At 62.8% G+C, this 112892-nt stretch carries 109 protein-coding genes and 1 tRNA gene (2 of these 110 only partly in view); 57 read left to right on the forward strand and 53 right to left on the reverse strand.

The features are described 5' to 3' along the window. From AC1D0N_RS02255 to puuE, 13 genes are all read right to left on the reverse strand, one after another. A protein-coding gene (locus tag AC1D0N_RS02255) for a S8 family serine peptidase (protein ID WP_477240956.1) crosses the window boundary here: on the reverse strand, window positions 1-683 show its 5' end (the start). The gene continues 721 nt to the left of window position 1, outside the view; only the first 683 of its 1404 coding nucleotides appear in the window; its start codon is at window positions 681-683; the stop codon falls past the left edge of the window. After that, window positions 673-1341, reverse strand: coding sequence for an anti-sigma factor (locus AC1D0N_RS02260; protein ID WP_477240958.1), 669 nt, complete (start codon window positions 1339-1341; stop codon window positions 673-675). The genes AC1D0N_RS02255 and AC1D0N_RS02260 overlap by 11 nt, the downstream gene beginning before the upstream one ends. Continuing rightward, the gene (locus tag AC1D0N_RS02265; RefSeq protein ID WP_477240960.1) at window positions 1338-1904 is read right to left on the reverse strand and encodes a sigma-70 family RNA polymerase sigma factor; all 567 of its coding nucleotides are present in this window, start codon (window positions 1902-1904) and stop codon (window positions 1338-1340) included. Before AC1D0N_RS02265 ends, AC1D0N_RS02260 begins: the two co-directional genes overlap by 4 nt. A gap of 327 nt (window positions 1905-2231) precedes the next feature. Continuing rightward, window positions 2232-3071 carry an alkaline phosphatase family protein gene (locus AC1D0N_RS02270; protein WP_477240962.1) on the reverse strand — a complete coding sequence of 280 codons (840 nt, stop codon included), beginning with the start codon at window positions 3069-3071 and terminating at the stop codon, window positions 2232-2234. Window positions 3072-3132: 61 nt separating this feature from the next. Next, entirely contained in the window at window positions 3133-4785 is a 1653-nt protein-coding gene (locus AC1D0N_RS02275) for an ABC transporter ATP-binding protein (RefSeq protein WP_477240964.1), read from the reverse strand. Further along, on the reverse strand, window positions 4785-5609 hold the full coding sequence (locus tag AC1D0N_RS02280) for an ABC transporter permease (RefSeq protein WP_477240966.1): 825 nt from the start codon (window positions 5607-5609) through the stop codon (window positions 4785-4787). Before AC1D0N_RS02280 ends, AC1D0N_RS02275 begins: the two co-directional genes overlap by 1 nt. Before the next feature lie 9 nt (window positions 5610-5618). After that, complete coding sequence (locus AC1D0N_RS02285; RefSeq protein WP_477240968.1) at window positions 5619-6578, reverse strand: ABC transporter permease; 960 nt, start codon at window positions 6576-6578, stop codon at window positions 5619-5621. A gap of 16 nt (window positions 6579-6594) precedes the next feature. Next, window positions 6595-8181, reverse strand: a complete 1587-nt coding sequence (locus AC1D0N_RS02290) for an ABC transporter substrate-binding protein (protein WP_477240970.1) — start codon at window positions 8179-8181, stop codon at window positions 6595-6597. Window positions 8182-8345: 164 nt separating this feature from the next. Next, window positions 8346-10331 (reverse strand): CocE/NonD family hydrolase, encoded by a 1986-nt coding sequence (locus tag AC1D0N_RS02295; RefSeq protein ID WP_477240972.1) that lies wholly within the window; start codon window positions 10329-10331, stop codon window positions 8346-8348. 85 nt (window positions 10332-10416) lie between these two features. Further along, window positions 10417-11010 carry a nucleoside deaminase gene (locus tag AC1D0N_RS02300; protein ID WP_477240974.1) on the reverse strand — a complete coding sequence of 198 codons (594 nt, stop codon included), beginning with the start codon at window positions 11008-11010 and terminating at the stop codon, window positions 10417-10419. Further along, complete coding sequence (locus tag AC1D0N_RS02305) at window positions 11007-11513, reverse strand: ureidoglycolate lyase (protein WP_477240976.1); 507 nt, start codon at window positions 11511-11513, stop codon at window positions 11007-11009. The genes AC1D0N_RS02300 and AC1D0N_RS02305 overlap by 4 nt, the downstream gene beginning before the upstream one ends. Continuing rightward, window positions 11510-12373, reverse strand: coding sequence for a bifunctional allantoicase/(S)-ureidoglycine aminohydrolase (locus tag AC1D0N_RS02310; RefSeq protein ID WP_477240978.1), 864 nt, complete (start codon window positions 12371-12373; stop codon window positions 11510-11512). The genes AC1D0N_RS02305 and AC1D0N_RS02310 overlap by 4 nt, the downstream gene beginning before the upstream one ends. An 11-nt stretch (window positions 12374-12384) precedes the next feature. Continuing rightward, window positions 12385-13818, reverse strand: a complete 1434-nt coding sequence (gene puuE, locus AC1D0N_RS02315; RefSeq protein ID WP_477240980.1) for an allantoinase PuuE — start codon at window positions 13816-13818, stop codon at window positions 12385-12387. Window positions 13819-14009: 191 nt separating this feature from the next. Here puuE and uraH point away from each other — a divergent pair, with 191 nt between their 5' ends. The 5 genes from uraH to AC1D0N_RS02340 all read left to right on the forward strand — a co-directional run bounded on the left by uraH (window position 14010) and on the right by AC1D0N_RS02340 (window position 20107). Then, on the forward strand, window positions 14010-14384 hold the full coding sequence (gene uraH / locus AC1D0N_RS02320) for a hydroxyisourate hydrolase (protein WP_477240981.1): 375 nt from the start codon (window positions 14010-14012) through the stop codon (window positions 14382-14384). A gap of 3 nt (window positions 14385-14387) precedes the next feature. Further along, window positions 14388-15869 carry a xanthine dehydrogenase small subunit gene (gene xdhA / locus AC1D0N_RS02325; RefSeq protein ID WP_477240982.1) on the forward strand — a complete coding sequence of 494 codons (1482 nt, stop codon included), beginning with the start codon at window positions 14388-14390 and terminating at the stop codon, window positions 15867-15869. Beyond that, window positions 15869-18208 carry a xanthine dehydrogenase molybdopterin binding subunit gene (gene xdhB / locus AC1D0N_RS02330; RefSeq protein ID WP_477240984.1) on the forward strand — a complete coding sequence of 780 codons (2340 nt, stop codon included), beginning with the start codon at window positions 15869-15871 and terminating at the stop codon, window positions 18206-18208. The genes xdhA and xdhB overlap by 1 nt, the downstream gene beginning before the upstream one ends. 73 nt (window positions 18209-18281) lie before the next feature. After that, window positions 18282-19163, forward strand: a complete 882-nt coding sequence (xdhC, locus tag AC1D0N_RS02335) for a xanthine dehydrogenase accessory protein XdhC (protein ID WP_477240986.1) — start codon at window positions 18282-18284, stop codon at window positions 19161-19163. 110 nt (window positions 19164-19273) lie between these two features. Next, on the forward strand, window positions 19274-20107 hold the full coding sequence (locus AC1D0N_RS02340; protein ID WP_477240988.1) for a PhzF family phenazine biosynthesis protein: 834 nt from the start codon (window positions 19274-19276) through the stop codon (window positions 20105-20107). A gap of 6 nt (window positions 20108-20113) precedes the next feature. On the opposite strand, the gene AC1D0N_RS02345 is transcribed toward AC1D0N_RS02340, so the two are convergent. The 3 genes from AC1D0N_RS02345 to AC1D0N_RS02355 form a co-directional block, all read right to left on the reverse strand. Then, the gene (locus AC1D0N_RS02345; RefSeq protein WP_477240990.1) at window positions 20114-21364 is read right to left on the reverse strand and encodes an LLM class flavin-dependent oxidoreductase; all 1251 of its coding nucleotides are present in this window, start codon (window positions 21362-21364) and stop codon (window positions 20114-20116) included. Further along, window positions 21361-22347 carry an LLM class flavin-dependent oxidoreductase gene (locus tag AC1D0N_RS02350; RefSeq protein ID WP_477240992.1) on the reverse strand — a complete coding sequence of 329 codons (987 nt, stop codon included), beginning with the start codon at window positions 22345-22347 and terminating at the stop codon, window positions 21361-21363. The genes AC1D0N_RS02345 and AC1D0N_RS02350 overlap by 4 nt, the downstream gene beginning before the upstream one ends. 83 nt (window positions 22348-22430) lie before the next feature. Next, window positions 22431-23351 carry a LysR family transcriptional regulator gene (locus tag AC1D0N_RS02355; protein WP_477240994.1) on the reverse strand — a complete coding sequence of 307 codons (921 nt, stop codon included), beginning with the start codon at window positions 23349-23351 and terminating at the stop codon, window positions 22431-22433. A 132-nt stretch (window positions 23352-23483) separates the two neighbouring features. Between AC1D0N_RS02355 and AC1D0N_RS02360 the strand changes: the two genes are divergently transcribed. From AC1D0N_RS02360 to AC1D0N_RS02375, 4 genes are all read left to right on the forward strand, one after another. Beyond that, on the forward strand, window positions 23484-24701 hold the full coding sequence (locus AC1D0N_RS02360) for a urate hydroxylase PuuD (protein ID WP_477240996.1): 1218 nt from the start codon (window positions 23484-23486) through the stop codon (window positions 24699-24701). A 2-nt stretch (window positions 24702-24703) separates the two neighbouring features. After that, window positions 24704-26020: a guanine deaminase gene (gene guaD, locus AC1D0N_RS02365; RefSeq protein ID WP_477240998.1), complete on the forward strand. Its 1317-nt coding sequence runs from the start codon at window positions 24704-24706 to the stop codon at window positions 26018-26020. A 141-nt stretch (window positions 26021-26161) separates the two neighbouring features. Further along, window positions 26162-26665, forward strand: a complete 504-nt coding sequence (locus AC1D0N_RS02370) for a heme-degrading domain-containing protein (RefSeq protein WP_477241000.1) — start codon at window positions 26162-26164, stop codon at window positions 26663-26665. After that, window positions 26662-27921, forward strand: a complete 1260-nt coding sequence (locus AC1D0N_RS02375) for a glycerate kinase type-2 family protein (RefSeq protein ID WP_477241002.1) — start codon at window positions 26662-26664, stop codon at window positions 27919-27921. Before AC1D0N_RS02370 ends, AC1D0N_RS02375 begins: the two co-directional genes overlap by 4 nt. Window positions 27922-27934: 13 nt before the next feature. On the opposite strand, the gene AC1D0N_RS02380 is transcribed toward AC1D0N_RS02375, so the two are convergent. Then, window positions 27935-29335 (reverse strand): glutamine synthetase family protein, encoded by a 1401-nt coding sequence (locus tag AC1D0N_RS02380; protein WP_477241004.1) that lies wholly within the window; start codon window positions 29333-29335, stop codon window positions 27935-27937. Between the two features lie 11 nt (window positions 29336-29346). Then, window positions 29347-30729, reverse strand: a complete 1383-nt coding sequence (locus AC1D0N_RS02385) for an aspartate aminotransferase family protein (RefSeq protein WP_477241006.1) — start codon at window positions 30727-30729, stop codon at window positions 29347-29349. A 167-nt stretch (window positions 30730-30896) separates the two neighbouring features. Here AC1D0N_RS02385 and AC1D0N_RS02390 point away from each other — a divergent pair, with 167 nt between their 5' ends. Next, complete coding sequence (locus AC1D0N_RS02390; RefSeq protein ID WP_477241008.1) at window positions 30897-31349, forward strand: hypothetical protein; 453 nt, start codon at window positions 30897-30899, stop codon at window positions 31347-31349. Window positions 31350-31356: 7 nt separating this feature from the next. On the opposite strand, the gene AC1D0N_RS02395 is transcribed toward AC1D0N_RS02390, so the two are convergent. From AC1D0N_RS02395 to AC1D0N_RS02410, 4 genes are all read right to left on the reverse strand, one after another. Continuing rightward, window positions 31357-32331, reverse strand: coding sequence for a WD40 repeat domain-containing protein (locus AC1D0N_RS02395; RefSeq protein ID WP_477241010.1), 975 nt, complete (start codon window positions 32329-32331; stop codon window positions 31357-31359). Between the two features lie 99 nt (window positions 32332-32430). Then, window positions 32431-32958, reverse strand: coding sequence for a GNAT family N-acetyltransferase (locus tag AC1D0N_RS02400; protein WP_477241012.1), 528 nt, complete (start codon window positions 32956-32958; stop codon window positions 32431-32433). Continuing rightward, complete coding sequence (locus AC1D0N_RS02405; RefSeq protein WP_477241014.1) at window positions 32955-33233, reverse strand: type II toxin-antitoxin system TacA family antitoxin; 279 nt, start codon at window positions 33231-33233, stop codon at window positions 32955-32957. The genes AC1D0N_RS02400 and AC1D0N_RS02405 overlap by 4 nt, the downstream gene beginning before the upstream one ends. Window positions 33234-33302: 69 nt before the next feature. Beyond that, window positions 33303-34382 carry a CobW family GTP-binding protein gene (locus AC1D0N_RS02410; RefSeq protein ID WP_477241016.1) on the reverse strand — a complete coding sequence of 360 codons (1080 nt, stop codon included), beginning with the start codon at window positions 34380-34382 and terminating at the stop codon, window positions 33303-33305. Between the two features lie 202 nt (window positions 34383-34584). Between AC1D0N_RS02410 and AC1D0N_RS02415 the strand changes: the two genes are divergently transcribed. Both AC1D0N_RS02415 and AC1D0N_RS02420 read left to right on the forward strand, forming a co-directional pair. Beyond that, window positions 34585-35316 carry an intradiol ring-cleavage dioxygenase gene (locus AC1D0N_RS02415; RefSeq protein ID WP_477241018.1) on the forward strand — a complete coding sequence of 244 codons (732 nt, stop codon included), beginning with the start codon at window positions 34585-34587 and terminating at the stop codon, window positions 35314-35316. A 220-nt stretch (window positions 35317-35536) separates the two neighbouring features. Next, on the forward strand, window positions 35537-36007 hold the full coding sequence (locus AC1D0N_RS02420) for a MarR family winged helix-turn-helix transcriptional regulator (RefSeq protein ID WP_477241020.1): 471 nt from the start codon (window positions 35537-35539) through the stop codon (window positions 36005-36007). Between the two features lie 13 nt (window positions 36008-36020). Here the strand turns inward: AC1D0N_RS02420 and AC1D0N_RS02425 are convergent, their stop codons facing one another. Further along, complete coding sequence (locus AC1D0N_RS02425; RefSeq protein ID WP_477241022.1) at window positions 36021-36893, reverse strand: AraC family transcriptional regulator; 873 nt, start codon at window positions 36891-36893, stop codon at window positions 36021-36023. A gap of 36 nt (window positions 36894-36929) precedes the next feature. Between AC1D0N_RS02425 and AC1D0N_RS02430 the strand changes: the two genes are divergently transcribed. From AC1D0N_RS02430 to AC1D0N_RS02450, 5 genes are all read left to right on the forward strand, one after another. Continuing rightward, window positions 36930-37337 carry a DUF2000 family protein gene (locus AC1D0N_RS02430; protein ID WP_477241024.1) on the forward strand — a complete coding sequence of 136 codons (408 nt, stop codon included), beginning with the start codon at window positions 36930-36932 and terminating at the stop codon, window positions 37335-37337. Between the two features lie 173 nt (window positions 37338-37510). Then, window positions 37511-38395, forward strand: coding sequence for a DMT family transporter (locus tag AC1D0N_RS02435; protein WP_477241026.1), 885 nt, complete (start codon window positions 37511-37513; stop codon window positions 38393-38395). A gap of 79 nt (window positions 38396-38474) precedes the next feature. Then, the gene (locus AC1D0N_RS02440; RefSeq protein ID WP_477241856.1) at window positions 38475-39497 is read left to right on the forward strand and encodes a LacI family DNA-binding transcriptional regulator; all 1023 of its coding nucleotides are present in this window, start codon (window positions 38475-38477) and stop codon (window positions 39495-39497) included. After that, entirely contained in the window at window positions 39494-40477 is a 984-nt protein-coding gene (locus AC1D0N_RS02445) for a 2-hydroxyacid dehydrogenase (RefSeq protein WP_477241028.1), read from the forward strand. The genes AC1D0N_RS02440 and AC1D0N_RS02445 overlap by 4 nt, the downstream gene beginning before the upstream one ends. Window positions 40478-40560: 83 nt before the next feature. Continuing rightward, a complete protein-coding gene (locus AC1D0N_RS02450; protein ID WP_477241030.1) occupies window positions 40561-40947 on the forward strand; it encodes a hypothetical protein in 387 nt (128 codons plus the stop codon). Between the two features lie 15 nt (window positions 40948-40962). On the opposite strand, the gene AC1D0N_RS02455 is transcribed toward AC1D0N_RS02450, so the two are convergent. Then, window positions 40963-41736: a gamma-glutamyl-gamma-aminobutyrate hydrolase family protein gene (locus AC1D0N_RS02455; protein WP_477241032.1), complete on the reverse strand. Its 774-nt coding sequence runs from the start codon at window positions 41734-41736 to the stop codon at window positions 40963-40965. 292 nt (window positions 41737-42028) lie between these two features. Between AC1D0N_RS02455 and AC1D0N_RS02460 the strand changes: the two genes are divergently transcribed. After that, a complete protein-coding gene (locus tag AC1D0N_RS02460; protein WP_477241034.1) occupies window positions 42029-43138 on the forward strand; it encodes a TRAP transporter substrate-binding protein in 1110 nt (369 codons plus the stop codon). Window positions 43139-43303: 165 nt separating this feature from the next. Here AC1D0N_RS02460 and AC1D0N_RS02465 read toward each other — a convergent pair whose 3' ends face one another. The 5 genes from AC1D0N_RS02465 to AC1D0N_RS02485 form a co-directional block, all read right to left on the reverse strand. After that, window positions 43304-43672 carry a VOC family protein gene (locus tag AC1D0N_RS02465; RefSeq protein WP_477241036.1) on the reverse strand — a complete coding sequence of 123 codons (369 nt, stop codon included), beginning with the start codon at window positions 43670-43672 and terminating at the stop codon, window positions 43304-43306. Between the two features lie 253 nt (window positions 43673-43925). Further along, window positions 43926-44954, reverse strand: a complete 1029-nt coding sequence (locus AC1D0N_RS02470) for a zinc-dependent alcohol dehydrogenase family protein (protein ID WP_477241038.1) — start codon at window positions 44952-44954, stop codon at window positions 43926-43928. Between the two features lie 19 nt (window positions 44955-44973). Next, window positions 44974-46764: a TRAP transporter large permease gene (locus AC1D0N_RS02475; RefSeq protein WP_477241040.1), complete on the reverse strand. Its 1791-nt coding sequence runs from the start codon at window positions 46762-46764 to the stop codon at window positions 44974-44976. Then, window positions 46761-47366: a TRAP transporter small permease subunit gene (locus tag AC1D0N_RS02480; protein WP_477241042.1), complete on the reverse strand. Its 606-nt coding sequence runs from the start codon at window positions 47364-47366 to the stop codon at window positions 46761-46763. The genes AC1D0N_RS02475 and AC1D0N_RS02480 overlap by 4 nt, the downstream gene beginning before the upstream one ends. A gap of 177 nt (window positions 47367-47543) precedes the next feature. Next, entirely contained in the window at window positions 47544-48449 is a 906-nt protein-coding gene (locus AC1D0N_RS02485; RefSeq protein ID WP_477241044.1) for a branched-chain amino acid ABC transporter permease, read from the reverse strand. A 149-nt stretch (window positions 48450-48598) separates the two neighbouring features. Here AC1D0N_RS02485 and AC1D0N_RS02490 point away from each other — a divergent pair, with 149 nt between their 5' ends. From AC1D0N_RS02490 to AC1D0N_RS02535, 10 genes are all read left to right on the forward strand, one after another. Then, window positions 48599-49207 (forward strand): CGNR zinc finger domain-containing protein, encoded by a 609-nt coding sequence (locus AC1D0N_RS02490; protein ID WP_477241046.1) that lies wholly within the window; start codon window positions 48599-48601, stop codon window positions 49205-49207. Then, window positions 49200-49730, forward strand: coding sequence for a hypothetical protein (locus tag AC1D0N_RS02495; protein ID WP_477241048.1), 531 nt, complete (start codon window positions 49200-49202; stop codon window positions 49728-49730). Before AC1D0N_RS02490 ends, AC1D0N_RS02495 begins: the two co-directional genes overlap by 8 nt. Window positions 49731-50033: 303 nt before the next feature. After that, complete coding sequence (locus AC1D0N_RS02500) at window positions 50034-53513, forward strand: indolepyruvate ferredoxin oxidoreductase family protein (RefSeq protein WP_477241050.1); 3480 nt, start codon at window positions 50034-50036, stop codon at window positions 53511-53513. A gap of 147 nt (window positions 53514-53660) precedes the next feature. Next, window positions 53661-55985 carry a putative bifunctional diguanylate cyclase/phosphodiesterase gene (locus AC1D0N_RS02505; protein ID WP_477241052.1) on the forward strand — a complete coding sequence of 775 codons (2325 nt, stop codon included), beginning with the start codon at window positions 53661-53663 and terminating at the stop codon, window positions 55983-55985. 248 nt (window positions 55986-56233) lie between these two features. Continuing rightward, complete coding sequence (locus AC1D0N_RS02510) at window positions 56234-56995, forward strand: N-acyl amino acid synthase FeeM domain-containing protein (RefSeq protein ID WP_477241054.1); 762 nt, start codon at window positions 56234-56236, stop codon at window positions 56993-56995. A gap of 110 nt (window positions 56996-57105) precedes the next feature. After that, window positions 57106-57255, forward strand: coding sequence for a DUF3096 domain-containing protein (locus AC1D0N_RS02515; RefSeq protein WP_080680904.1), 150 nt, complete (start codon window positions 57106-57108; stop codon window positions 57253-57255). Window positions 57256-57424: 169 nt separating this feature from the next. Then, window positions 57425-57649: an aa3-type cytochrome c oxidase subunit IV gene (locus AC1D0N_RS02520; RefSeq protein WP_477241056.1), complete on the forward strand. Its 225-nt coding sequence runs from the start codon at window positions 57425-57427 to the stop codon at window positions 57647-57649. Window positions 57650-57733: 84 nt separating this feature from the next. Further along, window positions 57734-59005, forward strand: a complete 1272-nt coding sequence (locus AC1D0N_RS02525; RefSeq protein ID WP_477241058.1) for a Re/Si-specific NAD(P)(+) transhydrogenase subunit alpha — start codon at window positions 57734-57736, stop codon at window positions 59003-59005. Continuing rightward, window positions 59005-59430 (forward strand): NAD(P) transhydrogenase subunit alpha part 2, encoded by a 426-nt coding sequence (locus AC1D0N_RS02530; protein WP_477241060.1) that lies wholly within the window; start codon window positions 59005-59007, stop codon window positions 59428-59430. The genes AC1D0N_RS02525 and AC1D0N_RS02530 overlap by 1 nt, the downstream gene beginning before the upstream one ends. A gap of 6 nt (window positions 59431-59436) precedes the next feature. Next, window positions 59437-60843, forward strand: coding sequence for an NAD(P)(+) transhydrogenase (Re/Si-specific) subunit beta (locus AC1D0N_RS02535; protein WP_477241062.1), 1407 nt, complete (start codon window positions 59437-59439; stop codon window positions 60841-60843). 81 nt (window positions 60844-60924) lie between these two features. On the opposite strand, the gene AC1D0N_RS02540 is transcribed toward AC1D0N_RS02535, so the two are convergent. The 4 genes from AC1D0N_RS02540 to AC1D0N_RS02555 all read right to left on the reverse strand — a co-directional run bounded on the left by AC1D0N_RS02540 (window position 60925) and on the right by AC1D0N_RS02555 (window position 67957). Beyond that, window positions 60925-61830, reverse strand: coding sequence for a hypothetical protein (locus tag AC1D0N_RS02540; protein WP_477241064.1), 906 nt, complete (start codon window positions 61828-61830; stop codon window positions 60925-60927). Between the two features lie 220 nt (window positions 61831-62050). Continuing rightward, window positions 62051-64522: a DNA topoisomerase (ATP-hydrolyzing) subunit B gene (gene gyrB, locus AC1D0N_RS02545; RefSeq protein ID WP_477241066.1), complete on the reverse strand. Its 2472-nt coding sequence runs from the start codon at window positions 64520-64522 to the stop codon at window positions 62051-62053. A gap of 144 nt (window positions 64523-64666) precedes the next feature. Then, a complete protein-coding gene (locus AC1D0N_RS02550; protein ID WP_477241068.1) occupies window positions 64667-67297 on the reverse strand; it encodes a caspase family protein in 2631 nt (876 codons plus the stop codon). A 90-nt stretch (window positions 67298-67387) separates the two neighbouring features. Beyond that, entirely contained in the window at window positions 67388-67957 is a 570-nt protein-coding gene (locus AC1D0N_RS02555; RefSeq protein WP_477241070.1) for an NADPH-dependent FMN reductase, read from the reverse strand. A 171-nt stretch (window positions 67958-68128) separates the two neighbouring features. Here AC1D0N_RS02555 and AC1D0N_RS02560 point away from each other — a divergent pair, with 171 nt between their 5' ends. Beyond that, window positions 68129-69505 (forward strand): cytochrome P450, encoded by a 1377-nt coding sequence (locus AC1D0N_RS02560; RefSeq protein ID WP_477241072.1) that lies wholly within the window; start codon window positions 68129-68131, stop codon window positions 69503-69505. A 52-nt stretch (window positions 69506-69557) separates the two neighbouring features. On the opposite strand, the gene AC1D0N_RS02565 is transcribed toward AC1D0N_RS02560, so the two are convergent. Then, window positions 69558-70532 carry a complex I NDUFA9 subunit family protein gene (locus AC1D0N_RS02565; RefSeq protein WP_477241074.1) on the reverse strand — a complete coding sequence of 325 codons (975 nt, stop codon included), beginning with the start codon at window positions 70530-70532 and terminating at the stop codon, window positions 69558-69560. A 207-nt stretch (window positions 70533-70739) separates the two neighbouring features. Continuing rightward, a complete protein-coding gene (locus tag AC1D0N_RS02570) occupies window positions 70740-71021 on the reverse strand; it encodes a hypothetical protein (protein WP_477241076.1) in 282 nt (93 codons plus the stop codon). 138 nt (window positions 71022-71159) lie between these two features. On the opposite strand from AC1D0N_RS02570, the gene AC1D0N_RS02575 reads away from it, so the two are divergent. Continuing rightward, a complete protein-coding gene (locus AC1D0N_RS02575; RefSeq protein WP_477241078.1) occupies window positions 71160-71618 on the forward strand; it encodes a hypothetical protein in 459 nt (152 codons plus the stop codon). Window positions 71619-71671: 53 nt separating this feature from the next. On the opposite strand, the gene AC1D0N_RS02580 is transcribed toward AC1D0N_RS02575, so the two are convergent. The 5 genes from AC1D0N_RS02580 to AC1D0N_RS02600 form a co-directional block, all read right to left on the reverse strand. Further along, entirely contained in the window at window positions 71672-72673 is a 1002-nt protein-coding gene (locus AC1D0N_RS02580) for an Ldh family oxidoreductase (RefSeq protein WP_477241858.1), read from the reverse strand. A gap of 144 nt (window positions 72674-72817) precedes the next feature. Next, on the reverse strand, window positions 72818-73627 hold the full coding sequence (locus AC1D0N_RS02585; RefSeq protein ID WP_477241080.1) for an ABC transporter permease: 810 nt from the start codon (window positions 73625-73627) through the stop codon (window positions 72818-72820). Beyond that, complete coding sequence (locus AC1D0N_RS02590) at window positions 73627-74340, reverse strand: ABC transporter permease (protein ID WP_477241860.1); 714 nt, start codon at window positions 74338-74340, stop codon at window positions 73627-73629. The genes AC1D0N_RS02585 and AC1D0N_RS02590 overlap by 1 nt, the downstream gene beginning before the upstream one ends. 139 nt (window positions 74341-74479) lie before the next feature. Further along, entirely contained in the window at window positions 74480-75274 is a 795-nt protein-coding gene (locus AC1D0N_RS02595) for a transporter substrate-binding domain-containing protein (protein ID WP_477241082.1), read from the reverse strand. Window positions 75275-75327: 53 nt separating this feature from the next. Then, window positions 75328-76140 carry an ABC transporter ATP-binding protein gene (locus AC1D0N_RS02600; protein ID WP_477241862.1) on the reverse strand — a complete coding sequence of 271 codons (813 nt, stop codon included), beginning with the start codon at window positions 76138-76140 and terminating at the stop codon, window positions 75328-75330. Window positions 76141-76359: 219 nt separating this feature from the next. Between AC1D0N_RS02600 and AC1D0N_RS02605 the strand changes: the two genes are divergently transcribed. Both AC1D0N_RS02605 and AC1D0N_RS02610 read left to right on the forward strand, forming a co-directional pair. Next, on the forward strand, window positions 76360-77208 hold the full coding sequence (locus tag AC1D0N_RS02605; RefSeq protein WP_477241864.1) for a dimethylarginine dimethylaminohydrolase family protein: 849 nt from the start codon (window positions 76360-76362) through the stop codon (window positions 77206-77208). After that, complete coding sequence (locus tag AC1D0N_RS02610) at window positions 77205-78797, forward strand: 5-guanidino-2-oxopentanoate decarboxylase (protein ID WP_477241084.1); 1593 nt, start codon at window positions 77205-77207, stop codon at window positions 78795-78797. The genes AC1D0N_RS02605 and AC1D0N_RS02610 overlap by 4 nt, the downstream gene beginning before the upstream one ends. Here AC1D0N_RS02610 and AC1D0N_RS02615 read toward each other — a convergent pair. Next, on the reverse strand, window positions 78784-78963 hold the full coding sequence (locus AC1D0N_RS02615) for a hypothetical protein (protein ID WP_477241086.1): 180 nt from the start codon (window positions 78961-78963) through the stop codon (window positions 78784-78786). The genes AC1D0N_RS02610 and AC1D0N_RS02615 overlap by 14 nt on opposite strands. On the opposite strand from AC1D0N_RS02615, the gene AC1D0N_RS02620 reads away from it, so the two are divergent. Both AC1D0N_RS02620 and AC1D0N_RS02625 read left to right on the forward strand, forming a co-directional pair. Continuing rightward, window positions 78962-79759 (forward strand): capsular polysaccharide synthesis protein, encoded by a 798-nt coding sequence (locus tag AC1D0N_RS02620; RefSeq protein WP_477241088.1) that lies wholly within the window; start codon window positions 78962-78964, stop codon window positions 79757-79759. The two genes, AC1D0N_RS02615 and AC1D0N_RS02620, sit on opposite strands and share 2 nt — an antisense overlap. Before the next feature lie 117 nt (window positions 79760-79876). Continuing rightward, window positions 79877-80584: an SDR family NAD(P)-dependent oxidoreductase gene (locus AC1D0N_RS02625; RefSeq protein ID WP_477241090.1), complete on the forward strand. Its 708-nt coding sequence runs from the start codon at window positions 79877-79879 to the stop codon at window positions 80582-80584. 99 nt (window positions 80585-80683) lie between these two features. On the opposite strand, the gene rpsA is transcribed toward AC1D0N_RS02625, so the two are convergent. The 5 genes from rpsA to aroA form a co-directional block, all read right to left on the reverse strand. Then, entirely contained in the window at window positions 80684-82381 is a 1698-nt protein-coding gene (rpsA, locus tag AC1D0N_RS02630; protein WP_477241092.1) for a 30S ribosomal protein S1, read from the reverse strand. Between the two features lie 205 nt (window positions 82382-82586). After that, the gene (gene cmk / locus AC1D0N_RS02635; RefSeq protein WP_477241094.1) at window positions 82587-83234 is read right to left on the reverse strand and encodes a (d)CMP kinase; all 648 of its coding nucleotides are present in this window, start codon (window positions 83232-83234) and stop codon (window positions 82587-82589) included. 75 nt (window positions 83235-83309) lie between these two features. After that, the gene (locus AC1D0N_RS02640) at window positions 83310-83915 is read right to left on the reverse strand and encodes a hypothetical protein (protein ID WP_477241096.1); all 606 of its coding nucleotides are present in this window, start codon (window positions 83913-83915) and stop codon (window positions 83310-83312) included. Between the two features lie 6 nt (window positions 83916-83921). Beyond that, on the reverse strand, window positions 83922-84284 hold the full coding sequence (locus AC1D0N_RS02645; protein ID WP_477241098.1) for a hypothetical protein: 363 nt from the start codon (window positions 84282-84284) through the stop codon (window positions 83922-83924). Between the two features lie 86 nt (window positions 84285-84370). Then, entirely contained in the window at window positions 84371-85729 is a 1359-nt protein-coding gene (gene aroA, locus AC1D0N_RS02650; RefSeq protein WP_477241100.1) for a 3-phosphoshikimate 1-carboxyvinyltransferase, read from the reverse strand. A 195-nt stretch (window positions 85730-85924) separates the two neighbouring features. Here aroA and AC1D0N_RS02655 point away from each other — a divergent pair, with 195 nt between their 5' ends. Together AC1D0N_RS02655 and AC1D0N_RS02660 are read left to right on the forward strand one after the other, a co-directional pair. Then, complete coding sequence (locus AC1D0N_RS02655; protein ID WP_477241102.1) at window positions 85925-86314, forward strand: TIGR02300 family protein; 390 nt, start codon at window positions 85925-85927, stop codon at window positions 86312-86314. 172 nt (window positions 86315-86486) lie between these two features. Beyond that, window positions 86487-86562 (forward strand) — tRNA-Ala (locus tag AC1D0N_RS02660). Window positions 86563-86596: 34 nt separating this feature from the next. Here the strand turns inward: AC1D0N_RS02660 and AC1D0N_RS02665 are convergent. The 3 genes from AC1D0N_RS02665 to AC1D0N_RS02675 form a co-directional block, all read right to left on the reverse strand. Then, a complete protein-coding gene (locus AC1D0N_RS02665) occupies window positions 86597-87244 on the reverse strand; it encodes a helix-turn-helix domain-containing protein (protein ID WP_477241104.1) in 648 nt (215 codons plus the stop codon). Between the two features lie 103 nt (window positions 87245-87347). After that, window positions 87348-87479 (reverse strand): hypothetical protein, encoded by a 132-nt coding sequence (locus AC1D0N_RS02670; RefSeq protein ID WP_477241106.1) that lies wholly within the window; start codon window positions 87477-87479, stop codon window positions 87348-87350. Next, window positions 87476-88087 carry a DUF4118 domain-containing protein gene (locus AC1D0N_RS02675; protein WP_477241108.1) on the reverse strand — a complete coding sequence of 204 codons (612 nt, stop codon included), beginning with the start codon at window positions 88085-88087 and terminating at the stop codon, window positions 87476-87478. The genes AC1D0N_RS02670 and AC1D0N_RS02675 overlap by 4 nt, the downstream gene beginning before the upstream one ends. A gap of 283 nt (window positions 88088-88370) precedes the next feature. Here AC1D0N_RS02675 and AC1D0N_RS02680 point away from each other — a divergent pair, with 283 nt between their 5' ends. The 13 genes from AC1D0N_RS02680 to AC1D0N_RS02740 all read left to right on the forward strand — a co-directional run bounded on the left by AC1D0N_RS02680 (window position 88371) and on the right by AC1D0N_RS02740 (window position 99654). After that, the gene (locus AC1D0N_RS02680; RefSeq protein WP_477241110.1) at window positions 88371-88817 is read left to right on the forward strand and encodes a pseudoazurin; all 447 of its coding nucleotides are present in this window, start codon (window positions 88371-88373) and stop codon (window positions 88815-88817) included. Window positions 88818-89054: 237 nt separating this feature from the next. Next, entirely contained in the window at window positions 89055-90161 is a 1107-nt protein-coding gene (gene nirK, locus AC1D0N_RS02685) for a copper-containing nitrite reductase (RefSeq protein ID WP_477241112.1), read from the forward strand. Between the two features lie 76 nt (window positions 90162-90237). Further along, window positions 90238-91107 (forward strand): formylglycine-generating enzyme family protein, encoded by an 870-nt coding sequence (locus tag AC1D0N_RS02690; RefSeq protein ID WP_477241114.1) that lies wholly within the window; start codon window positions 90238-90240, stop codon window positions 91105-91107. A gap of 15 nt (window positions 91108-91122) precedes the next feature. Continuing rightward, entirely contained in the window at window positions 91123-91587 is a 465-nt protein-coding gene (locus AC1D0N_RS02695; RefSeq protein ID WP_477241116.1) for a group III truncated hemoglobin, read from the forward strand. Between the two features lie 156 nt (window positions 91588-91743). Then, window positions 91744-93396 (forward strand): cytochrome-c oxidase, cbb3-type subunit I, encoded by a 1653-nt coding sequence (ccoN, locus tag AC1D0N_RS02700; RefSeq protein ID WP_477241118.1) that lies wholly within the window; start codon window positions 91744-91746, stop codon window positions 93394-93396. 7 nt (window positions 93397-93403) lie between these two features. Then, entirely contained in the window at window positions 93404-94144 is a 741-nt protein-coding gene (gene ccoO / locus AC1D0N_RS02705) for a cytochrome-c oxidase, cbb3-type subunit II (RefSeq protein ID WP_477241120.1), read from the forward strand. After that, entirely contained in the window at window positions 94141-94311 is a 171-nt protein-coding gene (locus AC1D0N_RS02710; RefSeq protein WP_379092680.1) for a cbb3-type cytochrome c oxidase subunit 3, read from the forward strand. Before ccoO ends, AC1D0N_RS02710 begins: the two co-directional genes overlap by 4 nt. Continuing rightward, a complete protein-coding gene (gene ccoP, locus AC1D0N_RS02715) occupies window positions 94302-95183 on the forward strand; it encodes a cytochrome-c oxidase, cbb3-type subunit III (protein WP_477241122.1) in 882 nt (293 codons plus the stop codon). The genes AC1D0N_RS02710 and ccoP overlap by 10 nt, the downstream gene beginning before the upstream one ends. Further along, the gene (locus tag AC1D0N_RS02720) at window positions 95180-95392 is read left to right on the forward strand and encodes a hypothetical protein (RefSeq protein WP_477241125.1); all 213 of its coding nucleotides are present in this window, start codon (window positions 95180-95182) and stop codon (window positions 95390-95392) included. The genes ccoP and AC1D0N_RS02720 overlap by 4 nt, the downstream gene beginning before the upstream one ends. A 46-nt stretch (window positions 95393-95438) precedes the next feature. Beyond that, complete coding sequence (locus tag AC1D0N_RS02725) at window positions 95439-96245, forward strand: DUF2189 domain-containing protein (protein WP_477241127.1); 807 nt, start codon at window positions 95439-95441, stop codon at window positions 96243-96245. 5 nt (window positions 96246-96250) lie between these two features. Continuing rightward, window positions 96251-98533, forward strand: a complete 2283-nt coding sequence (locus tag AC1D0N_RS02730) for a cation-translocating P-type ATPase (protein ID WP_477241129.1) — start codon at window positions 96251-96253, stop codon at window positions 98531-98533. Then, window positions 98530-98685, forward strand: a complete 156-nt coding sequence (ccoS, locus tag AC1D0N_RS02735) for a cbb3-type cytochrome oxidase assembly protein CcoS (protein ID WP_184874502.1) — start codon at window positions 98530-98532, stop codon at window positions 98683-98685. The genes AC1D0N_RS02730 and ccoS overlap by 4 nt, the downstream gene beginning before the upstream one ends. A 279-nt stretch (window positions 98686-98964) precedes the next feature. Further along, complete coding sequence (locus AC1D0N_RS02740; protein WP_477241132.1) at window positions 98965-99654, forward strand: GDSL-type esterase/lipase family protein; 690 nt, start codon at window positions 98965-98967, stop codon at window positions 99652-99654. Window positions 99655-99766: 112 nt separating this feature from the next. Here AC1D0N_RS02740 and AC1D0N_RS02745 read toward each other — a convergent pair whose 3' ends face one another. Beyond that, window positions 99767-100174 (reverse strand): Ros/MucR family transcriptional regulator, encoded by a 408-nt coding sequence (locus AC1D0N_RS02745; protein WP_477241134.1) that lies wholly within the window; start codon window positions 100172-100174, stop codon window positions 99767-99769. Between the two features lie 476 nt (window positions 100175-100650). On the opposite strand from AC1D0N_RS02745, the gene AC1D0N_RS02750 reads away from it, so the two are divergent. The 7 genes from AC1D0N_RS02750 (at window position 100651) to AC1D0N_RS02780 (ending at window position 108434) form a co-directional block, all read left to right on the forward strand. After that, window positions 100651-101520 carry a DUF6502 family protein gene (locus AC1D0N_RS02750; protein WP_477241136.1) on the forward strand — a complete coding sequence of 290 codons (870 nt, stop codon included), beginning with the start codon at window positions 100651-100653 and terminating at the stop codon, window positions 101518-101520. Beyond that, window positions 101517-102569: a DUF5666 domain-containing protein gene (locus tag AC1D0N_RS02755; RefSeq protein WP_477241138.1), complete on the forward strand. Its 1053-nt coding sequence runs from the start codon at window positions 101517-101519 to the stop codon at window positions 102567-102569. Before AC1D0N_RS02750 ends, AC1D0N_RS02755 begins: the two co-directional genes overlap by 4 nt. Window positions 102570-103172: 603 nt before the next feature. Then, complete coding sequence (locus AC1D0N_RS02760) at window positions 103173-104609, forward strand: glycosyltransferase (RefSeq protein ID WP_477241140.1); 1437 nt, start codon at window positions 103173-103175, stop codon at window positions 104607-104609. Between the two features lie 36 nt (window positions 104610-104645). Continuing rightward, window positions 104646-105464 (forward strand): sulfotransferase domain-containing protein, encoded by an 819-nt coding sequence (locus tag AC1D0N_RS02765; protein ID WP_477241142.1) that lies wholly within the window; start codon window positions 104646-104648, stop codon window positions 105462-105464. A 227-nt stretch (window positions 105465-105691) separates the two neighbouring features. Continuing rightward, complete coding sequence (locus AC1D0N_RS02770) at window positions 105692-106177, forward strand: hypothetical protein (RefSeq protein WP_477241144.1); 486 nt, start codon at window positions 105692-105694, stop codon at window positions 106175-106177. 192 nt (window positions 106178-106369) lie between these two features. After that, a complete protein-coding gene (locus AC1D0N_RS02775; protein ID WP_477241146.1) occupies window positions 106370-107809 on the forward strand; it encodes an aldehyde dehydrogenase family protein in 1440 nt (479 codons plus the stop codon). 40 nt (window positions 107810-107849) lie between these two features. After that, window positions 107850-108434, forward strand: a complete 585-nt coding sequence (locus AC1D0N_RS02780) for a DUF1349 domain-containing protein (protein ID WP_477241148.1) — start codon at window positions 107850-107852, stop codon at window positions 108432-108434. On the opposite strand, the gene AC1D0N_RS02785 is transcribed toward AC1D0N_RS02780, so the two are convergent. The 3 genes from AC1D0N_RS02785 to AC1D0N_RS02795 form a co-directional block, all read right to left on the reverse strand. Continuing rightward, window positions 108425-109735 (reverse strand): glucoamylase family protein, encoded by a 1311-nt coding sequence (locus tag AC1D0N_RS02785; RefSeq protein WP_477241150.1) that lies wholly within the window; start codon window positions 109733-109735, stop codon window positions 108425-108427. The two genes, AC1D0N_RS02780 and AC1D0N_RS02785, sit on opposite strands and share 10 nt — an antisense overlap. 81 nt (window positions 109736-109816) lie before the next feature. After that, the gene (locus AC1D0N_RS02790) at window positions 109817-110563 is read right to left on the reverse strand and encodes an SDR family NAD(P)-dependent oxidoreductase (RefSeq protein WP_477241152.1); all 747 of its coding nucleotides are present in this window, start codon (window positions 110561-110563) and stop codon (window positions 109817-109819) included. Between the two features lie 185 nt (window positions 110564-110748). After that, window positions 110749-111672 (reverse strand): TIR domain-containing protein, encoded by a 924-nt coding sequence (locus AC1D0N_RS02795; RefSeq protein ID WP_477241154.1) that lies wholly within the window; start codon window positions 111670-111672, stop codon window positions 110749-110751. 305 nt (window positions 111673-111977) lie between these two features. On the opposite strand from AC1D0N_RS02795, the gene AC1D0N_RS02800 reads away from it, so the two are divergent. Next, on the forward strand, window positions 111978-112892 hold the 5' portion of the coding sequence (locus AC1D0N_RS02800; protein WP_477241156.1) for an O-antigen ligase family protein. Its footprint extends 363 nt past the window's final position; the window shows 915 of its 1278 coding nt (coding positions 1-915); the start codon lies at window positions 111978-111980; its stop codon lies beyond the right edge, outside the window.

Genomic DNA, 112892 nt, shown 5'->3' on the forward strand with positions numbered 1-112892 from the left:
TCGATGACGGCGATGCGCACATTCTCGCCGCTCGCCTGCTTCTCGTCGAGCGCGATGTGATCGAAGGCATAGTTGACGATGCTTGCCGCCTGCTGCAGCGAATAGACATGGTTAGGCTCGCGCCGCTGGGTGCGGCCATCGGCGGCAAGCTGCGCCAGCACGACGCCCACCGGGCGGCCATCGGGAATGCCAAAGCGCACCAGCGTCGTGCCGAGCAGCCGCGACTGGCGCTGCGAGCGCACCTGGAGGCCAAAAGACGTGGCGATCTGCTGGACGGCGCCGGCATCGCCCTCGACCGTCACCAGCACCTCGTCGGGCACGAAATCGCCGATGACGGCCCGCGGCGGCTCGGTCGCCACCAGATCGGCCGGGGCAACGATCGGCCCGGCCGGCGCGGCCGGTGTCGCCGGCGCATCGGCCGGTGGGGCTGGCGGGGCCTCCGCTGGATTGGGGAACAGGTCGACGATCAGCTCTGGTAGAAAGACGGCACCGGCCTGGGTCGCACCGCCGGGCGTTCCGCCATCCTTGGCGCAATCGCCGCCGGCTGCATTTTTGCCGTTGAGGCAGTCGATTTCTGTCTGGTTGAGGTTCGGATCATTGGTCTGCGCAAAGGCAGGCGCGGCGACGATTGTCATCGCCGCCGCAAGAAGTGCCGCACATCGAATGACCGCCTTAGCCGCCATCAACCGGTTTCCTTCCCTCGAGCACAGTTTCCGCAAAAGGCTGGGCGGCAATAAGGCCGACGAGCTTGGTGTAGTCTGCTCCAGTCTTGGCCGGGATGGCAATGCGGAAGACGCCCGAGGCGGTCGGCCCGCCAGCAATCTTCAGCCCGTTCTGGTCGAGAAAGACGGCGATGTCGGACATCTTCGCCTCCGGCTTGAACTTGACCAGCGCGAAGGGCAGTTTCGCCAGATCGTCCTCGGCGCCGGCAATCTCGAAATCGCCACCCTTGCCGCCGGGCTGCACAAAAGACTGCACCATGACCAGGGCAAGTAGCACCGCCGCCGCGGCCCAGGCGACGCCGACCGGCACCGCCATGAAGCGGCCCCAGGCCTGCGCCAGCCAGGACGAACCTTGTGCCGCGCGTGCCGGACCGGCCTCGGCGTCGAGCGCCTTGGCGAAGCGGCTGAGCGCATCGGTCGGCGGCCGGATCATCTCGTTGGCGGCCGTCGTGCCGGAGAACTCGACCTCGGCCTCGCCCAGTGCGGCAAGCGCCGCCGGGTCGCTCGCCAGCCATTCCTCGATGGCTTCGAGTTCCGAACCTTCCAGCGAACCGTTCAGGTAGAACGGCAGCAGTGTTTCCATTTCGTCGCGGCGCGACATTTTTTCAGCGGCGCTCATGGCCACCCCCTGTCGTAACCGGCGGCCTTGAGGGCTTCGCCGAGTTTCTTGCGGGCGTAGAACATCCTGGTCTTGACCGTGGCCACCGGAATGCTGAGCACCTCGCCGATCTCGGTCACCGACTGCCCGTGGTAATAGGCAAGGTCGATCACCACCCGATGTTCTTCCGGCAAGGCATCGACAAAGCGCCGCAAGGCGGCGCCCTTGTCTTCCTTCATGGTGGCGACTTCCGGCGTGTCGGCGCTGTCGGGAACCTGCGCCGCGTCATCGTCGTCGATCCAGTCTTCCTTTTTCTTGCGCAGCAAGGACAGCGCCTTGAAGCGGGCGATGCCGAGCAGCCAGGTCGAGACTTCCGAGCGTCCCTCGAAGCCAGGGGCCTGGCGCCAGAGCTCGAGAAAGACCTCGTTTGCGATATCGTCAGCCATCATTTCCGATCCCGTCTGGCGCGCCACGAAGCGGTAGACCCGCGCGTGGTGGCGCATGAACAGGAGCCGAACAGCGGCACGGTCGCCCTTCGCGACCCGGTCGACAAGCGCGCGATCGGTCTCCGTCGCTGCCGTCATGGCCGGTCGAGCCGCCTGGCTCCTGTCTGCTCTGTCGCCGATCGATCCAAAAAGGTTCATCCTTCCGCCAAGGAATTTTCGGGAGGCTAACCGAAGAGCGGGGAGGTTGCCAGAGGTGCGCCTTTTTCCTTCTCCCCTTGTGGGAGAAGGTGGATCGGCGCGCAGTGCCGAGACGGATGAGGGGTGTTGGACGGATCGCTACGCCGAAGAATTAAGCGCCTGAAATCCCTCAATATTTTCACGCCGTGTTTCTTCCAACACCCCTCATCCGTCTTGTCGCTTCGCGACAATCCACCTTCTCCCACAAGGGGAGAAGGGAAGAGCCGCTCAGCTCAAGAAAGGCTTTGCCTTCATCGTCGCCGGCACCGGTACACCAAGCCGCTTCAGCACCGTCGGCGCCAGCTGCAGCTGGTCGATCATAGTGTCGGCCTCCGGTCCCTTGCCGGGTCCGAAATAATACAGCGCGAAATCCTGCATCTCGTCGTCGTGGCCGCCATGATGACCGCGGTCGGTCTGGCCGTGATCGGCGGTGACAATCACTTCGTAGCCGGCTTCCCGCCAGCGCGGCAGGAAGGCGGCCAGCATGCCGTCCATGGCATAGACGGCATGGTCCATCTCATGGCAGTCGTGGCCAAAGCGGTGGCCCATCGAGTCGAGCGTACAGCTGTGCAGGATGCCGTAGTCGATGCCGTGGCGTTTGGTCAGCATGGTCAGCGTCGCGAACAGGTCGACGTCGCTCGGCGTCATCTGGTTCCTGAGATTGTAGCCGGTCATGGTGTGGAAGCGGCCATGTGCGATCGGCCCGCCGGGTTCGTCGAACTCCATGTCGTCGACCGGGTCGAACGGATAGGCACGGAAGAATTCGGACCAGTAGGAATGGGTGACGGCGCCTGTCTTGCCGCCAGCCCTGCTGACCTCGGAGAAGATGTCCGGCTGGGTAACGCGAAAACGGTTCTCGTTGGACAGGATGCCGTGCACTTGCGGCGGCACCCCGGTGTGGATCGAGGCGTAGCAGCAGGCAGAAGTCGACGGCAGCACCGAGCGCATCTTCCAGACCTGCGCTTCGCCCGAGAGCACCCAGCCCTCGAGATTGCCCATCAGCCGGCGCCAGTTCCGGTAGGGCACGCCGTCGAGGATGATCAGCAACAGTTTTGTCTCGAGCGCCAAGGGCTGCTCCGGAAGGCTTTGTCGTTGAAGGCAAGTCTTCGCGGCTGGTGCCGCGAAACCGCTAGTTTCCCGCGCTGGCCATGCGCCGTCCCTTGATCGCCTTTTCCAGCCAGCCGATTTCCATTTCGGGAACGGAGGAGAGCAGGAGATCGGTGTAGGCGTCGAAGGGCGGCGACAGCACCTTGCTCTTCGGCCCGTAGCGCACCACCTCGCCGCGATACATCACCGCGATCGAATCGGCGATCGATTTCACGGTCGCCAGGTCGTGGGTGATGAACAGATAGGCGACGTTTTCTTCCTTCTGCAGTTCCAGCAGCAGCTTGAGGATGCCGTTGGCCACCAGCGGGTCGAGTGCCGAGGTCACCTCGTCACAGATGATCAGTTTCGGCTTGGCGGCGAGCGAGCGGGCGATGCAGACGCGCTGCTTCTGGCCGCCGGAAAGCTCGGCCGGGTAGCGATCGGAAAAGCCCTTGCCCATCTCGATCTTATCGAGCAGTTCGGCGACGCGTTTGTCGCGCTCGCGCCCGCGTATGCCGAAATAGAATTCGAGCGGCCGGCCGATGATGGTGCCGACCGTCTGGCGCGGGTTCATCGCCACGTCGGCCATCTGGTAGATCATCTGCAACTGCTGCAGATCCTCCTTCGGCCGGTCGGCAAGCCGGTTGGCCAGCGGCCGCCCGTCGAAGGTGACGGTTCCCTCTTCGGGTGGCAAAAGCCCGGTGATGGCGCGCGCCAGAGTCGACTTGCCGGAGCCGGACTCGCCGACCACGGCCAGCGTCTGGCCCGGATAGATGTCGACGGAGACGTTCTTCAGCACTTTGATGTGGCTGCGGCCATAGGCAGAGGTAACGTTCTTGACCGACAGGAACGGCGTCGTGCCGGGCTTCTGCTCGTGGTGCTCGATCTCGTGCACCGAGACCAGCGCGTTGGTGTATTCCTGGCGCGGCTCCTTGATGATCTGGCGAGTGCCGCCCCATTCGACCAGCCGGCCATGGCGCAGCACCATGATCTCGTCGGAGACCTGGGCGACGACGGCAAGGTCGTGGGTGATGTAGAGCGCGGCGACATGGGTATCGCGGATGGCGTCCTTGATCGCCGCCAGCACATCGATCTGCGTCGTCACGTCGAGCGCCGTGGTCGGCTCGTCGAAGACGATCAGGTCGGGCTCGGAGCACAGCGCCATCGCCGTCATCACGCGCTGCAGCTGGCCGCCGGAGACCTGGTGCGGGAAGCGCTCGCCGATGGTTTCGGGGTTTGGCAGGCTGAGCTTCTTGAACAGCGCCACCGCGCGTTTTTCGGCCTCGGCCCGTGTCGCCGTGCCGTGCAGCAGCGTGGCTTCCACCACCTGGTCCATCAGCTTGTGCGCCGGGTTGAAGGCCGCCGCCGCCGATTGCGCGACATAGCAGACCTCTCGGCCGCGCAGCTTGCGAAAACCTTCCTTGCCGCCCTTGAGGATGTCTCGGCCGTTGAGGATGACCTCGCCGCCGGTGATGCGCACGCCGCCGCGGCCATAGCCCATCGACGACAGGCCGATGGTCGACTTGCCGGCGCCGGACTCGCCGATCAGGCCAAGCACCTTGCCCTTTTCGAGCGTCAGCGACACGTCATGGACCAGCACGATGTTTTTCGGCGGCTCGCCCGGCGGGAACACCGTCGCCTCGATGCGAAGGTTGCGGATGTCGAGCAGCACGGATTTCTTCTGCTGGTCAGCCATCACCCGCGTCCTCCCTTCAGGCTTGTCGTGCGGTTGAGCACCCAGTCGGCGACCAGATTGACGGAAATCGCCAGCATCGCGATCGCCGCTGCCGGAATGAGGGCAGCGCCAATGCCGAAGACGATACCGTCCTTGTTTTCCTTGACCATGCCGCCCCAGTCGGCGTCCGGCGGCTGTACGCCAAGGCCGAGGAAGGACAGTGTCGACAGGAACAGCACGGCATAAATGAAGCGCAGGCCGAGTTCCGAAACCAGCGGCGACAGCGCATTGGGCAGTATCTCGCGGAAGATGATCCAGCCGCTGCCTTCGCCGCGCAATTTGGCGGCCTCGACATAGTCCATGACGTTGATGTCGACGGCGACCGCGCGCGACAGGCGATAGACGCGGGTCGAGTCGAGAATGCCCATCACCAGGATCAGCGTCACCAGGTTGGTCGGCAACACCGAAAGCACGACGAGGCCCATGATCAGCGTCGGGATCGACATCAGCAGATCGACAAGCCGCGACAGCAGCGTGTCGTACCAGCCGCCGAACACCGCCGCCGAGAAGCCGAGAATGGCGCCGAGCGAGAACGACAGCGCGGTGGCCAGCACGGCGATGAACAGCGTGATGCGGGCGCCGTAGATCATGCGCGACAGCAGGTCACGGCCGAGATTGTCGGTGCCCAGCCAATGTGCTGATGACATCGGTTCCCAGACGTCACCGATGATCTCGCCATTGCCGTGTGGCGCGATGAAGGGCGCGAAGATCGCCGCCAGAACGAACAGTGTCGTCAGCACGATGCCGATCAGCGCGGGGATCGGGATGCGTTTGATATCGAGCATGCCCGCCCCCTATTTCGGATGTCTGAGACGCGGATTGGCGACGATTGCCGCTATGTCCGCAATGATGTTCAGGCTGATGTAGACGGCGGCGAAGATCAGGCCGACCGCCTGCACGACAGGCACGTCGCGCTTGGTGACGTGGTCGACCAGATACTGCCCCATGCCCGGATAGACGAAGATCACTTCGACCACGACGACGCCGACGATCAGATAGGCGAGGTTGAGCATGACGACGTTGATGATCGGTGCAATGGCGTTGGGAAAGGCATGCTTGCGAATGACATTGAAGGCCGACAGGCCTTTCAGCTCCGCCGTCTCGACATAGGCCGACTGCATGACATTGAGGATCGCGGCGCGCGTCATGCGCATCATATGGGCGAGCACCACCAGCGTCAGCGCCGTTGCCGGCAGCGCGATCGCCTGCATGCGCTCGCCGAAGGGCATGTCGTCATAGACGGTCGAAATGCCAGGAAAGATCTGCCATTTCACGGCGAAGAAATAGACCAGCACATAGCCGATGAAGAATTCGGGAAACGATGTCGACGCGAGCGCGAGTCCGGAGATCAGCTTGTCGACCCAGCCATTGCGATAGCGCACCGCAATCAGGCCGAGAATGATCGCCAGCGGCACCGCCACGACTGCGGCCCAGAAGGCGAGGAACAGCGTGTTCCACAACCGTCCCTTGATCGATGTTGCAATATCCTGGCCGCTCGACATGGCGGTGCCGAGATCGCCGGTCACCACGCCACCGAGCCAGCGGAAATACCTGATATAGGCCGGGTCGTTGAGTCCGAGCTGCTCGCGCAGATTGGCGAGCGACTCCGGCGTCGCCGACTGTCCGAGAATGGCTTGCGCGACGTCGCCGGGCAGAACCTGGGTGCCGGCGAAGATCAGGACCGAAACGGCCAACAGGAGAACGATGCCCAGCGCAATGCGCTGGGCAATTAGTTTCAGGATGGGTGAAGACATATCCGCAAGGCCAGGCTCAGGCTTCGAGCCAGCACTTCGCCAGTGCGTAGCCGTTCATCAGCTCCTGATGTGGATCGTCAACCCAGCCGCCAACCTTGGCGCCCGTCGCGTCGATGAACTGGTTGAACATCGGCAGGATCAGGCCGCCTTCGTCGCGCACCATGACAGCCATGTCGTGGTACATCGCCTTGCGCTTGGCTTCGTCGAGTTCGGCGCGGGCCGCCAGCACCATCTTGTCGAAATCCGGACGCTTGAAACGCGTGTCGTTCCAGTCGGCCGTCGACAGATAGGCGGTGGAGTACATCTGGTCCTGCGTCGAGCGTCCGCCCCAGTAGGAAGCGCAGAAGGGCTGCTTGTTCCAGACTTCCGACCAGTAGCCGTCGCCCGGTTCGCGCTTGATCTCAAGCGTGATGCCGGCCTTGGCCGCGCTCTGCTGGAAGAGCTGTGCGGCATCGACGGCGCCGGGGAAGGCGACATCCGATGTGCGCAGCAGCACGGCGCCGTCATGGCCCGACTTCTTGAAGTGGAACTTGGCCTTGTCGGGATCGTACTTGCGCTGTTCGATCTCGGTGAACAGCGGGTAGGAAGCATTGATCGGGAAATCGTTGCCGAGCGAGCCGTAGCCGCGCAGGATCTTGTCCAGCATCTCTTCGCGGTCGATCGCCAGCTTCAACGCCATGCGCAAATCGGCGTTGTCGAAGGGCGCCGTGTCGCAGTGCATGATGAAGACGTAGTGGCCAGGGCCGGCATGGTTGCGGATGGTGACGCCCGGCAGGCGCTTGATCAGGTCGACGATCTTCGGCTCGACGCGGTTGATCATGTTGACCTGGCCACCCTGCAGGGCAGCCGTGCGCGCCGTGGCATCGTTGATGACGATGATCTCGATCTGGTCGGCATGGCCCATCTTGTCGCCTTGCCAGTAGTTGGCGAAACGCTCGCCGCCATGGCGCACGCCGGGCTCGTTGGTCTTGACCTTGTAGGGACCGGCCGAGATGCCGGCATCGGCTCCGTCCTTGCCGCCATTGGGCTGGACGATCAAATGATAGTCGCTGAGCAGGTAGGGAAGGTCGGCATTGGCTTCCTTCAGCGTCAGCACGACTTCCTTGCCGCTGGCCTTGATGGTCTCGATGCCCTTCATGTAGCCGAGCGCGCCGGACTTCGACTTCTCGTCGGAATGGCGCTCGAGCGTGGCGGCCACGTCCTCGGCGGTCACCGTCTTGCCGTTGTGGAATTCGACGCCGTCGCGGATCTTGAGCGTCCACACCTTGGCGTCGTCCGACGAGCCGATCTCCTCGGCAATGCGGTTCTCGAGTTTCCCTTCCGGGGAAAGCTCGACGATCATTTCGCCCCACATCTTGCCGAAGGCGAACGGCACCTGCGTCATCATCAGCGCCGGGTCGAGGCTGTTGGTGGACTCGCCGCCGACCAGACCGGCCTTCAGAGTGCCGCCCTTGACCGGACCTGCCGCGCGCGCAGCGCTTGAAAGCAGCGAGTTGGCGAAGGGTGCGGTGACGCCGAGCGCTGCCGCTCGGCCGAGAAAATCGCGACGGCTCAGCTTGCCCGAAGCGACGCGTCGGCTAAGGAATTCCAGTTCGTTTGACATATTGAGTTCCTCACTCTGTTGGTTCGACCTTGTGGTCGTTTTTGTTGATTGTTATCGGGGGAATAATGACCGTAAGGGAAACCCGTAAGCAAGACCGAATGCGACATGCCGTGGCGTAAATCGCACGTCGCAATTGGACCAACCTCGAAACCCGGCATGGGCGCTCAGAGCAGGGCGCGCGGGATCGTCTCTTCGAAATCGCGTTCGAAAACCAGGATTTCACCCTCGTAGGCTTCGATTCTGGCGCTAACCGTGAAGCTTTGTGCGTCGGAGCGCATTTCGGCAAAGGTCTCGGTGCGCACCGACCATCCATTTCGCGACAATGTCTGCGTCCAGTGGGTTTTGCCCGAGGCTGACAGGGGATTGTCAGGATGGATCGTCCAGGTCTCGCGGGCGATGCTGCCATTTACCAGGTCATGCTCAAGATCGCGCACTGCGCCAAAATCGTTGACGATGGAAAGCGAGATGACCCCGGTCTTCTCGTCGCGGCCGACGTGACGCTCGGAATTGGCGGCACGGATTAACTTCGTCGCCCAGGGCGAGGCTGCCTCCGGCGAAGGGAAGGTTACTTCGTCGCCTTTCGCCAACGGGCGCTGCGGCAGCATGAGCGTCGCGGCCGACAGGTCGAGTTGGACCGGCTCCGGCGATGGCCAGATCATCGGCCAGTAGGCGTTTGAAACGGCGATGCGCAGGCGGTGGCCGGCCGGGGCGCGGTAGGCGCACTGGTCGAGCACGACGCGGGCTGACACGGTTTCGCCTGGAACCAGCGCCTCGGGAAATTCATGCGAGTTGCGGTGGGTCAGGTTGAGCACGCCATAGGAAATCAGTTCCGAGGCACCGTCCGGGTGCACGTCGCACAGCCGGACCGCGATGTTGGCCTGCCGCCGGTCCGAAGAGACTCGCACCAGAACCTCCGGGGCGCCGACGATGTCGATCGCCTCGGTCAGCGTCGGCTGGTCGAAACACACCGACAGCGCATCATCGGGGCGCTGATCGCCCGGCAGTTCCGGGCCGAAGGTGAAGGGAAAATACTCGCCGCCGGCCAGGCCGCAGCTTTGCGGCGAAGCGACGATTGCCGGCTTGCTGCCCTCGGGGAGCAGCTCGATCATTTGTATCTTGATGTTGGGCGACGGCCATTCCTGTTCCGCGATCCAGCGACCCGGCCGCTCGGGATGCCAGCGCGCGGGGCGCACACTGTCCATCACATAGGCGCGGTAGTCCGGGTCGGCCTCGACGCCGGTGTCGATACCCTTCAGCCAGCGGTCCCACCAGCGCAAGGCCTCCTGCAGGAAGCCTATGGCGGGCTTGGGTGCTGCGTAGTGCGGGTATTTGTGGATCCATGGGCCGACAATGCCCTTGACTGGCGCTTCGATATTGGCGGCGAGATGCGAGATCGTGTTGCGATAGCCGTCATGCCAGCCGCCGATCGACAGCACCGCCGCCTTGACGGCGGAATAATCCTCGCAGATCGAGCCACGCTTCCAATAGGCGTCGCGGTGCTGGTGTTTTAGCCACAGCGGCGCGAGAAAAGGCTGGTTCTCCAGCCTGGTCAGCCACAGATCGCGCCATCGGTTGTCGCCGGCCAGCAATGGGTCCGGCGGCCGCGACGAATAGGACAGCATGGTCGAGGCCCAGCCGAAATTCTCGATCAGCAGGCAGCCGCCCTTGTAGTGGATGTCGTCGGCATAGCGGTCGACCGTCGAACAGATACTGATCACCGCCTTAAGCGCCGGCGGCTGCATCGCGGCCACCTGCAGGCAGTTGAAGCCGCCCCAGGAAATGCCCATCATGCCGACATTGCCGTTGCACCAGGGCTGCGATGCCGCCCAGGCGATGACGTCGCAGGCATCCTGCAATTCCTGTTCGGAATATTCGTCGTCCATCAGCCCTTCGGAATCGCCATTGCCGCGCATGTCGACACGGATCGAGGCATAGCCGTGGCCTGCGAAATACGGATGCGTCAGCTGGTCGCGAAAGATGGTGCCGTCGCGCTTGCGGTAAGGCAAATGTTCGAGGATCGCTGGGACCGGATCGTTACCGGCATCTTCCGGCATCCACACCCGCGCCGACAGCCGGCAGCCGTCCGGCATGACGATCCCCATATCCGGGAACTCGACGACCTTGCGGGGGAACTCGGTGATGGTTTTCATGCGGACGCACTCCAAGGTCGCCACATGATGGAGGCCACCGGATCGCGTCATGGGCCAGCCAACGAATTCGGCTGGTCAATCCGCGTCAGTTCAGCGGAATGTCGTTCTTGCCCTTGCTGTCCTGGTAGGCGCCTGACAGCTGGTCATAGCGGGCCGAGATCGCGCCGATCCGGGTCTCCAGCCGCTGGCGTTCTGCCTCTGGCAGCGACCGCACCAGCCTGCGGATGGAAAAACTCTTCCAGTAGGCGTTCTCGGCATTGTAGCCGCCAGGGTCGAGCGTGAAGACCTCTTTGAGAATCTTCAGATCGTGCGGGATGGCGAAAGAGTCGCGCGAATCCTCGTGGCTGAACAGATAGTAGAAATTGTCGAAGCCGGTCCAGGTGATCGCCGACAGGCAGAGCGAGCACGGCTCGTGCGTGGCGATGAAGATGGCGTCTTTCGTAGCGACGCGCTCCGCCTTCGGCATTTCGTAAAAGCGCTTCAGGCAATGCACCTCGCCGTGCCAGAGCGGGTTTTCCATCTCGTTGTTGGTTTCGGCGAGCACCAGCGAACGGTCGTCCTTGCGCAGGATCGCGGCGCCGAACAGCTTATTGCCATGGGCGACGCCTTGCGCCGTCTTCGGCACAATATCGTGCTCGATCACGTCGAGCAGGCGGTCGATCAGCGAAATGTCGGTCATAACTTGATACCGTCGGGGAGATGGATCTCGTAGGCGTGCGAGAAATGGCACTCTTCGAGGTTTGAGCCGTCGCCGCCACGGTCGACGATCAGGAAGTCCTGCGCCTCGCCGATCGGCGTCAGCACGCCATGCCAGAGGTTGCGCGGATAGTTGATGCCTTGGCCTGGCGCGGTGATGAAGGCGTGCGGCTCGCCGGGGCCTTCTTCGCCATCATGGCAGACGACGACCAGGAACGGCCGCGGCGACAGCGGGATGAAGGCCTGGCTGCCGAAGGGGTGGCGCTCGACCATGGTCAGCTTCAGCGGCATTTCGTAGGGCGTGCCGCGCACCATGGAGATCAGCACGCGCGCATTCGGCCCCTGGGCCTCTGCGGTGGCGAGGTCGTGGTAGCGCTCGGCCCGGCCGCCATTGATCGGGTAGTGGTTGTCGCCGCCCATGTCGATGACATCGCCGAATTCGGCAAAGCTCTCGCGGGTCAGCGGCCGCGCGACGATCCGGGTCACGGCGCGCGCCTGGCGAGGCCGGCGCCGCCAAGCTTGGCGTGGCGGTTGACGTCCTTGTAAAGTAAATAGCGGAATTTGGCCGGCCCGCCGGCATAGCAGGCCTGTGGGCAGAAGGCGCGCAGCCACATATAGTCGCCGGCCTCGACCTCGACCCAGTCCTGGTTGAGGCGGTAGACGCCCTTGCCCTCCAGCACATAGAGCCCGTGTTCCATGACATGGGTCTCGGCAAAGGGGATGACCGCGCCCGGCTCCAGCGTCACCACGGTGATATGCATGTCGTGGCGCATGTCGGCCGGATCGACGAAGCGCGTCGTTGCCCACCGGCCTTCGGTGCCAGCCATTGGCGTCGGCGCGATCTCCTGTTCGTTGGCGAAGAAGGCTGGCGGCACATCGATACCCTCGACGGCCTCGTAAGCCTTGCGGATCCAGTGGAAGCGGACAGCAGCCTTGCTTTGGTTGCGGACCGTCCATCCGCTGGCCGGCGGCAGGAAGGCAAAGCCGCCGGGCCGCATCACATGCGTCTTGCCGCCGACGAACACGCTCAGCTCGCCTTCGACCACGAACAGGCCGCCCTCGGCACCTTCATCGGGTTCAGGCCGGTCGCTGCCACCACCGGGCGCGATCTCGACGATGTATTGCGAAAACGTCTCGGCAAAACCCGACAGCGGGCGCGACAATATCCAGACGCGGGTCTTGTCCCAGAACGGCAAGGCGCTGGTGACGATGTCCTGCATCACCCCCCTGGGGATGATGGCATAGGCCTCGGTGAAAACGGCGCGGCCGGTCAGCAACTCGCTCTGGCCGGGGTGGCCGCCCTGCGGCGCATAATAGGTTCGGTCAGCCATCTTGATCGTGTCCATTGAGTTCAAACCTATTGCGGAAGCATGTCCTTGAGCCGAAGCAGCGCAATGCGCTCGACCTGTTTGCAGGCGGTTTCGAATTCGGTGGCGCGGTTGTTACCGATGCGCGCCTCGAACTCGGCCAGGATCTCCTCCTTGGTCTTGCCTTTCACCGCGATGATGAAGGGGAAGCCGAAGGTGGTGACGTAAGCGGCATTGAGCTTGGAGAACAGCTCGCGCTCCTTGTCGGTCAGCGCGTCGAGCCCGGCCGACGCCTGTTCTTTCGTCGACTCCGCCGTCAGCCGCTTGGCCTTTGCCAGCTTGCCGGCAAGGTCGGGATGGGCGTTGAGCACGGCGAGCCGCTCGGCCTCGCTGGCGGCGCGAAAGATGCGGCAGAGTGCATTGTGCAACCCGCCGGCGCTGTCATGTGCCGGGCCGAGTTCCAGCTCATAGGCGCGCTCGGCGATCCATGGCGAATGCTCGAAAACGCCGCCAAAGGCATTGACGAAGGCTTCGAACTCCATCTTCGACGGACGCAGCTCCGGCAGCCGGAACGGATGCGTCGCCTGCCAGTGTTTTGCGATGTCGACGCGCCGCGCCAGCCAGACCTTGTCGTGCGATTTGACGTAATCGACGAAGCGCTTCAGCGCCGCCACCCGGCCCGGCCGCCCGACAAGGCGGCAGTGCAGGCCGATGTTCATCATGCGCGGCCGCCCTTCTCTGCCCTCGGCATAGAGCGTGTCGAAACTATCCTTCAGATAGGCAAAGAACTGGTCGCCCGAATTGAAGCCTTGCGGCGTGGCAAAACGCATGTCGTTGGCGTCGAGCGTATAGGGGATGATCAGCTGCGGCTTCTGCTTGCCATCCGGTCCGTCATGTTCGAGCCAGTAGGGCAGTTCGTCGTCATAGGTGTCCGACACATAGTCGAAGCCGCCTTCTTCCGCCGCCAGCCGCACGGTGTTGATCGATGTGCGGCCGGTGTACCAGCCGGTCGGCCGTGCGCCTGTCACTTCGTAGTGCAGCTTGATCGCCTCTTCCATGTCGCGGCGCTCGTCTTCCAAGGCGTGGTCGCGGTAGTCGATCCATTTCAGCCCATGCGAGGCGATTTCCCAGCCGGCCTCCTGCATTGCCGCAACCTGGTCGGGTGAACGGGCAAGCGCTGAGGCGACGCCGTAGCAGGTGATCGGCACCCGCGCTTCGGTGAACAGGCGCAGCAGCCGCCAGAAGCCGGCGCGGGCGCCATACTCGTAGATCGATTCCATGTTCCAGTGGCGCTGGCCGAGCCAGGGGGCGGCGCCGACAATCTCGGACAGGAAGGCTTCCGAGGCCTTGTCGCCATGCAGGACGCAGTTCTCGCCGCCCTCCTCATAGTTGACGACGAACTGCACCGCGACATGCGCGCCGCCAGGCCATTTCGGATCCGGCGGATTGGCGCCGTAGCCGCGCATGTCTCTGATATAACGCATCGTCACTCCTGCCGGATGTTGTCGTGAGGATAGTCGAAAGGGTTGCCTACGCATTCCCCCGAAAATTTTTGAAAGTGTTTTTGTCCTGCTCCGCTCGACCGGGACTTATGCATCGCCTTTAATTGGCGCACAATTCATCCAGCAATGTTCGATTGTACCGGACCTGTTCGTACCGGGAAGGGAGGCGGCCAGTGGCAGAAACGTCGAAAGCCGATGGCGGGCGTCTGACGACCCACGTCCTCGACACCGCGACCGGCAAGCCGGCGGCGGGCCTGTCGATTGCGCTTTATCATCTCGATGGCGAGGCGCGGACGCATCTGAAGACAGTCGTGACCAACGCCGACGGCCGCTGCGACGCGCCGCTGCTGGCCGGCGCGGAATTCCGCACCGGCGAATATGAACTGATCTTTGCCGCCGGCGACTACCTACGCCAACAGGGGACAAAACTGCCGCAACCGGCCTTCCTCGACGTCGTGCCGATCCGCTTCGGCATGGCCGATCCCGTGCATTATCATGTACCGCTGCTTGTCTCGCCCTACGGCTATTCCACCTACAGGGGGAGCTGAGGCATGGCCAAGTTCAAGACACGCAACGAGATTCGCTTCATCCTCAATGGCGAGGACGTCGTGCTGACCACGGTTGCGCCCGACGAGACCTTGCTCGACTGGCTGCGGCTCAACCGGTCGCTGCGCGGCACCAAGGAAGGGTGCGCCGAAGGCGACTGCGGCGCCTGCACCGTGCTGGTCGGCAGGCTCTCCGCCGGCAGGCTGGTCTATGAAAGCGTCAACGCCTGCATCCGCTTCCTCGGCTCGCTCGACGGCACCCATGTCGTCACCGTCGAGCATCTGCGTGGTGAAGCAGGCCAGTTGCATCCGGTCCAGCAGGCGATGGTCGATTTCCACGGCTCGCAATGCGGCTTCTGCACGCCGGGCTTCGTCATGTCGCTCTATGGCCTGTGGATGCGGTCGCCGGAGCCATCGGATGCGGCAATCGAAAAAGCGCTGCAAGGCAATCTCTGCCGCTGCACCGGCTATGAGGCGATCATGCGCGCCGCGCGCGCCATTTCCGGCTACGGCAAGGCGGCAAAGGATCCGCTGGGGACGGAACGCAAGGCGATCACCGCGAAGCTTGCGGCGATGAAAGACGGGTCGCGGGTCGAGATCGGCGCCGGCAAGGCGCGGCTCATCGTGCCGGCCGATGTCGATGATTTCGCCGCCGTGCTCGACAAGCAGCCGGGCGCCACCATCGTCGCCGGTTCGACCGATGTCGGCCTGTGGGTGACCAAGCACATGCGCGATATCTCGCCGGTGATCTTCATCGGCAATCTCGACGGTCTCTGCACGATCTCCGAGGACAAGGGCGTGATCTCGATCGGCGCCGGCGTCACCTACAGCGACGCCTTCGCGACGCTGGCGAAACGCATTCCGACGCTCGGGCCGCTGTTCGACCGCATCGGCGGCGAACAGGTGCGCAACATGGGCACGATCGGCGGCAACATCGCCAACGGCTCGCCGATCGGCGACACGCCGCCGCCGCTGATCGCACTCGGCGCGCAACTGACGCTGCGCCGCGGCAAGAAGCGGCGCACGATCCCGCTCGAGGACTTCTTCATCGCCTATGGCAAGCAGGACCGTAAAGCCGGCGAATTCGTCGAGGCCGTGCATGTCCCTGTGCCGGCCAAGCGGACAAAGTTTGCGGTCTACAAGATCACCAAGCGCCGCGACGAGGACATCACCGCAGCCCTCGGCGCCTTTTTCCTGGATCTGGCAAAAGACGGTACGGTGGCTGACATTTGCATCGCTTATGGCGGCATGGCGGCGACGCCGAAACGGGCCCTCGGTGTCGAGAAGGCTCTGCTCGGTAAGCCCTGGACGGAGGCCACGGTCGAGGCGGCCATGGCCGAATACGCCAATGATTTCACGCCGTTGACCGACATGCGGGCGAGCGCCGAATATCGGGCGCTCGCGGCAAAGAACCTTTTGCTGCGCTTCTTTGCCGAGACCAGCGGTACCAAGGCGCCATTCCAGGTTTCACGGCACGAGGCGGCCTGATGAACAAGCACGCCACCCCCAATTTGAAGGCGCAAAAGATCGCCGGCGGTGTCGCCACCGACCAGCGCCATGATTCCGCGCACAAGCATGTCAGCGGCACCGCGATCTATATCGACGACATGCCGGAGCCGGCCGGCACGCTGCATGGCTGCCTCGGCCTTTGCACGGCCACCCATGCCACCATCACGAAAATGGACCTGTCGGCGGTACGCTCAGCACCCGGCGTCGTCGATGTGTTGACGGCCAAGGATATACCTGGCGAGAACGACATTTCGCCGACCGGCCGTCACGACGAGCCGGTGCTCGCCGACGGCAAGGTGCAATTCCATGGCCAGCCGATCTTCTGCGTCATTGCCGAGACGCGCGAGCAGGCCCGCCGTGCCACAAGGCTGGCCAAGGTCGAATACAAGGAATTGCCTTTCGTCACCGACATCGGCGAGCTCAACCCGAAGAAGGACAAGCTGGTCACGCCGCCGCTGACGCTGAAGCGTGGCGACGCCGCGGCCGCAATCAAGGCCGCTCCCCGCCGGCTGAAGGGAAAAATGCGCATCGGCGGCCAGGAGCACTTCTACCTCGAAGGCCATATCGCCATGGCCGTTCCCGGCGAGGACCACGACGTCACCATCTATTCCTCGACCCAGCATCCGAGCGAAGTGCAGCACATGGTCAGCCATGCGCTGGGTGTGCCGAGCAACGCCATCACGGTCGAAATCCGCCGCATGGGCGGCGGCTTCGGCGGCAAGGAAACGCAAGGCAACCAGTTTGCCGCTTTGGCCGCCATCGCCGCGAAAAAACACCATCGCGCGGTAAGGATCCGGCCCGACCGCGACGACGACATGATCGCCACCGGCAAGCGCCATGATTTCCTGGTCGACTACGAAATCGGCTTCGACGACGACGGCAATATTCTCGGCGTCGACTTCATGTTCGCGGCGCGCTGCGGCTTCTCGTCGGACCTCTCTGGCCCGGTCACCGACCGTGCCCTGTTCCACTGCGACAACACCTATTTCTGGCCGGCGGTGCATGCGCAATCGGCGCCGCTCTACACCAACACCGTCTCGAACACCGCCTTCCGCGGCTTCGGCGGTCCTCAAGGCATGGTCGGCGCCGAGCGCGTCATCGACGAGGTCGCCTTTGCCGTCGGCAAGGACCCGCTCGAAATCCGCAAGAAGAATTTTTATGGCACCAGTGACCGCAACATCACGCCCTACCACCAGACGGTCGAGGACAACATCATCCACCGCATCGTCGCCGAGTTGGAGGCGAGCGCGGATTATGCGAGGCGCCGCCGGACCATCGAGGCCTTCAACGCCAACAGCCGCTTCATCAAGCGTGGACTGGCGCTGACGCCGGTAAAGTTCGGTATCTCGTTCACCGCCACCCACTACAACCAGGCCGGCGCGCTGGTGCATGTCTACACCGACGGTTCGGTGCACCTGAACCATGGCGGCACCGAGATGGGGCAAGGCCTCTACGTCAAGGTGGCGCAAGTGGTGGCCGAAGAGTTCCAGATCGATCTCGACCAGGTGAAGATCACCGCGACGACGACGGGCAAGGTGCCGAACACCTCGGCCACGGCAGCATCGTCCGGCACCGACCTCAACGGCATGGCGGCGCAGAACGGCGCGCGGCAGATCAAGGACCGGCTGACCAATTTCGCCGCCGAAAAGTACCAGGTGCCGCGCGACCAGGTTCTGTTCCTGCCCAACCGGGTGCGCATCGGCAACCAGGAAATCCCTTTCGCCGATTTGGTCAAGCAGGCCTATATGGCGCGCATCCAGCTGTCGGCGGCAGGTTTCTACAAGACGCCGAAAATCCACTGGAACCGCGACAAGGGCGAGGGCCGTCCGTTCTACTACTTCGCCTATGGCGCTTCGTGTTCGGAGGTTTCGGTCGACACGCTGACCGGCGAATACATGGTCGAGCGCACCGACATCCTGCACGAGACCGGCCGTTCGCTGAACCGCGCCATCGATCTTGGCCAGGTCGAGGGCGGCTTCATCCAGGGCATGGGCTGGCTGACGACTGAGGAACTTTGGTGGGATGCCAAGGGCCGGCTGCGCACCCATGCGCCGTCGACCTACAAGATCCCGCTCGCCTCCGACCGGCCAAAGATATTCAATGTGACGCTGGCCGACTGGCCGGAAGCCGGCGAGCCGACGATCCACCGCTCCAAGGCGGTCGGCGAGCCGCCGTTCCCGCTCGGCATGTCGGTGCTGCATGCGCTATCGGATGCGGTGGCAAGCGTCGCCGACCACAAGATCTGTCCGCGCCTCGACGCCCCGGCAACGCCGGAACGCGTGCTGATGGCGATCGAGCGGCTGAAGGCCAAGGCCTGAGTCCGGCCCAGGGTTGGCAACGGGTGCAAATCCGGCCGAAAAAGCCTATGTTTCCCGCACGGGAATGCGAAACATGAACTCGAAAGTGCAAAGCCTGAAAGACTTCCTTGCCGGTCAAGGCCGCGTTGCTTTGGTCGAAGTGGCCGGCACAAAAGGTTCGACGCCGCGCGAGAAGGGCGCCTTCATGCTCGTCTCGGCCGCGGCGATATCAGGCACGATCGGCGGCGGCCAACTCGAATATATGGCGATCGACAAGGCCCGGCAGATGGTGGGTAAAGAAGCCCGCATCGAAGTCGACGAAATCTGTGCGACGCTCGACGTGCCGCTCGGGCCGGAAATCGGCCAGTGCTGCGGCGGCAGGGTCGAGGTGCTGATCCGATTGGTCGATGCGACGCTGGCGCAAGAGTTGGTCGCGGGGGCGGAAGCCGAAGAGGAGCATCTGCCGCATGTCTACATCTTCGGCGGCGGCCATGTCGGCCAGGCGTTGGCCGCGGCGGTGGCCTTGCTGCCGGTGCATGTCGTGGTTATCGAGACACGGGCCGAGGCGCTGGAAGGCATGCCGGAAGCCGTCGAAACCAGCCTGACGCCGATGCCCGAAGCGATGGTGCGCAAAGCCCCTGCCGGAACCGCCTTCGCCATCCTCACCCACGACCACGCGCTGGATTTCCTGATTGTCGCCGAAGCACTGAAACGCGACGATGCTGCCTATGTCGGCATGATCGGCTCGAAGACCAAGAAGGCGACGTTCAGGAACTGGTTCCTGAAGTCGGCCGACGGCAGCGAGGCCGAGTTTGCCCGGCTCGTCTCGCCGATCGGCGGCGATACGGTCAAGGACAAGCGGCCGCAGGTGATTGCTGCGCTTGCCGCCGCCGAGATCATGACGGCCTTGGTCGCCCACACGGCTGCATCAGTCGCTCCGTACCCGGCGTCTCGCGACAAGGCGATGGCCAGCTGAGGCGGTTTGCGGGCTGTGAGCAAAAGTCACAGCTGCTCCTCGCTTTCCTCGGTTCTCAAATGAGCTGAGAAGGTGTTTCCTGCCTCCTTTGCAGCATGAGGCAGAGACAAATGGACGTATTGAGGATCGCGGCCTTTTCCGATGGCGATACCGGCGGCAATCCTGCCGGGGTGTTGATTGCCGATGTCTTGCCCGATGCTGCCAAAATGCAGACCGTCGCGGCTGAAGTCGGATTCTCCGAAACCGCCTTTGCCGCACCCGACGGCGACAACTGGCGGGTCAGCTATTTCTCGCCGGAATCCGAAGTTCCGTTTTGCGGCCATGCGACGATCGCCTTGGGTGCAGCGCTGGTTCGGCAGTTTGGTGATGGCGTCTTCGCGCTGATCCTCAACCAGGCCTCGATCACCGTCGAGGGTTTTCGCGATGGTGCGAATATCGCCGCTGCGTTGCAGTCGCCGCCGACCCACAGCAAACCTGCTCCGCAGAAGCTGGTCGCCGAGGCGCTGGCGCTGTTCGGCTATTCCTCAAGCGAACTCGATCCGGCCATTCCACCGGCGCTGATCCATGGCGGGGCCGACCACCTCTTGCTGGCGCTGAAGTCGCGCGAGGCCCTGGCCGCCATGGCCTATGAGCTGAAAGCCGGCCAGGCCCTGATGCGGCGCGAAGGCCTGGTCACCATTCTGCTCACTTACGCCGAAACGCCGCGCCTCTTCCACACCCGAAACCCGTTTGCCTCAGGCGGCGTCTACGAGGATCCGGCAACCGGTGCCTCGACGGCGGCATTCGCCGGCTATCTGCGTGACCTCAGCTGGCCGCATGGCGGGGCGATCGACATCGTTCAGGGCGAGGATATGGGCATGCGTTCGCGTCTCCATGCCGATATTCCACCGACGCCGGGCAGTTCGATCAGGGTCTCGGGAACCGCCCGGATGATGGAGGGCTGAGGCGCGTCATGCCGGCCGTTTCAAGCCGAGATGGTCGCGCAGCGTGTGGCCTTCATACTCCTTGCGGAACAGGCCGCGCCGCTGCAGTTCTGGCACGACGAGCATGGCAAAGGCATCGAGCTCGCCGGGAAAATAAGATGGCATGACGTTGAAGCCGTCGGCCGCACCACCCTCGAACCGCGCCTGCAGCTCGTCGGCGACCCGCGCCGCTGTACCGACGATGCGCCAATGACCGCGCGCGCCGGCGAAATGACGGGCAAGCTGGCGGATGGAAAGGCCGTCGCGGCGCGATTGTTCGATGACCAGCGCTTGCCGGCTTTTCATCCCCTCGCTCTCCGGCAATTCCGGCAGCGGCCCGCCGATCGGATAGCGCCAGAGATCGGAGATGCTGAGATAACTGGACAGCAGCGCTACGCCGACATCGTCGGGGATCAGCTCCTGCAACTCCTCGTATTTCTCGCGGGCTTCGGCTTCCGTTTCCGCCACGACGGGCGCCACGCCCGGCATGATCTTGATGTCGTCAGGCTCGCGCCCATAGGCCGCCATGCGCCCCTTCAGATCGTCGTAAAAGGCCTTGGCTTCCTCGAAAGTCTGCGCCGCCGTGAACACGACATCGGCGCTGCGGGCGGCAAGGTCGCGGCCGACGTCCGATGCGCCGGCCTGAACCATCACCGGCGCGCCTTGCGGCGAGCGCGGCAGGTCGAGCGGATCGCGCACCGAAAAGCTCTGGCCGTCGTGACCGCCGTCGAGCTTGCCGTGCCAAAGGCCGGTGACGACTTCGGCGAATTCACGCGCGCGCTCGTAGCGGTCGGCATGCGGCCTGAGACCCGTGGAGCCGAAATTGGCAGCTTCGATGGGACTGGCTGACGTCACCAGGTTCCAGCCGGCGCGACCTCCGCTCAGATGATCGAGCGACAGGAAGGTCCGTGCCAGCCCGTAAGGTTCGTTGTAGCTCGTCGACGCCGTGGAGACGAGGCCGATGCGGCTGGTCTGGATCGCCAGCGCCGAAAGCAGGCTGATCGGCTCAAAGCCGATCGAGCGCGAGGTCTGGCTGGCGATGCCGACATTGGCCTCGCGCAGGCCAGCAGCGTCCTCGCAAAAGATCATGTCGAACTTCGCCGCCTCCGCCGTTCGCGCCAGCTGGATGTAGTGATCGATGTCGATACCCGCCGTGACATGCGCCTTGGGGTGGCGCCAGGCGGCAATATGGTGGCCTGTCGCCCACAGAAAGGCGCCGAGTTTCATCTGGCGGGTCATTGGTCGCCTCCGGCAAGTCCGAAATGCCCGCGCAATGTCGTCCCGCGGTAATCCTGGCGAACGAGGCCACGACGACGCAATTCCGCCAGCACCGGCTCGACGAAACCGTCCAGCGCCGAGGGCGGCATCGCGACGTTGAACCCGTCGCAGCTTTTCGCGCGGAACAGCTCTTCCAACTTATCGGGACTGATATCCGGCCCATTGGCGCTGACGTTCACAAGCGTCCTCAAGGCATCAGGATCGCGCCCGCATGCGGCGACGCGGCGCTTGAGGTCGTCGTAGCGTGCCTTGCCGTCCTGAGCCTCATCCAGCAGGACCAAATCAGCAGTGCGGGCGGCAAGATCGAAGTCGTGCCCCGACAGGCCGGACAGGACCAGTACTGGCATATCCTGCGGCGAGCGCGCGACGTTCAGCGGTCCGCGCACGGAAAAGAACTCGCCCTTGTGGTCGAGCAGATGCATCTTTTCCGGGTCGTGAAAGCGGCCGCTGCTTTTGTCGAACAGCAGCGCATCCGCATCCCAGCCCTGCCACAAGCCTTGAACGATGCCGATGTACTCTTCGGCACGGCGACGAAAATCGTCGTCGGAAAACCCTTCCGGCCGGCTGAAATTGGCCGCCTCGCGTGCCGCCTGCGCCATGGTTGCGTGCCAGCCGGCGCGGCCATGGCTGATGATGTCGAGGGAAGCGAAACGGCGCGCCAGATTGTAGGGCTGGTGGGTGACGGTGGAAGCCTCGGCAACAAGGCCGATCCGGCTCGTCACCGTCGCCAGCGCAGCGAGCAAGGTGGTCGCTTCGAACGGCATCTGCCGGTTGGGCGTATCCGCGTCGGCGGCCGGTTCTGAGTCGGCGAGCAGCACCATGTCCAGCCCGGCGGCTTCGGCCTTCTGCGCGAAGCTGGCAAGGCTGCGGAAATCCGGTACGCTTTGCAGCGAAGCGTCAAGCATCGGCGAAACGGCAAGATGCATCATGGTGCCGTCGGTCATGAATGGTTCCTGCGGTAAGGCAAGCGGGAACTATGTTCGCCACATGCCTCGATGGCAACCGCCGGCGCTGGGCCAACTGTCGCTCACTTGCCGGCCAGCAAATCCTTGATCAGCCGCTGGCAGCGCTCGGCCATGAAGTCGAGCAGCAGCCGCACTTTTGGGTCCTGCAGCTTCTTGTGCGGGTAGACGGCGGCGAACTGCACCGGTGTCGGCGGCGTGTCGGCGAGGATCACCTTCAGCCGCTGGTCGCGGATGAACGGCTCGACCTCGAAGCGCGGCTTGTTGATGATGCCGCGGCCCGACAGCGCCCAGCCGGTCAGCACGTCGCCATCGTCGGTATCGTAGGGCCCATGCACTTCGAATTTCTGCGGGCCGCTCGGCGTCTGTAGCGTCCACACATATTCGCGCGCGCCGGAATAGCGCAGCATCAGGCAGTCATGCTTCTTGCCGATCAGTTCCTGAGGCTCGGTGGGCTCGCCGCGTGCCTCAAGATATTTCGGCGCCGCCACCAGCACCCGTTCGCATTCCATGATGCCGCGCATCCTGAGGCTGGAATCCTCGATGATGCCGAGCCGGAAGGCAACGTCGATGCCTTCCTTCATGATATCGACATTGTGGTCCGAGAGCCGCAGTCGCACCTCGATGTCGGGGTATTTGTCGTGGAAATCGGGAATGCCCGATGCCACCAGCCGGCGGCCGAGGCCAAGCGGCGCCGTCACCTTTATGGTGCCGCGCGGCTGGCCGGACAGTGCCGAGACGGCGGCTTCCGCCTCGGTGATCGCTTCCAGCACCTGCTTGGCGCCGGAATAAAACACCGTGCCGTGCTCGGTCGGCATCAATTGCCGCGTCGTGCGGTTGAACAGCCTGACACCGAGGTGTCTTTCCAGCTCCTTGATGCGGTTGGAGGCGACAGCCGGCGAAATGCGCATGTCGCGGCCCGCCGCCGACAGATTTCCGAGTTCGACGACGCGGACGAAGACGGCGATGTTGTCGAGATAGGCCATGCGGAGCACCTTCGCCGGTTTGCAGCGATCAGCCTAGTATTTTCCATTTTTTTTTGAAAGTCATCGTGCACCTCGCCCCTTTCCGTTTGCGCTCCAGTCCGTAAAGTCACTCGATCGGCAGGGACGACTTCAATGATGGATTTCGCGATTTTCTGGGAATGGCTGAGTTTCGCCGTGCGCTGGCTGCATGTCGTCACCGGCATCGCCTGGATCGGTTCCTCCTTCTATTTCGTCGCGCTCGATCTCGGGCTCCGCCAGCGTCCGGGCATGCCGGTCGGCGCCTTCGGCGAGGAGTGGCAGGTGCATGGCGGCGGCTTCTACCACATCCAGAAATATCTGGTGGCGCCGGCCGAAATGCCCGAGCATCTGACCTGGTTCAAATGGGAATCCTACGCCACCTGGCTGTCCGGATTCGCCATGCTGTGCGTCGTCTACTATGCCGGCGCGGATTTGTTCCTGATCGATCCGAATGTGCTTCAGATGTCGGTGCCGACAGGCATTCTGTTGTCGATGGCCACGATCGGCGTCGGCTGGGTGGTCTATGATCTGCTGTGCCGTTCGCCGCTGGGCAAAAGCGACACCGGCCTGATGCTGGTGCTTTACGGCGTGCTGGTGTTCATCGCCTGGGGGCTGACGCATCTGTTCACCGGTCGCGCCGCCTTCCTGCATCTTGGCGCCATCACCGCCACGATCATGTCGGCCAACGTCTTCATGGTCATCATCCCCAACCAGAAGATCGTGGTCGCCGACCTGATCGCCGGGCGCAAGCCCGACCCGAAATACGGCAAGATCGCCAAGCAGCGCTCGCTGCACAACAACTACCTGACGCTGCCCGTTCTGTTCCTGATGCTGTCGAACCACTATCCGCTGGCGTTTGCGACCGAGTTCAACTGGGTCATCGCCTCGCTGGTGTTCATCATCGGCGTGCTGATCCGGCATTATTTCAACACAGTGCATAAGCGTGCCGGCAACCCGCACTGGACCTGGATGGCAGCCGCCGTGCTGTTCGTGATCATCATCTGGATGTCGACGGCGCCGAAAATACTGACCGGCGAGCCGAAGGCCTCCGCGGCGGCCGAGGTCTATATCGCCTCGGCGCATTTCCCCGCCGTGCGCGACACCGTGCTTGGCCGTTGCTCGATGTGCCATGCGGCGGAGCCGGGCTATGAGGGTATCTACCATGCGCCGAAGGGCGTGATGCTGGATAGCGACGCGGCCATCGCCGAGCACGCTCGCGAGATCTATTTGCAGGCCGGCCGCAGCCACGCCATGCCGCCCGCCAATGTCAGCCAGATTACCGACAAGGAGCGGGCATTGCTGGTGGCATGGTTCGAAGAGGCCGGGAAATAAGCATGACATCAACACTTCTGCGCGGCCGCACGCTGTCCTTCCTGCGCTGGCCCGAAAGCATCGACGACCATGCCGCCTGGCGCTACGAGGAGGATGGCGGCCTGCTGATCAGCGACGGCAGGATCGTTGCCGCCGGGGCCTACGCACAAGTCGAGAAACAGGCCGGCGAGAGCGCCAAACGGATCGACCATCGGCCACACCTGCTGCTGCCCGGCTTCATCGACGCCCATGTGCATTTCCCTCAGATGCAAGTCATTGCGTCCTACGGCGCCGAACTGCTCGATTGGCTGAACACCTACACTTTTCCGGAAGAGACGAAGTTCGCCAACGCCCAGCATGGCCGCCGCATTGCCAGGCTGTTCCTCGACGAGATGGTGCGGCATGGCACCACGACGGTCGCCGCCTATTGCTCGGTGCACAAGGCGTCCGCCGAAGCGTTCTTTGCCGAGTCGCATGACCGCGGCATGCTCAACATCGCCGGCAAGGTGATGATGGACCGCAATGCGCCCGACGGCGTGCTCGACACCCCGCAGTCCAGCTATGACGACTCGAAGGCGCTGATTGCGCAGTGGCACGGCAAGGGGCGGCAGCACTATGCCATCACGCCGCGCTTCGCCATCACCTCATCGCCGGAGCAGCTGGACATGGCCGGCACGCTCTGCCGCGAACACCCCGACCTGCACATGCAGACGCATCTGTCGGAAAACCACGCCGAGATCGCTTTCACCCAAAGCCTCTATCCCTGGTCGCGCGACTACACCGACGTCTACGAACACTATGGGCTGTTGGGCAAAAAGAGCCTGTTCGGCCATTGCATCCATTTGTCGGAGCGCGAGGCGGATGCTCTCTCGGATACGGGTTCGGTGGCGGTGTTCTGCCCGACCTCGAACCTGTTCCTCGGCTCAGGTCTGTTCGATTATCAGCGCTACCGCAGGCGTGACAAAGCTCTCCGGATCGCGGCCGCCACCGATGTCGGCGGTGGCACCAACTATTCGATGCTGCGAACCATGGACGAAGGCTACAAGGTCATCGCGCTGAACGGCGAGAAGTTGAATCCCTTCCAGTCCTTCTGGCAGCTCACCCGCGGCAATGCCGAGGCGCTGTCGGTGGCGGAAAAGGTCGGCACTCTTGACCCGGGCACCGATGCCGACATCGTCGTGCTCGACGCCCGCGCCACGCCGGCCATGCGGCTCAGGATGGAGACGGTGGAGACGCTGGCGCAGGAGCTGTTCCTGCTGCAGACGCTGGGCGACGACCGCGCCGTGCGCGAGGTCTATGTCGCCGGACGGGCTGCCAAGGGCGATATGATTGCGGGGTAAGACCCGCCGCCCAAGGGGAGAGGACCGTAGCTCGACGGAGTGGGGGTCGACCCTGGCGGGGCAAGATGACCGCCGCGACGGGAGCTTGACCAGGCGGAGCTTGTCGTACAAACGACGTGTGACGATTTTCGGAGAAAGAAAATGGCCGCTGCGGACGACATCGCTCTGATCCAGAAACAGGAAGAGACACTCGTCTTCCCCGCCTTTGACGAGGCTGTCGCCTTCGAGATCGGCTCGGCCATCCGCGACCGCGCGCTGACTGAGAACTTCCCCATCATCGTCGATATCAGGACCTTCGACCGGCCGCTGTTCTATGCGGCGATGCCGGGATCGAACGCCTCCAATCCTGACTGGGCACGACGCAAGATCAACGTGGTGAAGCGGTTTCTCAAAAGCACCTATCGCATGGTGCTGGAGCAGCAACGCCCGGACCGCACCTTCAAGGTCGGCGAGGGACTGGATATATCAGACTATGTGCTGGCCGGCGGCGGTTTTCCCATAAATGTCAAGGGCGCCGGCGTCATCGGCGCGATCACGGTCTCCGGCCTGCCGGAGCGTGACGACCACGGCGTCGTCGTCGATGCGATTTGCAACTATCTGCGCCTTGACGCTGCCGAACTGGCACTGCCGCCGGAAGCCAAATGACCGAGCCCAAGCCCTTCCTCATTTCGATTTTCAATGCCGCCGTCGCCGCCGCCGATCCCGAGCGGACGATCCGGAATCATTTGCCGGCAAAGCCCAGGGGTCGCACCATCGTCATCGGTGCGGGCAAGGGCTCGGCGCAGATGGCGGCGGCTTTCGAGAAGGTGTGGGACGGACCGATCGAAGGGCTGGTCGTCACCCGCTACGGCTATGGCGCGAAATGCGAGCGCATCGAGATCATCGAGGCAGCACACCCCGTACCTGATGCCGCCGGGCTCGAGGCGTCACGGCGGCTGCTCGCCAAGGTGCAAGGGCTGACCGAGGACGATCTGGTCGTGGCGCTGATTTCCGGCGGCGGCTCGGCGCTGCTGCCGTCGCCCGCCGGCAGCCTGACGCTGGCCGACGAGATTGCCGTCAACGAGGCGCTGCTCGCCTCCGGCGCGCCGATTGCTGCGATGAACACCATCCGCAAGCATGTCTCCACCATCAAGGGTGGCCGGCTGTCAGCTGCGGCATATCCGGCCAAGGTGGTGTCGCTGGTCGTCTCCGACATTCCCGGCGACAATCCGGCGCTGGTCGCCTCCGGCCCAACCGTGCCGGATTCAGGCAGCCGCGAAGACGCGCTGGCGTCGATATCAGCCTATGGCATGAAGCTGCCGGCCTCAGTCATGGCGCATATCAATTCGCCGGCTGCCGATGCACCACGAGCGGATGATCCGCGCTTTTCTCGCAACGAAGTCCATCTGATCGCTTCGGCCGGTGTCTCGCTGGAAGCTGCAGCCGCCGAGGCCAGGCGGCAAGGCATAGAGGCCGTCATCCTCTCCGATTCCGTCGAAGGCGAAGCGCGCGAGGTCGGCGGCGTCCATGCGGCGATCGCACGCGAGGTGGCGACGCGCAACCGGCCATTTCAAAAGCCGGTGCTGATCCTGTCGGGCGGCGAGACCACGGTAACGCTAAGGGCTAAGGGCAAGGGTGGCCGCAACAGCGAATTCCTGCTCGCCTTCTCCATCGGCATCAACGGCACGCAAGGCATTCACGCGCTGGCCGCCGACACCGACGGCATCGATGGTTCGGAAGACAATGCCGGCGCCTTCGCCGATGGCTCGACCGTATCGCGGATGCGCGCTGCGGATGTGGACGCCAAGGCCATGCTCGCCGGCAACAATGCCTGGACGGCGTTCAATGCCGTCGGCGATCTTTTCGTGCCCGGCCCTACGGGCACGAATGTGAACGATCTCCGGGCGATCCTGATCCGCTGAAGTCGCGCAGCTCTCACACCTCGTGCAGATAGAGGTGGTAGTCCAGCTCGCTGACGGTGCGCGCGACGCGCAGATATTCGGATTGCTTGATCGCCACGAACGTCCGGTGCAGGTCTTCGCCGAGCGCGCCTTTGAGGAAGGTCGACGCCCTTGCCGCCTCGATCGCGGCACGCCAGTCCACCGGCATCGTCGTGCGCGTGATTGCCGATTCGTAGCCATTGCCGGTGGTTTCCGGCCCGGGGTCGAGCCCCTCATCGAGACCTTTGACGATGGCGGCCAGCACCGTCGCCGCGATCAGATAGGGGTTGGCGTCGACGCCCGACGGCCGGTGCTCGATGCGCCGGCTCTTGGCGTCGCCCGCGGGTACGCGCAGCGCCACCGAACGGTTGTTGACGCCCCAGGTCGGCGCCACCGGCGCGTAGGACTGCGAAACGAAGCGCCGCCACGAATTGGCATGCGGCGCAAACACCAGCATGGATTCGGCCATGGTCTGGATCAGGCCGCCAAGTCCCTGCAGCAGCGGCAGCGACCAGCTTTCGCCACCGGCCTCGGCAAAGACGTTCCTGCCGGCTTTGTCCTGCAGCGAGACATGGAAATGCATGCCGGATCCCGCATATTTCTCGATCGGCTTGGCCATGAAGCAAGCGGTGACGCCATGGCGGCGCGCCTGCGCCCGCACCAGTCGCTTCAGCATGACAAGGTCGTCGGCCGCCCGCATCACGTCCTTGCGGTAGTTCAGCGTCAGCTCGTACTGGCCGGGCGCATATTCGGAAATGACGGTTTCCGCCGGAATGCCTTGCGCCTTGGCGGCGGCATAGATGTCGGAAAACAGCGGTTCCATGCCGTGCAGATGGTCGACGGAATAGACTTCGGTCTTACCTGAGACGCGGCCGTCGAGCACGGCGTCTGCCGGCTTTACCTTGCCGTCGGCGTCGCGTTCGTTGGCCAGTAGAAAAAACTCGAGCTCGAAGGCGCCGGCGGGATAGAGCCCCTTGGCCGCCAGTATGTCGACCTGGCGGGCCAGCGCCAGCCGCGGGTCGGAAGACATCGGCCGGCCGTCGAGCATGTACATCGCCATCAGCAGCTGGCCGCGCGGCGGCTGCGTGCCGAACAGCGGCACCAGCGTGCCGGGGATCGGCCATGCCCTGAGGTCGCCGTCGCCGGTCGTCCAGATCAGCCCGGTCTCGTGCACATCCTCACCGGTGATGTCGAGGCCGAGGATCGAGATCGGCATATGGCGGCCGCCCTCGAAAATGCTCATCAGCTCGTGCCGGCGCACGATCTTGCCGCGGCCGACGCCATTGGCGTCGGTCAGCACGATGTCGAAAGCCTCGATTTCGGGATGCGCGGCGAGGAAAGCCTTGGCTTCGCTGGGCGTCGAGCCAGAAGGTGAGGTCGCTGTGGCTGTTGGCATGCGCGCTTGTCTCATGCCGCAAGCCTTGCCGCAACCGCTGCGAAGGCGGTGATCAACCGGTTGACCTGGGCGCCGGTGGTTGCCGGCGAGATCAGCATCATGTTGTGGAAGGGCGCGATCAGCACACCCTGGTTGACCAGCGCGACATGGATCGCGGCTTCGAGCTCCGGCGCATGCGCCATTTCCGCCTCGCCGCCATTCCTGAGCGGGCCGGGGGCGCAGATGAACTCGACGCGGGCGCCGACGCGGGCAACATGCCAGGGCAGACGGTAGCGGTCGATGACGCCGGTCAGTCCGGCATCGAGCCGCCGCGCCAGATGGTCCATCCGGTCATAATTCTCTTGCGTCATCACCTCCTCGAGCGTGGCGCGCATCGCCGCGAATTGCAGCGGGTTGGCCGACAGCGTCGTGCCCATGCCGGAATAGCCCGGCTCCTTGGTCCTGTTGTAGGCGGCATAGCGTGTGGCGATGTCATCGCTCATACCCCAGACGCTGGCCGGCACACCGCCGGCGATCGGCTTGCCCAGCACGAAAATGTCCGGTTCCAGTCCGTATGTTCTGGTGTAGCCGCCGGGGCCGGTCGAGATCGTATGCGTCTCGTCGATCAAAAGCAGCGTGCCGGTCGCGCGCGTCAGCCTGCGCAGCGCATCGTGAAAACCGCGATCGGGCAGCACCATGCAGGAATTGGTCAGCACCGGCTCGGTGATGACACAGGCGACGTCGCGGTCCGCGAGTGCTGCTTCGAGTGTTGCTATATCGTTGAATTCGATAACCTTTGCGGTCTTGGTCAGGTCACGAAACTCGCCAGCCAGCCCAGGCCGGTTGACCGGGATGCCGTCGACCAGCCGCACCATCGTCTCGTCGACAGAGCCGTGATAGCAGCCGTTGAAGACCAGGATCTTTTCTCTGGAGGTGACGGCGCGGGCAACGCGCAGTGCGAAACGATTGGCGTCGGTCGCCGTCGTCGCGATCTGCCAGAAGGGCAGGCCGAAACGCTGCTGCAGCAACGGGCCGATGGCCAGCGCATCCTCGGAAGGCAGCATGTAGGTCAGGCCGCGCCCTGCCTGGCGGCGGATGGCCCGCGCCACCGGCGGCGGCGAATGGCCGAACATCGAGCCGGTGTCGCCGAGGCAGAAATCGTCGAGCCTTATACCGTCGATGTCGGTGATGGTGGCGCCCCTGGCGCTGTCGACCAGGATCGGAAACGGCGTCGGCCAGTCGTTCATCCAGTGCATCGGCACGCCGCCGAAGAAGCCGGGCAGACCGTTGCCGGCCTTGGCTTGCGATTTCGGCCGTGCCTTGCGGAAGATGGCGGCTTCCGCCTCGCGCAATGCGGCGATGCGGGCGGGCCCGATGCCGCCAATGGAGGCCGTTGAATGGTCGAATAAATGCATGAAGGACCCTCTCGCCCGGCACTGTAGACGTCAGCGGTCCGCAACCGCAATTGGCCGACTGGCTGCTCTGCATTGGTTCAGCGGCCGCGGTAGACGCTGGTGGCGCTTGACCTCGAGGCTCGGACTGGCATCAATGTGGCCGAGCTTGGGGGCTTTGGAGGAGAAGAATGCGGACGATCATCTGCGTAGCGACGTTGTTTCTGTCGGCTGGCACGGCTTTCGCGTCCGGCGGCATCTGGTGTTCCGTCGAGGATGCAGCGGCGATATTCACGGTCGAGGCCGGCGTCACCAGGGGCATGGGCGGGCCGACCTTCAACTTTCGCGGCGATCTCGAAATTCTGGGCAGGCCGGTCGGCGACGATCTGCGCAAGACCGTGTTCGAGGATTCCAACCTGACCCAGTACTGGCTCGACGACAAGGAATTGCGGCTGAACATCTACCACGAGCACGAGGTCGCGCAACGCATCAACTCAGTCGAACTGACGATCCTGACCAAGACCAGTGACGAAGGCGTCTATGACGGGCTTTATACGCTCGCCATCTACGACGCCGCGGCGGATACGGACCAGGACGGCAAGCCGGTTGAGGTCACCGGCAAAGTATCCTGCGGGGCCGAATAAGTTACGCTTATGCCGAAATATCGACGACGCCGCAGTCGCCGGCAGCGCTGCCGAAGGCGACGCGGCGCTCTTCCTTGCCCCACATCATCGAGGTGATGGCGCCCTTGCCCGGCCGGCGCAGAAGCACCTCCTTGGCGTCGGCAAAACGCACTGCCATTACCATGCCGTCGTCATAGCCGACGGCGACGACATCCTGGCTCGGATGGCAGGCGACAGCGGTCACCATGGCGTTGCCGCGCGTGCCGAGTTCCAGCGGCGCCTTGCCCATCGGCCCGTCCTTGCCCGAAAACGGCCAGACGATTGCCGCCGGCGCGCCGGAACTCGCCAGCCATTTGCCCTTGGCGCTCCAAGACAGGCTTTTCACCTTGCCGGGATAGCCGGTCATGCGCATGTGCTTGCCGTCGGCGAGCTTCCAGCCATGCAGCGCGTTCTCTTGCATGGTGGTGACGACAAAGGCGCCATCGGGCGAGAAGGTCATGCCGGTATGGGCGCCGGCCCATTCGAGTTCGACCGGCTTGCCCTCGGCAGCAGGGAAATGCAGCGTCGCGCCATTGTAGCGGGCGACGCCAAAACGCATGCCCTTGGGCGAAAACGCCAGCCCCTCGACCGAGCGCGGATGGGCAAACTCCCTGGTTTTGCCGTCGGCAAAGCGCACGAAGGCGGTCTTGCCCGAGGCATAGGCGATGGCGCCCTGCGGCCCGGCGGCGACGCTGGTGATCCATTTCTTTCCGGCTGTCGCCAGTTCATTGGCATTGCCGCCGGCGGTGACTGAAAAGATCTTGCCGTCCTCGCCACCGGTGATCAGCCTGTCGTTGGCCGCGTCATGGAAAGCAGCGAGCAGGCCGTCATTGGCTTGTACCGTCTTGTGGCCATGGTCGAGCCGATGAACAGTGCCGTCAGCCAGCGCAAAATGCGGCACGTCGCCGAGGAAGACGGCGGCGATGCAATGTCCTTCGAGATCAAGCGGGGCGACGGTCGGCATGGTTATCTTTGTTCAGTTGGACGAGATTGCAGAGGCGGCTTACGCGACGTTCGCGGTTCCGGCAACCATGAGGATCAGCAAAGTGAAGGGAGGCGATCGTCAAAGCAGTCCTTTGGCCTTCAGGCCGGTTGCGAAGGTCGCCAGTGGCATCACAAGGGTCAAATCCGGTCCCTGAAGGCGCTCGGCCCCATAACTGGCATACCACCTTGCGGCTCGCTCGCTCTTGGCATCGATGATGAGCAGGATGCCGCCGCCCTCGCCAGCGAGCCGTAGGCAGCGCAACGCTGCGGAGGCAAGCAGCTGACCACCGAGCCCTTGTCCTGCCACTGTGCGGTCGGTCGCAAGCCGAGCAAGCTTGAAGCCGGAAACCTCGTGTCGCGCCAAGCCCCTCGTCATGGCTTCGGGGACGGTGCCATGAGCGACTGCGGATGGTGCGATCGTATAGAACCCGAGAATCCGCTCCGAAGCCGTGTCATCGATCGCACAGAAGGTCTTGGCTGCGTTCTGATCGTGGCTCTGGCGCGCGAACCGTCGCAGGAAATCGTTCATCGGCGCGTCGCCGCAATCGAACGAGGTCCGATCGTGCCGTTTCGCAATCGGCTCTTCGTGCCAGGACGGAAGCGTCACAGAGTATCCGGCAAGCTGGCGATCGCCGCCTGAAGCCTGGCATTGGGTTTTGGCGGGTGCTCCAACAGCTCGAGGATGCGCGCAAAATCGCGATCGGATACTTTCGTCACCTCGGCCGCCTCAATCACGGCCTGCGCTTCGGGCACGACCTTGTCGAGGATGAAGTCGGCCACGTCCTTATGCGACAGTGCCGCAGCACGCGCGATCATCGCCTTCTGCGCAGGCGCAATGCGGATTTGATAACGCTCGGTCTTGTTGTCGGCTGATCTAGGCACAAGAGCCTCCTCATGGTGCATGTACACATGATATGTGTACATGCACTCAAAATCAACCCTCCGAGATCATCAAGCCGCCTGGCAGGCGTCGAAGCTCTTCTTCAGCCGCTCGCCATCGAGCTCACGGCCGATGAACACCAGCCGGCTCTCGTGCTTCTCGCCATCCTTCCAGGCGCGCTGGTGGTCGCCTTCGATGATCATGTGCACGCCCTGGATGACGTAGCGCTCATCGTCGCCCTTGAGCGCGATGATGCCCTTCAGCCGCAGGATGTTCGGGCCTTCCATCTGGGTGATCTTCTCGATCCAGGGGAAGAACTTCTTCGGGTCCATCTCGCCGCCGCGCAGCGACACCGACTGCACTGTCACGTCATGGATGTCGGACGGGTGCGCGTGATGACGGTGCCCATCGTGATCATGGTCGTGTCCGTCATGATCATGGTGGTGATGATCATGATCATGGTCATGGTCATGGTGGTCGTGATCGTGCTCGTCATGCCCTTCGAGGAAATGCGGATCGTTCTCCAGCGCCCTGGAAAGGTCGAAGGCGCCGCGGTCGAGCACCTCGGACAGTGCCACGCCAGCGCGGGTGGTGCGATGGATCCTCGCAGCCGGGTTGATGGCGCGGATCGTCGCCTCGACCTTGGTGAGCTCTTCCCGTGTCACCAGATCGGTCTTGTTGAGCACGATGACGTCGGCAAAGGCGATCTGGTCTTCGGCTTCGCGCGAATCCTTCAAACGCAGCGGCAGATGCTTGGCGTCGACCAATGCCACCACCGCGTCGAGCCTGGTCTTGGATCGCACGTCGTCGTCCATGAAGAAGGTCTGCGCCACCGGCACCGGATCGGCGAGCCCGGTGGTCTCGACGAGGATGGCGTCGAAGCGGCCGGGACGGCGCATCAGGCCTTCGACCACACGGATCAGGTCGCCGCGCACCGTGCAACAGACGCAGCCATTGTTCATCTCGTAGATTTCCTCGTCGGATTCCACGATCAGCTCGTTATCGATGCCGATCTCGCCGAATTCATTGACGATGACGGCGTAGCGCTTGCCGTGGTTTTCCGACAGGATGCGATTGAGCAGCGTCGTCTTGCCAGCGCCGAGATAGCCGGTGAGAACGGTTACGGGAATCTGCGTCTGTGCATCGCTCATGTCATGCCTCGAAGTGACTGGGCCGCGACGGGCCTCGAAAAGGATTGTTGGCTCCATATAGGATGCCCCTGCCGGTTTTGCACGTGGCAAACCAATGGGCCAATGAGCCTGCCGACATTGCCGAATTCCATTGGCACCGTCTGGCCATGCCGCTTAGATACGGGTGCGGGAGGCCGCTTGAACTGAATTGAAGAGGTGCCCAATGACCGCCAGGCCATCCTCCTTCCCGCTAAGCCGGCGCCGGGCGCTCGGCCTAATCGCCGTTACCGCCAGCGGCGGCGTCTTCCTGCCGGCCGCCGCAAGGGCGGCGCAGGCCTCGCCCTATGCCGGGCTCGCTCTGTTCGATGGCGGCGCCGGAGTCTGCGCGATTACCCCTGAAGTGACCGAGGGGCCGTTCTACTTCGACCCGAAGCTAGAACGCACGGACGTCACCGAAGGCAAGAAGGGTGTCAGCCTCAATGTCCGGCTGCAAATCGTCGACGCCAGCTGTCGGCCGCTTGCCGGCGCGCGCGTCGACATCTGGCATTGTGATGCGCAGGGCGCCTATTCCGGCTATCCCGGGCAAGGTGATGGCCAGGATGTCGACACCTCCGGCCAGAGCTTTCTGCGCGGCTGGCAGAAGACGGATGACAGCGGCATCGTTTCCTTCGCCACCATTTATCCAGGCTGGTATCACGGCCGCACCACCCACATTCATTTCAAGGTCTTCCCAAACGACAATTCGGTAATGACCGGCCAGCTGTTCTTTCCCGACAGCCTCAGCGAGCAGATCTTCACCACGGTCGCCCCCTATAATGACCGTCCCGGCAAGCGCGACACGTCTAACGCAGGCGACGGCATTGCGCGGCAGGCCGGACCGCTGTCGCAGGCGGCATTGCGCGAAGTGGCGGACGCCTATCAGGCCCTGTTGGTCATCGCGGTGAAGGCCGGTTGAGCGCCTCGTTCCGTGCATCTGGCACTCCGTTGAAAGAGTCCTCGCGCCGAAAAGTCGTTTGTCATCTAACTGAAATAAACATCTGGCATTGACCACGGCGGACACCGTAATGCTTGCCGGCAAAGCTGTTTTGCAAAGCCGGAATCTTTTTGATCGTCGATTGCCAACCCGGCGGCTGGGTCTATGCTGCCCGCACCGGTTCGGCCGAAGAGGGATGACCATGGCCAAGGCGGACAAGACTGCGACAATGAGCCGGCTGCATTCGGCGGCGCGGCTGGCGCGTACGGCGCTCGCCGCACGGCTGCTGGCGCACGGTTTCTATGCCGGGCAGGACCAGATCATGCTGGCGCTCGACCGCGAGGACGGCCAGACGCCCGGCAATCTCGCCGGCCGCCTCGGCGTGCGCCCGCCGACCATCACCAAGACCATCAACCGGCTGCAGGCGCAGGGTTTTCTGGAAAAGCGTGCCTCCTCGGCCGATGCCCGCCAGGCCCATATCTTCCTCACCGAGACCGGCCGCGACATCATCCATGCCATCGAGAAATCGGTGAAGAAGACCGAAAAGCAGGCGCTGAAAGGCCTCGACAAGAAGGACCAGAAGGCGCTGTTCAAGCTGCTGGCCCGCATCGAGGCGAACCTTTCCAACGAGGAAATGGTGCTCATCGACGAGGACGCCGACATCGACGACTGATCTCGGTTGTTTATCAGGCGGCCGCGTTCGCCGGCCCGTGGATCAGTGCCGACCAACGTCCCGGCGTAACGCCGAACGCCTTCTTGAAATGCCTGTTGAAATGGCTCTGGTCGCTGAAGCCGGCCGCAATGGCGATCTGCGCCAGTGGCTCGTTGGCCTCGATCATCCGGCGCGCCCGTTGCAGCCGGCGCATCACCAGAAAGCGGTGTGGGCTGGTTGCGAAGGCAGCCCGGAAATGCCGCGACAGGGCGTAACGGTCGAGCCCGGTGATTGCCTCCAGCTCTTCCGAGCACACGCTTCGCTCTGCGTTTTCCTCAAGATAGTCGCGCGCCAGGCTGACGGCGCGCCATGCGGTTTTCAAGATCGGCTTTGCCGGCTGGCCGGCATGCCGCGCCAGGCTTTGCGTCAACTGCGTGATGAAATCGCTGACGAACAGCTCGTCCAGCTCCTGGTCCAGCGGCCCCAGCGCCGAAAGCAGCGTTGCGCAGAAAACGCGGTCGCTCACCACAGCATCGCGCACGAACGGCAGCGCTGCACCGCCGAGGCAGTCCAGGATGAGCGACGGCTCCAGATAGAGTATCCGGTAGCGCAGGCCGTTTTCGGTGCCGGCGCCGCCATCGTGCAATTCGTCGGGATGCAGCACGATGATCTGGCCCGGCAGGCTGTGATTTGTCGCGCCGCGATAGCGGAAGCTCTGCACGCCATGCAGTGTCACGCCGATCGCATAGGTGTCGTGGCGGTGGAGATCGAAGGCGTTGCCGTGGAACCGCGCCTCGATACGCTCCATGCCGGCATGACCAGGGGCCGCGACGATGCGGTTCTCGGCCGCATCCACGCACAAACGTCCAAGACCTTGCAGGGCCTGCCTGTCTAGATCGTGCGGCATCGCCTCATTTCACAACTCGAATTGGTCAAGTCTCTCATGTTCGATATGAAGTTCGCAATCGTGCTGCAGGATGATCTTCCCGTCTGGCAGAAACTCAACGTCACCGCCTTCCTGACCAGCGGCATCGTCGCGCAGGGTCCCGACATCATCGGCGAGCCCTACCGCGACCGCGCCGGCAACATCTACAACCCGCTGTCGATCCAGCCGGTCATCGTGCTTTCAGCTGATCGCCCAACACTTGGCGCGATCCATAGGCGGGCTCTGGAGCGCGGTGTCACAACCTCGCTCTACGTCGACGAAATGTTTTCGACCGGCCATGACGTCGCCAACCGCGCCGTCTTTGCGCAATTTGCGCCCGAGGACGCCAAGGTGGTCGGCATCGCGCTGCGTGCCGAAAAGAAGCTCGTCGACAAGATCACCAAAGGCGCCCGCATGCATCCCTGATGCCTCTGGGGCCTAAGCCTGTCCGCAGGTCTTGTTGTGCCAGGCGCTTTTGGCTTGCCGGCTGGCGGCAATTGCCGCAAAGGTGGGTTTCCGCCTACCTTCCGTCCGGCCCGAAATTGAGTGCTCCCCCAAGACATGACGAAAGCGCGACGCCGCCGGCGGCGATCGTCTGCATGCTTTCGGTCTATGTGTGTTTCACCTTTCTCGACACCAGCAGCAAATATCTTGTGCTCGCCGGCGTCTCGGCGCTGATCGTCGCTTGGGCGCGCTTCACTGTGCATGTGCTGATCGTCGGGGTCTTTCTGCGCGGCTGGCGCGATCCGTCGCGCTTTCGCGCCAACAATCTGCCGGCGCATATACTGCGCGGCCTGTTCCTGTTCGGCTCCACCATATTCAACGTGCTGGCGCTGCGGACACTGCAGCTGGCCGAAACCACCTCGATCTTCTTCTTCGCGCCGATGGTGATCACCGCCCTTGCCGGTCCGCTTCTGGGCGAATGGGCTGGCTGGCGGCGCTGGCTGGCCATCCTGACCGGCTTTGTCGGGGTCCTCATCATCACCCGGCCCGGCGTCGGCGTTTTCGGCATCGGCCACCTCTTCGCGCTCTGTTCGATGCTGTCGAACTGCTTTTACGTCATCATGACGCGCCGCATGTCGGCGAGCGAAACCTCCGAGAGCCTCATCCTGTTTTCGGCGCTGGCGCCCGCCGTGTTGCTGTTGCCGCTGCTGCCGTTTTCGCTGTCGCTGCCGCAGGACGGCTGGCACTGGGTCGTCCTTTTGATGCTTGGCGTGTGTGGCGCCATCGGCCATTGGCTGCTGGTGCAGGCCTATCGCATCGCCACCACCACCGCGCTCGCGCCTTATCCCTATTCGCAAATGGTGTGGATGATCGTTTCCGGCTGGTTCTTCTTCAACCAGTTCCCCGACCGCTGGACGCTTCTGGGCGCTGCAATCATCGTCGCCAGCGGTCTTTACATCGTCCATCGCGAGCATCGGCTGCGCGTGCGCAATCGCGCCGCGCTCGACGTCGAGATGGAAGCGCTGGCAAAAAAACTTTGATTTGCCCCCGATCGATGGCATAACGCCGCCTTTAAACAGTTTAGGTCTGAAATTCAGGTCGTTCGGGGAGCGCAAGGCGCTGGCACAAAAAATCAAGCTTTCGACGATCGCGGACGCGCTTGGCGTGTCCACGGCCACTGTCTCGCTAGCGCTGCGCGACAGCCCGCTGGTCGCCGGCACCACGCGCGATCGCATCAAGGAGCATGCGCGGGCCATCGGCTATATCTACAACCGCCGTGCCGCCAGCCTGCGCACCTCGCGCTCGGGCATCGTTGGCGTCGTCGTCCACGACATCATGAACCCGTTCTTTGCCGAGATCCTGCGTTCGATCGAAAGCGAGCTCGACCGCAGCCGGCAGACCTTCATCCTGTCCAACCACTACGACCAGCTCGAAAAGCAGCGCACCTTCATCGACACGCTTCTGCAGCTCGGCGCCGACGGCGTCATCATGTCGCCGGCCATCGGCACGCCGGCTTCCGACATCGTCATGGCCGAGGAAAACGGCCTGCCGGCGGTGTTGATCGCGCGCACGGTCGAAGGCGCGGACGTGCCGGTGTTTCGCGGCGACGATTCCTATGGCACCGGGCTTGCCACCAATCACCTGATCTCGCTCGGCCACAAGCGCATCGCCATGATCGGCGGCACCGATCAGACCTCGACCGGCCGCGACCGCTACCAGGGCTATGTCAACGCCATGGAGGCGGCGGGGCTCGAAGTCAGGCCGTCCTGGCGCATTGCCGGCCCGCGCACCAAGCAGGCCGGTTTCGAGGCGGCTGGACAGTTTTTGGCGCTGAAAGACAAACCGACCGCGGCCTGCTGCTGGAATGATCTCGTCGCCATCGGCCTGATGAATGGCATCGCCCGCGCTGGCCTGGTGCCGGGTGTCGATATCTCCGTCACCGGCTATGACGATCTCGAGGAGGCTGCGATCGCAACGCCCGCACTGACCACGGTCTGGAACGGCCAGCGTGAGGTCGGCCGTCGCGCCGCCAGTGCGCTGCTCGACAAGCTCAACGGGCAGACGGTGCGGCCGTCGCAGGAACTCATCAAGCCGGAACTGCATGTGCGTCAGTCAACCGGCAAGCCGGTGGAGCGTGCATGACAAAGGCCGACCAATTGCAGACCGTCGCCATCCTGGTGCCGGGGCATTTCAACGACCATGCCGTTGAGCGCATAGACCGCACCTTCAATCGGATCAGGATCGAGCGCGCCGATCCGGCGCTGGTCACCGACGAGATGCGCAGCAAGGTGCGCGGCATCGCCTCCTTCGCTGGCATCGATGCCGCGATGATGGATGCATTGCCCAATCTCGAACTCATCGCCTCGTTCGGTGTCGGCTATGATTCGGTCGATGTCGGCCATGCCGCCGCGAAAAACATCATGGTCACCAACACGCCCGATGTGCTGACCGAGGAGGTTGCCGACACCGCGATCGGACTGCTGATCAACACCATTCGCGACCTGCCGCGCGCCGAAACCTGGCTGCGCGATGGCAGCTGGGTGCGCAACGGCAACTATCCGCTCAGCCGGTTGACCTTGCGTGGTCGCAAGGTCGGCATCTTCGGCATGGGCCGCATCGGGCAAGCCATTGCCCGGCGGCTGGAAGCCTTTGGCTTACCGGTCGCCTATCACAACCGGCGCCAGGTCGTAGGCTTGGCCTACGCCTACCACCCGACGTTGAAGGGCCTCGCCGAAGCGGTCGACACGCTGATTTCCGTGGCGCCCGGCGGCGCTTCGACGGAAAAGGCGGTCAATGCCGAAATCCTGTCGGCGCTCGGCGCCAACGGCGTCTTCGTCAACATCGGCCGTGGCAGCACCGTGGACGAGGCAGCCCTTGCCGTCGCCCTTGCCAACGGCACCATTGCCGCCGCCGGGCTCGATGTCTTTGCCGACGAACCGAACGTGCCCAAGGCGTTGCTCGAAGCGCCCAACACCTCGCTGCTGCCGCATGTCGGTTCGGCCTCGCACCACACGCGCCGCGCCATGGCCGATCTGTGCGTCGACAATCTGGTGTCCTGGTTCAGCGAGCGCCGGCCGGTGACGCCGGTGCCGGAGACGGCTCAGGTCAAGGCACGAGGCTGAGCGGCGGTCTGCCACATTTATTAACGTCGGCTTAACGCTTTGAAATCATTCTGTATCCTGCGCCGGGGGGCGTGGAGTGAAAGATGAGGATTCCGGCATTGATTGCGGCCGCGGCCTTGTTCGCCGGCGTTCAGCTGTTTCATGGCGGCAGCAGTGAAAGTGCCGCCAATGAAGCAAGGCCGATCAGCAACTACAGGCTGGTCGCCAATGGCGACGAAGCGGCTTGCGCCATCTCGCGTGGCGCCGAAGTTTCGGGCGGCTTGTCCTTGTTGACGGTCGCCTCGAATTGCCGCCGTCTGCTGCCGGGCATCGAGCATGCGAAATTCTGGCGCGAACAGAATGACGGCACGGTTGCCTTCAGCGTCAATGGCGTCGATCCGATCGTCACCTTCGGCGTCGCCGACGGCGATGGCTATGAATCCTACGCGCCGGCTTTGCCGCTGCTGTCGCTGGCTGCCACGGACAATTGATTTCGGAAGGCCGACCTATTCGGCGGCTGCGCGCGCGCCGGATTTCGCCGCCGCGTGCAAGCGGACCGCGTCGCCGAAGGCACGGAATATCTTTGCCGAGACGCTGTCCGACTTGACCCAGTATTCGGGGTGCCACTGGACGCCGACGGCGAAGGCGCGGGCGTCCCTCACAGAGACCGCTTCGATCGTGCCGTCCGTCGCCACCGCCTCGACCTGCAGCTTCGGGCCGAGCCGGTCGATCGCCTGGCGGTGCAACGAATTGACCTTGATGTCAGTAGTGCCGAAGACGCCGGCGAGGCAGCTTCCGGGCTTGATCGAAATAGTCTGGTGAATGGCGAAGCGTTCGTCCTGATTGTCGCTCACCGGCGCGCGGTGGTCGTGCGAGCCCTCGCGCTCCTGAATCTCGGTGCCCAGCGTGCCGCCCAGCGCAACGTTCAGTTCCTGGATGCCGCGGCAGATGGCGAGCAGCGGCACCCCGCGCTCGATCGCCCTGCGGATCAGCGGCAGCGTTGTGGCATCGCGGGCGGGATCGTAGGGACCGTTGGCATCGCTGGCATCACCGCCATAGAGCGAGGGATGCACATTGGATTTCGAACCGGTGACCATGACGCCGTCGACCGACGACAGCAGTTCATCGAAATCGAGTCGGTCGCCGAAGGATGGCACCAAGAGCGGGAACACGCCGGCGCCTGACAGCGCTGCCTCAAGATATTGCTGCGGCGCGGCATGCCATGTGTAATTGTCGAACTGGCGGACGTCGGTCGATATGGCGACGAGCGGCTGATGCATTTTAGATCCGGGTTCCATTTGGTGCGAACAACACTTCTGCCTGCAAAATAGGCGATCTGAAGGCGCTTTTCCATGACAAGTTTCACGCTGTCGCATGGGCCACGGAGCGGGCGTTAGACTATAGTTGCAGTCCCCGCGTGTGCGCTGCGATTATTCCCGAAACGTTGCCGTCAAATCCGGCCGCCGTGCTGGACTCGACCTCTTGCCCGTGTATTGTTTCGCCCCAGGCCGAGCCGGGCTTTCGAGGATTTGCCCGAATGCCGGTCTGTTTGATCCAAACGGGAGGAACTTCATGGATCGTCGTTCATTCATACGCAAGGCCGGCACAGCCGGCGTGGGGGCAGCGGCGGCGGCCGCGACGCTCGCCGCGCCAGCCATCGCTCAATCCAATCCCAAAGTGACGTGGCGCCTTGCGTCGTCGTTCCCGAAATCGCTCGACACGATCTATGGCGGCGCCGAGGTCTTCTCCAAGATGCTGTCGGATGCGACCGACGGCAACTTCCAGGTCCAGGTCTTTGCCGCGGGCGAGCTCGTGCCCGGCCTGCAGGCCGCGGACGCGACCACGGCCGGCACCGTCGAGGCCTGCCACACGGTGGCATATTATTACTGGGGCAAGGACCCGACATGGGCGCTGGGCGCGGCGGTGCCGTTCTCGCTCAACGCGCGCGGCATGAATGCCTGGCACTATCACGGCGGTGGCATCGACCTGTTCAACGAGTTTCTCGCCACGCAGGGGCTCTTCGGCCTGCCCGGTGGCAACACCGGCGTGCAGATGGGCGGCTGGTTCCGCAAGGAGATCAACACGGTCGCCGACCTCTCCGGTCTCAAGATGCGCATCGGCGGCTTTGCCGGCAAAGTTGTCTCGAAGCTCGGCGTCGTGCCGCAGCAGATCGCCGGTGGCGACATCTATCCGGCGCTGGAAAAAGGCACCATCGATGCCGCCGAATGGGTTGGCCCCTATGACGACGAGAAGCTCGGCTTCTACAAGGTCGCGCCCTATTACTACTATCCCGGCTGGTGGGAAGGTGGCCCGACCGTGCATCTGATGTTCAACAAGGCGAAATACGAAGAGCTCTCGCCGGCCTACAAGTCCTTGGTGCGCACCGCCGCCCAGGCGGCCGACGCCAACATGCTGCAGAAATACGACTTCCTCAATCCGGCGGCGGTGAAGCGGCTGGTGGCCGGCGGCGCGAAATTGCGCCCGTTCACCCAGGAGATCATGGCTGCCTGCTTCGAAAAGGCCAACGAGGTCTATGCCGAAATGGAAGCCACGAATGCACCCTTCAAGAAGATCTGGGACTCGATCAAGGGCTTCCGCAAGGAGCACTATCTGTGGGCGCAGGTGGCCGAATACAATTACGACACCTTCATGATGGTCCAGCAGCGCAACGGCAAGCTGTAGGTTTTGGGCTTTGCTGAAAACGACCCCGGGCTTGTCGGCCCGGGGTCTTTTTTTGTCAGGCTTAATGCATGTCGCCCAAAAGTGCGCAGCGGTTTTGGGACAACGACATGCATCAAAACAAAGATTTAAAGCGCGTTGCCTGTATCCGCTTCAAGGCGACGCGCTTTAGGAAGCGCTGACCTCAATGAGGAGGCCGCCCGGCGCATGACAATAAAAGGTCGTCGACTTGATGCCGCCGCGCGTCAGCTCCTGGACCTCGCGAGGCTGCAGGCCGGCATCGGCAAGTTCGGCATGCTTGGTGTGCACGCCATCTGCTTTGCCGACGAAGAAGCCGACATGAAACCCGTCGGGATAGGATGCTGCCTCTCCCTTGCTGGGTTTCATCAGGTTAAGGGCAAAGCCGTCGGTCCCCTGTAGAACCGCGAAGGCATCCTTGCCGCGCATGGCGACAAGTTCGAAGCCGAAATGGCTGGTAAAGAAGCCGGCAAGGGCGGCGACTTCTGATGTAACGAGATTTGCGTGGTTCAGTCTCATGGTCGTTCCTGTTCCGGTTTGAGATGCGGACAGGCGTGGCTGCAGACCGTGGAACCGGCGGGCCGTGACATCAGGAAATCCGGACATGACCCAACCGGCTCGCGGGCTTCGCCTCGCTTGCCGGCCGCGGGTTCTCCCGCAAATCATGCGGCGAACAGGCCTCCGTTCGAAAACGGAAGAAACCGGACTACCGAACCGGTCATGTCTTTTTCGGCGCGGGTTGAATAGCCGATCGTCGAACCGCCGGCAAGCGTCAGCTTAGGCTCGGCACCACCAGCACCTTGACTTCGCCGGGCGCAGCCGGATTGGCGATCACCGCGACCGCCTCCTCCAGCGTCACATGCCTTGAGATCAGCCTGTCGATCTCGATTGCGCCCGAGGCGATGAGATCGGCCGCCCGGCGATGCGTGAAGGGATTTACGAAAGAACCCTGAACCTTCAATTCCCGGAACAACAGATCGAAGGGCTCGAACTCTGCCTTCATGCCTTGTGGCATCACGCCGACGATGACGACCGTGCCGCCGGCCCTGGCCAGCCGCATCGACTGCTCGACGGTTTCCCTGACGCCAGCGCATTCGAACACGACATCGACACCGCCCGGCACCAGTCCGGATGGTCCGGCGATCGCGTCGATCACGTCGCAAGCATTAGGGTCCACCGTCGCTGTCGCGCCCAATTCCTCGGCAAGCGCGCGCCGCGAGGCCTGTCGCGTCGACAGGATGATTGTCGTCGCCCCCGCCAGCCTGGCCAGTTGCACGGTCAGCAAGCCGATCACGCCGCCGCCAAGCACGACGACCGAGGCGCCGGGCCTGATCTCAGCCAGGTCCACGCCATGCAGGCAGCAGCCAAGCGGCTCGCAAAACGCGCCATGTGTTGGATTGAGATCGCCCGGCAGAATAAAGGCCTGCGTCTGCGGCATGACGACATATTCGGCAAAGCCGCCATCGCGATGGATGCCGATGGCGCGCAGATTCTTGCACAGATTGACCCGCCCAGCATGACAATGCGCGCATCGCCCGCAGGCGATGTTGGGATTGCCGGTCACCCGGTCGCCAATGGCAAAGCCGGATACGGAACGGCCCACCACTTCCACGATGCCGGAGAATTCATGTCCCAGCGTCACCGGGGGCGTGCAGGGGAATTCGCCATGGAGAAGATGCCGGTCCGTGCCACAGACACCGCAGGCCTCGATCCGTACCAGAAGATCGTCGGGCCCGGCAGAGGGTTTGTCGACCTCGCGCAGCGCGATGCTGCCAATCGCCTCCAGACGCACTGCTTTCATGACTGTTTATCCATCCGCATCAGTTGAAGTTCGGCGGCTGCGAGAGGTCCGTCGCCGGCGCAGCCGGCTTGGCGGGCGGTGTCTCGCCGAAGTTCGGTGGTTGCGACAGGTCGTTGGTCGGAGCTGCCGGTGCAGCGCCGCCATTGGCCGGGGCGCCGCCATCCGCCGGCGGCGTGCCGAGCGGCGACAGACCTGGCATGTCCGGCAGCTGAATTTCGATCGTGCCGGGATCGACCGCCGCGCCCTTGTAGCGCATCACCATCTGCGGGAAGGCGATGGTCAGTCCGATCATGATGACCTGGATGCAGACGAAGGGCACCGCCCCCCAATAGATCTGGCCGGTGGTGACCGGCGCGATCTGCTTGCCGGTGAGGCGGTCGAGATAAGGCACGCGGGCAGCGACCGAGCGCAGGTAGAACAGCGCGAAGCCGAAGGGTGGGTGCATGAAGGAGGTCTGCATGTTGACGCCCAGCAGCACGCCGAACCAGATCAGGTCGATGCCGAGCTTGTCGGCAGCCGGCGCCAAGAGCGGCACGATGATGAAGGCAAGCTCGAAGAAGTCGAGGAAGAAGGCGAGGAAGAAGACCAGGATGTTGACCCCGATCAGGAAGCCGACTTCACCGCCCGGCAGCGAGATCAACAGGTGCTCGACCCAGATGTGGCCGTTAACGCCGTAGAAGGTGAGCGAGAACACCCGCGCGCCGATCAGGATGAACAGCACGAAGGACGACAGCCGCGTCGTCGAGGTCAATGCCTGTTTGATCACATCCAGCGACAGCCGCCCCTTTACCGCGGCCATGATCAGCGCCCCGACGGAGCCCATGGCGCCGCCTTCGGTCGGCGTGGCGATGCCGAGGAAGATGGTGCCAAGCACCAGGAAGATCAGCGCCAGCGGCGGGATCAGCACGATGATCACCTGCTGCGCCAGCCTGGACATCATGTTGATGTTCAGGCGCTTGTCGGCGATGGCCACGATGTAGATGAAGATCACGCCGACGCTGGCGCCGAGGATGTCGGCATTGTCGCCATGCGCCGGCACCAGATAGCGATACGCCGCATAAGAAATCACCACCGCCGCCAGCAGCGCCGCCAGCAGCGAAAGCACACCGTGACCCAGCGTGCGGGCTTCCAGCGGCAAGGCCGGCATCGACTTTGGCCGGACGATCGACATGATCAGGATGTACAGCGCATAGAGGCCGGTCAGCACCAGGCCGGGGATCAACGCGCCCGCATACATGTCGCCGACCGAGCGGCCGAGCTGGTCGGCAAGCACGATCAGCACCAGCGATGGCGGGATGATCTGGGCGAGCGTGCCCGACGCCGCGATGACACCGGCAGCGACACTGCGGTCATAACCGTAGCGCAGCATGATCGGCAATGAGATCAGTCCCATGGCGATGACGGAAGCCGCCACGACGCCGGTGGTCGCGGCCAGCAGCGCGCCGACGAAGATCACGGCATAGGCGAGGCCGCCGCGGATCGGTCCGAACAGCTGGCCGATCGTGTCGAGCAGGTCCTCGGCCATGCCGGAGCGTTCGAGCACGATGCCCATGAAGGTGAAGAACGGAATGGCCAGCAGCGTGTCGTTCGACATCACCCGGCTGCCGTAGAAATTATCCGGCAGCGCATGCAGCAGCGGCCAGGCGAGGTTGATCGATCCGCCCGAGTAGGGCGACAGGAGTACGCCGATGAAGAAGAACATCAGGCCGTTGGCGGCCAGCGAAAAGGCGACGGGGTAGCCGATCAGCAGGAAGATGATCAGCGAGGCGAACATGATCGGCGCCATGTTCTGGGCGATGAACTCCATCATGAGCGCACCTGCCCGGCGAGTGCCTTGGCTTCTTCGGCGAGCGCCTTGGCCTCAAGTTCGGCCTGCTCATGCGCGGATATGAACGGGTTTGGATCGTCCATGTCGCCACGCATGATGGCGATCTTCTTGATGATCTCGGAAATGCCCTGCAGCGCCAGCAGGAAGAAGCCGACCAAAAGGATGGCCTTGGCCGGCCAGATGATCAGCCCGCCGGAATTGTTCGACATCTCGCCGCTACGGAACGACAGCGACACATAGGGAACGAAATAGATCACCATCAGCGTCACGAACGGCATCAGGAAGAAGAGGTGGCCGAGAAGGTCGATCCAGTGCTGCACCCGACGCGAGAACATGCCGTAGACGATGTCGATGCGGATATGGTCGTTCTGCTTCAGCGTGTAGGCGGCGGCCAGCATGAAGGCGGCGCCGAACAGATACCACTGCAGCTCCAGCCAGGCGTTCGACGAGATGTCAAAAACTTTGCGGATGATTGCGTTGGCGGCGCTGACCAGAATTGCCAGCAGGATCAGCCACGACACCCATTTGCCGATGAACTCGTTCATACGGTCGATCGTTCTGGATAGAGCGAGAAGCCCTGCCATGCATTCCTCCCTTATGTCAGAGGCGTGCCGATCCCCCCGCTTTTCCGCCACGCTGCTGTGGCCCAACGGTATGCCGTGCGTGGTTCGGCGGGTCAACATGGAGAGAGCGGGTAAACGCTGTTGTCAGGCCAAACCTGCTGCCTGGCCGCGCGGCATGCAACCAAAGTCTGATACGGTTCAGACGATCTTCTGCTGGTCGCGGCCGGCGCCGATCAGCAACAGCATGGCGACGAGGAACAGATACATCCAGGCATCGCGCCATTCGAGCGGGAAATAGCCGGCCCACAGCGATTCGCCCATGCCGAAGCAAGCGGCGCCAAGGGCGGCCCGCGGCGGCGAGAGGTAGCCGCCGACCGCGGTCACGAACAGAATCTTCAGCCCGTACACCAGACCGGTGCCGAAGCTGATATTGCCGTAATAGAGACCGGCCAGCATGCCGGCCAGTGCCGCGCAGAAACTGCCCGCGAGCACCGCGCCGCGGAACACCGCGCGCACGTCGACCCCGCACATGGCGGCTGCTTTGGGATCGTCGGATACGGCGCGCCAGCGCCGGCCGAAGCTCGACCGGGCGAATGCCCAGGCGGCGAACGCAATGATTGCCAGCACGAATGCGCAGTCGAGCACCTGGATGAGCGTCAGTGTCGCCGTGAATGTGGGACTTTGCGCGAAAATGATGGGTTGGGCCAGCATTGGCGGCAGCCACAGATCATGCGTGTCGGCGGCGATGCGGCTTGCTTCCGACAGCACCAGCAAGATGCCGAGCGTCGTCACCACGATGGCGTTGGGCGTACGGTCGGCCAGCGGTTCGAAGACGCTGCGCGACAGGACATGGCTGATCAGCGCCGCATACAGCAACGCCGAGACGACGCCGAGCGCGACCGATGCGAACAGCGTCAGCCACAGGGTCTGGTAGCCAAAAGCCGCGGTCAGGATCATCGTCTGCCCGCAAAAGGCGAACACCGCGCCATAGGCGAGGTTGGTGCGGTGCAGGATGCCGTTGGTCAGCACATAGCCGAAGGCGAGCAGCGCATAGAGCGCGCCCGAATGCAGCCCGTTCAGAACCTGCTGGAAGAAATAGAGCATGCACAGTCCTCAGAGCATGTCGCCCAAAAGTGCGAGGCGGTTTTGGGACGACGACATGCTCGACAAAAGGTCGCCACAAAGGCACCCAGCCAAGGTTTGCATTGTAGAATCTAACTTGTCAAACGCGATTTATCGGTTAGATTTGTGCCATGACGGTATCCTGGACCCCGCACCGCTTCACCGGCGGCATTCTTGCGCTCGACACGGCGAACACCGTCGTGCTGCGTGACGACCCCCAGAAAACCTTCGACCGTTTCGACAACCCGGCGGAAATCGCTCGTTTTGCCGATGCCGCAAGCGGCTTTCGTGCCGCCGAGCTTGGCGGCAGGCGGCTGGAAGCGCCGTTGCCGGACAAGATCGCACCGGTCGTGCTGTCGATTCGCGAGACGACCGACCGGCTGTTTCGCGGCGCGGTGGCCAAAGGCGTTGTTGCCACCGGCGATCTGCCCGGCTTCCTGGAGGCCTGCGCCGACGGTCTTGCGCGCAGCCGCACCGAAATCGGCGCGCCTGGGCGGCCGTTCGGCGATCCGGCGACGCCGATCGCCTTCGAGGCGGCACTTGCCGTCTCGGCGTTGTCGCTGCTGCGCGACGACACCGTGGCAAGGCTCAGGATCTGTCCCAACTGCAGCTGGCTGTTCGTCGACCGAAGCCGCAATTCCAGCCGGCTTTGGTGCGACATGGCGGTGTGCGGCAACCGTCAGAAGGCAAGTCGACATTATCGCCGCCGGACGGCGGCCAGGGAGGTCTCCGATGCCTAGAAAATATTCGCGTTCGATGGTTCTGGCTGCCGCCTTGTTTGCGGCCGCCGCCCTTGGCGCCTGCCGCGACTCCGGCGAGGATCAGTTGTTTGCCATCTCCGGCAAGCTGTTCGAATTCAACTACCGCCTGGGCATCGCCACCTATGTCATCACCCTCAATCCGCTGCGGCCGATGGGCGAGGGGCAGGTCGCGGTGGTCAGCTTCCAGAACCCGGCCGGTGGCGATCCGATTATCGTCAACCAGAAGATATGGCCGAAACTCGCGCACATAACGCTCACCAGCCCGCCGCTCACCTGCGTGGTCAAGGACAAGCCCTATGCGGTGTCGATCCGCATCGAGGATGCCAGCGGCACCTTGCTGCAGAGCTTCGAGACGACGCTGACATCCTCGCTCGATCAGTCGATCCTGCCCGATCGGCCGCTTGTAGTGGGGCCGGTCTACGAACTCAACAAGGACATGGTCGGCCACGCCGACGGCAAGCTGCCGGGCGAGCCCAAGCCGGATTGTTCGAAGGCCGCCTGACGCGGCCTCTATCTCTTTGTTTTTGCGCAATTCCCTGGGGAAAGCGCTCCGCGCTTTCCCCAGGAAAACCGTTCACACTTTTCCTGGAATTGCTCTGGCCTGCCGCGGCCGGAACTTCCTGCACCGCGAAGCCTGTTGTCGCGTAATTTTCATACGCCGGCCGATGCGCACCGGATCGTTCGTTGCGCATTGCCTGGTATCTTCGATTTTATTTGACCTCCCCGGCAAGGGGAGAAACACTGTGGCGTCCGACTCCGACGTTGGTTGCACGCCTTGGCGTGGCCTCCGCAGAGGAAATGCCTGATGACGCTGCATGATGTCGCGCTCGACGACAAGTTCGATCTTGGCAAGGAGCGCATCTTCCTGTCCGGCGCGCAGGCGGTCATCCGCATGCTTTTGATGCAGCGCGAGCGCGATCGCCGCGCTGGCCTGAACACCGCCGGCTTCGTCTCCGGCTATCGCGGCTCGCCGCTTGGCGGCCTCGACATGCAGCTGTGGAAGGCCAAGAAGCAGCTGGCCCAGTCGGAGATCGTCTTTCAGCCCGGCCTCAACGAAGAGCTCGCCGCGACGGCGTGCTGGGGTTCGCAGCAGACCGAATTGCTGGGCGAAGGCACCCATGACGGCGTGTTTTCCGTCTGGTACGGCAAGGGCCCGGGCGTCGACCGCTCCGGCGACGTGTTCCGCCATGCCAACCTTGCCGGCTCGTCAAAACATGGCGGCGTCCTTGCCCTGATGGGCGACGACCACATGGCTGAATCCTCGACCAATGCGCATGCCACCGAATTCCTGTTCGTCGACACCATGGTGCCGATCCTCAACCCGGCCGGGGTCCAAGAGATCATCGACTACGGGCTCTACGGCTTTGCCATGTCGCGCTTTGCCGGCACCTGGGCGGCGATCAAATGCGTCAAGGACAATGTCGAATCGACGGCTTCCGTCGATGCCTCGCTCGAACGGCTGAACATTGTCGTGCCCGACTTCGACATGCCGCCCGGCGGCCTCAACATCCGCCATGAGATCGACATGCTCGGCCAGGAGGAGCGGCTGCATGAGTACAAGCGCGCCGCGGCTTCCGCCTTTATCCACGCCAATGGCCTGAACCGGATCGTCTATTCGGGCGGCCGCAGCCCCAAGCTCGGCATCATCACGCTGGGCAAGAGCTATCTCGATGTTCGCCAGGCGCTGGAAGACATCGGCGTCGACGAAGCGGCGGCCAACCGCATCGGCATCCGGCTGTTCAAGGTAGGCTGTCCGTGGCCGCTCGACCTGCAGCATATCACTGACTTTGCCCGCGGCCTCGACACCATCGTCGTCGTCGAGGAAAAGCGCTCGCTGATCGAAGTGCAGTTGCGCGAAAGCCTTTATGGCACCGCCACCCAGCCGGCCATCGTCGGCAAGAAGGACGAGCGCGGCGACTGGCTGTTCCCGGCCAAGGGCGCGCTCGACCCCAACGACATCGCCATCGCGCTCGGCGAACGGATCCTGAGGACGATTGGCCCGTCGGAAGAGATCGCCGCGCGGGTGGCAAAACTGCGCCAGTTCCAGGCAATGCTTGCCGACACAGCCGACATCGCCACGCGCACGCCCTTCTTCTGCTCCGGCTGCCCGCACAATTCGTCGACCAAGGTGCCGGACGGCTCGCTTGCCGCCGCCGGCATTGGCTGCCACTTCATGGCGCTGTGGATGGACCGCAACACTGTCGGCTTCACCGCCATGGGCGGCGAGGGCGCACAATGGGTCGGCCAGGCGCCGTTCTCCAAGCGAGAGCACATCTTCCAGAATCTCGGTGACGGCACCTACAATCACTCCGGCGCGCTGGCGATCCGCTTCGCGCTTTCGACCGATGCCAACATCACCTACAAGATCCTTTACAACGACGCCGTCGCCATGACCGGCGGCCAGCCGCATGATGGTGGCCTGACCGTCGACATGATCGCCAGACAGGTGCGCGCCGAAGGTGTCGATCGCATCGCCATCGTCACCGACGAGCCGGATAAATATGCCGGGAAGGCCGAATTCCCCACCGGCGCCAGCATCCATCACCGCGACGACCTCGACCTCGTCCAGCGCCAGTTGCGTGACGTCAAAGGCATATCGGTGCTGCTCTACGACCAGACTTGCGCTGCCGAAAAGCGCCGCCGCCGCAAGCGCGGCACCTTCCCCGATCCCGACAAGCGCGTCTTCATCAACGAACTCGTCTGCGAAGGCTGCGGCGATTGCGGCGTGCAGTCCAACTGCGTCTCAATCCAGCCGGTCGAGACCGAATTCGGCCGCAAGCGCAAGATCGATCAGTCGAGCTGCAACAAGGATTTTTCCTGCGTCAACGGCTTCTGCCCGTCCTTCGTCACTGTCCATGGCGCCAAGATCAGGAAGGCCGAGGGCATCGCCGGCAGCACCGATCCGCTCGACGGCGTACCGGTTCCCGCCGAATTCCCGCTCGGCGAGCAAGGCTGGGCGGCGATCATCGACGGCGTCGGCGGCACCGGCGTCGTCACCATCGGTGCTGTGCTCGGCATGGCGGCCCATCTCGAAGACAAGGGCTGCGGCATGATCGACATGGCCGGCCTCGCCCAGAAGGGCGGTTCGGTGTTCACCCATGTCCGCATCGCCCGCACGCCCGACGATATCCACGCCATCCGCGTATCGGCGGGCAAGGCCGATCTGGTGCTGGGCTGCGACCTCGTCGTGTCGGGCGCCAAGAAGGTGCTGGCCGCGGTGCGCGAAGGCCACACCATCTTTCTCGCCAACACCGCCGAGATCATGCCCGGCGATTTCACCCGTTCAGCCGATTTCTCGCTGCCGGTCGAGCGGCTGAAAAAAGCGATCCGCACTGCCGCCGGCGACGACAAGGCGCATTTCTTCGACGCCACCCGCACCGCCACCGCGCTGTTCGGCAATTCGCTCGGCGCCAACATGTTCATGCTCGGCTTCGCCTTCCAGCATGGCGGGCTGCCGCTGTCGGCAGAGGCGGTCGAAAAGGCGATCGAGCTCAACGGCGAAGCGGTGGCGATGAATGTCGCTGCGTTCCGCTGGGGCCGCCGCGCTGCCCACCAGCCGGATTTCGTGCGCGGCCTCATCGCCCAGCCGGGCCAGACCCCGCAGACTGCCGCCCTTGCCGAGACTCTGGACGACATCATTGCCCGCCGCGTCGCCTTCCTGACCGCCTATCAGAACGCCGCCTATGGCAAGCGCTATGCCGACAGATTGGCCGCGCTGCGCCAGGCCGAAGCCAGGGCCGTGCCTGGCTCGTCCGCGGTCACCGAGGCGGCGGCAAGAAACCTGTTCAAGCTGATGGCGATCAAGGACGAATACGAGGTGGCGCGGCTTTACACGGATGGCTCCTTCGCCGCTGAGCTTGGAAAACAGTTCCAGAGCTACGAAAAACTCGAATTCCATCTCGCGCCGCCGATCATGGGCAGGCGCGGCAATGACGGCAAACCGCGGAAATCGAGCGTTGGCCCGTGGATGATGCAGGGATTTCGCCTGCTGGCCGCGATCAAGGGCCTGCGCGGCACCGCTTTCGACCTGTTCGGCTACAGCGCCGAGCGGCGCATGGAGCGGCAGCTTCTGGCCCAGTATGAGGCCGATCTGGAGCTTGTTGGCGCGGCACTGGCGCCGGGCAAGATTGAGGCCGCGGTCGCGCTCGCCTCGGTGCCGGCGCTCATTCGCGGCTATGGCCATGTCAGGCAAGCCAGTGCCGAAAAGGCGGCGGGCGAGCGCGCCAGGCTTCTCAACCGGCTGAGCCAGGCCTTGCCGGAGCCGGCACTTCACGCAGCGGAGTGACCGCGCCAACGCACCAACGGATTGCCGGAAGCCTGATTTTCCGGTCTGTCTTGCCTTTCGCGCCCTGGTCAACCGAGCCCAAGCCGCTGTTCTAAGCCTTTCTTAAGGCGAGTGTGGCATGACAAGGCGCAGCTTTGGGCCGACGGTATGGGCAAAACAAAGACCGAAAACATCCCAGCGGATGTTTATATCCAGTTTGTGCGGTCGTTGTTCGACAACGCGCACATGCTGGTGATTGGCGGCGCGTGCTATTGGATCCTCGGATTCATGATCTACCTGCGCACGCACAATCCACTGTTTATTGGCTTTTCTTTCGTTCTGCTGTCCGTCAGCCTTTTCCGTTACTTCGGCATTCGCAGCTTCCGCAAGGCGGGCGGCACCATAGCCACGGTCGAAGAGGCACAGCAGTGGGAGCGCAACTATATCCTCAAGGGCTCCTTGCAGGGCCTAGGGTTGGGCTCGCTGTGCTTCATATCGATCTATGTCTATCCCGATCCGTTTGCCGAACTGGCCGCGATGTCGCTGACTTTGGCGACCCTGGTTACGGTTGTCGGCCGAAACTACGGATCGCCGCGCATGGTGCGGATTTTCTCCGTGACCTTCATTGGTCCGGCAGCACTTGCACTCTTGCTGCGCATGGATGCTCCCTCGGTCGTCCTCGGCTTGATGATCATCCCGATGACGTTCATCACCATCAACAGCGCTGACCACGTCCGCAACGTGCTTTTCTCTGCGGTCATCGGCCACCAGCAGGCCAGGAAGCTCGCGCACCGGTTCGATCGCGCGCTCAACACCATGTCGCATGGCCTGGTCATGCTTGGCCCCGACGGCAAGGTCATTGTCGCCAACGCCGAAGCCGCGCATCTGATGGCGCTCAAATCGCCCGACGCGCTGCTTGGGCGGTCGATTCACAGCCTGCTGATGCGCGGTGTTGCCGGCGGCATGCTGGCGCCGAAGGATTGCCGTTACGTCGAGGCGCAGCTGACGCGCGCGCTGCGCGAGGGCCGCGACCGCAAGGTTCTGGTCTCCTTTTCCACGGGCCAGCATTACGAGTTTTCGGCCCGCGAAGGCAGCCAGGATCTGGGCGTTATCACGTTTGAGGATGTCACCGCTCGCGTCGAGTCTGAAGAGAAAATCCGCTTCATGGCGCGCTACGACAACCTCACCGGCCTGCCCAACCGCGCCTATTTCCACGAACTGGTCGGCGAGGCGATGGCGTCCGGCGGCCGCGATCGTCTGTGTGGGCTCGCCGTGCTCGATCTTGACGATTTCAAGAGCGTCAACGACACGCTTGGCCATCCTGTCGGCGACGGGCTGATCTACGCCGTCGCCGAGCGGCTGGCCGCCATCGCCGGGCCGAGCATCACCGTCAGCCGTTTCGGCGGCGACGAATTCATGATCTTCTTCGATCGCGTCGAGGACGAAAGCCATCTGACCGGCCTGCTCGACCAGATTTTCGGCGAATTGCAGGGCGAAGTCGATGTCGCCGGCCATGGGCTGCGCATCCAGGCCAGCGCCGGCACGGTGCTGTCCAAGGTCGAGGACACCGATGTCGACGCGATGATCGTCAAGGCCGACCTGGCGCTCTACAAGGCCAAGGAACTCGGCAAGAACAACTGGCGGCTGTTCGAGGCGTCGATGGATGCGGCTTTCCGCAGCCGTCAGCTGATGAAGGCCGACCTGCGCAACGCCGTCGAAGCCAAGGCGCTGCGTGTCGTCTATCAGCCGATCGTGGCAATGAACACGATGCGCATCGCCAGTTGCGAGGCGCTGTGCCGTTGGGACCATCCCGATCTCGGGCCGATCTCGCCCAGCATCTTCATTCCGCTGGCCGAGGAAATGGGCATCATTTCCGAGATCAGCACCTTCGTCCTGCAGGCCGCATGCACCGAATGCGCCAAATGGCCCGACCAGACCAGCGTCTCGGTCAACCTCTCCGCCAGGGATTTCCGCAGTCGCGACGTCATCCAGAAGGTCCGTGATGCGCTGGTCAGCTCCGGGCTCGCTGCCGGCCGCCTGGAGATCGAAGTCACCGAGACCGCGCTGCTCGACGACAAGTCACTGACGCGCCAATACATCGAGGAATTGAAACAGCTTGGCGTGCGCATTGCGCTCGACGATTTCGGCACCGGATATTCGAGCCTGAGCTATCTCCACAAGCTGCCGCTCGACAAGATCAAGATCGACCGCTCGTTCCTGATGGACGTAACCCAGAACCAGCGCTCGCTGGACCTGTTGAAGGGCATCGTCGATCTCACCCGGGTGCTGGGCCTGACTGTCACCGTCGAAGGGGTCGAGACCTTCGAGCAGCTCAAGATTCTGGTGCATTCGGTGAAGCCGGACCTTGTCCAGGGCTTCCTCTTCGGTGCTGCGCTCAGTGCGTCGGGCATCGAGACAATGTCGACCGTCACCTGGCCATTCGCCGCGGACCTGCGTCTCCCCGCCAAACGGGGCAGCCAGCTGGTGTCGTGATCTCGAAGTTCACCTGAAACAAATTTCCAGTATCTTTCGAGATTTAAATTCGCTCCGACCTTGATATCGAACTCATGCGAATTTCAGAATCGGGATGTTGCCCCACCTGATTTTGCCTTTGCACACTGAAAGGACCTTCCGCGGCTGTTAAGGTTAACGAAAGGTAAATCAACAGTATCTAACTTTCAGCTTGTGTCCCATTTCAACTCGAATAGCCTATCAGCAGGCGGAATTTTCGAGGACAGATAATGGATATTGCAACGCAGGATGCTTCTGCTGGGATTCGCACGAGCGGCGGATCGGTGCTGAACCGCTCGATGATGCAACTGCTGGAGCATGTCGAGTACCGTCTCATTACCGGGGGCGAGGATCTGGAGGCAATCTATCGTCTTCGCTATCAATCCTACTTTCGCTCGGGCATGTCCGGCCCGATCGCCAGCGGGATGTTCGAGGACCGCTGGGACAATCTGCCCAATTCCTACCGGTTCGGCGTCTATTTCGATGGCCATTTGGTCAGCACGCTGCGCATCCACTACATCTCTCGCGAGCACCCGTATTCGCCCTCCGTCGATGCCTATCCGGAAATATTGGCCGAGCGGCTTGCCAGCGGCGAGACCTTCATCGACGGAACCCGGTTCGCAACCGACCCCGACAGCGCACCGGCACCCGGCGTGCTGCCGTTCCTGACACTCAGGCTTGGCATGGTCGCATCCAGCTACTTTGGCCAGACCGCGGTGCTTACGCCGGTCAAGATCGAGCATTCCGCTTTTTATGCCCGCATCTTCAATGCCAAGCAGAGGACCGAGGCCAAGGTATTCCCGGGCGTTCTTGCCCCAATCGCCTTGTTCGAAATCCCCTGCGGCGAAAACCTGCGCCTGACACTCGAACGCTTCCCGTTTTTCAGGTCGACGCCGTTGGAGCAGAGGATGATGTTTGCCAATCCGGCCATCAACCGTCTGCAGCCCCTGTCCATCCTGCCAACAGCGAAATATTACCGCGACGCCGCCTGAGGCGCCGATCTCTGCGAAATGCCTGGAGCTTTCGGGCCGGATCCGCGTTCTGATGGCGGCGGCGCGTTGACGCTCCGCGTCTTCGACGGATTTGTCAAAAGGAACCTGACATGCACATTTCCCAGCTCGCGCTCACCCCGCTGATTTCGCTCATCGCCGGCGTGCTCATCCTGGTGATGCCGCGGCTGCTCAACTACATCGTCGCGCTTTACCTCATCGTCGTCGGCTTGCTCGGGTTGTTTCCGCACCTCGCCGGCTGAGGCGCCGCGCGCCAGGTCCGTCTCCCCACGGCTCGCGGCGCGCCTGCCTCATTGGCGGCTTTCAACTTTCATTTGAGGCTGTTGTCTCCGGCGATGCGGCAATAGCGCCATTGCCCTCGGCGCGGCTTTTCGCTATGTGCCTCAAAGATGTCTTCGAAGGGGAATTCCTATGGCTGATCACACGCCGACCGGTCCTGTCGAACTGGGCGCGAAGATGGACTACGCCGAGCACGACCGCACCTATGCGGGCTTCATCGCGCTCGCCAAATACGGCTCGTTGTTTTGCGGCGCCCTGCTCTTGGCGATGGCTTTCGGCTTCTTTGCGGGCGGCTTCTTCTCGGCGACCATCCTGTTCGCCGTGATCCTGGCCGTCGGCGGCTTTATTCTCCGATAGACTTTTCAGACCCTTTGCCGGGGAGGTCGCCGGACATCCGGACGAAATCTTGCGCAAACAGGTTCCAGCCGAAAGGATCATGCGGTGGGACAGACGGTTTTCATCCCTCGTGAGCTCGACGCCAACGAGCCGCGTGTTGCGGCATCGCCCGATACGGTGAAGCGGCTGGCGGCTCTGGGTCTCGACGTGGTTGTCGAAACCGGAGCCGGCACCAGGTCACGTATTCCCGACGAGGAGTTCGCCAAGGCGGGCGCTTCGATCGGCAAGGCCGGCGATGCCGCCAGGGCCGATGTGGTGCTGAAAGTGCGCCGGCCAGGCGAAGCGGAACTCAAGGCCTACAAACCGGGCACCACGGTCATCGCCATCATGGATCCCTACGGCAATGATGCGGCTGTGGCAGCACTTGCCAAGGCCGGCGTCACCGCCTTCTCGATGGAATTCATGCCGCGCATCACCCGCGCCCAGTCGATGGACGTCTTGTCGTCGCAGGCCAATCTCGCCGGCTACCAGGCGGTGATCGACGGCGCTTCCGAATATGACCGGGCACTGCCGATGATGATGACCGCAGCCGGCACGGTGCCGGCAGCAAAGGTCTTCATCATGGGTGTCGGTGTCGCCGGCCTGCAGGCCATCGCCACGGCAAGGCGGCTAGGTGCTGTCGTCACTGCCACCGATGTGCGCCCCGCCGCCAAGGAACAGGTCGCCTCGCTCGGCGCAAAGTTCCTCGCCGTCGAGGACGAGGAGTTCAAGGCGGCCGAGACGGCGGGTGGCTATGCCAAGGAGATGTCGAAAGAATATCAGGCCAAGCAGGCTGCGCTGACCGCCGAGCACATCGCCAAGCAGGACATCGTCATCACCACGGCGCTGATCCCCGGCCGGCCGGCGCCAAAACTGGTTTCGTCGGCCATGGTCGCCTCGATGAAGCCGGGTTCGGTGCTGGTCGACCTTGCGGTCGAGCGCGGCGGCAATGTTGAGGGCGCCGTGCCGGGTCAGGTTGTCACCACCGCCAATAACGTCAAGATCGTTGGGCATCTCAACGTACCCGGCCGCGTCGCCGCTTCCGCCTCGCTGCTTTATGCCCGCAACCTTTTCGCCTTCGTCGAAACGCTGGTCGACAAGACCACCAAGACGCTCGCCATCAACCGCGACGACGATCTGGTCAAGGCGACCATGCTGACCGACGGCGGCAAGGTCGTGCATCCGGCTTTTGCCAAAGCGGCGGAACAGCCCCATGTCGAGCCGGCCGCAATCCCGGCCAAGACGATGGTTGCCGACGCAGCCGCGCCGAAGAAAGCCGCTTCAAAGAAAGCTGCAGCACCCAAGTCGCCTTCGTCCAAGTCCAAGGGGATTGCGTGATGGACCAGACCTTGCAGAAAGCCCTCGACCAGCTCGATCAGGCCTCCGCCGCCGTCCGGCTTGCGGTGCAGAACCTGGCCACCGCCCCAGGTGGCGCTGATGCCGCGGGCGATGCCGCGCACGCTTTGTCCGGCGGCGCCATCGATCCTTTTGTCTTCCGCTTCGCCATCTTCATCCTGGCGATCTTCGTCGGCTACTATGTCGTCTGGTCAGTGACCCCGGCGCTGCACACGCCGCTGATGGCCGTCACCAACGCCATTTCCTCGGTCATCGTCGTCGGCGCGCTGCTTGCGGTCGGCATCGCCGCCTCCGGTATTGCCGCCGGCTTCGGCTTCGTCGCGCTGATGCTGGTCTCGGTCAACATCTTCGGCGGCTTCCTCGTCACCCAGCGCATGCTGGCCATGTACAAGAAGAAGGACAAGTAGAGCGCCATGAACGCCAACTTCGCGTCCTTCCTCTATCTCGTCTCCGGCGTCCTGTTCATCATGGCGCTGCGCGGCCTGTCGCATCCGACCACCAGCCGCCAGGGCAATCTCTACGGCATGATCGGCATGGGCATCGCCATTGCCACCACGCTGGCACTGGCGGCCCCGTCTGTCCCGTCGGCCGGCCGCTACTGGCTGATCGTCCTCGGCCTCGCCATCGGCGGCTCCATCGGTGCGGTCACCGCGCGGCGTATCGCCATGACCTCGATGCCGCAGCTGGTCGCCGCCTTCCACTCGCTGGTCGGCCTTGCCGCCGTCATGGTGGCGGCTGCCGCCATCTATGCCCCTGAAAGTTTCGGCATCGGCACCGTTGCCGATATCCACGCCCAGGCGTTGATCGAGATGAGCCTTGGCGTTGCCATCGGCGCCATCACCTTCACCGGCTCGGTCATCGCTTTCCTCAAGCTCGACGGCCGCATGTCGGGCAAGCCGATCATGATCGGCGGTCGCCACTTCATCAACGCCGCGCTCGGCATCGCGTTGATCGTGCTGATCATCCTGCTGGTTACCACCGAGTCCAAGCTGGTGTTCTGGCTGATCGTCGCGGCCTCGCTTCTCCTTGGCGTCCTCTTGATCATCCCGATCGGCGGCGCCGACATGCCGGTGGTCGTCTCGATGCTCAACTCCTACTCGGGCTGGGCCGCGGCAGCACTTGGCTTCACGCTCGGCAATCTGGCGCTGATCATCACCGGCGCACTGGTCGGTTCGTCCGGTGCGATCCTGTCCTACATCATGTGCAAGGGCATGAACCGAAGCTTCATCTCCGTCATCCTCGGCGGCTTCGGCGGCGAGACGGCGGCCGCTGCCGATGACGGCATCGAGCGCACGGTCAAGCAGGGCTCGGCCGACGATGCAGCCTACCTGATGATGAACGCGCAGAAGGTCATCATCGTGCCCGGCTACGGCATGGCGGTCGCCCAGGCGCAGCATGCGCTGCGCGAAATGGCCGACAAGCTCAAGGCCAATGGCGTCGACGTCAAATACGCCATTCATCCGGTTGCTGGCCGCATGCCCGGCCACATGAACGTGCTGCTGGCCGAAGCCAACGTGCCCTATGACGAAGTGTTCGAGCTCGAGGACATCAACTCCGAATTCGCGCAGGCCGACGTCGCTTACGTCATTGGCGCCAACGACGTCACCAACCCGTCCGCGCGTGACGACAAGTCGTCGCCGATCTACGGCATGCCGATCCTCGACGTCGACAAGGCGCGCACCTGCCTGTTCGTCAAGCGCTCGCTCGGCTCCGGCTATGCCGGCATCGACAACACGCTGTTCTACAAGGACGGCACTATGATGCTGCTCGGCGACGCCAAGAAGATGACCGAAGAAATCGTCAAGGCGATGGATCACTGAGCCGTTTTCCCGCCCAGCCAACCCTTCGAAACAGAAAAGCCCGGCTGAAGCCGGGCTTTTCGTTTCGGGATGAGAGCCCGCTCAGCGACTGGTCAGTAGGATTGCTTCCTCGTCGTCGCGCTGCCTGCCGCCAAGGGCGGCCGCGGCGCTGGCGATGAAAGCGCCGATGACCAGCGACAGTGCGCCAAGCAGCGCAAACGTCGCGCTGCCTTTCCTGGCGGTGTCGGCAACCTGTTTTGCCTTGACCTTGGCGTCCTCAACCTTGGCAACCAGCGCATCGACCCGTGCCTTGGCATCGGCTTCTGACAGACCGGTGCGGGCAGCCACCAGCTGCGACAGATAGGTCTTGTCGTCGGCCGAAATCTCGTCCGCCGCAGCGCTGGCGATCAGGATGCGCGAGGCCTGGGCCGCGGCATCGCCGTCCGGATTGGCGGTTGCTAGCTTGGTTGCATCGGCCGGACGGAATAGCGAATCCACGAGATAGGATGTCGCATTGTCGGCTCCGCCAGCATTCGCTGAGGCACCTGCTGAAGCACCGAGTGCGGCACCCGAGGCCCCCGTGGACACGGCTTGCACGCCGGTTCCGACCGCCGCCGACAGCGCCGAGCCAAGCACGCCGACGACGAGCAGTGTCGCCAGTGCCCAGGCCAGGAAGCCATGCGCGGTGTCACGGAAATAGACCTCATCCGTGTGGATGCCGACCCATTTGGTGCGCAGCCGGCCGGCGAGATACCCGCCGACTCCTGAGGAAAGCCACTGCACGATGACCAGCCAGATCGCGGTGGAAACCGCGAAGGTGGTGATCGAGGCGCCGGAGCCCGACCAGGGCGAAACCATGCTCAGACCAAGCCCAGAGCCGAGCAGCATCAGGATGAAGGTCAGCGTCGAGGCCGCGAAGGCGCCGGCGATGATCGGTCCCCAGCTGACGGCGGTTGAAGAGGATTCGGTAGAAGCGGAAACATCGACAGCCGATAGGGTGGACTGCATCGAGGCCACCTATCGCACGAAAAGCATGATGAGAATGATGATTGGAATCGGAATCCCGAGCAACCAGAGCAAGATACCACGTCCCATGAAGACCTCCTGTGAGAAATTGTGATCGATGTTGTCACAATGTCTTGGAAGGGCTTCTGTTCCCGCCGATGCTCAATGATTTTGTTGTGCAGGATCAGGCATTGGCGCGGTGAGCCGCGCCAATGCTTCGATATCAGATATCCAGATTGGCGACCGAGAGCGCGTTTTCCTGGATGAACTCGCGCCTGGGCTCGACTTCGTCGCCCATCAGCCGCGAGAACAGGCTGTCGGCGTCGGTGGCGTCATTGACCTTGACCTGCAGCAGCGAGCGCACATTCGGGTCGAGCGTGGTTTCCCACAGCTGCTCGGCGTTCATTTCGCCAAGGCCCTTGTAGCGCTGCATGGTCAGGCCTTTGCGGCCGGTGGCAAAGACGGCGTTCAGCAGCGCCAGCGGTCCCGAGATGGTTTCGGAAACCTCCTTGCGGCGCAGCACCGGCGGCTCGCCATAGACCTCGGTGAGGCGCGGCGCATAGCGGTCGAGCTGGCGCGCATCGGCCGAATTGATCAGCCCGAGATCGAGATGCGCGAATTCCTTGACGCTGCGCACCGTGCGCTCGAACACATAGCCGCCGGTGCCCTCGTTCGAGGTCGACATCCGGCCGGTCCAGCCGCGCTCCGTGTCCTCGGCGATGATGTCGAGACGCTTGGCAACACGCTCGGCCATGGCGTTGGCGCGGCCGAGATCGGCAAACACATCCGGGTTGAGGCCGCCGGCAATCGCCGCCTGCTCGACCACGCCTCTGTTGTAGCGCGTGTGCAGGCCGTTGATCAGCTGGCGCACCGCCAGCGCGTCGTCGATGGCGCTGCGCAGGTCCTGTCCGGTGCGCACCTCGCCCGAACCGAGCGAAAGCGATGCCTCTTCCAGTCCCGAGCCGATCAGGAATTCCTCGAAGGCGCTCTCGTCCTTGATGTATTGCGAGCTCTTGCCGCGCGTCACTTTGTAGAGCGGCGGCTGGGCGATGTAGAGATGGCCGCGCTCGATCAGTTCCGGCATCTGCCGGAAGAAGAAGGTGAGCAGCAAGGTGCGGATATGGGCGCCGTCGACGTCGGCGTCGGTCATCAGGATGATCTTGTGGTAGCGCAATTTGTCGGCGTTGAACTCGTCCTTGCCGATCGATGTGCCGAGCGCGGTGATCAGCGTGCCGATCATCTCGGAGCCGAGCATGCGGTCGAAGCGGGCGCGCTCGACATTGAGGATCTTGCCGCGCAGCGGCAGAATGGCCTGGTTCTGGCGCGAGCGGCCACCCTTGGCCGAGCCGCCGGCCGAGTCACCCTCGACGATGAAGATCTCGGACTTCGCCGGGTCGCGTTCCTGGCAGTCGGCCAGCTTGCCGGGCAGCGAGGTGACGCCGAGCGAGCTCTTGCGGGTGATGTCGCGCGCCTTGCGCGCGGCTTCGCGCGCCGCGGCCGCCTGGATAACCTTGTCGATGACCACCTTGCCTTCGGACGGGTGCTCCTCAAGCCAGGTGCCGAGCGCCTCGTTGACCAGACCTTCCACCACCGGGCGAACCTCGGACGAAACCAGCTTGTCCTTGGTCTGCGAGGAGAATTTCGGATCAGGAACCTTGACCGACAGCACCGCCGTCAGGCCTTCACGACAATCATCGCCGATCAGCGCCACCTTTTCCTTCTTGGTCAAGCCTGAGGACTCGCCATAGCCGGTGATCTGGCGCGTCAGCGCGCCGCGGAAACCAGCCAGATGGGTGCCGCCGTCGCGCTGCGGGATGTTGTTGGTGAAGGCCAAAACATTCTCGTGGTAGCTGTCGTTCCACCACATGGCGACTTCGACGGTGATGCCGTCGCGCTCGGCCTTGATGGCGATCGGCTTGTCGATCAGCGGCTTCTTGACCCGGTCGAGATATTTGACGAACTCTTCCAGACCGCCATCATAGTGCAATTCATGGCGCACGATGTCGGCATGGCGGGCATCGGTCAGAATGATGCGCACGCCGGAATTGAGGAAGGCGAGCTCGCGCAGCCGGTGTTCCAGCGTGCCGAAGTCGAACTCGACCATGGTGAAGGTTTCGGACGACGGGAAGAACGTGATCGCGCTCCCGCTGCGGCCCTCATAAGTCCCTGGCTGCTTGTCCTGCTCGTAGCTGCCTGTCGCCTTCAGCGGCGCATCGGCATTGCCGTGGGTGAAGCTCATCTCGAAGATCTGGCCGTTGCGGCGGATCTTCAGCTTCAGCCAGGCCGACAGCGCGTTGACCACCGACACGCCGACGCCGTGCAGGCCGCCCGACACCTTGTAGGAGTTCTGGTCGAATTTGCCGCCGGCATGCAGCTGCGTCATGATCACTTCGGCCGCCGAAATGCCTTCGCCGGTGTGGATATCCGTCGGAATCCCGCGGCCATTGTCGATAACCGTCACCGAACCATCGGGGTTGAGCGTCACGGTGACCAGGTCGGCATGGCCTGCCAGCGCCTCGTCGATGGCGTTGTCGACCACCTCATAGACCATGTGATGCAGGCCCGAACCGTCGTCGGTGTCGCCGATATACATACCCGGCCGCTTGCGGACGGCGTCCAACCCCTTCAAAACCTTGATGGAATCGGCGCCGTATTCGGCTTCGGCGCCGTTGGTGTTCTCGGTCTGGTCGCTCATGAAAACCTATCGTCTGGATGCCGCTTGTACAGCGCGAAAAATCGGCCCCGAATCGCGCCTCTGATATCGTCTAGATATAGGCGCTAAAGGCGGTTTTTCCAAGGTTTGCGGCATTTCCGGGCCGAATCCCGAGCTGGCAGCCGGCTATTTTTTTCGAGCCCCGAATTTGGCCAGAAGGCCGCGCAGATATTTGATCGTGGGTTTGTCCCTGGGCGCCAGTCGCCCCGTGCGATCGAGCTCCAATGTGATGTTCAACGCCTTGGTCAGCGCCGCCTTCGGATCTTTCGCCACATAGGCATAGTTAATGTAGGCCTGCACGAGATCAAACTGCCAGATCGCGTTGTCCGGATCGGTCTGAGCGAGCTTCTGGCGAATGCCGAGGCTGGCTTCGAAAGCGTTCTTGGAGCCCTCGAAGTGCCGTTGCTTGGTTTCCAGCAAGCCGATTTCCTCGAACGTGATCGACAGATCGCGTTGCCAGTCGGAATTGGCAGGGTCGAGCCTGGCCAGCCGGTCTGCAATGGCAAGGCTATCCTGATAGTTTTGCAATGCCCCGCTGACATCACCCTGGGCGTTGAGCACACCGGCAACCTTTTCCAGGCTGACCGACAGGCCGCGCTGCCAGTCGGTGTTGCCGGGATCGGTGGCGGCAAGATCACGCGCTATGTCCAGCGCCTGCTGGTAGGACTCCAGTGCGGGCGGCCAATCCTTCTGATCGCTGTACGCATTGCCGATCTTGGCGTAACTGACCGACAGGTCGCGCTTCAAATCGGTATCGTTGGGATCGCGGCGCACCAGCTCTTCGGCGATCGCCCGGCTCTTGTTGAAGGCCGTGAGCGCGCCGGCGGGGTCGCCGCGCTCGCGCAGCACATCCCCGATCCTGTCGTGGCTGACGGAGACAGCGCGCTGGCGCTTAGCGTCATCGGGTTTGTTCTCGGCCAGCGCCAGCCGAATTCTCAGGCTCTCTTCAAAGGCCGTCTGGGCGCCATCCAGTTGGCCGGCGGTGCGGGCAAGATCGCCGATCTCGTCATAGGTAATGGTCAGGTCGCGCAGCCGATAGGCGCTGTCCGGCTCCGCATCGGCCAGCTGCTGCTTGATGGCCAGGCTTTGTTGGTAGGCCTGGGCGGCGGCGCCCACATCGCCTTGCGTCGCCAGTACATTGCCGATCTTGTCATTGGCCATGGCAAGATCGCCGAGCCAGTCTTTCTTGTCCGGAACGCCTGTGGTCAGGTCCTGCAGCATGTCCCTGGCCGCCTCATAATTTTCCAGGGAGATCGGCAGGTCGCCTTGCGCCATCTTTATGTTGGCGAGCTTGATATGGCTGATGGCGAGATCGCGCTTGACGCTGGGATCGGTTTCCTGACGCGACCGCTGCTCGAGATTGGCCAACAATGCGGCAAAGGCACGGCCGGCGGCGTCGGTATTGCCAACGGTTGTGTAGAGAATACCGAGTTCCTCCAGCGTGCGGCTCTGGCGGTCGGCCTGTTCCAGGCTGAGCGAGGTCTGCCCGGCCTCGCCATAGAGTGCCAGCACGGACTCGTAGTCGCTGATGGCGGTAGCGTAGTCGAGATTGGCGCGTGCTGCGCCACCGGAAAGAAACCGCGTGGCGGCCTCGGAAAGGGTGCGGCTGACGAATTTGGCCTTCAAACTGTTGCGCGAGACATTGTCGATGTCGGCGGCCTTGGCAAGGATCACGCGTGCGCCATCGAAGGCGCCGAGCGACAACTGCTCTTCGGCCTGCCGGCGCAGTTCGCTCACCTTCGGGTCGTCGGCAGCCAGCGTCTTCATATCGTCGCGCACCTTGACGAAGGCATCAGCCGCCTCGCGCAGTTTGGCGTCCAGGCTCTCGCCGGAGAGGTGGCTGGTATCGGTGCTGATCAGCGCGCCATAGAGCGGCGCCAGCGGCATGTCTGCATCGCTGGCAATCTGCTCGACCTGGCCGCGCATCTCCGGCGTCACGTCGGCCATAGCGAGCAGCAACCGTTCACGTTCGGGCAATTGCCCCTTGGCCGCCGAGGCAAAGAACAGCTGCGGCAGGCCGCTCTCGACATAGGGCAGCTGTTTGCCGCGCGACAGGTCATAGACCTCTTGCTGCACCAGGGTCAGCACCGAGCGGATTTCAAGCCCGTCCGTGCCGAGATATTTGGTCAGCGCTGCCGTGAACGGCGAATTCGCGCCGCTGCCGTCGGCGGCCGTCTCGCCGGGCGACGCCGAAAAGGCAAACAGGATGTTTTCCGCCTTGCCGATGCGCCCGAGCCCCGGCTTGACCTTCTCAGTGACATCTTTGGCCAGCGATGTCGCACCGCGCCCTTCGCCACTGGCGCCTGCGAACGGATCGCTGCGGCAGGCGTCGAGCACGATCAGCCCGACCTTTGCCGAGGCGGCGACCGCATCGCGCACCTCTTCCAGCGGCAGGCTGGTCTTCTCCAACGCGTCGAGCGAGGAAGCGTCTGCGTCGACCGGCAGCAGCCGGTTGTCGCCCGACATCTCGACGCCATGGCCGGAGAAATACACCAGCGCCACGTCGGCACCCTTGGCGTCCTCGCGAAAATCGTCGAGCGCGCGGCGCATGCGCCTGAGGTCACGGTTGGTTTCGAGAATGACTTCGAAGCCGAGCTTCTTCAGCGCCGCTTCCATCGCCTCGCCGTCATGGACCGGATTGGCGAGCGGCCGGATCAGCCGGTAGTCGTCATGGGCGATGACCAGCGCAACGCGCCGCTCCGCCACGGCCGTGGCAGTCGCCGACAAGATCAGCAGCAAGGCAAACAGCAAGCGCAAGTCGAACCGCCCCCGGCTCCTTCATTTGCGCGAACATTCCACCTCTTTATGGCATGAGCAAGCCTAGCTTTTGGCCGAAAACCGGCTCGTTCAGGCAGCCCGCATCGGCTTCAGCGCGTCGGTCCAGCGCAACAGCTCGTCCAGCATCGCTTTGGCTCCGCCAGCCACCTGTTCGCTGGCGTTGAAAGCCCCGTTCTCGTCGAGCAGTTTTTGGTACATCGGCAGCGCGACTCCTTCGGGGATCGGCATCACCCCGACCGCGGTCAGCAGTGGCTTGAGCGCCTGCGCCGCGCGCAGGCCGCCGGAGACGCCGCCATAGCTGAAAATGGCGGCGGGTTTGTACTTCCACTCGCGCAAGAGATAATCGATCGCGTTGACGATCGCCGGAGCGACGAAATAATTATACTCCGGCGCCACGAAGACAAAGGCGTCGGCGGCGTCGATCGCCTTCGACCAGGCCTTCGTGTGGTCCTTCTCGTATTTGCCGAGTTTTGGATAATGCGGCTCGTCCAGCACCGGCAGGTGGAACGCGGCGATGTCGGTCAGCATCGGCTCGAATTTTCCGTGTTCGCGCGCGAAACCCTCCAGCCACTCTGCAAAAACTGGCCCGGCGCGGCCCGGCCGCGTGCTGCCGATGATGATGTTCAACTGGTGCTTCAAGGGGGCTCCTGGCGGTATCTGTTAGTGACCGCCACCTAAGCCATGCCGCTCGCAGCGACAAGAAGGCACCTCGCGGTAACCGGTCACATCTAGGAGAGCAGGGCCTTGCTGTTCGGTCACATGGACGCCTGCTTTGCGGCTCACTACATTGGGTCATCAGCGGAGCACAGCATGGACAGTCAGCCCGCCCCCTTCGTCCCGCCAGCACCGAAGCCGCGCACCACGCCGCCTTCGACGCTGGAGATGATCCGTATCGTCTACCGCAACCCGCTCGAACTGTGGGGCGAGCACACCTACAACGAGCCTTGGATTTCGGCCAATGGCGTTGGTGGACATCTGATTGTTGCCAACGATCCCGGCCTGATCCGCCATGTGCTGGTCGACAATGCGAAAAACTACAAGATGGCGACGGTGCGTCAGAAAATCCTGCGGCCGATCCTGCGCGACGGCCTGCTGACCGCCGAAGGCGAGGTGTGGAAGCGCTCGCGCAAGGCTATGGCGCCGGTGTTCACGCCGCGCCACATCTTTGGCTTCGCCGCGCCGATGCTGAAACGCACGCAGGAGTTCGTCACCCGCTACGAGGGCGGCGCCACCTCGGACATCGCCCATGACATGACGCTGCTCACCTACGACATCCTGGCCGAGACGCTGTTTTCCGGCGAGATCGCAGGCGAGCCGGGCAGTTTCGCCAACGAGATCGACCGCCTGTTCGAGACCATGGGCCGCGTCGATCCGCTCGACCTGTTGCGGGCGCCCGACTGGCTGCCGCGACTGACCCGCATCCGTGGCCGCAAGACCATGGCCTATTTCCGCAAGATCGTCACCGACACCGTCAAGCTGCGCGAGGAGAGGATCAAGCGCGACCCTGATACCGTGCCGCAGGACTTTCTCACGCTTCTGCTCAAGGCCGAAGGGCCGGACGGGCTGACGCGGGCCGAGGTCGAGGACAACATTATCACCTTCATCGGCGCCGGCCACGAAACCACCGCGCGGGCGCTGGGCTGGACGCTCTATTGCCTCGCCGAATCACCGTGGGAGCGCGACAGGGTTGAGCGCGAGATCGATCAGGTGCTGGCGCGCGAGCCCGACCCGACGAAATGGCTCGATGCCATGCCATTCACCCGCGCCGCCTTCGACGAAGCGCTCAGGCTCTATCCGCCGGCGCCGTCGATCAACCGCGAGCCCATCGAACCGGAAACCTGGAACGACCTTTACATACCTAAGCATGCCGCGGTGCTGGTGATGCCGTGGGTCGTCCATCGCCACAGGAAGCTGTGGGACCGGCCTGACGCCTTCATGCCGGAGCGGTTCCATCCGGGAAACCGCGAAAAGATCGACCGTTTCCAGTATCTGCCGTTCGGCGCCGGTCCACGCGTCTGCATCGGCGCCAGCTTTGCCATGCAGGAGGCGATTATCGCGCTGGCCATCATGCTGTCGCGCTTCCGCTTCGACAGCACAGCCGACACCAAGCCGTGGCCCGTACAGAAGCTGACGACGCAGCCGCAGGGTGGTTTGCCGATGCAGGTCACGCCGCGCAAGGCGCGCTGAATTTCAGGTGATGCCGGCCTGTCTCAAAACGCCTTTGGGCAGGTACGCTGAACTAAGCGGCGGGCCGGCGCTGGAACTGGCCGGCGGCGCGAAAACGCCAGAGATAGCTCGGCAGGATCGTTCCGATCGACTGCGGCTGGATGCCGAGGCCGGTCAGCGTCCTGTTGTCCTTGGTGGCCGCGTCCGACACGATGTTGTGTTCGCGCAGCTGCATCACCTGGTCCTTGGTCAGCAGCGGATTGGGCAACAGGCCGAGGATCGATGCCTGCAGGTTGGCCACCCACCACGGCACCGGCACCAGCAGCCGCTTGCGCTCGATCACGGCAAGCAGCTCTTGCATGCACTCCTTGAAAGTCAGCACCTGCGGTCCGCCGAGTTCGTAGGTCTGGCCGCCCTTGACCTTGCCTTCGACCGAGCGCGCAACCACCTCGGCGACATCGCCGACATAGACCGGCTGGAACTTGGTCTGGCCGCCGCCGATCAGCGGCAGCACCGGTGAATAGCGCGCCATGTTGGCGAAGCGGTTGAAGAAGCCGTCTTCCGGTCCGAAATTGATCGACGGCCGCAAGATGACGGCATCCGCGACCGTCTCCAGGACCGCCTTTTCGCCGAGCGCCTTGGTACGCGCGTAGTCAGACTGCGATTTGGCGTCCGCACCCAGCGCCGAGATGTGGGTGAGGCCGGCGCCGACCGAGCGCGCGGCTTCAGCGATAGCGCGGGCGCCGAACTCATGCACGGCGCCGAATTTCTGCCGACCGCCCTCATGCAGGATGGCGACCAGGTTGACGACATGGTCGGCGCCTTGCACGGCGCGGTCGACCGACCAGCGCATGCGCACATTGGCCTGCACCGGCTGGATCTGGCCGACATTGCCGAGCGGCTGCAGATGTCCCGCGAGATCGGGTCGGCGGCAGGCGACCCGGATGCGGTAGCCGCGCTTGGCCAGCGCCCGCACGACGTGGCGGCCGACAAAGCCTGACCCACCGAAGACGACGACGAGCTTGGGGGTCTGCAGGATTTCGGTCATGGCTGGCTCCGGCGCTCGAAAGCTTGGCTGAAGCCGTTTCTTAATCCGTTTCGCGCCAAAGGCAAAGAGCGACCAGAGGTCGCCGGCAGCCTGGCTTGGAACATGCCCTTTTGCGGGTCGGCAAAATGCAGAAAACCCCGCCGAAGCGGGGTTTTCCGGGTGACTCCATGCGGTGTCAGGGGCCGACGGACCTGACCTGAGACGGTATCAGGAGGGCGTGAAGCAAGTACGCCCACCCCAACCCTGAACATCCGACATGGTGCCGCCTACCTGCTTGCAGGCCGCGATGAAGTCGGCGCTGCAATTGGCGAATTTGGCGTGGCCGTTCTTGCAATAGTGATCCTCGGTGGCGCCGCCGCTTGGCGCGGCAATGACGCCTGGCGCGGACGGCTTGACTGGTGCGCTCTTCAGCGTTGCGGCCTGGGTGGCGCCCATGAAGGAGCCGAGCAGAAGGACAGCGGTCAGGATGGTGGTCTTGGTGTTGGTCATGATGATTTCCTTTGATTGGGTGGGTTTCCGAGGCGCGAAGGGACGCACCCTTCACGTGAAGCAGGATCTCGATACGAGTTTGTTGTTCCCCTCGGTGATCGGGCGAGCTCACCTCGCCCTGGACAAGGATGGGTCGCCGTGACCCGCAGAAAGGTTCAAGCGCGTTCGCAAAAAATGCACGCCGCCTCGCCGCAAGGCCCGGCTGGTCCCGCCGATCAAGATCAATCAACCGTGGAGGCGACCGGGTTCAGTGCCCTCGGAACTTTTGTCCGGCTGGCGATTTTGGATGTATGCTGTGATTCCGAATGGAGGATATTGCCGATGACGACAAAACGCGTTGCGACCGTCGCTCTCGCTTTCGCAATAGGCAGCAGCGTTTGCGCCGCGGCGTTCGCGGGCGAACGGCATCACCGACAGAAACCTCAACCCGAGCGCTACGTTCCCGCCGATGGCAACATCATCGACATCTTGTTCGGCGGCCCGCGCTACTATGATCAGCAGTTGTTCACGACTGCGGCTGGAGCGTGCTCCTACGACAAGGTAGGACCGGATGCGAATGCGTTGAACAAGATCAACGATCACCACTGCGGCAAGTAGGGTCGCGCTGCCGGATCGGCAGGCGCCAGCCAATTATTGGACGAAGAAATTATTCAGGCGGAATAGCGCTCGGCGAATTCGGAAATGCGCTGGATCACCGCCTTGGGCGCTGTGATGCCTCGCGCTTGTGCCTTCTCCGCCGCTTCGGCCCGCGCGCGGCCGGGCACGTGCACGCCATAGCGCCGGCGCAGCCGGTCGAGCTGATCCTTCATACGCTGCTCGAAGTCCGGGTCGAGCAGCTTGGGCTCGACGGCAAGCACGAACAGGCCGGTTCCGGGGCTGTCCGGTCCGCCGCTGAACCATGGCGCATCGAGCGACCAGTTGGCGCCCGACAGGCCGGCTGCCAGCACCTCGACCATCAGCGCGATGTTGGCGCCGCGCTGACCGCCGAAGGCAAGCATGGCGCCTTTCATGGCGGCGGCGGGATCGGTGGTTGGATTGCCGCTGACATCCAGCGCCCAGCCCTCAGGAATTTTCTTGCCATCCTCGGCCGCCTTGCGGATGTTGACGAAGGCGGTGGCGCTCGACGACTGGTCGATGACCAGCGGCGCCCCGTCGGCGGCGGGAGCGGCAAAGGACATCGGGTTGGTGCAGTAGACCGGCTTGATTGAGCCCGAGCCGGCAAGCACGGCAGGTCCGTTGGTCGCCGCGAAGGACACCATCCCCAGTGCCGCCAGCCGCCCTGTGAAATAGCCGAGCGCGCCGCAAGTATAGGCGTTCTTCTGCGAAAAGATGGCGACGCCGAACAGTTTTGCCGCCTTGGCGAGGTCCTCGATGGTGCGATCGAAGCCAGTATGCGCCAGGCCGCCGCGCGCATCGGAGAGATAGACCGCCAGCGCCGGCCGGGTGATCACCGGGTCGGCATTGCCGTCGATGCGGCCGGCTTCCAGCGCCTCGAGATAGTCGATGAAATGCGACAGTCCGACTGTCGACAGCCCCTCCGCTTCGGCGGCGATGATCGAGGCGGTCAGCGATTGCGCCGCTTCCTCATTGGCGCCGGCGCCGAGCGCCGCCATCCGGCACAGTCCTTTTGCCTGGTCGAGACTGAGTTGCATCATGGCCGTCCTGCGATTGCGATAACTGGTTGGCTGGGTCTAACAGCACATGAGGCGGTGTTTGTGTTGAAAATCGTCCGCAACTGCAAGAAAAACGGCGGACAAGTCCGCCGTTGCAAACTCGGGTTACGAACCCGTCCGACTCTAGCCGATCTTGTTCGGGATCCGCGCCTCGATCCTGCTGAAGGCGAAGACCAGAATGCCGGTGATCGTCATGTAGATCAGCGCCAGCAGCAGCAAGGGTTCATAGGTCAGGTAGGTATCCTGCCGCACCTTGGACGAGACGGCGAAGATGTCGATGACGCTGATCGTCGCCACCAGCGGCGTCGACTTCAGTTGCAGCACGGTTTCGCCGGTCAGCGTCGGCAGCGCCCGGTAGACGGCCTGCGGCAGCCAGATGCGCCGAAAAGTCTTCCAGCGGCTCATGCCGAAGGCGCGGGCCGCTTCCAGCTGGCCTTTCGGCACACCGGCAAAGGCGCCGCGCATCACTTCGCCTTCATAGCCAGCGAACGACAAGGTCAGCGCCAGCACGCCATAGGGCCATGCTTGCCTGAGATACGGCCACATCCAGGACTCGCGTATCCAGGGATATTGCGGAAACAGCGAGCCCAGCCCGTAGTAGAGCAGCCAGAGCTGTATCAGCAGCGGCGTGCCTCTGATGATGGTGCAGAAGGCCTTGGCCGGTGCAGCGAACCAGAAGGAGCCGGCAGCCTGCGCCAGTCCGAGCGGCACGGCCAGCAGGAAGCCCAGAAAGCAGGTGACAGCCAGGATCCACAGCGCGCGCCAGATGCCGAGCAAGCCCATTTCGTAATATTGCGGTAGCCAGTCCCAGCGCATGAAGAAGGCGGCCGCCAGAACCAGTCCAAGCGCGATCAGGATCAGCACGATGCGGTGCGGTTGCAGCCACAGCGAAGTCCGCGCGGCGACATTGATGATGGCAGCTTCGCCGGCCATCAGCGCGCTTCCTTGAGCGAAGGCATGCCGCGCTTGGATCGGGCCTCGACGCGACCGATGAGGAAGTTCGAGACTAAAGACACCACAAGATAGAGCAGGGCTGCAGCAAAAAAGAAGGTAAAATAGGCCTTGGTCACGCCCGCTGCCTGCCGCGTCGCAAGAGCCAGTTCTTCGAAGCCGACGACGGCCAGGAGAGCGGTGTCCTTGGTGGCGATCAGCCACAGATTGGCGAGCCCCGGTATGGCGAAGGGCAGCATCGCCGGCAGCGTAATGCGCCTCAGCATCAGGCCGGGCGACATGCCGTAGGCACGCGCCGCTTCGATTTGCCCCTGCGGAATGGCAAGGATCGCGCCGCGTATGACCTCGGTCGAATAGGCGCCCTGCACGAAGCCGAGCACGAAGATGCCGGCCGCCAGTCCGCTAATGTCGATGCGCTGGTAGCCCATAGCCGCCAGCATCTGATTGATCAAATCGGTGCCGGCGTAGTAGAGTAGCAGGATCAGCACCAGTTCCGGCACGGCGCGCACGACAGTGGTGTAGACCGCGAGCAGGTCGCGCACCACGGGGCCGCCATAGAGTTTGCCGAAGGCGCCGGCAGTGCCGATCATAAGACCGAGGCAGGTGGCGCCGAGCGCGATCTCGAGCGAATGCAGAAGGCCGAGCAGGAGCTTACCACCCCAGCCGGGTGGCGTGGGGGAGAGAAGCTCGATGATGCCGGCCGCCGAGGCCGAAAGAAATGCGTCGATCAGCGTCGCCCCCGAATGGCTGGCTCAACCGCTGGCGACATCCGCCAGCGGAAAGCTTTCATGGATGACCATACGGCGGGCCGTATGGTCATTCGCTCAAGCGCGGTCAGTTCGACTGCGCGTCGCTGCCATAGATGTCGAAATCGAAATATTTCTTCGAGATCTCTTCATATTTGCCGTTGGCGCGGATGGCCTTGATGCCGGCGTTGATCTTGTCCTTCAGCTCGGTGTCTTCCTTGCGGATGCCGGCGCCGACGCCTGGCCCAAGAACCTCGAGATCCTGCTCGACCATGCCTTTCAGGTCGCAGCACGCCTTGCCCTGGTCGGATTTCAAGAACTCGCCAAGCGCGATCGAGTCGGCCTGCACCGCGTCGAGACGACCAGCGGCGAGATCCTGGTTGGCCTCGTCCTGCGTCTGATACTCCTTGATTTCGGCGGCGCCGGTGAAGTGCTTCTTGGCATAGACGGCATGCACCGTCGACACCTGCACGCCGATGACCTTGCCCTTGAGGTCGTCAGGCGTGGCACCGAACTTCTGGTCCTTCGGGCCGATGATGGCGGTCGGCGTGTTGTAGTATTTGTCGGAGAAGCTGATCGTCTTTTCGCGTTCGGCGGTGATCGACATCGAGGCGGCGATGACGTCGATCTTCTTGGTCGTCAGCGCCGGAATGATGCCGTCCCAGCCGACCGGGGTGATGACGCAGTCGAGCTTCTCTTCGGCGCAGACGGCATCGATGAACTCGATTTCCCAGCCGACCCACTTGCCGGAGGCGTCCGGTGAGGCGAAGGGCGGATAGGGTTCAGCGGCGACGCCGATCTTGACCGGATCGGCCTTGGCCACGCCCATTGCGGCGACGCCGAGCAGCAGCGCTGCGGCAAATGTCTTCAAAACGGTCTTCATTTCGTAAACTCCCAGTTTGTTGTTGGTTCCCCGGTCTTTTCGTCCGCCTCGGCTTAGCCGATGTTGCGGATGAATTGCTTGAGCCTTTCGGATCTCGGGGCGCCGAAGATCTGCTCCGGCGGCCCTTCCTCCTCGACCAGCCCGTTGTAGAGATAGACGACATGCGTCGCGACCTCGCGGGCAAACTTCATTTCGTGCGTGACCAGCACCATGGTGCGGCCTTCGCGCGCCAGGTCGCCGATCACCCTCAGCACCTCGCCGACCAGTTCCGGGTCGAGTGCCGAGGTCGGCTCGTCGAACAGCATGACGCGCGGATTGATGGCGAGCGCTCGGGCGATCGCCGCGCGCTGCTGCTGGCCACCCGAGAGATAGGCCGGATAGACGTCGCGCTTTTCGGCCAGGCCGACGCGCGCAAGCAGTTTTTCGGCTTCCGCGATGGCGATATCGCGCTTGACCCCCAGAACATGCACCGGAACCTCGATGACGTTCTCGATTAGCGTCATATGGCTCCACAGATTGAAGTTCTGGAACACCATGCCGAGCTTGGAGCGGATGCGTTCGATCTGCCTGCGGTCGGCCGGAATGGTGTGGCCGTGGCTGTCTGCCTTCAGCCGGATTTCCTCGCCATTGACGCGGATGATGCCGCTGGTCGGGTTTTCCAGGCAGTTGATGCAGCGCAAAAGCGTCGACTTGCCGGAGCCGCTGCCGCCGATGATGGCGATCACCTCGCCGTCGCGCGCCGACAGCGAAACGCCCTTCAGCACATGCAGTTGGCCGAATTTCTTGTGAAGATTCTCGACATGGATGGCTTCGGCGGCGCCGTCCTGCGCGGTGTGTTTCAGTGCCGATGCAGTACCCTGCGCCATCATCTTGCCGGCGCTCCGCGGAGTGGCCGGACTCGTCGCTGCTCGATTTTTTTACCCATTACCCGTCACTGGACAGAGTTCCCATGCTCAAGATGGACCGTTCCGCTTGCCTCCGTCAACCATGGTTTTTGGACCATTGATCACGGCTGGCTGAGTGGCTATTGGCAGGAAGGGGATTTTCAGGAGAGTTTAGTGGGCAAAACTTACGGGTCACAGTCCATGGCCGGGGCGCTGCAGCGTGTGCTGATGCGTTCCGCCGCCAGCGCCATGCGTCACGCCAAGGCGCCGGAGTGGCACTATGGCCCGGGCTTTGACCCACACAAGGCAGCCGCCCAGCATGAGGTGTTGGCGAGGCTGGTCGCCTCATCCGGCGCCGAGATCGAATGGCTGACCGACGCCGATGACGGTCTTGCCGATTCCGTCTTCACCCACGATCCGTCCTTGATGACCGATCACGGCGCCATCATTCTGGCCATGGGCAAGGCCTTGCGCCGGCCCGAACCCGGCTTGCACGAGGCGGCCTACATCAGCATGGGCGTACCCATCCTCGGCCGCATCGATCCTCCCGGCCAGGTCGAGGGTGGCGATTGCGTCTGGGTGGATGCCAACACGCTGGCGGTCGGCCGCGGTGTGCGCACCAACCAGGACGGCATCCGGCAGCTCTCGGATCTGCTCTCGCCCAAAGGCATCGAGGTTTTCGGCTTCGACCTGCCGCTGTGGCACGGCGAGGAAGCCTGCCTGCATCTGATGTCGGTGATCAGCCCGCTCGCCGACGATCTGGCGCTGGTCTACGCTCCGCTTCTGCCGGCCGCCTTCTACCAGATGCTGAACGCGCGCGGCATTCGCCTGATCCAAGGCGACGCCGGCGAGTTCCATGCCTCCAACGGGCTCAGCCTCAATGTGCTGCCGACCGCGCCGCGCCAGGTGATCGCCGTTGCCGGCTTTCCCAAGACCGCGGCAGCCATGCAGGCCGCCGGCTGCACGGTCACGACTTTCGAGGCGGATGCGCTGTGCATCGCCTGCGAGGGCGGTCCAACCTGCCTCACGCGCCCGGTGCTCAGACAATGACGACCCTTGGGACGACCGTCGGCGAAGCGCTCATTTCCCTGCTCGAAGCCCATGGCGTCGACACCGTCTTCGGCATTCCCGGCGTGCACACGGTCGAGCTCTATCGCGGACTGGCGCGGTCGAACATCCGCCACGTCACGCCGCGCCACGAGCAGGGCGCCGGCTTCATGGCCGACGGCTATGCGCGGGCCAGCGGCAGGCCGGGCGTCGCCTTCGTCATCACCGGACCGGGGCTGACCAACACCATCACCGCCATGGGCCAGGCGCGCGCCGATTCGGTGCCGATGCTGGTGATCTCAGGCGTCAATGCGACGCCGACGCTGGGCAAGGGGTTCGGCCATCTGCACGAACTGCCCGACCAGCGCGGCATGATGGAGAAGGTGGCGCTGTTTTCGCAGCGGGTCACCGACGCCAGCGAACTGCCCGGCGCGCTCGCCCGCGCCTTCGCGCTGTTTTCGTCCGCGCGCCCCGGCCCGGTGCATATCGAGATCCCGACGGATGTCATGGTCAAGCCGGCCGACGGCCTCGTCGCGTTGCTGAGCAACGCAGCACCACCCACGCCGGATACCGCTGCCATCGCCGAGGCGGCAAAGCTTGTCGCGGCCGCGCGCCGCCCGCTGATCCTGGCAGGCGGTGGCGCCAGCCGGGCCGAAGCGCCGCTGCAACGCCTGGCCGAATTGCTCGGCGCGCCAGTCGTCCAGACGGCCAATGCCCGCGGTCTGTTGCATCGCCATCCATTGTGCGTGCCGGCCAGCCCCAGCCTGAAGGCGGTGCGGGCGCTGATGGCAGACGCCGATCTGGTGATCGCCGCCGGCACGGAATTCGGTCCGACCGACTATGATGGCTACAGCGATGGCGGCTTTGTGCTGCCGGCCAATTTGATCCGCATCGACATCGGCGCCGACCAGCTTGCCCGCCGGCCAGCGACGGTTTCGATCCAGGCCGATTGCAGCGCTGCTCTCGAAGCGCTGTTGGCCGAAATCGGCGCCGCCCCGGCAGTGTCCGGCGAGGGTCCGGCCCGCGCCGCGGCAACGCGGCAAGCGGCGTTTGCCGAGCTCAGCTCGACGCTGCAGGCGCAGACGCACGCCGTCGAGGCGATCCGCGATGCGTTGCCCGGCTCGATGATCGTCGGCGATTCGACCCAACCGGTCTACGCCGCCAATCTCTACTACGACCACGATCGCCCGGGCGGCTGGTTCAACGCCGCCACTGGTTTTGGCGCGCTCGGCTATGGCCCGCCGGCGGCGATCGGAGCCGCCCTTGCCATGCCGGGTGTGCCGGTCGTCTGTCTTACCGGCGACGGTGGTTTTCAGTTCACCTTGCCGGAACTCGGCGCGGCACTGGATGCGGCGGCGCCGGTGATCTTTGTCGTCTGGAACAATCGCGGCTACCGCGAGATCGAAACCTCGATGCTCGATGTCGGCGTCGAGCCGGTTGGCGTATCGCCGGCTCCGCCGGATTTCTGCAAGCTGGCCGAAGCCTATGGCATCGCCGCCGAGCGGCTTGCCGACATCGATGGACTGGCGGTCGCCCTCAAGCGCGCGCGGGCAACCGGAAAACCGCACGTCATCGAAATTACCGTGGATTGAGCCCTGTGACAGGGGATAGCGATGACCGGTCGGCGCGTTCGTTTTTCAGCGAGCCGACGCCGATCCGCGATCCGCTGACAATTCCGTATCTGGCCGCGCCGCGCTGGGTGGCGTCCTCACGCGCCTTGCCCTGGCCGTTGCGAAGGCGTGCCGCGAAGTTTTGCATGACCTACGCGCGAAAGCGCGACTGGCGTTCCCGTCATATCGCCGTCGACCATTCGCAATGGTGCTCCACCAGCAAGCCGACCGGCGGCCTCGGCCCGATATGGCAATATTGGGCGCAAGGCGCCGACGAGGCGCCACCGGTGATCAAGGCATGCCTGCGATCCGTGGAGCGTCACAAGGGCGACCGCGAACTCGTCGTGCTCGACGACAAGACTATTGAAAACCATGTCGACCTGCCAGGCCACATCTGGGACAAGCGCCGGCGCCAGTTGATGGGCAGTCAGCACTTTTCCAACTTCGTTCGCCTCAGCCTGCTTCACCGTCATGGCGGGACGTGGCTCGACGCCACGATCCTGTTGCGGCAGCCCGTTCCCGCCGAAATCGAGCGCGAGGATTTCTACATCCTGCGCGAAACCAATCGCCACGCCCGGCTTGTGGAAACCTGGTTCATTCACGCCCGCAAGGGACATCCGCTGGTCGAGACCGTGCTGCACGGCTTGGCGGATTACTGGAAGACGTACGACACGCTTCACCAATATTTCATGTTCCCGCACCATTTAGAGGCTTCGCTTCTCCTGCACCGTCAGCTTCGGCATGATTTCCTGCGCATGCCCCAGGTCAGCGCGGATCGACCACATGAGCTGCAATGGCTGCTCTTCGAGCCTTTCGATGAAGTCGCTCATCGCGCCGTCTTCGATCGTTTCTGGCTGCACAAGCTCACCCACTGGGCCGAGCGCCCGGAGACCAGCAAGCATCTGCTCTGGGACGCGATCGTCGCTGGTTGGCCGACGACTTGAAGCGATGCAAAGAAGCGACCCTGCCATGTCGATATTTCAGTTGAGCAATCATGCGAAAGGCGCGACCTTTGCCACCGGCGCGGCATAAGCATAAAAAAATAACAGGAGCGGTCGAAGATGACGCAAACACTTGATGGCAAGCATATTGTGGTGACCGGCGGCACCGGGGCTCTCGGCGGCGCGGTTGTCGGCAAGCTGCTGGGTGAGGGCGCCATCTGCCATGTCCCCAATGCCCATGCCGCGGCGCCTTCGCACTTCCCCTTCGCGGCCGACGATCGCGTCCGGCTGGTGCACAATGTCGATCTCTCCGACCCCGCCAAGGTCGAGGCGTTTTACAGCCAGGTTCCAGGTCTGTGGGGATCCATCCATCTGGCCGGCGGCTTTGCCTCGGCACCTGTGGAAAAGATCGAGTCCGCTTCCTTTGCCGAGATGATGGATACCAATGCCCGCACCGCCTTCCTGTGCTGTCGCGCCGCGGTGCGCTCGATGCTGGCATCCGCCACGGCGGGCCGCATCGTCAACATCGCCGCGCGGGCTGCATTGGAGCCGCGCAAGGGCGCCGGCAGCGTCGCCTACGCAGCCAGCAAGGCGGCGGTCGCCGCGATGACGGTGGCGATGGCCGAGGAGCTGAAGCACAAGGGCATCCTGGTCAACGCTGTCGCGCCATCGACGCTCGACACGCCGGCCAACCGCGCCGACATGCCGGATGCCGATTTCACCAAATGGGTCAGCCTGGAAGCGGCCGCCGAGGCGATCGCCTATCTCGCCTCGCCGGCCAATCTGGCGATGAGCGGCACGCTGGTGCCGCTTTACGGCAGGGCTTGAACTCAAAAAAACAGTTCAAAGAAAAACCCCGCCGGATCGCTCCGGCGGGGTTTTTCATTTCGAATGACGACCGCGCGACGAGCGCGGCGTCGTTGTCTTTTAGCTGCCCTGCTTCTTCAGCGCGGCGCCCAGGATGTCGCCCAGCGAAGCGCCGGAGTCGGTCGAGCCGTACTGTGCGACTGCTTCCTTCTCTTCGGCGATTTCCAGCGCCTTGATCGAGACCTGCAGCTTGCGGGTCTTCTTGTCGAAGGCGATGACGCGAGCGTCCAGCTTCTGGCCGACCGAGAAGCGCTCGGGGCGCTGCTCGTCACGGTCACGGCTGAGGTCGTTGCGCTTGATGAAGGTCTCGACGCCGCTGTCGACCAGCCGCACTTCCAGACCGCCATCCTTGATGCCGGTGACTTCACAGGTGACGACCGCGTTCTTGCGCAGTTCGCCGGAAGTCGCCGCTTCGCCGACCGTATCCTTGGCCAGTTGCTTGATGCCGAGCGAGATGCGCTCCTTGTCGATGTCGACGTCGAGCACCTGCGCCTTGACCATGTCGCCGCGATTGTACTCTTCGATCACCTGCTCGCCCGGACGGGTCCAGTCGAGGTCGGAGAGATGGACCATGCCGTCCACGTCGCCTTCGAGGCCGATGAACAGGCCGAACTCGGTCTTGTTCTTGACCTCGCCCTCGACCTGGCTGCCGACCGGATGGCTCGAGGCGAAAGCCTGCCACGGATTCTCGAGCGTCTGCTTGAGGCCGAGCGAGATGCGGCGCTTGGCCGGATCGACCTCGAGCACCACCACGTCGACTTCTTGCGTCGTCGACAGGATCTTGCCGGGGTGCACGTTCTTCTTGGTCCACGACATTTCCGAAACGTGGATGAGGCCTTCGATGCCCGGCTCCAGCTCGACGAACGCGCCGTAGTCGGTGATGTTGGTGACGGTACCCTTGATCTTCTTGCCGATCGGGAACTTGGTCCCGATCTCGGACCACGGATCGCTCTCGAGCTGCTTCATGCCGAGCGAGATACGGTGGGTTTCCTGGTTGATGCGGATGATCTGCACCTTGACCGTCTGGCCGATGTTGAGGATCTCGGTCGGATGGTTGACGCGGCGCCATGCCATGTCGGTGACATGCAACAGGCCGTCAATGCCGCCGAGGTCGACGAACGCACCGTAATCGGTGATGTTCTTGACGACGCCTTCGACAACCTGGCCTTCTTCGAGGTTCTGCACGATTTCCGAACGCTGTTCGGCGCGGCTTTCCTCGAGCACGGTGCGGCGCGACACCACGATGTTGCCGCGGCGGCGATCCATCTTGAGGATCTCGAAGGGCTGCGGGTTGTGCATAAGCGGCGAGACGTCGCGGATCGGGCGGATATCGACCTGGCTGCGCGGCAGGAAGGCCACGGCGCCGTCGAGGTCGACGGTGAAGCCGCCCTTGACTTGGTTGAAGATCACGCCTTCGACGCGTTCACCCTTGGTGAACTTCTCTTCGAGACGGACCCAGCTCTCTTCGCGGCGGGCCTTTTCACGGGAAAGCATCGCTTCGCCAAGCGCGTTCTCGATGCGCTCGACATAGACTTCGACCGTGTCGCCGACCTTGAGGGTGGTGTCCTTGCCCTTGACGCCGAATTCCTTCAGCGGCACGCGGCCTTCGACCTTCAGGCCGACATCGATGATCGCCATGTCTTTTTCAATGGCGGTGATGATGCCCTTGACGACCTGGCCTTCGCCGGAATGGCCGGCGGTAAATGATTCTTCGAGCAGGCTCGCGAAATCATCGCGAGTGGGATTTGCAGCTGACATAGTTTCTCCTGGAGTGCCCCGCATCTGTCGCGGGACGGGCGCCGTGGGTTAGCGTTGCGTTAGCCTGCCGGCGTTCCGGGCAAAAAGCCCTTGGCCGCTCTTTAAGCGACAATTCCGGCGCATGAAGAATGCTGGCAGGCTGGTTCGTGCCCGATATGGGTATCTTTGTCGCCACCGGCAATCGGCAGCGCGTGGAAAACCCGGCTCAGGCTTTGTCTCTCTTGGCCAGAACGTCGTCGATGATCGCCATGGCTGCGAGAAACGCGGCTTCTATAGCCATTTCGCTGGTATCAAGCAAGTGCGCGTCGGCGGCGGGCTTCAGGGGCGAGTCGGCGCGGCCCATGTCGCGCTCGTCGCGGCGCACGATATCGGCGAGGATTTCGGTGAAACTGGCGGTGCCGCCGATGCTTTCGATCTCGGCCAGCCGCCGCTGTGCCCGCACTTCGGCGCTGGCCGTCACATAGAGCTTGATGTCGGCGTCGGGGCAGACGACGGTGCCGATGTCGCGCCCGTCGAGCACCGCGCCCGGTGGCGCTTTGGCGAACTCGCGCTGCTTTTCGACGAGGATGCGCCGCACCGTTGGAAACACCGCTACTTTCGAGGCCGCCTCGCCAACCGCATGCGCGGAAAGCACAGCGCGGTCGAGCTTTGCCATGTCGACCTGCCGCGCCGCGGTTTCGGCCGCCGAGACATTGTCCAGCGGCAAGGCGTGCTGCAGCAGCGCATAGGCCACCGCGCGATAGGTGAGGCCGGTGTCGAGCAGGTTCAGCCGATAGTGGTCAGCCAGCCGCCGGGCCAGCGTGCCTTTGCCGGCGCCGGCGGGTCCGTCGATGGCGATGGTGAAGGGCTTCATGCAAACCTTTTGGTGCAGCCGACGCAGACGTGATTGTTGTTAGCGGTATGCGTGGACTCTTGTCGATCTGCAAAATTACGGCTGCGCGGGTTCCGCAGTCTTTTTTCTGCGCCGGCGTTCCTTCAAAAAAGCGGCGAAAAGAGCGAATGAAACAACGGTGAAAAATAGGAGGACGATCGGATGCAGCTTGTGGCTCGGGCCATCATTTTCCAACCCGAGCAATCTTGTGGCCAAGATGATGGCGCTCGAAAAGAAAAGGAATCCCGTCAGCCAGACTCCTTTGAGCAGTTGGGCGCTGCTTCCTTCCCGCCACACCTTAAGGAGGGCCGCAAGGAGAGCTGCCCTAAAATCAGAGATGCCTAGGAATTCTACCGGCACGGAAGATGGGGCGGCGAATCTTTTGACGTGAGCAATCGCCTGGAAGCGGGCAATGCTGAGTGCCGTATTGCCTGCCAGGTAAATTATCGCAGCGAGCCCGGCCCAATGCGTGGCGAGGTGTCCGACGTACCAAAGGAGTCCGAGACCTCCCATTGGAATCGTGGTCAGAACCGCTGTCCAATATTCGCGGCAAAAACGCTTCCTTATGAACTCGTATTGCTCGGGCGTTATCTTGTAAGCGCCGGTTCCTCTGCGAAAAGAAACGATGACAAACCCATCATCAGTCTTGGATCCGTTGCGCATATCGCCCTAACGCGCAGCAGGCCGCGCAAACGCCCTGAACAAAGAAAATACGCATCCCAGCGCATGGCCAAAAAAATACACGCTGAGGATCGCATAACCGCCCATTACGAAAAATATCGCGTTTGAGGGCATCACGGCTTTGATTAGTGCAAGCACCCAGTCAAAATGCAGGCCGTATGTGCAGCCTATCGGCCCACATGAAAAACCCACACTTGGAATGGTAAGCCCGGCCCAAAATGCCGCGATCAAACCGAAGCGCGCGAATGAATAATTCCGTTCATTGATCATCCTGGCCACGGATATGGCCTTTGCAATGATCAAAACGACACCCCCGACGATCGCAAGAAAAATCGAGGCTAGGATATTCATGGCTCTCCCCAATGCTAACTCGACCTTGAAGGACCGGCCTTAAGGAACAATTGAGTTGATAGCCAAATTTGACGACAATCCTGAGTTTAGGAAATCTCCGCGCCCAGCCCCTTCATCAGCCCCATAAACTCCGGAAAACTGGTCGCGATCATCGCCTGGTCGTCGATGGTGACAGGCTTCTCCGTCGCCAGTCCCATCACCAAAAAACTCATGGCGATGCGATGATCGAGGTGGGTCTGGACGGTGGTGCCCGGTCCATTGGGGTGCTGGCCCAGCCCCTTGCCGCCCGGCTTCCCGCGCACGGCAAGTGTCGCCTCGCCTTCGGTGCAATCGACGCCGTTGAGCTTCAATCCGTTGGCGACAGCTGACAGTCGGTCGGATTCCTTCACCCGCAGTTCTTCCAGCCCCTGCATCAGCGTCTCGCCCTCGGCGAAGCTGGCGGCGACGGCAAGCACCGGATATTCGTCGATCATCGTCGGCGCCCGCTCCGGCGGCACGGTGACGCCCTTCAGCTCGGAATAACGGACGCGCAGGTCGGCGACATCCTCGCCGCCTTCATTGCGTGGGTTGAGGATGTCGATCTTGCCGCCCATTTCCTGCAGCGTCAGCAAAAGTCCGATGCGGGTCGGGTTCATCAGCACGTTTTCGATGGTGATGTCCGAACCCGGCACGATCAGTGCCGCCACCAGCGGGAAGCCGGCCGAGGAGGGATCGCCCGGCACCGCGATGGTCTGTCCGGTGAGCTTGCCCTGGCCTTCGATGAAGATGTGGCGCACGCCGCGCTCGTCGGTCTCGACCGACAGATTGGCGCCGAAGCCCTTCAGCATCTTTTCGGTATGGTCGCGCGTCATCACCGGTTCGATGACGGTGGTGATGCCGGGCGTGTTCAGCCCGGCCAGCAGCACCGCCGACTTCACCTGCGCCGAGGCCATCGGCACCCGGTAGGTGATCGGCGCGGCGTGCTTGGGACCGCGCAGCGTGATCGGCATGCGGTCGCCCGGTGTCGCTTTCAGCACCTGCACGCCCATCTGGCGCAGCGGCTCCAGCACGCGGCCCATCGGCCGGCCGGACAAGGAGGCGTCGCCAATGAAGGTGGTTTCCATGTCGTAGGTGCCGACCAGGCCCATGGTGAGGCGCGAGCCGGTGCCGGCATTGCCAAAATCGAGCGGGCCTTCCGGCTGCAGCAGCGCGCCATTGCCGGTACCGCGGATTACCCACTCAGTGCCATGCTTCTCGATATGGGCGCCCATCGCCTTCATGGCGGCACCCGTGCGCATCACATCCTCGCCCTCCAGCAGCCCGGTGATACGGGTTTCGCCGGAAGCGAGACCCCCGAACATGAAGGAGCGGTGCGAGATCGACTTGTCGCCGGGTACGCGAGCGGCACCCGAAAGGGCTGATGATTTGCGGGCGGTGGCCGGCTTTGGGGCGGCAGTGTGCGACATGGTCTTTCCCTGGATGAAAATGCCGGCAGCCGGCCGTTTTCTTTTGGTTTGCGCGGTCTCGTATCACGGCGGACCGAAATGGTCATCCCCTTGCGCGAGGTCCAGCAAAGCCGGGATTTATGACGCTGGCTTTAGTCTTTGACAGCGCTGCAAACTGTGGTTATGGGGACCAAACTTTTATCGACGAGGCTTGCCGTGGCAAAAACCGAACTTGGCACCAAACGCATCGACCCCGAGACGGGTCGAAAATTCTATGACCTGAACAAGGACCCGATCGTCTCGCCCTATACCGGCAAGAGCTATCCGCGCTCCTATTTCGAGGAAGGCAAGATCGCCGCCATCGAAGAGGAAGAGGAAGTTGCCGAGAAGGAAGTCGACGCCGAGGAGGAAGAGGGCGTCGAGATCGTTCCGCTCGAAGAGGCGGACGAGGACGTCAAGGCCGACGATCTTCCCGATCTTGGCGACGACGAGGATGAAGTGGATCTCGGCGACGACGAGGATGACACTTTCCTTGCCGACGAAGAGGAAGAAGACGACGATGTCGCCGACATGATCGGCGTTGGCGACGACGACGACGAAGTCTGATCCGCCTTCTGACGCAAGCACTTGCCTGCTTTCTTGGGCTGTGACGAAAAAGCGGTTCTTGCAGGCTTGATATTCAGGGAAGGCGGGGTTAGAAGCCGCCTGCACTAACGGCGCGGTCTCAACCCGCGCCGGATCTCTTCGCCGGAAACGGCGCCGGCGAACTGCCGGAAGTGGGGCCATAGCTCAGTTGGGAGAGCGCTTGAATGGCATTCAAGAGGTCGTCGGTTCGATTCCGATTGGCTCCACCAGTCATCTTCCAGGCATTGATCTCGAATGCATGGATCATTCGCACATCGAACGCAGTGTTTCAGGCTTGCGGATTTCGAGGATACGAAGCCCGTGAAACTTCAGCACACCCTTGTCGCGCAATCTCGATAACACGCGCGATACCGTTTCGATCGTAAGGCCGAGGTAGTCGCCGATATCCTGGCGGGACATCGGCAGTTCGATCTGGTCGAGATCTCCCTGTCGTGCGGCCATGTCGACCAGGAAAGCAGCGATGCGTTCGATCGCCGTCTGCCGGCCGACAACCAGCAAATGTTCCTGGGCCCGCACCATGCAACGAAGGGCTAGCGGCAAAAGTTCCCGCGATCTGTCCAGGCCGGCCACCGGGCGGAATGTCCGCAGTCCTGTCGTGACGATGGCCTCGGCAAAGAAATGGTGGGTGAGGTCGGCTTCAAAGCCGAACGTCTCTCCCGCCAGATGGAAGGCCGTGATCTGCCTGCGCCCATCGGCCAGCAGCCGGTAGATGCGGACCGCGCCGAACTCGATCTGGTAGTGGGAAGCGACCTTTTTGCCCTGTGCGTAGATCTCCGAGCCTGCGTGGAAGAACGAGAGCGGCACCGGCCGGCCATCATTCGACACGTCCGGTCGCGGGACGAGGGCGGTCAGGATTTCGAAGGGCACCCGAGTGTCGACGATGGCGTTCATGGCTGTTCCCTTAATTTCGGTGGAATAGCCATCGCGCGGAATGCCGGTCTGCGAAATTGGGTTATGTCCTAAGGGATTCTACGTAATCAGCGAGGTGGCTGGCTTAGTCAGCTAGGACGTGGCGGGCCGAAAAGGCCTGCACCATATCGATCAGATCGTTCCCCTCGACCGGTTTGGTCAGGACGGCGAACCCCTCGGTGCCGGTTGGATCGACGTCTTCGACGAGCAGGATCACCCGCCCGGCAAAACCGGCAAGCGGCTGGCACCCGGCTGGGCTGAGCCGGATCGCACTTTCATCGACGATGATGCAGGGCCCGCTTCGGCATAGCCGAACTGCCGAACCGCGGCGGCATTGAATGAAACGATCGTGCCGTCCTTTTCGATGACGACGGTCGCGTCGGTCACTGTATCGAGAATGGAGCGAAGATGGGCCTCGCGGCCCCCCAGCGCGCTCTCAGCCCGGTCGATTGCCTTGCTGGCGTGGTGCAGCATTTCGCCCATCCAGGCGATTGCCAGGCCGACAGCGGCGAAGACGACGAATTCAACCGGATTGTGGGCGAGATCGGACTGAAGATTGTCCAGCCAGAACGCTCCGCCCAACGAAAGCGCCACGGACAACAGTCCAGGCCAGATGCCGCCGGCGATCGATGCGACGAGGATGGCCGGCGTGAAGAGGGTAAATGTCGCCCGGTCTTCGAGTAGGCCTTCCAGCAGAAGCCGGACAAGGACAGCGGCTGCGACCATGAAAATCGCCAGCAAATAGCCATTGCGTCCCTCGAAGCGGCGAGACAGCACCGCTTGCAGGAGACGTCCTTTGATGCCGGTAATGTCCCGCGCTGGCATGAAATTCGTTACCGCTGAGCTGAAAGGATACTGCCAAGCTCAGCCAAACTAACTGAACGTCTTTCATTTAGGGCATTTTTTCCATTCGTCCCGAACAGAATGAAAAGAAGCGCAGGCCGCGCGATGCAAGCGAGCCGGCCAAGGCTCCTCACCAGCGCCAGATCGCCACATCGTATCCAGATATTTCGTGTGCCGGTTTGCGCCAGCGCAAACCGCAACGCCGTCCCGCACGGTACAAGGGCGCAACGGCAAACGCCGTGATCAACCCAGAAAGGACTATCCCATGAAACTGCCCCTGATCGCCGCGGCCATCGCATTGTTGGCTTTGGCCGGCGCGGCAAGCGCTGAAGAACACGTCGTCCAGATGCTCAACAAGGGCGAGAAGGGTTCGATGGTGTTCCAGCCCGCCTACATCAAAGCGGTGCCCGGCGACACGATCAAGTTCGTGCCCACCGACAAGTCCCACAATGCCGAGACCATCAAGGGAATGATGCCGGACGGCGCTGAAGCCTTCAAGGGAAAGGCAAGCGAGGAGATCACCGTGACCATGACCCAGGAAGGCGTTTATGGCGTGAAATGCGCCCCGCATTACGGCATGGGCATGGTGGCGCTGATCGTCGTCGGCAAGCCTGTGAACCTCGATGCGGCACAAGCCGTCAAACAGACCGGCAAGGCCAAAACGGTGTTCGCGGAGCTGTTCGGCGAGGCGACCAAGGCCGCCTCCAACTGACATCTCGATGATGGATACCCTCCGGTTGGCGATAGCCGGAGGGAAACGGCCGGACGGACCAGACGGGGAGGTCCAGTCCGGCCTATTTCATATGGAGCGCTCCGAAACACGATCCGCGCCACTCCGCAGTTCCACAAGTCGCATTGAAATGAATTGCGGTTTGCGCCAGCGCAAAGACGGCTCCCCCAAGCAGGCTATTCTCCGGTCATCAAATGGTCGACGCACAAGGAGATTGAAATGCTTACGCGACGTGAAGCTCTGTTGGGATCTGTCCTTACCGCCGCCGCGGTGGCGACGATCGGCGCAATGCCGGCTGTGGCCAGCGCCAAGGACGTGGCCGGACTGCCGCGCGAAAAGGTCACCCTCGTCGCGCCACCCTTCGTCCACGCGCACGACCAGGTGGCCAAGGACGGCCCGAAAGTCGTCGAGTTCACGATGACGATTGAGGAAAAGCCCGTCGTCATCGACGCCGATGGAACGCAGCTCAACGCGATGACCTACAATGGCTCGATCCCCGGTCCCTTGATGGTTGTCCATGAAGGCGACTATCTCGAGCTCACCCTCATCAATCCCGACACCAATACGCTTGCGCACAACATCGACTTCCACGCTGCCACAGGCGCCCTCGGCGGCGGAGCACTGACACTGGTCAACCCTGGCGAGCAGGCAACGCTGCGCTTCAAGGCAACGCGCACCGGGACGTTCGTCTACCACTGCGCGCCCGGCGGACCGATGATCCCGTGGCACGTCGTGTCTGGCATGAGCGGTGCGGTGATGGTGCTGCCGCGTGACGGCCTGCGCGACGACAAGGGCAAACCCATCCGTTACGACCACATCTACTATATCGGCGAAAACGACTTTTACATCCCGCGCGACGAGCAGGGAAAATTCAAGAAATACGAGACGGCCGGCGACAACTATGACGATACCGTCAAGGTCATGCGCGGATTGATCCCGACTCACGTCGTGTTCAATGGCAAGGCCGGATCGCTGACCGGCGAGAATGCGATGAAGGCGAAGGTCGGCGAGACTGTCCTGATCGTCCATTCGCAGGCCAATCGCGATACGCGGCCGCATCTGATCGGTGGTCATGGCGACTATGTCTGGGAACAGGGCAAGTTCGCCAACCCTCCGGCAAAGGACCTGGAAACCTGGTTCATCCGCGGCGGCTCGGCCGGCTCGGCCCTCTATACGTTCCTGCAGCCGGGCGTCTACGCCTATGTGAACCACAATCTGATCGAGGCCGTGGAACTCGGCGCGACTGCACATTTTACGGTCGATGGAACCTGGAATGACGACCTGATGACACAGGTCGAAGCCCCAAGGGCCATAGCGACGCAGTGACGAGGGTCTGATCCTGAACATCGACGCGACCTTGCGCCCTCTGCGCAAGGTCGCGTGCGCTCCCGGACGAAATGCCATGTCCTTCAACCCTCTCGTAGCTCTCGGAAGTATCGCGGCTGCCGCGCTGATCGTCACGGGCGCGACCAGTGCCGTAGACCGATTCTCCGCGGCCGGCCGGCTCGTTGCGAGCCCCGAACTCGTGACCCTCGCGCCCGGATCGTTCGACCATGCTCAGCCGGGTGAATTCCTTGGGAAGGGCCACCCTGTCGCCGCGCCGCGCATCCTGGCGACGGTCGGTTCACCGCTGAAAATCATGAAATACCAGGTGACTGCCGCGGAATACGGACGGTGCGTGACATCAGGCAGCTGCAAGGCATCGGATACTCCGGGCAGTGGCAATTTTCCGGTCACCGGCGTGAGCCATATCGACGCCGAAGCCTATGCGACCTGGCTGTCGGCCCAGACGGGCGCGACATGGCGGCTGCCGACCGACACCGAATGGGCCTATGCCGCCGGCGAACGGTTCCGCGGTGACATCGAGGGCGGCGCCGACGACCCCAACAACCCGGCGCTGCGCTGGCTCGCCCAGTATCGCACCGAGGCTTCGCTCGGACGGAAATCCGATCCCGAGCCAAGGTTTCAAGGGGCCTTTGGCACCAACTCAAAAGGGTTGGCGGACGTTGCGGGCAATGTCTGGGAATGGACATCGACCTGCTACGTCCATGCGACGATAGCCGCCGACGGCACCAGCATTGTGAGTTCAGTCGACAATTGCGGGGTGCACGTCGTGGAAGGTTTTCACCGCACCTACATGTCGAACTTCATCCGCGACGGGAAAAGTGGCGGCTGCGCTGTCGGCACGCCGCCCGACAATCTGGGTTTTCGCCTTGTCCGCGAACGTCTCAACGTCCTAAGGGCTGCCATGCGGCGACTGGGATTTTCCTGACCCGAAAGGATCGACATGAGCTCATCGGCCATCGAACAGCCGCGACCGGCTGCCGAGCAGCCTCTGGCCGATCCGGGCGTTGACAGGGCGAGCATTGGCGCGCTGGTCCGCGCGTTCTATTCCAGGCTGCGGCAAAACCAACGGCTCGGGCCAATTTTTGCGCGCGAGATCACCGGCGACTGGGAACCGCATCTTGAGAAAATGACCGACTTCTGGTGTTCCGTCATTCTCAAGACCGGCGACTATCACGGACGCCCGGTGCCTGCGCATCTGAAACTTAGGGATGTGACCGAGGCCGATTTCGACATCTGGCTGGACCTGTTCGGCGAAACCGCGGCGGCGCACTTCGGCCCGCAAACGGCTGCGGTATTTGTCGACCGCGCCGAACGCATAGCGAAAAGCCTGAAGCTGGCGATGTTCTTTCGCCTTCCGCTTGCCGGTTCACCGGTGGGCAACGACGCAGCAGCCAAGGGCGGCTGAGCCGGAGCGCTCCCGTCGGGCCGGCCGCCCGAAAGCGGCTCTCTCCTTTCCAGGTGCAATCAGCTTCGTTTTTGCGCCAGATCAAATTACCTGCCGCGCAGCCATGCGACACCCGATGGACGATTTCGCCCTGACGGGCATCTGAGGTGGCCGCATATGCTCGCTCAACTGACATCCGGCGAACGCCAACTTTCCATCGTGGTGCTGATCCTGATGACCATGGTCGGGCTTGCCATGGCGGCGGCCGGTCGCGGCGATCCGATCGGCGTGCATGGCTTCATCGTCGTTGTGGCATGCCTTGCGATGCTCTTTGTCATGCTTTCGGCGCTCTACGCCCCCGAACCCTCCGCCGAACGCCTGGATCACTATTATGACGACCCGAGCAAGGTCGGCGTTATCCTCACCATGATCTGGGCCATGGTCGGCATGTTCTTCGGCGTCTGGGTGGCGAGCCTGCTGGCCTGGCCCGATCTGACCTTCGATGCGGCCTGGGCAAGTTTTGGCCGCTTGCGGCCGGTTCATACCAGCGGCGTAATCTTCGGCTTCGGCGGCAATGCGCTGATCGCCACATCTTTCCATGTGCTGCAGCGGACCTCGCGCGCCCGGCTGCCCGACCAGTTCAGCCCCTGGTTCGTCCTGCTCGGCTACAATTTGTTCTGTATCCTGGCCGCGACCGGCTATTTCATGGGCGTCACGCAGTCGAAGGAATATGCGGAACCGGAATGGTACGCCGATATCTGGCTGGTCATCGTCTGGGTGGTATATTTCGCGATCTACATTCGCACGCTGGCTCGCCGCAAGGAGCCGCACATCTATGTCGCCAACTGGTACTACATGGCCTTCATCCTGGTCGTGGCGATCCTCCATATCGTCAACAATCTGGCCGTCCCGGTGTCGTTCGGCCATGCCAAAAGCTATTCGGCCTTTTCCGGCGTCCAGGACGCGATGACCCAGTGGTGGTACGGCCACAACGCCGTCGCGTTCTTCCTCACCTCCGGCTTCCTCGGGATGATGTACTACTACCTGCCCAAGCGGGCCGGTCGGCCGATCTATTCCTACCGGCTGTCGATCATCAGCTTCTGGGGCATCACCTTCATGTATATGTGGGCCGGGTCACACCACCTGCATTACACCGCCCTGCCCGAATGGGTGCAAACGCTGGGCATGACGTTTTCGCTGGTGCTGCTGGTGCCGTCATGGGCTTCTGCAGGAAACGCGCTCGCGACGCTGAACGGCGCCTGGCACAAGGTGCGCGACGACGCCACGCTGCGTTTCATGATGGCGGCGGCGGTGTTCTACGGCCTGACCACCTTTGAAGGATCGTTCATGGCGATCCGTCCGGTCAACGCGCTTTCCCACTACACCGACTGGACCGTTGGCCACGTCCATGCCGGTGCCCTCGGCTGGGTGGCGCTGATCACCTTCGGCTCGATCTACTGTCTGGTGCCGGCATTGTGGAAGCGCGAGCGGATGTATTCGGCCAGGCTGGTCGAGGCGCACTTCTGGTTGGCGATCTCGGGAACGGTCATCTACGTCTTCGCGATGTGGAATTCCGGCATCCTGCAAGGCTTGATGTGGCGGACCTACAACGAGAACGGAACGCTCACCTATTCCTTCATTGAATCCATGGTGGCGATGCATCCCTATTACATCGCGCGCGCCTTTGGCGGGCTGCTGTTCCTGCTCGGCGCCATCACCGGCTCCTACAACATCTGGATGACGATCCGCGGCCATTCGCAAGCCGCGCTGCAACCGGGCGATGACACGCCGCAGCGCCATCTGGCGCCTGTCGCCCAGCCGGCGGAGTAAGAGGATCATGCGCGAATTTCACCGCAAAATCGAACGCAGCGCCATCGGCTTCGTCCTTGCCATCGTCGTGGTCTCCAGCATCGGCGGCTTCGTGGAGATCGCCCCGCTGTTCACCATCGACAACACGGTCGAGAACGCACCGGACATGCGGGTCTACACCCCGCTGGAGCAGGCCGGGCGCAACATCTACATGCGCGAAGGCTGCTACGCCTGCCATTCGCAAATGATCCGGACATTGCGCGACGAAGTCGAACGCTACGGCCCTTATTCGCTCGCCGTCGAATCGAAATACGATCATCCGATGTTGTGGGGATCAAAGCGCACAGGCCCGGATCTGGCCCGCATCGGCGGCAAATATTCCGACACCTGGCAGGTCGCCCATTTGATCAACCCGCGAACCGTGGTTCCGGAATCGATCATGCCCAAATTTGGCTGGCTGCGCGACAACCCGCTGCGCATCGACGACCTCGGCGAGCATCTTGCCGCGCTCAGGGACGTCGGCGTTCCCTACACCGACGACATGATCGCCAACGCGACCCAGGATGCGCTCGGCCAGACTGCGCCGGACGGGGATTTCGCCGCCGGCGTTACCAAGCGCTATGGAGAAGCAACGCAGGTCAGGGCCTTTGACGGCAATCCGGCGACCGTTACCGAAATGGATGCGCTGGTCGCCTATCTGCAGATCCTTGGCCACCTGACCGGCGCCGCCCAGGCGGAAACTGTCGTCCAGCCGGAGGACAGCGAATGAGCTGGGAACACGAAGCTGTCGTCGCCTTCTCCAAAAGCTGGGGTCTTTTCTATCTGATCGCGATGGCCGTAGGCGTCCTCGTCTACACGTTCTGGCCGTCGAACAAGAAGCGGTTCGAAAGGGCGAAGGACAGCATTCTCGACGGAGATGACAAGCCATGGAAATAGGCGAGCGCGATCCCGTCACGGGACAGGTCACGACCGGCCATGAGTGGAATGGCATCAAGGAACTCTACACGCCGATTCCGCGCATCGTGTTCTTCTTCCTGGCCACCACCATCCTTTTTGCCGTGTGCTACTGGGTTCTCATGCCGGCCTGGCCATTGGGCAAGACCTACACCAAGGGCCTGCTTGGAATTGACCAGAAGACCAGCGTCGAACGCCTGGTAAAGGATGCGACGCTGGAGCGTTCCGCCTGGACCCAAAAGATCGATCAAATGGATTTTGCGGCCATTCAGGCCGATCCGTCGATGATGACGATCGTCGAAGAAACCGGCCACACGCTGTTTGGCGACAATTGTGCGGCCTGCCATGGCACCAAAGCCACGGGCGGTCCGGGTTTCCCCAACCTCACCGCCGGCATCTGGCTCTGGGGCGGCGATCCCAAGACAATCTTTGAAACGCTGCGGGTGGGCATCAACTCGACCCATCCCGACACGCGGACCTCGCAGATGTTGGCCTTTGGCCGCGATGGGGTGATCGAGAGCAAGCAACTGGCTGACGTTGTCGCCTACGTGCGGTCTCTCGGCGGCACCACCGATGGCCGCGACGCCGACCCGCAAAGCATTGCCGCCGGACAGGACGTGTTCAAACAGAACTGCATCGCTTGTCATGGCGACGATGCCAAGGGCAAGCGCGACGTCGGTGCGCCTGACCTGACCGACAGCAACTGGATCTATGGCGGCGACCTCCAGTCCGTCACCGCGACAGTCTATGGCGGTCGGCAAGGTTATATGCCTCATTGGGAACAGCGCCTCTCCGCGACCCAGCGCAAGATACTTGCCCTCTATGTGCTTTCGCTCCGGAAGGTGCCTCAGTGACCCTGGATCCTGCCTTGCCGCCGAGGTCGCGATCGCGTTCGCGAACGGTCGCGCTCGTCCTGGTGACGGTGGGTCTGGTGCTGGTCGCCGCCGCCAATGTCCATCTGGTCTACGTGTCCTTCGCGTCGCAAGCCGACTGCGTGCCGCATCTGAAGGAACCCGGCGACCCCGCGAAGAACAGCTACGCTGCGGCCAGTTCGTCGTGCTGACGCTCAAGCTGCGCGACCCGGCGAAACGACAGGAAGGATCATGGGAATGAGTGATCTCCATCTGGCCACCGACGAAGTATTCGCCCGCATCGCATCGCGCAACCGCGGTCTCCCGGCCAGCTCCGCTTTCGGCTGGCTGCGCGCCGGCTGGCGCGACCTGATGGCGACGCCTGCGCCCAGTCTCGCCTATGGGCTGGCGGTATTTGCCGTGTCCGCGCTGATTGTCGGCGGACTTTTCCTGTTTCGCCTCGACTACATCCTGTTTCCCGCCACCGCGGCCTTCATGGTGGTCGGCCCGCTGATAGCGGTCGGCCTCTATGAAAAAAGCCGGTCGTTGGAACAGGGCAGAACCATCTCGCTTGCCAGGATGATCTTCGTGCGACCGGCATCCGGCGCCCAGATTCTCTTCGTCGGCTTCATCATGCTCGGCCTGGCGCTGCTGTGGATGCGTGCCGCGGTCATCATCTATGCCCTGTTCTTCGGCTGGCGGCCGTTTCCTGGTCTCGACCATCTTGCTCCGATGCTTTTTACCACCACCATCGGCTGGGCAATGTTGGCTGTCGGTACGGTGGTTGGCGGGGTGTTCGCCGCATTCTCCTTCGCCATCAGCGCCTTTTCGGTTCCCATGCTGCTTGACCGGCGAACGGATGCGTTTACCGCGATGGGCACCAGCATTTCGCTGGTCTGGAACAATCGGCCGGTGATGATCACCTGGGGTGCGATCGTGCTGCTGCTGACCCTTCTTGGGCTTGGCACCGGGCTGGTGGGATTGATCATCACCTTTCCCCTGCTCGGCCATGCCACCTGGCACGCCTACAGGACGATTTCACTTGAGCCGGGGGCGAAGGAGTAGCGGGCATGAGCTGCTGCGCACCCGGGGCCGAGGCCGCCCTGGAGATCGGTCAGGCGAGCCGGGTTTCCAGTCCGCGCGAAGAGCTTGTCCTGGTTAGCCGCGACCTCGGTGATGGCCTTTACCAGGCCGATCTGTCGGTGCCCGAAATTCATTGTGCTTCCTGCATGGCCACCGTCGAACGCACTCTGTCTGCCTTGCCCGGCGTCGAATATGCCCGGGCCAATCTTTCGATGAAACGGACCATCGTGAAATGGCGCCCGGTTGCCGACGCTGCCCCTGATCTCATTGGCGCACTAGGGGCTGCGGGGTACGCGTCACATGTCTTCACTGCGGAAACCGACCAGCACAGCTCGGAATATTCCCGGCTCATCAAGGCGCTCGCGGTCGCCGGCTTCTGCGCCATGAACATCATGCTGTTGTCGGTTTCGGTCTGGTCCGGGGCCGAAGGCGGAACCCGTCAGGCATTCCACTGGATTTCCGCTGGGCTCGCCTTGCCGGCAATCGTCTATTCGGGACGGATATTCTTTTTCTCGGCATGGGCTGCCTTGCGAAACGGCCGGACAAACATGGATGTGCCGATTTCCATCGGCGTGTTGATGGCGTTCGGGCTCAGCCTTTACGATACGTTTCATGGCGGGCCGCATGCCTATTTCGACGCCGCGACATCGCTTTTGTTCTTTCTGCTCATCGGCCGCACGCTCGACCATGTGATGCGGGAAAAGGCGCGGTCCGCCGTAGCAGGGCTTGCGAGCCTCGCGCCCAGGGGAGCGATCGTGGTGGATGCCGACGGCCGGCGCTATGTCCCGATTGCCGAGATCAGGCCGGGAACCTCCATCCTCATTGCCGCCGGCGACAGGGTCCCTGTCGACGGGATCGTCATGGCGGGCGCTTCGGAGCTCGATTGTTCGGTCGTCACCGGAGAAACGGCGCCCAGGCCCGCCATTGCGGGAACCCTGGTCCAGGCCGGGCTGCTCAATCTGACGGGGCCGCTGACGATAACAGCCGCAGCCGAGGCAAAGGATTCATTTCTGGCGGAAATGATCAGAATGATGGAAGCCGCCGAGGGCGGCAGGGCGCACTATCGAAGACTGGCGGATCGTGCCTCGGCGCTCTATTCGCCGGTCGTGCATGCCATCGCGCTGCTGTCGTTTTTGGGCTGGCTGTCCTTCACCAGGGATTGGCACGCATCGGTTTCGATCGCCATCGCGGTTCTGATCATAACCTGCCCCTGCGCGCTCGGCCTTGCCGTTCCGATCGTGCAGGTCGTCGCCGCCCGCCGGCTTTTCGAAAAAGGCGTGATGGTCCGGGGTGGCTCTGCTCTCGAGCGCCTTGCCGAAGTCGACACTGTGCTGTTCGACAAGACCGGCACGCTGACGTTCGGCCGGCCTCATCTCGTCAACAAGGCCGATGTTGATCCCGCTGCGCTGGCGCTTGCGGCCAGAATGGCGTCGGGCTCGAGGCATCCGATGTCCGTCGCAATTCTGGCTGCCGCGTCTCGCGGCTCGGTTGGGACGACCTCGATGAACAACCTCGCCGAACACCCCGGCCGAGGCCTCGAAGCCAGGATGGGAACCACAATCTACCGCTTGGGGCGACCGGACTGGGCGCTCGGCCGCAAAATGCTGGAAGGCGCGGACGGCTGGTTTTCGGTGTCGCTACTGGTCCGGAACGGGCGGCAGCTGGCGCGGCTGGTGTTTGAAGACACTGTGCGAAGCGGGGCGCGGTCGACGATCGATCGATTGCGCCAGCAAGGCCTCAGTGTCGGCATCCTGTCCGGTGACCGCAGATCTGCCGTGGCCGATCTGGCTTCCAAGCTCGGCATCGATGATTTCGCAGCGGAAATGCTTCCATCCGACAAGGTTGAGCGGATCGCGGCTCTCACCACCACCCACTCCAGAGTGTTGATGGTAGGAGACGGGCTGAACGACGCGCCGGCTCTCGCGGCCGCGCACGTCTCCATGGCTCCCGCGACGGCCGCCGATGTCGGCCGCAATGCAGCCGACTTCGTGTTTCTGAAGGAAAGCCTCGCGAGTGTCGCCGACGCCTACGAGATTTCGCGCAATGCCGGAAAACTGATCCGGCAGAACTTCGCTTTGGCAGTCGGCTACAATGCCATTGCGGTGCCTTTCGCCGTCTGCGGCTATGTCACGCCGCTCGTGGCGGCGGTCGCGATGTCGCTCTCGTCGGTTTTGGTGGTGGCCAATGCCATGCGTCTGGGTTCCCGCATGCGTTTCAGACGCAGGGCGCCTGGCCGGCTTTCCGCCCAGACATTGAATGCGGCGACATGAGCTATCTGGCTTTCCTTGTGCCTGTCGCAATCCTGCTCGGCCTGCTGGGCCTGGCGGCATTCATGTGGACATTGCGAAATGAGCAGTACGAGGATTTGGACGGGGCCGCGGCGCGTATCCTGATGGACGACGACCAGGACGAGCCTAAGTAGCCGCCTTCAAAACGAGAACCTGTCACAGGAAGTCGCTACTCACCTGATTTGAATCTCCGGCCTCCGCACAAGCGATGCAGGGATCACGCCGCGGCAACGCCGCCCGGCATTTGCGCCCAAAGCTCGCTCTGGCGCTGTCGCCGGCCAGCCTGGCCGGCGGCCCCACCCTCAACACCGCGCGGCCGCCTTCCGTCGCCGATGCGGCCGTGAGAATGTGCTGTTACGATCCATCGCGGGCTCTGAGGCTTAGGCCAGGCTAGCCCCGCTGGGAGGTAGACCATGACAAAAGGGCGTGACGTTTCGTTTGTGGCCCTTGCCGCACTTTCCGCAATGTTGGGGTTAGCCGGCAATTTGGATGCCGAGGATGCACCTCCGACAATCGTCACCCTCGGCGACAGCTACATCAACAGCTATGGAGTAGCAGCCCCTGAGACCTTTGCGACCAGGTTAAAGTCTGGGCTGAACGCCGCCGGGTACCCAGTGACAATTGTCGAGGTGGGCTACATGGCGACCAGCAAGCGGGGTCTCGCCTGGCTGACGGAATCCAAGGACGGCCTTGACCTGCAGGCCAACCCTGCAAACCACGTTGTCATCGTTGAATTGGGTCAGAACGATTGCGCTCGTATCGACCTGGATCACACGCGAGCGAACCTCGACCAGATTCTGAGTATCCTTGCCCAGAAGCGCGTTCCAGTGCTTGTGGTTGGAACCGCGGCTTATAGCTATTGCTCGTCTATCCTCTCTGCTGGGCACGGGGCCGACTATGCCGAGCCATTTTCAAAGATGTTCTCCGAGCTAGCGACCAAGCATGGAGACTTGCTCTACGCCGACTTCAAGGAGGGCGTGACTGGGCATCCAGAGTTGCTGCAAGCGGATAACGACCACCCAAATGCAGCGGGTGATGCGATCATCGTTGGAAACATGCTCCCTATGGTTGAGGCGCTGCTCGCGCAGGTGCAACCGCGTTGAACACCCGTCTGAAGAACGAACGGCGTCTATGCAAGCTGGGCCGTGTTCTCAGTAGCGAATTGGCAGGCGTGACCAAGCCCCGAAGAAAGGCTCTTTTGTCCACATCATGAATCTATCTCGGCCGTCGGCCGAGCCCCGTGGATTTGGCCAGTTTCGAGCGGGCTGCAGAATAGTTTGGTGCCACCATCGGGTAGTCGGAAGGCAGGCTCCACTTTGTTCGATATTGATCCGGCGTAAGGCCATATTCAACGGCAATATGCCGCTTCATCGATTTGAAGTGCTTGCCGTCTTCGAGGCAGATGATGAAGTCGGGCATGATGGATTTTCTGACTGGAACGGCGGCTTTGAGTTCATCGGGCCGGGGAGCCGGAGCGCCAACGGAAATGACCTTGAGCGAAGTGTAGACCTGGCCGATAAAGCTGGGGAGATCAGCGGCGGGCAGGGAGTTATTTGAAATGTAAGCCGAAACAACATCGGCCGCTATCGAGACAAGTGGATCAAGACCATTTTGGTAAGTCATAGGGACGTCTCTCCGAAGGCATGCAGTTTTGTATCCGGGGATTTCTCGATGGCAGAATCTGCGGCAGGAGGCGCACCAACTTTGGTCGGTGTCTCTTTAAGCCTGCCTTCAATCCTGCTTATGGTCGGCTTTGTGTAAGGTTTCTTCAAAAACGCCGCTCCTTTGGCAAGATCGCAGCTCGGCGGTTGCTGCCACTCAAGATTTCATTGTCGGATGGCGCAAAGTGTGGGAAAATTTCACACATGTCAATCGGGATAAACTCCTCTTTCCAAAAGCGGAGTTTCCCCTTCATTGCCTTTCGCTGCCGGATCGGCGACTGGGGCTCTGGCTTTCAGTCATGGTTGGCGTGCAAATTCCGAAACTCAGCGCGCATCCGCTATCGGCATTTCCTTGACATCTTGTGGAAACATTTCCCACAGGCTAGTTTCGGTGCGAATTTTCGAGGGATGGATGGTCGACTTAGGTGAAGGACGGCGATGACCAAATCGGGTGGGCAACATCTGGATGCCGCCGGGGTGCAGGGCGCATTGAACCGGGTTCTGCGCCCGTTGGTGCGGTTGGCGATCAAGTGCGGCGTGACGTTTCCGACCTTCGTCGATCTGTTGCGCCAGCTTTATGTCAATGTGGCGGAACATGAATTTGCGCTGCCTGACAAGCAGCAGACGGACAGCCGGGTCAGCTTGCTGACCGGCGTTCACAGAAAGGAGGTCAGTCGGCTAAGGGGCGCTGGCGCTCCGGTGCGGGTCGTGCCCGACTCTGTTTCGAGGACGAGTGCCATTGTCGCGCGTTGGCTTGCCGATCCGTTGTTTGTCGATGCCAAAGGTATCCCGTTGCCGTTGCTGCGCATGGGCGAGGCCGGAGAGGCGTCCTTTGCCAGTCTCGTGGAGTCGGTAACGCGCGATCTGCGGCCGAGGGCCGTCCTGGACGACTGGCTCGATCGAAAGCTAGTCGAGATCGACGACGAAGATCGTATTGTCCTGTTGGAAAGCGCAATGGTGCCGCGAGGAGACGGCGAGGTTCGGCTTTACTACTTTGCCCGAAATCTCGGAGATCATGCGGCAGCCGCCGCAGAAAACGTCCTGGCCGACGCCCCGCCGTTTCTCGAGCGTGCCGTCCACTATGACGGGCTGTCTGCCGAGCTTGCCAAGTCGCTGGAGACCTATAGCCGCGAAGTCGCCGTCGAAACGCTGCTCCGGCTAAACAAGTATGCAAACCAGGCTGTTCAAAATGATCCCGGTGGGACCAGCCGATGGAACTGCGGTGTCTATATCCTGACGTCGGACGGGACTTCGCCTGTTGCCGAAGAATTGCCCCAGCCCAAGCCTGCTGGCGGAGAGGCTTCATGAGTTGGCGGCCGACGAGGCGGGATCTTCTGACGCTCGGGGCGGTCGTGCCGACGATGCTTGTCAGTCTGCTTGCAAGAGCGTCAGAACAGCCGAAAGACCAGGGTATTGGCGGCACCGGTTGGACGGCGGGTACGGACAGCGATCAGGGCATCGGCGGCACCGGCATCGTCGGAACCATCCAGCGCTTCGGCAGTATTTTCGTCAACGGCGTGCGCGTTGGCTATCAGCCGGATGTACCGGTGTGGATCGACGGGGTCCGCGTCACCTCGAGCAGCCTGAAGGTCGGGCATGTCGTCCGCATCGCGGTGGTGCAGCAGGCGGGTCGCGTCATCACCCGCGCCATCTATGTCACCAGCGAGGTGGTCGGGCCTGTTGAAAGCGCGGCGCCCGGCTCGATGCGGGTCCTGGGGCAGCAGATCGACACCAGTCACATTGCTGAGGGATTGCAGATCAGCACGGGCGATATCGTAGCCGTCTACGGTGTTCGCCAGCCCGATGGGAAAATTGTTGCGAGTTTGATCGAGGCCAGACCTGATGAAGCGCAGTATTCGCTTCGCGGCCTGGCAATCGTGAAGTCAGGTGCGTTGCTGGTCGGACGGCTCAAGATCGGACCGAAATCATCAGGGCTGGCAAATCGCCGGGTTCAGCTGACCCTGGCCAAGGTCGCGGGCGGATACAAAGTGGTGCATCTGGAGGCGGAGCCCCCGGTTCCGCAGAGCTACGTCGCAAGCGTCCTGTACGAGACGTTCCTGCAGCGCCAGGGACGCTGGCTCAAGTCAGGCCTGGGCGTCGCCATCGATGACCAAAATGGCGATTCGAATTCGACTGACAATGTCCGGGCGTTTCTCGATATCAGGTTTGACCGGGACGGGAATATTGTCTCGGCGTCACGCCAAGGGAATGCCGGCAAGCAATCGCCGAACCAACCCAACATGCCCGGTCAGCATCCCCCCGGCCCAAGCGGGCCGGGTGGCCCCGGCGCGCCCGGCGGACCAGATGGCCCTGGCGGCCCAGGCGGCGAACCCGGCGGCGGCTCCGGCGCGCCCTAGCAGTCGGGAGACGAGCCGCCGCGCCGAGGGGGCACCCAAAGCCCTTCAAAATTGCTACTGGCGAAGGTCAGTTCAAAGGAAGCGTTGATCCGGCCGGCCTGTCTTCGGGGTAGCAAAGACAGGCCGGCCGGGGCAGCCGTTCGACGGGCTCGTTCAAGCGGGGGGAGCTCGCTCGAGCTCTTTTTGTGCGGCTGCTTTCGGCGGACCATACGAAGGACAGGGATCCGCCGAGACTTGGGGGTTCCGGTACGCTGAGGTTCCGGTCGCAGTCCCCTTGCTCCTCTTCTGCATCTGCATGACTGACCAAATCAGACTGTGGGAAATTTGCCCACAAGTCAATTCCCCGCGCTTCATTTTCTGATGAGGGTTCACGCGAATGGTGGCGGACGAGCCCCTTCGCGCCATTTGCTGTTGGACACACTTGACGTGGGCAATTTTCCCACGTAGTACGGACTCGGCTCCTGGGAGAGCGGCTTAACAAAGCCGATACCCAGATCGAGGCTAAACAAGAGCGGCCGCAGTAATGCGACCGGAAGAGGCGTGAGTTCTATCTTGGCAACTGTGTTGCCCTGATAGTGCGGAAGCTTTACCAAGGGTAAATCATTGAAGACACTGTATATCGATGCCACCTTGCCGTTCCGCTGGGGGCCGCATCCGCCTGTTGGCATCCCTCGCGTCGAAACGGCACTCATTCGCCAGGCCCTTCGATGGAAGACCGCGCCGGTTGGTTTCTTCATCGTCGACTCCCAGGGGCGGGGTCAAACTTTGGGCGCAGCCGAGCTTCGCTATCTAAGGCAACTGGTTGGAGGTGAGCTGCCACAACCGGTTGAAGGGGAGGCGAGCGCGTATCTGGCGCGCCTCTGGAAAGTGCTGTCGATCATGCGAGCCGCGCCGTTCGTCTTTGGGCGCGAATTCGATCGTGTGGCGGCGATCTTCGTCTCGGGTTGCGAGAAGAGAAACGGGGTCAAGTTTCAGCTGTCCAAGGCGGCCATTCGCCTTTTCAAAGGCATGAAATTGTCCCTGCGCCAAAGGCGAGCCGACACAAAAGACCCGCTGAAAGATGAAAACGCCATCTGCTTTCTCTCCAGTGCGAGCATCCACGAGATTGCCTCGAAGAAGCTCAGCGGGAACATCAAGTCCGGCATTTTCACTTTGATGCACGACATCATCCCGATCGACTTCCCGCAATTTGTCGGTCCTCATCACGCGCGCAATTTCGTCCGCGACAACGCATGGCAGATGGAGAATTCGCACCTGCTCGTCTGCGTGTCCAAATACACCGCCGACAGGGTGAGCTGCCACGCAACGGCATCCAATCTTGAGCGGCTCCCGGAAGTCGCGGTTGCATCGCCGGGCGCCTTTCTAAGGGAAAGCGTCGCAGACCGACGGATGCCGCCCGAACGGCAAATCGAAGACCGAAAGTTCGTTTTGTATTGCTCGACGATCGAGATCAGAAAGAACCATATCCTGCTGCTCAAAGTGTGGCACCGACTGCTTCCTGTCTTGGGCGACCGACTGCCGATGCTCGTCCTTTGCGGCCGCTGGGGGTGGATGTATGAAGAGCTGGTTGCCTTCATGGCGCAGCATCCGGAGCTTGCCGAGCGTGTTCAGTTCCGCTCCAGTGTCACCGACCAGCAGCTGGCGGAGCTCTATCGAGGCGCTGAATTCAGCGTCTACCCTTCCGCTGTGGAAGGCTGGGGCCTGGGCGCGGCCGAATGCCTCGATTTCGGGCTGCCGGTTCTCATCTCGGACGCGCCATCCCTGGCCGAGGCAACGCAAGGATTGATGCCGACGATCCCGGCGCGCAACGTTGAAGCATGGTGCGCCGCGGTTGCCAAAGCCTGCACTGACCCGGTCTGGCTTGGCGAACTGCGTGCAACGATCGCCTCGCAATACCGTCCGATCCGCGAGCGCGAGTTTTTCGCAACCATAATCGACCATGTCGCCGCGCTCGGTTCCGGTGATCCCGCCCACCGGGTCCATGGGTCCGATTTCATGGCGACAGAGGCAAGGCAGCAGCCGGAGCGAATTGGCGGCTGAACAGTCTGCCTTTCGAGAATGCAACGGAAACCCACTATGAACATTTCAGCGCGCAGTAACTCATGGAAGCGGCTTGGCGATGATGCCGTCCGGGTCCGTGTCATGGGCACGCCGAGATCCGGCACCAACCTCGCGAAACACCTGCTCGAACGCCATCTCAAGATACCGGTCGTTTTCGACCAGGGGTTCTGGAAGCACGGGATCTTTCCGGCCCTGATGAATGGGCGCGACATGCACTATGGAGAATTGCCCATTGTCGTTGTCAGCAAGGACCCGGTGACCCAGCTTCTGTCGTGGTACCGCCTCGCCAGGAACAACACCATTTTCAGGCAGAGCAGAAGCCTCGGATCGTTCTTGAACAGTTCGTTTGAAATCAGGCAGGATTTTACCGAGCCGAAGCAGATGCAATACAGATTTCGCAATCCGGCGGATTACTGGAACCAGTTTTATTTTGCCATGGACGCGCTTGGCCGTACCGGCGTTCCCGTGCATTTCGTATCCTACGAGCAACTGGTTTCATCGCCGGCCTTGTCCCTGCATATGATCTCTCATTTTCTGGGCCGGCCTGTGCCGTTCGACGTCCGCAGCATCGTGGAAATTCCTCGGCATACGCTCGGCGCCAGCAATGATATCGACCAGGCTGCAAGCCCAACGGAAGATCAAGCCCCGTTCGATCCCGCGCGTGCCGAACTGGCATCGGCCCTTGCCCGGATCGGATGGCACAATGCGCGTACCATTCTGCGCGACATCGACGATGATGTCCTTGACGCAACGGGACGGGCCGGGTTTCGCAAAACCTGCAGGCAGGCGATTGGCGCCAAGGCGATGCTGAGGTCGCTCGTCGGCTTCTGGTGAGGCTGGCCGTTGCCGACGGCTACGGTTTCCTGACCGGCGGCAAATGGTGGGTCGTGGTCTTCAATTCCGCCGCGATCGTTTCATTGGTCATGGCGCCCCAACCTCATCGCCCATGCATGGCGCCTTTGAACTTGTCGAGAGGTAACCGGGGTCGCTCTTTTCCAGAGCGGGCGAAGCTGTCGTGGGCTAAAAACGTCCTTGTTTGATTCGTCTCTTCAGGGAACGGCATGAGCAAGGCCCTCACTTCATTCGCATTGGTTGCCGTGCTGACGGCTTTGCTCATGGCGCTGAGCCTGGCTGTCGCCAGGCATGGCTATCCCTATGGCGTGACCGGCGTGAAACGCCTGGATGGCATCGCCGATGCCGGGTCGTTCATCCCGCTCGCCGCCGTCTACTTTTTCAGCGCCATGCTGATGATGATCCTGCCCATTCGAGCCGCCGGTGTCGTCCTGACCAATGCCGCGGACGTGATCTTCTGGGCGACGATCGCCCTGTTCGCCACCATTGTCGGCTGCCTTGTCACCAGATGGGCTTTCGGTCAGAGCGGCGCCCTGTGGGCACTGCTGAACTGGCGGTTCCTGTTCGTCGCCGCCATCGTCGGGTGCCATTTCATCATGAATGAGCTGCGGCGCAATATCCTGCTCAGAAGCCTGTTCCTTGTTGTCTTTGCCGTCGCGACGCTGGCCTGCCTGTTCTGGTCCTTTGCGGGCTGACGGGAACCGATCTCGTTCCGGCCATCTTGCCAGGGTGACACGCAGGCTTTCGCCGGCGCGCGGCATCGGCTATTCGATTTGAAACGTCATCACACTATCGCTATTTGTCTGATAAATGACTTGGGCGACAGATGGCTCGGTGATAGATGACCCCGGCAGACGGCGCCACCAGCGAACCTACAAGGAAAGACGATGACCCTGTTTCGTAAAAATCTGATCGACGGCGAGTGGGTGGGCGAGGCCGGCTCCCGCAACATCAACCCTTCGGACACAGGCGACGTGGTTGGCGAATATGCCTCGGCCGGCGTCGAACAGGCCCTGCAAGCCATTGCCGCGGCGAAAGCCGCCTTTCCGGCCTGGTCGCGCTCGGCGCCCCTGGTGCGCCATGCGGTGCTGAAGAAGGCGTCGGACGAGATCATGGCGCGCAAGGATGAAATCGGCCGGTCTTTGGCGCGCGAGGAAGGCAAGACGCTGGTCGAGGGCATCGGTGAGACCATTCGCGCCGCCCAGCTCTTCGATTTCTTCGCCGGCGAGACGTTGCGCCTGGCGGGCGAACTGGTCCCCAGCGTGCGGCCGGGCGTCGGGGTCGAGATCACCCGCGAAGCCGTCGGCGTGGTTGGCATCATCACGCCGTGGAATTTCCCGATCGCCATTCCGGCGTGGAAGATTGCGCCGGCGCTCGCTTACGGCAACACCATCGTCTTCAAGCCGGCCGAACTGGTTCCGGAAAGCGCCTGGACCATCGTCGACATCCTGCATCGCGCCGGCCTGCCCAAGGGCGTTCTCAACCTTGTCATGGGCAAGGGTTCGGTGGTCGGCCAGGCCATGCTCGACAGCCCCGACCTCAACGCCATCACCTTCACCGGCTCGGTCGGCACGGGAAAACGCGTCGCAGCGGCAAGCGTCGAGCATATGCGCAAGTTCCAGCTCGAAATGGGCGGCAAGAACCCGCTCGTCGTTCTCGATGACGCCGACTTGGCCGTCGCCGTCGACTGCGCCGTCAACGGCGCCTATTTCTCGACCGGCCAGCGTTGCACCGCGTCGTCCCGCCTGGTCGTAACGGACGGAATCCACGACCGCTTCGTCGTGGCTCTGAAGGATCGCATGAGCAAGCTGGTCGTCGGCGATGCGCTCGATGCGAAAACCCATATCGGCCCGGTCGTCGACGGCAGCCAGCTGAAGCAGGACGAGGATTACATCGCCATCGGCAGCAAGGAGGGCGGCAACCTCGCCTTCGGCGGCGAGCGGCTCGACCGCGAAACGCCCGGTTTCTATCTCCAGCCGACGCTCTTCACCGAAACCACCAACGCCATGCGCATTTCGCGCGAAGAGATTTTCGGGCCGGTCGCCAACGTCATCCGCGTCAAGGACTATGACGAAGCGCTGGCGGTGGCCAACGACACGCCGTTCGGCCTGACGTCCGGAATCTGCACCTCGAGCCTCAAGCACGCCACGCATTTCAAGCGGAATTCGGAAGCCGGCATGGTGATGGTCAATCTGCCGACGGCAGGCGTCGATTTCCATGTTCCCTTCGGCGGCCGCAAGGGGTCGAGCTACGGTCCGCGCGAACAGGGTCGCTACGCGGTGGAATTCTACACCACGGTGAAGACCGCTTACACATTTGCCGGCTGATCAATCCGGCGGCAGGACGGACCAGGCAGGCAAGCAACGGATGACATCATCTCACCATGCGAACCTGACCTGGCTCAACCCGCCGCCGCATCACGCTTTCGGCGACAACGCGGTCCATGTGCGCACCGGCAAGGAAACCGACTTCTGGCGCGAAACCTTCTACGGCTTCTGGCGCGACAATGGCCACTTCCTCTATCAGTCGGTCGAGGGCGATTTCAGCGCCGAAGTCACGGTTAAGGGGCGCTATGAGGTGCTCTACGACCAGGCCGGGCTGATGGTCCGGCTGAGCGAAACGCACTGGATCAAGGCCGGCATCGAATACACCGACGGGCAGGCGTATTTCTCTGTCGTCGTCACCAACGATACCTCCGACTGGTCGCTGGTCAGCATTGCGGCCGATCCGAACGGCGTCAGGATCCGTCTGACCCGCCATGCCGAAACCATCCGTGTCCAGTATCTGGATGCGGCCGACGGCCATTGGAAGCCGGTGCGGCTTGCATATTTCCCGCCCTCGAAGTCGGCCGATGTCGGCATGATGTGCTGTTCGCCGCAACGCGAGGGCTTCGAGGTCACTTTCACGGATTTTTCGGTCGGCCCGGCAATCCCCAGGGATCTTCATGACTGAGGAGCGCGCGCCGGCTGCGACAGCCAGCCGCCTGTGAAGCCCGCCCTGCTGAGGCCAAGACGAATGGGCGGACTTGACCGCATCAGCTCCCAGATCAGGCGCGAGCGGTGGTTTTCGATCATCAGCACGACGATGCCCTGGTCCAGGCCGTAGTGCCCTTCCGATATCCAGCCGCTCGGCCCAAAATTTCGCCGGTTCGCCAGCGTCGGGTTGAAGCCGCTCGGCACCCTGAAATTGTCGATCATTTGGGGGTAGCGCTCTTGCAGCTGCCGCAATGCCGGCAGGCAGATCTCGGGGGCGAAGGGCAGCGATGCCAGACAGGACCACGGCGCGATCGTCCCGTCATCCGGGCCGAAGGGGGCGCCGCGCGCCGCATAGCTGAAAAACTTGCGCGGCTGCCGCGCGATCTGGGCGCGGAAATTGCCGGGTCCGTCGCCGGCTGAAAGGCCCCACAATCCTTCACCGTAACCGTCATAGCCAAGCGGGTTTTGCCGGGCATAGTCGCGATGGATGTAGGTCGAACGACGGCTATTCTCGAAATAGTCGGAGTTCTTCTCGCGCATGAACGCATCCCGGATGCCGGCGAAGTCGATCCAGGCATGCGAGAATTGATGCATGAACAGCGGTCCGCCATAGAGCACGTCGTAGCCGTAGATGGTTTCCCACTGATAGGTCGACGTCCACGCGGCATAGCTGTCGTCCGAGGCCGGTTTGTCCGGCGAAGCCATCGCCAGCACGTAGAGGATCGTCGCTTCGTTGTAGCCTTCCCAGTCGGAATACAGAAAGCCGCTCTTCGGCTTCCAGCCCTGCCGCACGGTTGGGCGGCGGCCTTGCGCCCAGCGCCAGTCGACGCCGCGGTAGAGCACGTCCGCCAAGTCGCGGATCTCGACCTCGTCTTCGCTGTCGCCTCGGAAGTAGGCGCCGGCCACCAGCACGCCGGCCATCAGCAGCGCCGTGTCGACCATCGACAATTCGCAGCGCCAGGTGCGCAGGCCGGTCTGCATGTCGAGGAAATGGTAGTAGAAACCCTTGTGGCCGGTGACGTCATCGCCATTGCCTTGCCGGCTGTTGTGGAAGAAACGCAGTGTGGCAAGCGTCAGCTTGATCGCAGCTTCGCGCGTCATCCAACCGCGCTCGACCCCGACCGGATAGCAGGACAGCGCAAAGCCGACGACCGCGATGCTTGCCGGCCAATTCGGCCGCGAGGTGTCGGCGACCAACCCGTTCTCCGGGTTCACGGTTTCCAGGAAATAGCCGAAGGCCGCGTGCTGGAAGCGGTCGAGCAGTTCTTCGTCGGACAAAGGAGGGTCAACGCCAGGCAAGCAAAGCAAACTCCGGGCGGACGGCCACAGCTCTCGGTGGCAAATCGCGCCTCACTTGCTTCAATAGGTAGCCCGGCCGCCGGAAACGTCAAACACCGCTGCGGTGGTGAAGGAACATTCCTCGGAAGCGATCCATGCGATCAGTGCTGCCACCTCCTCGACCTCGCCAAACCGCGCCATCGGTATTTTCGACAGCATGAAATCGATGTGCTGCTGGCTCATCTGGTTGAAGATCGCCGTGCGCACCGCCGCCGGCGTGACGCAGTTCACCGTCACCTTGGTCCTGGCCAGCTCCTTGCCCAGCGACTTGGTCATGCCGATCACCGCCGCCTTCGACGTGCTGTAGGCCGAGGCGTTGGGGTTGCCCTCCTTGCCGGCAATCGACGCGATGTTGACGATCCGGCCGTAATTGCGTTCGAGCATATGCGGCACCAGTGCCTTGTTGCAAAAGAAGACGCCATTGATGTTGATGTCGATGACCCGGCGCCAGTCGTCGATGGAATACTCCCAGGTGGTCATGTTCGGTCCGGTGATGGCGGCACTGGTGACGAGGATATCGACCGCGCCAAGCCCCTGGATCGCGCGTTTCGCGGCGTCTTCAACCGCGACTGGATCGGAAACGTCGATGGTCACGCCCTGCAAATCCGCGACAACAGCCTTGGCATGTTCGATCTGGGCGGGGTCGCGATCCCAGACACAAACACGTCCGCCCTCTTCGACAAGTCTCTGAGCCACGGCCAGGCCGATTCCGGAGGCGCCGCCAGTGATCACGGCCGAGCGTCCGGCAAACCGTCCTGCAAAACGCATGCTATCATCCTCCCGATCGGCGGCGACTGTGAAGTCACGTGCGGACAAGTTCAAGGCGGGATTGGAGCCGCCAAACGGGATACTGGTGGGCCAGCGATCGAGAGGCGCTCTTGGCGACATCTCTCCATACGGCGCTGGGTCTATGGCTCAGGCGAAGCGCCAGGGTCCCCAAACGCACGGAATTCTCAGGCGATCGATTTCCAATCGCTCAGCCGCTCGGCGATCAGCTCCACTCGCCGCTGATTGTCGCGCCCGTCCAGAATAGCCAGGTCTTCGGGATCGGCGCGCAGATAGACACCGGAGGTGCGCGCATTCAGCTCCGGGTTTGTTTCGGCTCGCGTCGTGAAGTAGCCTGATGCGCGCTCGGCGGACTCAAGCAGGATCTCCCCGGTTCCGTGCAGCTGCGGCGCATTCGCGTCCATCGGCCGCTCTCCGTTCCAGTAGTAGAAGATGCCGGGAGTCTGCTTTCTCTCTTTCGTCGCTTCGCTCCAGTATCTGGCTGATAGACTGCCGTTCTCCTGCCATGAGCGACCGGTGAGCTCCAGCGCACCGTCACGGTCTCGCGAGATCCGCAAAAGGCTCACGGCGGATGGCTCCTTGGCAGTGCGCTCCGACAGGGAAAACTGCCACCAAAGGCCCTCGATACGAGCGACGCGGCTCTCGTTCTCGATTGCTTTGCGCAGCTTCTGGTTGACCACCCTCATCTCCGCGGCAGTCGTCGCGTCGCCATACCGGACCGAGGTCAGGCCGAGGAGATCGCTTGGCAGCTTGGAGCCGTTCGCATGCAGGATAAACGTTCGGCGCATTCCGAGGACTCCGCCGAAGAGACCGGCTTCGAAGACCACATTGTCGCGTGGGGACGCCTGAGCGGAGACCGGCGCCGCCGATGCCGGCACGCTTGCGCTCGTCCAGTCGTCCTGGGCAAACAGGAAAGCGGCAAAGTCGACCTCACGCGTGAGCTCGAGGAGGCGCTCCAGGGTGGAGGTCCCGGGATTGAAGGACGTCGTCCAGGGTTCCACCTGCGCGACGTCGTCGAGCCCGCGTGTCAGCGCCTGCAGCAGCTTCTGCTGCTTTCCCGACGAGCCCAGGAAGATTCGAGGTTTATCCATCCGTTCCCTCCAGCCGGCAGCACACGCGGATCACTTTTCGCATATTGTATTCATCTCATTGATGACAGCAAACAGGATGATGGCGGACAGGTTGACACAGGCGAGCCGCATTCGCGCCATTCCTATGGTGCATGGTCCCGCCTACCGACCCGTTTGCCCGTGACACTTTTGCCGTTGAGTGACGGGGGCGATAGGTTATATTGCACTGCACAATGGATGCCTGCCGAGCGGGCATCTCGCGGATAATCGCCGATCGGCGCTTGCGCCCGATGAAAGGCTGCGTGGATGAGAAATCCGATACAGATATGAAGATTCCAAAATCCTTGCTGGTGGAACCGGAAAAGAACGCCGTCTATGGCAGCTTTGCTGTTGCCGTTTCGGTTTTTGCCTTCGCCTATTCCACCAATTTCGGCCAGATCCTGATCCTGGCCTACTATGCGGTCTGGCTGCCGCTCATCCTTGTGGATTACCGGCGGTTTTTGCGCCATCTCTCCGACGCCTGGCTGCCGCTGACTTTCGCGGCCTACATCTGCTTCTCGGTCTTCTGGTCGCATGCGCCAGGCATCACCGCGCGAGCGGGACTTCAGTACTTCTCGCATATCCTGTGCGCCTACATCGCCGCGCGCACGGTCAGCGTCCGAACATTGGTGGTGGGCTCGCTAATCGGGATTTTTGTCGTCCTGCTCTATTCGCTCAAAGTCGGGAACTACGCCGAGGACGTTCTCGACGGAACCTTCAATTTCGTCGGTGCTTTCGGCTCCAAGAACCAGGTCGGCTTCTTCTCGTCGCTCGGCATCTATCTCTGTTTCGTTTTCGTCGTCTTTTACCGGCGTGGCTGGCCAAGCCTGGTCTGGACGGCGCCGATAGGCCTGCTGTCGGTCTATATGCTCGCCATTGCGCATTCCGCCACCTCGGTGGCGTCGCTGCCGGCAGCGCTGGCGGTCGTCATCTTGCTCTCCATGAGCAAGGTGCTGTCGCGCCGCTACCGACGGGTGCTGTTCGCGGTCGGTACCTGCACGCTGGTCGGGGCAGTCTTTGCCGCCCTGAACCTTGGTCTGCTGGATTTCGTGCTCGGCATCTTCGGCAAGGATTCGACGCTCACCGGGCGAACCTATCTCTGGGAGCAGGGCTGGCAAGCCGCCCAGCAATTCCCCATCCTCGGCTATGGCTATGCTGCCTATTGGGTGCAGGGCTTCGCCGAGGCGGAACGGTTGTGGGCC

Source organism: Mesorhizobium sp. P2_E10 (assembly GCF_056404235.1).

Bases quoted from the DNA above. Each gene is read 5' to 3' on its own strand.
- AC1D0N_RS02375 (WP_477241002.1), top strand. From the start codon at position 26,662: ATGACCGAGCCCAAGCCCTTCCTCATTTCGATTTTCAATGCCGCCGTC.
- AC1D0N_RS02385 (WP_477241006.1), bottom strand. From the start codon at position 30,729: ATGCATTTATTCGACCATTCAACGGCCTCCATTGGCGGCATCGGGCCC.
- xdhB (WP_477240984.1), top strand. From the start codon at position 15,869: ATGAACAAGCACGCCACCCCCAATTTGAAGGCGCAAAAGATCGCCGGC.
- AC1D0N_RS02435 (WP_477241026.1), top strand. From the start codon at position 37,511: ATGCTTTCGGTCTATGTGTGTTTCACCTTTCTCGACACCAGCAGCAAA.
- AC1D0N_RS02620 (WP_477241088.1), top strand. From the start codon at position 78,962: ATGACCTACGCGCGAAAGCGCGACTGGCGTTCCCGTCATATCGCCGTC.
- AC1D0N_RS02480 (WP_477241042.1), bottom strand. From the start codon at position 47,366: ATGGCAGGGCTTCTCGCTCTATCCAGAACGATCGACCGTATGAACGAG.
- AC1D0N_RS02265 (WP_477240960.1), bottom strand. From the start codon at position 1,904: ATGACGGCAGCGACGGAGACCGATCGCGCGCTTGTCGACCGGGTCGCG.
- AC1D0N_RS02750 (WP_477241136.1), top strand. From the start codon at position 100,651: ATGACCAAATCGGGTGGGCAACATCTGGATGCCGCCGGGGTGCAGGGC.
- AC1D0N_RS02465 (WP_477241036.1), bottom strand. From the start codon at position 43,672: ATGAGACTGAACCACGCAAATCTCGTTACATCAGAAGTCGCCGCCCTT.
- AC1D0N_RS02765 (WP_477241142.1), top strand. From the start codon at position 104,646: ATGAACATTTCAGCGCGCAGTAACTCATGGAAGCGGCTTGGCGATGAT.
- AC1D0N_RS02355 (WP_477240994.1), bottom strand. From the start codon at position 23,351: ATGGCCTATCTCGACAACATCGCCGTCTTCGTCCGCGTCGTCGAACTC.
- AC1D0N_RS02430 (WP_477241024.1), top strand. From the start codon at position 36,930: ATGTTCGATATGAAGTTCGCAATCGTGCTGCAGGATGATCTTCCCGTC.
- xdhA (WP_477240982.1), top strand. From the start codon at position 14,388: ATGGCCAAGTTCAAGACACGCAACGAGATTCGCTTCATCCTCAATGGC.
- AC1D0N_RS02285 (WP_477240968.1), bottom strand. From the start codon at position 6,578: ATGTCTTCACCCATCCTGAAACTAATTGCCCAGCGCATTGCGCTGGGC.
- AC1D0N_RS02600 (WP_477241862.1), bottom strand. From the start codon at position 76,140: ATGGCGCAGGGTACTGCATCGGCACTGAAACACACCGCGCAGGACGGC.
- AC1D0N_RS02775 (WP_477241146.1), top strand. From the start codon at position 106,370: ATGACCCTGTTTCGTAAAAATCTGATCGACGGCGAGTGGGTGGGCGAG.
- xdhC (WP_477240986.1), top strand. From the start codon at position 18,282: ATGAACTCGAAAGTGCAAAGCCTGAAAGACTTCCTTGCCGGTCAAGGC.
- AC1D0N_RS02610 (WP_477241084.1), top strand. From the start codon at position 77,205: ATGACGACCCTTGGGACGACCGTCGGCGAAGCGCTCATTTCCCTGCTC.
- AC1D0N_RS02475 (WP_477241040.1), bottom strand. From the start codon at position 46,764: ATGATGGAGTTCATCGCCCAGAACATGGCGCCGATCATGTTCGCCTCG.
- AC1D0N_RS02350 (WP_477240992.1), bottom strand. From the start codon at position 22,347: ATGACCGACGGCACCATGATGCATCTTGCCGTTTCGCCGATGCTTGAC.
- AC1D0N_RS02540 (WP_477241064.1), bottom strand. From the start codon at position 61,830: ATGCAGTCCACCCTATCGGCTGTCGATGTTTCCGCTTCTACCGAATCC.
- AC1D0N_RS02645 (WP_477241098.1), bottom strand. From the start codon at position 84,284: ATGAATATCCTAGCCTCGATTTTTCTTGCGATCGTCGGGGGTGTCGTT.
- AC1D0N_RS02380 (WP_477241004.1), bottom strand. From the start codon at position 29,335: ATGCCAACAGCCACAGCGACCTCACCTTCTGGCTCGACGCCCAGCGAA.
- ccoO (WP_477241120.1), top strand. From the start codon at position 93,404: ATGCGCGAATTTCACCGCAAAATCGAACGCAGCGCCATCGGCTTCGTC.
- ccoS (WP_184874502.1), top strand. From the start codon at position 98,530: ATGAGCTATCTGGCTTTCCTTGTGCCTGTCGCAATCCTGCTCGGCCTG.
- AC1D0N_RS02730 (WP_477241129.1), top strand. From the start codon at position 96,251: ATGAGCTGCTGCGCACCCGGGGCCGAGGCCGCCCTGGAGATCGGTCAG.
- AC1D0N_RS02605 (WP_477241864.1), top strand. From the start codon at position 76,360: ATGGCCGGGGCGCTGCAGCGTGTGCTGATGCGTTCCGCCGCCAGCGCC.
- nirK (WP_477241112.1), top strand. From the start codon at position 89,055: ATGCTTACGCGACGTGAAGCTCTGTTGGGATCTGTCCTTACCGCCGCC.
- AC1D0N_RS02695 (WP_477241116.1), top strand. From the start codon at position 91,123: ATGAGCTCATCGGCCATCGAACAGCCGCGACCGGCTGCCGAGCAGCCT.
- AC1D0N_RS02665 (WP_477241104.1), bottom strand. From the start codon at position 87,244: ATGAACGCCATCGTCGACACTCGGGTGCCCTTCGAAATCCTGACCGCC.
- AC1D0N_RS02500 (WP_477241050.1), top strand. From the start codon at position 50,034: ATGACGCTGCATGATGTCGCGCTCGACGACAAGTTCGATCTTGGCAAG.
- AC1D0N_RS02535 (WP_477241062.1), top strand. From the start codon at position 59,437: ATGAACGCCAACTTCGCGTCCTTCCTCTATCTCGTCTCCGGCGTCCTG.
- AC1D0N_RS02740 (WP_477241132.1), top strand. From the start codon at position 98,965: ATGACAAAAGGGCGTGACGTTTCGTTTGTGGCCCTTGCCGCACTTTCC.
- AC1D0N_RS02510 (WP_477241054.1), top strand. From the start codon at position 56,234: ATGGATATTGCAACGCAGGATGCTTCTGCTGGGATTCGCACGAGCGGC.
- AC1D0N_RS02495 (WP_477241048.1), top strand. From the start codon at position 49,200: ATGCCTAGAAAATATTCGCGTTCGATGGTTCTGGCTGCCGCCTTGTTT.
- AC1D0N_RS02770 (WP_477241144.1), top strand. From the start codon at position 105,692: ATGAGCAAGGCCCTCACTTCATTCGCATTGGTTGCCGTGCTGACGGCT.
- AC1D0N_RS02570 (WP_477241076.1), bottom strand. From the start codon at position 71,021: ATGACCAACACCAAGACCACCATCCTGACCGCTGTCCTTCTGCTCGGC.
- AC1D0N_RS02280 (WP_477240966.1), bottom strand. From the start codon at position 5,609: ATGCTCGATATCAAACGCATCCCGATCCCCGCGCTGATCGGCATCGTG.
- AC1D0N_RS02275 (WP_477240964.1), bottom strand. From the start codon at position 4,785: ATGGCTGACCAGCAGAAGAAATCCGTGCTGCTCGACATCCGCAACCTT.
- AC1D0N_RS02485 (WP_477241044.1), bottom strand. From the start codon at position 48,449: ATGCTCTATTTCTTCCAGCAGGTTCTGAACGGGCTGCATTCGGGCGCG.
- puuE (WP_477240980.1), bottom strand. From the start codon at position 13,818: ATGCGTTATATCAGAGACATGCGCGGCTACGGCGCCAATCCGCCGGAT.
- AC1D0N_RS02710 (WP_379092680.1), top strand. From the start codon at position 94,141: ATGAGCTGGGAACACGAAGCTGTCGTCGCCTTCTCCAAAAGCTGGGGT.
- AC1D0N_RS02585 (WP_477241080.1), bottom strand. From the start codon at position 73,627: ATGGCCGGCGAAGCTGCCATCATCAATGTCGCCGCGCGGACTTCGCTG.
- rpsA (WP_477241092.1), bottom strand. From the start codon at position 82,381: ATGTCAGCTGCAAATCCCACTCGCGATGATTTCGCGAGCCTGCTCGAA.
- AC1D0N_RS02370 (WP_477241000.1), top strand. From the start codon at position 26,162: ATGGCCGCTGCGGACGACATCGCTCTGATCCAGAAACAGGAAGAGACA.
- aroA (WP_477241100.1), bottom strand. From the start codon at position 85,729: ATGTCGCACACTGCCGCCCCAAAGCCGGCCACCGCCCGCAAATCATCA.
- AC1D0N_RS02295 (WP_477240972.1), bottom strand. From the start codon at position 10,331: ATGAAAACCATCACCGAGTTCCCCCGCAAGGTCGTCGAGTTCCCGGAT.
- AC1D0N_RS02625 (WP_477241090.1), top strand. From the start codon at position 79,877: ATGACGCAAACACTTGATGGCAAGCATATTGTGGTGACCGGCGGCACC.
- ccoP (WP_477241122.1), top strand. From the start codon at position 94,302: ATGGAAATAGGCGAGCGCGATCCCGTCACGGGACAGGTCACGACCGGC.
- AC1D0N_RS02530 (WP_477241060.1), top strand. From the start codon at position 59,005: ATGGACCAGACCTTGCAGAAAGCCCTCGACCAGCTCGATCAGGCCTCC.
- guaD (WP_477240998.1), top strand. From the start codon at position 24,704: ATGACATCAACACTTCTGCGCGGCCGCACGCTGTCCTTCCTGCGCTGG.
- AC1D0N_RS02300 (WP_477240974.1), bottom strand. From the start codon at position 11,010: ATGACCGACATTTCGCTGATCGACCGCCTGCTCGACGTGATCGAGCAC.
- AC1D0N_RS02690 (WP_477241114.1), top strand. From the start codon at position 90,238: ATGTCCTTCAACCCTCTCGTAGCTCTCGGAAGTATCGCGGCTGCCGCG.
- AC1D0N_RS02515 (WP_080680904.1), top strand. From the start codon at position 57,106: ATGCACATTTCCCAGCTCGCGCTCACCCCGCTGATTTCGCTCATCGCC.
- AC1D0N_RS02640 (WP_477241096.1), bottom strand. From the start codon at position 83,915: ATGCGCAACGGATCCAAGACTGATGATGGGTTTGTCATCGTTTCTTTT.
- AC1D0N_RS02260 (WP_477240958.1), bottom strand. From the start codon at position 1,341: ATGAGCGCCGCTGAAAAAATGTCGCGCCGCGACGAAATGGAAACACTG.
- AC1D0N_RS02675 (WP_477241108.1), bottom strand. From the start codon at position 88,087: ATGCCAGCGCGGGACATTACCGGCATCAAAGGACGTCTCCTGCAAGCG.
- AC1D0N_RS02520 (WP_477241056.1), top strand. From the start codon at position 57,425: ATGGCTGATCACACGCCGACCGGTCCTGTCGAACTGGGCGCGAAGATG.
- AC1D0N_RS02755 (WP_477241138.1), top strand. From the start codon at position 101,517: ATGAGTTGGCGGCCGACGAGGCGGGATCTTCTGACGCTCGGGGCGGTC.
- AC1D0N_RS02790 (WP_477241152.1), bottom strand. From the start codon at position 110,563: ATGCGTTTTGCAGGACGGTTTGCCGGACGCTCGGCCGTGATCACTGGC.
- gyrB (WP_477241066.1), bottom strand. From the start codon at position 64,522: ATGAGCGACCAGACCGAGAACACCAACGGCGCCGAAGCCGAATACGGC.
- AC1D0N_RS02345 (WP_477240990.1), bottom strand. From the start codon at position 21,364: ATGACCCGCCAGATGAAACTCGGCGCCTTTCTGTGGGCGACAGGCCAC.
- AC1D0N_RS02725 (WP_477241127.1), top strand. From the start codon at position 95,439: ATGAGTGATCTCCATCTGGCCACCGACGAAGTATTCGCCCGCATCGCA.
- AC1D0N_RS02410 (WP_477241016.1), bottom strand. From the start codon at position 34,382: ATGAGCGATGCACAGACGCAGATTCCCGTAACCGTTCTCACCGGCTAT.
- AC1D0N_RS02615 (WP_477241086.1), bottom strand. From the start codon at position 78,963: ATGCAAAACTTCGCGGCACGCCTTCGCAACGGCCAGGGCAAGGCGCGT.
- AC1D0N_RS02290 (WP_477240970.1), bottom strand. From the start codon at position 8,181: ATGTCAAACGAACTGGAATTCCTTAGCCGACGCGTCGCTTCGGGCAAG.
- AC1D0N_RS02310 (WP_477240978.1), bottom strand. From the start codon at position 12,373: ATGGACACGATCAAGATGGCTGACCGAACCTATTATGCGCCGCAGGGC.
- AC1D0N_RS02505 (WP_477241052.1), top strand. From the start codon at position 53,661: ATGGGCAAAACAAAGACCGAAAACATCCCAGCGGATGTTTATATCCAG.
- AC1D0N_RS02425 (WP_477241022.1), bottom strand. From the start codon at position 36,893: ATGCCGCACGATCTAGACAGGCAGGCCCTGCAAGGTCTTGGACGTTTG.
- cmk (WP_477241094.1), bottom strand. From the start codon at position 83,234: ATGAAGCCCTTCACCATCGCCATCGACGGACCCGCCGGCGCCGGCAAA.
- AC1D0N_RS02565 (WP_477241074.1), bottom strand. From the start codon at position 70,532: ATGACCGAAATCCTGCAGACCCCCAAGCTCGTCGTCGTCTTCGGTGGG.
- AC1D0N_RS02455 (WP_477241032.1), bottom strand. From the start codon at position 41,736: ATGCATCAGCCGCTCGTCGCCATATCGACCGACGTCCGCCAGTTCGAC.
- AC1D0N_RS02395 (WP_477241010.1), bottom strand. From the start codon at position 32,331: ATGCCGACCGTCGCCCCGCTTGATCTCGAAGGACATTGCATCGCCGCC.
- AC1D0N_RS02490 (WP_477241046.1), top strand. From the start codon at position 48,599: ATGACGGTATCCTGGACCCCGCACCGCTTCACCGGCGGCATTCTTGCG.
- AC1D0N_RS02445 (WP_477241028.1), top strand. From the start codon at position 39,494: ATGACAAAGGCCGACCAATTGCAGACCGTCGCCATCCTGGTGCCGGGG.
- AC1D0N_RS02390 (WP_477241008.1), top strand. From the start codon at position 30,897: ATGCGGACGATCATCTGCGTAGCGACGTTGTTTCTGTCGGCTGGCACG.
- AC1D0N_RS02780 (WP_477241148.1), top strand. From the start codon at position 107,850: ATGACATCATCTCACCATGCGAACCTGACCTGGCTCAACCCGCCGCCG.
- AC1D0N_RS02460 (WP_477241034.1), top strand. From the start codon at position 42,029: ATGGATCGTCGTTCATTCATACGCAAGGCCGGCACAGCCGGCGTGGGG.
- AC1D0N_RS02795 (WP_477241154.1), bottom strand. From the start codon at position 111,672: ATGGATAAACCTCGAATCTTCCTGGGCTCGTCGGGAAAGCAGCAGAAG.
- AC1D0N_RS02415 (WP_477241018.1), top strand. From the start codon at position 34,585: ATGACCGCCAGGCCATCCTCCTTCCCGCTAAGCCGGCGCCGGGCGCTC.
- AC1D0N_RS02360 (WP_477240996.1), top strand. From the start codon at position 23,484: ATGATGGATTTCGCGATTTTCTGGGAATGGCTGAGTTTCGCCGTGCGC.
- AC1D0N_RS02450 (WP_477241030.1), top strand. From the start codon at position 40,561: ATGAGGATTCCGGCATTGATTGCGGCCGCGGCCTTGTTCGCCGGCGTT.
- AC1D0N_RS02580 (WP_477241858.1), bottom strand. From the start codon at position 72,673: ATGCAACTCAGTCTCGACCAGGCAAAAGGACTGTGCCGGATGGCGGCG.
- ccoN (WP_477241118.1), top strand. From the start codon at position 91,744: ATGCTCGCTCAACTGACATCCGGCGAACGCCAACTTTCCATCGTGGTG.
- AC1D0N_RS02745 (WP_477241134.1), bottom strand. From the start codon at position 100,174: ATGACTTACCAAAATGGTCTTGATCCACTTGTCTCGATAGCGGCCGAT.
- AC1D0N_RS02595 (WP_477241082.1), bottom strand. From the start codon at position 75,274: ATGAAGACCGTTTTGAAGACATTTGCCGCAGCGCTGCTGCTCGGCGTC.
- AC1D0N_RS02560 (WP_477241072.1), top strand. From the start codon at position 68,129: ATGGACAGTCAGCCCGCCCCCTTCGTCCCGCCAGCACCGAAGCCGCGC.
- AC1D0N_RS02340 (WP_477240988.1), top strand. From the start codon at position 19,274: ATGGACGTATTGAGGATCGCGGCCTTTTCCGATGGCGATACCGGCGGC.
- AC1D0N_RS02680 (WP_477241110.1), top strand. From the start codon at position 88,371: ATGAAACTGCCCCTGATCGCCGCGGCCATCGCATTGTTGGCTTTGGCC.
- AC1D0N_RS02420 (WP_477241020.1), top strand. From the start codon at position 35,537: ATGGCCAAGGCGGACAAGACTGCGACAATGAGCCGGCTGCATTCGGCG.
- AC1D0N_RS02470 (WP_477241038.1), bottom strand. From the start codon at position 44,954: ATGAAAGCAGTGCGTCTGGAGGCGATTGGCAGCATCGCGCTGCGCGAG.